This window comes from Lysinibacillus sp. ZYM-1 (assembly GCF_001308875.1).
Taxonomy (GTDB): Bacteria; Bacillota; Bacilli; order Bacillales_A; family Planococcaceae; genus Lysinibacillus.
Genome location: NZ_KQ465111.1, coordinates 1 through 115,343, shown reverse-complemented (window position 1 = coordinate 115,343; position 115,343 = coordinate 1). Strand labels below are relative to the sequence as shown.

Genomic DNA, 115,343 nt, shown 5'->3' with positions numbered 1-115,343 from the left:
GCTCATAATAATAAGCACCATACCAAGTATTAATCGGTCTTTAATACCTACTTTTTTACGTCCAATCATCATTAATAACGCAACGAATATCAGCATAAACGGAACCGCAAAATGTAAATTTCCTAAAAGAAACATTGCGATTGTTTGTAGCGTACGCCCAATCATACCGTATTCAAAAATCATGATGACTGCCAGCGCAATTAAGAGCAGTCCTAGAATTTCATACATAAGCGGATGCATTTCTTTTTTTTCTGTTGTTGCTTTGCTTTTAGTAACCTTTTTTCTTTTACTAACCGCCATCTCTATCACCTTCTTCTGCAATCCATTTTATATATGTAGCGAATCATACCATGTAGAACTCGAATATTTCAAAAAAAGGATTTTCCACCGCAATTGGGAGAAAATCCTTTTCCATTTACTTTTCCTCAAAGCCTTCACGATGAGCTGTTTTCATTAATACTCCATTATGATTGGAATAATCATTGGGCGACGCTTTGTTTTCTGGAATAAATACGTATTCAAAGTATCACGAATTTCCTGCTTAATATTCGTCCATTCAAATGTATCTTTCCCTACATATTTTTCAATAACATTCCTCGCGATATCTGATGCCTCGACCATTAACTCTTCTGATTCACGAACATATACAAAGCCTCGTGATAAAATTTCGGGACCAGATGCAATTTTCTTTTGAGCACGATTTAATGTCACGACCACAATGAAAATACCATCCTGTGATAATAATTTACGATCACGAAGAACAATATTACCCACATCGCCTACACCAATACCATCTATTAAGACGTTACCAGCTTGTACACGACCACTCATGCGCATTTTATTATTTTTATATTCGACAATATCCCCTTTATCGGCGATAAATATTTGTGATTTTTGCATACCCAGTTGTTGTGCTAATTTAGAGTGAGCAATAAGCATACGGTACTCACCTTGAACAGGAATAAAGTACTTTGGCTGCATTAAATTTAACATAAGTTTTAAATCTTCTTGGCTACCATGACCTGACACATGAACATTTTTACTAGAAGTCAGAATCTCAGCCCCAGCTTTAGAAATGGAGTTCATCGTGTTAGCCATTTGTACTTCCATGCCTGGAGAAGGTGTAAACGTAATTAAAACAGTATCACCCTGTTTAATTTTAATGTCACGATGGTGCTTGCGAACGATTTTTTCTAAAGCATCTAGAGGCTCTCCTTTATTACCTGTTGCAATAATGATAATTTCATCATCTTGATACTTTTGCATTTCTGAAATTGGAATAATTGTATCCTCTTCAACAGTTAAATAGCCAAGTTGTACACCTAAATCTACAGCTTTTTCTAATGGCTTACCTACAATCACTACTTTACGGAATGATTTCTGAGCTTGAGCGAATACTTGTTGAATTCGGATAAAATTCGATGCATAAACTGCTACTAAAATACGACCTGGTGCTGAGTGGAATGTTTTTGATAATTGTTCTTCAATCACAATTTCCGATGTCGTATATCCTGGTCTTTCAGCTTCGCAAGACTCGGATAATAGGATAAAGACACCGTCTTCCCCTAACTGAGCCATTTTCGCTAGATCAGGTTTAAATTTACCTGTCGCTGATTGATCGAATTTGAACTCTCCTGTATGAACAATCGCGCCTTCAGATGTATGGAACACAACCCCTAACGAATCGGGAATACTATGTGTTGTGTGGAAGAATGTTACATACGTTGAGTTGAAATTCATACGACTACGGTTTGTTACTTCAAAAAACTTTACCTGATGTGGTGCAGGTAATTCTTTTAAATGTTCCTTTGCTAGAGCAATTGTTAATTTTGAACCGTACACGGGTGCCTTTATTTTTTGCAATATATAGGCAATAGAGCCAATTGCATCTTCATGACCGTGTGTTAAGAAAATACCTTTCACACGCTCTTTATTTTCTTCTAAGTACGTAATGTCAGGGATAACGATATCTATGCCTAGCATCTCGTCCTCTGGGAACATTAAGCCGCTATCTACTACAAATAGCTCTTCATCAATTTCTACTACGTACATTGCTTTTCCAATTTCGCCCACACCCCCAAGAGGGATGATACGAATTAATTCATTTTTCTTTTTTGTCAATTTATTTCCTCCTAAAAAATATCCCGAACAGCAACCACTTAACATTTATTATACGGTTTGCAAAGCTTTAGCACAAATTAAAAATACATGTTTCGCATTGGAAATAGATTTTCTTTCTTTTGCTTATTGTTAGTAGATGGAAAAACAGATATTGGATTACTTATAGAAATAGAGTTATTAAAGTATTTTTAAGGATGAGGAATTATGGATTTCTGAATGAAAAAACGAGGCTGATTAGAATTATCAGCCTCGTTTCTTATTTATCTAAAAGTTCTCGCTTTTTCTTGATACGTATCCCAAATGCGGTCAAAGTTTGCCTTCTCTTCATCTGTCATTTCCATCATTGGCAAACGAACATTGAGTGTATCAAAGCCAAGTTTTGTCATCGCATATTTAATCGGTGAAGGGTTCGGTTGAGCGAATAGCGCGCGTACTAGAGGTAATAATGCTCGGTGAATTTTGGCTGCTAGCTTATGATTTCCTTCTTCAAACGCTTTAATCATTAATTGCATATCATTGCCTACAACATGCGCAGCTACTGAAATAATGCCTGCCCCGCCAATTGCCATTAATGGCAATGTTAAACCATCATCTCCGCTATACACTAAGAAATCATCATCTGGATCAACATTTTCAATAACATCACCCATCTGATCTAAATTGCCGCTTGCTTCTTTAATCCAAGCAATATTAGGAATCTTGCTTAATGCAACAGAAGTTTCATAGGCAACATTCACACCTGTACGCCCAGGGACATTATAAAGCATAACTGGGAGACTTGTTTGTTTAGCAATCGTTTCAAAGTGAGCAAATATCCCACGCTGATTAGGCTTATTGTAGTATGGAGCTACAAGCATTATGCCATCTGCTCCATTTTCTTCTGCTTTATGGGTCATCGCTATGGAGTATGCTGTTTCATTGTCTCCTGTACCTGCAATAACTGGTACGCGACCAGCTACTTTTTCTACTGTAAAGCGAACAACCTCTATTTTTTCCTCAGTAGACATTGTTGGATTTTCAGAAGTCGTACCACAAGCAACAATACAATCTGTACCATTGTCGATCAAATGATTAATAATACGTTCTAATTCTGGATAATTTATCGTGCCATCATCTTTGAACGGCGTAATCATAGCCGTTCCAATTCGACCTAAATTCATCCTTACACCCCTCTTATAGTAAGTTATCCTCAAGCATTGCTTCTGCAATTTGGATAGAGTTTAATGCAGCACCTTTTAATAGATTGTCAGAAACGATCCATAGATGGAATCCTTTTTTATTGTCTAAATCTTGACGGATACGTCCTACAAAAGTAGCGTCTTCCCCTTCTGCATAAATAGGCATAGGGTAAGTTTGTGTTGCAATATCATCTTGTAATTCCAAACCTGGTGCATTGCGTAATACTTCAAAAATCTCTTGGATTGATGTTTCTTTCTCAACCTCAATATAAACAGACTCAGAGTGACCTGAAACGACTGGCACACGAACGCAAGTAGCAGCTACTTTTAGCTCTGGTGCATGCATAATTTTTTTCGTCTCATTAATCATTTTCATTTCTTCGTATGTAAATCCATTATCTGTGAATTTATCAATTTGTGGAATGACATTACGAGCGATTGGGTAATGGCGTTTATCACTACCAGATGGTAAAATATTTGCTTCTACATCCTTACCTGCTTCCCAGTTTGCGCTTTGTGCCTTTAATTCTTGAATAGCAGTAATACCTGCACCTGAAACTGCTTGATACGTTGAAACAATCACTTTTGTTAAACCAAATGATTTACGAATTGGTTCAAGCGCAGCCACCATTTGAATTGTTGAGCAGTTTGGGTTTGCAATAATCCCTTTATGCTTCGCCAGGTCGCCTCTATTCACTTCAGGTACAACAAGTGGTACCTCTGGATCCATTCGGAAATGGCTCGTATTATCAATAACTACCGCACCACGCTTTGCTGCCTCGGGTGCAAGCACAGCTGATACGGAACCTCCAGCTGAGAATAAAGCGACATTGACGCCTTCAAAAGCTTCAGGTGTCGCTTCTTCAATTGTATATGTTTGACCATTAAACTCGATTGATTTACCTGCTGAACGTGCAGAAGCTAGAAATTTTATGTTTCCAATCGGAAATTTACGTTTTATTAATTGCTCCATCATTTTTGAACCTACTGCTCCTGTTGCCCCAACAACTGCAACTGTTAACTGCTTAGTCATCTGTCATCTCTCCTTGAATACAAGTTCCATAATGTGTGCTATTGTATCACAAAAATACTGAAAATTGTGTGTAATCTATGATTTATTTGAAATATTGTATCAACAGCGGTTGTAATTGCGTTTTCTGCGTAATTGCTGCATGTACAGTATCAACCATTTGTTCAAAATCAGCAATTAGGGAATTCGGTTTAGAGTGAGGAGAGTCTTGACCAAATGGAATAAAATAAATATTTTTGGCATTTAACAATTTCATTATATTTATACCATTTAGCCCGAGTGCATCATTCGTTGAAATACCCAATACTACAGGTGATCCATTACGCAAAGTTGCCTTTGCCGCCATAAGTACGGGGCTATCTGTTGCCGCATTTGCAAACTTACTAATACTATTACCCGTCATTGGAGCAATCACCATTGCATCAAGTGGATTAGATGGTCCAAATGGTTCCGCCTCTTTTATAGAAGAAATAACCTTTTCTCCAGTTAAAGCTTCTATTTTTGCAATCCATTCCTCCCCTGTACCAAAACGTGTAGCTGCATGTAACACGGAATGGGTAATGATTGGTATAACCGTTGCCCCGACATCAATAAAATTTTGAATTTTAGGTATGACATCTTCATACGTACAATGGGAAGCTGTAATACCTAGGCCAATTCGTTTCCCCGTTAACAATTTTCTTCCTCCTCTATTGCTTTGCACAAAATTTCAGCAGCATCATGTGCAAAGTATTTCCCAGGCAATGATGGCAACAGTACATATGTTTGAAGTTGCTCAGCATCTATATCTAAACAGCCTGGCTCTGAGGCTAAATCATATAAAACTGCTGGAACATGCTCTTTAAATGATTCTGTAATCCATTTAGCTGGAATTGTATTAATAAATATACCTTCATTAATTGACCATGAACGATCATCTAAGTTCGTGGCTTTATAGCCGTATGCTTTGGCCTCACTCACTTGTACAACAGAACGTGCAACAATATGAACGTTTGCACCCATCTTAACTAGTAAAGAGGCGAGCATTTTGGCGATACGCCCGAAACCTGCAATTGTAAAGTTTTGTCCGTAAATACATTTTTGCTCGAGTCCGTAAAACGTGGCGATAAATCCCTCCGCCGTTAATCGAGCATTTTGCCAAATAAACGATTCTTGTTGCAAATAGCAAAGGGATTCATTTTTTTCTAGCAGATGCTTCCAGTGCATTGTTAAACGACCTGTATAAAATTTAACCTGAGATATACCATAGAGCTGTTCTACTTCTATCTTTAATGGAAGGATAGGTAGAATGATTTTATTTGGTTGAAATTCCAAAACAAGTTTATTTAACTCCTCGTTCCAAACTGTTGTTCTTTTATAAAACACTGTTCTCGATGGACTTCTTAACATTGTTGCTAATTCTTTTAATCTTGAGTCTTCACCGATAACCAGCCACTTTTCGTTTTCCAAAAGCTCACCTCACTGTAAATATTCTGACTGTACTGTAGATGTCTTGTTAAATAAGATTCGATCTTCGCCAATTAAAATGATTTCGTGCCAAGGTATCATTTCACTAACTTTCATTTTCTTTTTTTGGAAAGGTAATTTATCTTTGACAATCTCAAAACCATGTATTTTTCCTGTTTGCACATCTAATAGGCATTCTGTATGAGCCAGGATGCCAAAATGTACACCACCCTCAATTTGAATTAACTCCTTATCCACCATCTCAGATAGTAGCATGCCTCATCTCCCTCCTTAAGCCGTTACCTCAATATATGCCGAGTTTTTGTAAATCGTGCCCCCTACCAAAAGTAGGAATATGTTGCATTTCCATCTTCATCTGTATATAGTGTATATATACAGTTATAAGAGGTGACTATTTGTGCATATCCATTTAAGCAATGCCAGTGATAAACCGATTTATGAGCAAATCACCATTCAACTCAAAGAAGCTATTCTTGCAAATAAATTACATGCAGGTGATGCACTACCATCCATTCGTGTTTTAGCAAAGGATTTAAAAATAAGCGTGATGACTACCAAACGTGCCTATGCCGATTTAGAACGTGACGGTTTTATTGAAACAGTCGCAGGAAAAGGAAGCTTTGTAACGGAACGTAACCAGGATTTTCTACGTGAGGAGCTCTTACGACAGGTGGAGGATCATTTACAAAAGGCCGTAAGATTAGCAAAAACAGCTGGTCTTTCCAATGAGGAAGTACAAGATTTGGTAACTTTAATGTTAGAGGAGGATCATTAAGATGAATGCCATTGAAATTCATGACTTACATAAAGGCTTTGAAGGATTTTCACTTAAGGATGTCAGTTTTTCTGTACCTCAAGGAACGGTGATGGGCTTCGTCGGAGAAAACGGCGCTGGTAAATCATCAACGATTAAATGCATGCTTAATTTATTAAAAAAGGAATATGGCGAAATATTAATTTTTGACAAAGATCATGTCGAACATGAACAATCGATAAAAAGTGACATTGGCGTAGTTTTTGACGAATTACATGTGCCAGAAACGCTCAATGCGACGCAGCTCGACAAAATAATGAAACAGGTATTTAAAACGTGGGATACAGACTATTACTTTGAACGATTAGCTCAATTTAACGTCCCAAAGAGGAAGAAAATCAAGGAACTATCACGAGGAATGAGAATGAAGCTATCGATTGCATTAGCCATGTCACATCATCCTAAGCTCCTAATTTTAGATGAACCAACAAGTGGTCTGGACCCTATTATTCGCGATGAAATTTTGGATTTATTTTTAGCGTTTATGCAGGATGAAACCCATAGTATTTTATTTTCTTCCCATATAACAAGCGATTTAGAAAAGATAGCGGATTATATCACCCTTATTCATAATGGAGAAATTTTATTGAGTGAAAGTAAGGATACCCTTTTATATGAGTATGGCATTTTCAAAGGAAGTCGTGAGGAAGTAAGCGAATTACCCGAACATGCGATTATAAAAAAGCGCAATGGGGCATTTGGAGTCGATGCATTAGTACTTAAAAAAGAAGTAAATGAGGCTTTCAGACTTGAAAGGCCTTCTATAGAAGATATTATGCTATTTTTTGTGAAAGGGTGTGTTTGATGATGATAGGTCTTATAGTAAAAGATTTTATGACCATTCAGCGTCAAATGAAGGCACAGGCATTTGTCTTAATATTTCTACTTATCATGGCTATTTTTATGCGAGAAAGTTCTATGCTGTTAGCCGTTATTGTCTTTATCGTCACAATTCAAGCCATCACTGCCCTTGCCTATGATGAACAAAGTAGCTGGGATAAATATGCTAATACCTTACCAATACCTAAAGGGGATATTGTGCTTAGTAAGTACATTCTAAGTGTTTTATTGATGATGATGGGTCTTGTAGTTGCCCTACCAATGGTTTTTCTCATTAATCATTTGACCAATAATGAGATTACTACAGAGTTTTTTTTCACATTTATTATGATTGTGACATCTACGCTCTGCCTGTTAGCCGTTTTATTACCTATCTATATTAAATTTGGCTCCATCAAAGGAAGAATGGTACTGATTGCACTTTGTTTTATCCCTGGCTTTTTATTGGGGGTATTTAAAGAGTATATACCAGATATTACTAGGTCATTTTTAGATGTAAAGCAATTTATCTATCTTACACCTTTTGCTGGGCTTCTGTTGCTATGGCTATCCTCACTCATTTCTACAGCAATTTATAAAAGGAAAGAATTCTAGGAGTGATTCAATGCGTGCATTATTATTACAAAGAATTGTTGTACAAAAATGGGCTATCCTTTTTGCAATCACTGTCTGTTTTGTGCTTTATTTAATACGCTTGTCTATTGTAGATAGCCCTTCGATTGGTTTATTTGTTGTAGTTGTTTCTGCCACTCTCGTTGAAAATTTATATAAAGGGGATCGTCAAGTAAAATGGGAACTTTATGTTAATAGCTTGCCCCTATCAAAGAAGATCCAGTTACAGTCTGATTTCCTTTTTTGCTATGGCTTTATTTCTGGTCTCTTTATTCTAATTGCGCCATTGTACTTTTCACAGTCTGAATCATCTGAAAATTTTATAGAGCATTGTGCCATGTATTTTGGTTTTATAAGTAGTGCTTTTTTTCTTCTATGTAGTCAATTTTATATTCAGCATCTCGAGGAAACAGAGAAAATGCGGACTTTAAGAATGCTTACAGCTATAGTGTTAATTATACTTCTTAATTCGGTAATTCATTATTATTTATCACTAGTAGCAGGGAACCTCTTCATCTTGTTAATTCCAACGCTTATTAGTATTATCAGCAGCTTTGTTATTTTCCAAAAATGTCTTCATTTATTTATGTCGCGTGAAATATTCTAAACGTTCATCAAAAAATAGGTTGCCTTAAGGGCAACCTATTTTTTATCAATTACTACATGGATTAATGTATCATTGGCAATATCAATCGTAAAGGCTTTCCCAAATCCAATAACATAACGTCCCTCTAATGGCGTCAATTCGAATAAAGAGAAATCAAGTGAGCGTAATAATTCCATCATTTTGGCATTAAATAGTTGATCGAATGCCGTAAATATTTCCTCATGGCCTTCATTTCCTAAATTTTTAGGCTGACATTGCCAACGTGCTCGTTCTGGGGCAAATGGATTGGCTGTTACAGCTTCATCCGCTACACAAATTAAATCGACCAATTCTGCTTGGTCCATCAATTGATAATGCTCTGCAACACGACTAATATAAACATAAAATTTCCCGTTAAGACGTACAAAGGGTGTGGTACTGCTAAAAGGCTTGCCTTTACTATCTACAAAGCTTAATACACAATTTTTTTTACTTTGTATAAAAGCTTCATAGTCCTGTTTTACTTGTTCGATATCAATTGCTTTTTGCATACTACTTCCTCCTATACTCTGACAGTATTTTTTAATTGAATCCTTGGAGCTTTATCCCAAGATACATATTGTATTTCCGCTTCCATCCGATAGATTTGTTGGATCATTTGTTCTGTCATGACCTCATTAGGAGTGCCCATTTGTGCTCGTATTCCATCCTTTACGACGACAATTTTATCACTGTAACTAGAGGCTTGGTTTAAATCATGGAGTACCATAACAACCGTCATGCCCATGTCACGGTTTAGCTCTCTTACCAATTCTAGTACTTCATGTTGATGGGCAATATCTAAAAAGGTCGTTGGCTCATCCAACAATAAAACTTGTGGTCGCTGAGCTAAAGCCATGGCAATCCATGCCCGTTGTGCCTCACCACCCGATAAAGCAGCAATTGGTTTTTCTTTATAGTGTGAAAGATAGGTTTTTTCTAAAGCCCAATCAATAACGGATTCATCGTCCGCATTGAGACGCTCAAACCATTTTTTATGTGGATAACGACCATATGCTACTAGGTTTTTGACGGAAATATCGCTTGGCGCTTGATTTTGTTGACTAAGCATACACATTTTGCGTGCAATTTCCTTAGAAGATAATCGACGCATATTTTCTCCCTCAAACAGGATGCTTCCAGTATTGTACGGCTGCATCCGTGCAATCGCCTTTAATATCGTCGATTTTCCAGAGCCATTCGGCCCAATAATCGATAGAATCTCTCCTTGTTCAACTTCAAAAGAAAAATTATGGACAACTTCCTTTTGTTCATAGCTGATGGATAGCTGTTCAACTTTTAACATTAAAACGCCCTCTTTCTCATTAAATATAAGAAGTAAGGTCCACCGATGACCGCCATTAAAATACCTGCTGGAATATCAAGTGGTGCAAATAATGTCCGTCCGCCAGTATCGGCAATCAATAATACAATTGCCCCCATGGCCATACTCATAGGCAACATATATTTATAATCGGAACCAACTAATAATCTCGCCATATGCGGTACGATTAAACCGACAAAGCTAATCATCCCCACGGCAGCAACCGAAATCGCTGCTAGAAAGACAGCTAAAATTGATAACATAATACGAATACGTGTTACACTTTCCCCTAAATTAGTAGCAACTTGATCCCCCAAACGAATAATATTGGCTTTGCGAATTGCAAAGATTGACAGTATCCAACCTATAATGGCGTACACATAAATCATATGCAAGGATGCATTTCCTTTTGCAGCAAGACTACCATTCATCCATTGCACTGCCGACGGTAGGCGGTCACTATAAAGAATTGACAAGAATCCAATGACACCACCACACAGCGCATTAACTGCAACTCCCGATAAAATAATCGTGATAGGAGTAATACCTGTACGTCTCCAAGCGAGTGCATAGACAATTGCAGCAGCAATCAAACCACCGGTAAAGGCTGCAAGTGGAATTAAATGTGTTAATTCAGGATTCGCTAAAAGGATGAGCAATACAAATGCTGCGGCACCACTTGTTACTCCTGTTAACCCTGGGTCAGCTAACGGATTCCCCATGACTGCCTGCAGTAATGCCCCAGAAATAGCTATACTTGCACCAATGATTAATGCTAATAACACGCGTGGAAGTCGGATATCCCATATAATGGTTGTATAAACACCCTCATTATTACGTCCATTGACAATGGTTGATAAAATATCAGGAATGGAAATATGAACACTGCCTAATCCAATTGCTATTACTGCAGCTAATATGGTTACCACAAAGGTCGTGATAATAATCATGCGACTTCTTGCTGTATGAATCATACCTATACCTCACGAACTTATTTATAGAAATAATCTGCAATCGTTGTCAGTGCTGTCTCAGCATTTGTAATAGATGTGACACCGAATGTACTGTAATCAAGCATATGGATTTTGTCATTTTTGTAGGCTGATAATTGTTTCCAAGCACTATTTTTTTCAATTTCTTGTTTAAATTTATCTTCATTTGCTCCATGATCGCCTGATGCTAATACAAACACAATGTCTGGGTCTGCCACAACAATATCTTCTAGATTCATCGGTGAATACGTTGACTCCGCTTTTAATACCGATTTCGCAATATTATCTGCGCCCAATCGTTCCACTAAGCTTCCTAAGTACGATTTGTCGTTCATTACCATAAAGGAATCAGATGTACCGATGACGAGCATTACAGATGGTAATTCTTTTCCATCCGCCTTCACTTCCAGCTCTTTTTCTTTTGCTACAAGATTTTGTAAGATTTCATTCGTCTTTTCTTCTTTACCAAAATACGTACCTAGCACTTTAAAGCTTAACTTCAAGTCATCATATGAATCTGTAGGTAAATAAGCTGTTGGTAGATTCATTCCCTGAAGTGCTTGATCAAGCGAACTTTGTAGAGAAGACGCTCCAAGTATTAGGTCTGTTTGTAAGCTTGAGATGACCTCTAAATCAGGCGACATTGGTGAACCAATTTTTGTAATTGAATTAAAGTCTGTTGGTATTGGATTTGTTGATGTTGGTACCCCTACCGGTGTTATCCCAATAAGATGTAACATTTCTGTTAATGGAACCGATGTCGTCACAATTTTTTCTGGAGCTGTTGTAGGAAAGTTTGCTAATGCCTTTTGGAAGGTTTCTTCATCTACACCATCTTGTAATTCATCTTTTTGTACAGTAGATTTATCTGCTGTTTCTTGTTGCGTTGTTACTGCTTCTTTTTGAATTTCTTTATCCGCACCTTTTTCTTCTTGTTCTGCACATCCAACTAGTGCTAGTGATAATGCCAGCGAACTTACATATAGCCATTTTTTCATCTCTTATATATATCCTCCATGTAAATGAAAATGATTTTCAATATCATTTATACTATCAAAGTTAATTGAGAATTACAATGTTTAATTGATAATGTATTAAAAAAGAAAAGGAGGTGTCCCAAAAATCAATTGAGACACCTCCTTTATTGGAATTAATCCTTTTCCACATCACGATGAAGGTATTTTTATTCACTTGGCCCAATAATAGAAATGGCCGGCTCTGCTTTCAAAATGTTAGCAATCAATCGATCCACTGACTCCATCGATACAGCATCTATAGAAGCTAATACCTCGTCTACTGTACGATGCTTACGATGGACTAGCTCACTTGTACCATTACGATTCATACGTGAACCAGTTCCCTCTAACCCAAGAACAAAGCTGCCTTTCAGCTGCTCTTTCGCATTATCAAGCTCCTCCTCTGTGACACCACCTGCAACAATGTCCAGTAAAGTAGCATCAATCGTATGTTGTAGCTGTGCTAATTGCTGACGGCTAGTACTACCGTAAATTGTAAACGCTCCAACATCTGCATAACAGGATTGGTAGGAGAAAATAGAATAAGCAAGTCCCCGTTCTTCACGTACTTCTTGAAACAATCGTGAACTCATATTGCCCCCAATAATATTATTCAACGCAATAAAGCTGTACATATCAGGGTCCTTTACACCAATAGCTGGATAGGATATAGCTAAATGTGCTTGCTCGGTATCTCGTACTTTCGAAATCTCTCCTGGATGAAATGAAGGATTTGTCAGCACAGGCGCAACTGCAAATGGAGATGGCTGATATTGTCCAAATAACCGTTCAATCGTTGCCATGAGCTGTGGCGAAATATTGCCCGTAATGGAAATAACCACTGACTCAGGACCGTAATGTTTGGCCATATAATGTCGAATAGCATCTGCTGTAAATGTTTTTAAAGTAGCTGCACTGCCCAATATCGGACGGCCGAGTGCATCATTTGGATACATGACACTCCACAACTTCTCATGTACATCATCATCAGGAGCATCTTCACTCATTAAAATTTCCTCTAATACCACTTGGCGTTCTTTTTCTAATTCTTCTTCTGCAAAAGTAGAATTAAAAAACATATCAGCCAATATCGTGACAGCTAGCTCCGCATGATGATCTAAAACTTTTGCATAATAACACGTATTTTCTTTAGATGTGAAGGCATTTAATTCTCCTCCTATCCGATCAAATTCTTCTGCAATTTGACGAGCTGAACGAGTTGCTGTTCCTTTAAACAACATATGCTCTATGAAATGTGTGATGCCATTCTCTTCAGGTAGCTCATAGCGTGAGCCTGCATTTACAAAAATACCCAAAGCCACAGATCTTACATGGTCAATTTGCTCTGACACAATACGAACACCGTTCTGACATGTATGTACTTGAACCAAAAAATCTCCCCCAAATGTAGATTTCTCTATTTTGATAAACTATCTAAAAAGGCTGCGCATTAGACGCAGCCTTTCATCGTTATTATTTTTGTTGTTCAGCGCGTTCTTTTTCCTCTTGTAACACAACTTTACGAGATAAATTCACACGACCTTGCTTGTCAATTTCAATTACTTTCACTAGTAATTGATCGCCAAGTTTTAAGACGTCTTCCACTTGCTTTGTACGTTCCTCTTGAATTTCAGAGATGTGAAGCAAACCATCTTTACCTGGGAAAATTTCACAAAACGCACCGAATTTTTCAATACGCTTCACTGTTGATAAGTAGTATTCGCCTACTTTAGCTTCACGTACGATATCTTCAATAATTTGTTTTGCGCGAGCATTCATTTCTTCATTCGCAGAAGAAATATAGATTGTACCATCTTGTTCTGTATCAATCTTAACGCCCGTTTCTTCAATAATTTTGTTTATTTGTTTTCCACCAGGTCCAATAACATCGCGAATTTTATCTGGATTGATTTTTACGATCACGATTTTTGGTGCAAATTCAGATAATTGGTTACGTGGCTCTGCAAGAGTAGCAAGCATTGATTCTAGAATATGCATACGACCCACTTTAGCTTGTGTCAGTGCTTCTTCTAAAATATTGCGAGATAAACCATCGATTTTAATGTCCATTTGTAGAGCTGTTACACCTTTAGCTGTTCCAGCAACTTTAAAGTCCATATCACCTAGGTGATCTTCCATACCTTGAATATCCGTTAAAATAGAATAATGCTCATCTTTTTTAATAAGACCCATTGCAATACCTGCAACTGGTGCTTTTAATGGTACACCCGCATCCATCATAGCTAATGTAGATGCACAAATAGAAGCTTGAGATGTTGAACCATTTGATTCAAGTACTTCTGATACACAACGAATTGTATATGGGAAAACAGATTCATCAGGAATTACTGCTTCAAGTGCGCGTTCCCCTAGTGCACCATGACCAATTTCACGACGGCCTGGTCCACGGATTGGCCCTGTTTCACCTACAGAGAACTGAGGGAAGTTATAGTGGTGCATGAAGCGTTTTGATTCTTCGACACCTAAACCGTCAATAATTTGCACATCACCAAGTGCGCCTAACGTACAAATAGAAAGTGCTTGAGTTTGTCCACGTGTAAATAGACCTGAACCGTGTGTACGTTGTAAAATGCCTGTTTCAGAAGAAAGTAGTCGAATCTCGTCTAGCTTACGACCATCTGGACGAATTTTATCTTCAGTGATTTGACGACGTACTTCATCTTTTACCATCTTATCAAGAATTGTATAAACTTGCTTCATAGTGACTTCATCTGCTTCTTGCTCTTCATAGGAAGCAATAATACGATCTTTTACAGCTTGAATCGCTTCATCACGAGCATGTTTCTCCGCAGTTTGAATAGCATCATGCATATCAGTCTCACAAGCAACTTTTATATCAGCTTGGATCGCTTCATCAATTTCAAATAATGTCACTGGTAACTTTTCTTTCCCTACCTCAGCCACAATCTGCTCTTGGAATGCGATGATCTTTTTAATTTCTTCATGACCAAACATAATCGCTTCTAACATCACTTCTTCTGGCACTTCAAGTGCGCCTGCTTCAACCATGTTGATAGCATCTTTATTCCCTGCTACAGATAAATGAATCGTTGATTGGTTCGATTGTTCCACAGTTGGGTTTACAACGAACTCTCCATCAATATAACCAACTTGTACACCTGCGATTGGGCCATCAAATGGAATATCAGAAATAGCTAACGCTAAAGAAGAACCAACCATTGCTGCCATTTCAGACGTACAGTCAGAATCGTTTGACATGACCATAGAGATTACTTGAACTTCGTTACGGAAACCATCTGGGAACATCGGACGAATTGGACGGTCAATTAAACGGCTTGCCAATATAGCTTTTTCAGATGGACGCCCTTCACGCTTAATAAAGCCGCCAGGAATTTTACCTGCAGCATATAGACGTTCTTCATAGTTTACTGTTAATGGGAAGAAATCAAGTGGTTTTGGTTTTTTTGACATTGTGGCTGTAGATAATACAGAAGTATCGCCATAGCGTACTAATACAGCCCCGTTTGCTTGTTTTGCTAACTGTCCTACTTCAATTACAAGTGGACGGCCAGCCCATTCATAGGAATAGACTTTCTTTTCGTTCATTCAATGAACCCCTCTCTATTATAAAAACACTTACTTCGTCTGTATGTACTATTTGTAAGTGTACCAAAAATGCTTGTTCTATGCTTAAAAATATTTCATGAAATAATCATACATTTAAATTCAGTTATTGCCAATTTATTTAAGATTTATTTCTATATTTTATTGAAAAAGCATTTTTATACTTTTGTTATATGGAATTTACTTAAATTGATTCATTCCTGACGAAAAGTAATGTATGTAAATAGATATACTTGCTTCTTCACATTATTATTTCAAGTGCAGGCTTTACACAATAGATTTATTATAACACGGTACTCTTCATACAACATCCTACTAGTATAAAGAAAGTTAAGTATGTAGTAAAGTTTAAGCATGTCATAGGGAAAGATTAAAATGAATGCCCCGCAAATTTAATATTTACGAGGCATTACAGACTAATTTATAGTCTTCTTTATGTAAATTATGTAGTTTTAGACACCGCTTGAACAACTTTTTCTTTGTTTTTTACCTTCTGAAACTTATTTCTAAAAGCTGGTATAACGAAGCGATCCAGTCCAAATTTACCTGCATTGAAGCCGGCTGCTACAAGAAAGATTGCGAGTAAAATATCCCAAGGGTTACTAGATATAGTACCTGCAAATAAGAACGCAAAGTTCATGACCATTCCAAAAAATGCAGCATATGTTGTTAAACATCCAAGAATTAATCCTAGGCCTACTAAAAATTCTCCCCAAGGTATCAGAATATTAATTATTTCAGCATTGGGTAAGGCAAACGATTCAATAAACTTTACATATAGTGGATAGGCTAGATCTTCGCCGCTAGTCACTGGATTTGCTATAGCACCTGCTAAAAAACCGGTTGCATCAAATCCATTCATCACTTTTCCCCAACCTGCTGTTAGCCAATGCCAGCCTAGGTAGATACGAATAACTGTCAAAATCCCTGCAACAATGTTATTCTCTCTTAATAATTTGTTAAACATCTAACTACACCTTCTCACCATAATATTTTGTTTTCACATTTCACAAGCTGAAGTAAGTTGTTATAGATGGTGAACCTTTTATGAATGACGATTCATTTACAAAAAAACAACCACTATTCAATTAGTTCATTGCATTCAACTCGATTTCTTTTGTCGTATTGACAATGAAGCTAGATTATCGCATGACTATTTGAATTTGGTTGCGAAATGTGATTAGAATATATCACCCTTTTATCAGGTAGAGAATGTTTTTTCTAGCTCGTTCACCGTTGCGTAAAAAAGTTATGGCTTATTATCGAACAAAGTATAATTATAGACGAACAAATAACAATCCTAAAAGACAGTTTTTGTTTTTCAATAAAAAAAGACTGTAGACAAAACATAAGTTTGTCTACAGTCCGCTTGTCATTAGCGACGTAAGCCTAAACGGTTGATTAGTTCACGGTAACGTTGTACGTCTGTTTCACGAAGATATTTTAATAAGTGACGACGACGACCTACCATTTTAAGAAGACCACGCTCAGAGTGGAAATCTTTTTTGTGTGTACGTAAGTGAGCATTTAGAGCGTTAATTTCCGCTGTTAATACTGCAACTTGTACTTCTGGTGAACCAGTGTCACTTTCGTGAGTACGGTACTCAGCAATAATTTCGTTTTTACGTTCTTTTGTAATAGCCATTTGTATGGACCTCCTAAAATTTTTTTTATCCCCATTAGCACAGTAAACGTTGGAGTCATCGTTTTACCGAGCTAAGGTTAAGCATTATGCACTTATGAATGTTACCATAAATTATTGGGTCAAGCAAGTAAGAACTGTTGTTCAGTTGACACTATTGTAGCTCGATAAAGTATTGTATAGCTTCTTGTTTATCTTTTTCGATTTGCGTTTTTAAGGCATCAATACCGTCAAATTTTCTTTCGCTTCGAATACGTTTATACCAAGCTACATGTACTTCTTCGCCATAGATATTCTTATCAAAATTTAAAATATGAACTTCAATGGATAATTGCTTATCGTTTGGATCTTTAAAGGTTGGTTTGTAACCTACATTGCAGACACCGTCATACCAAGTATTTTGGACTAACAGACGAACAGCGTAAACGCCACTTGCTGGAATAAAAGTTCCTTCTAAAGCTTGGACATTCGCTGTTGGGAAGCCAATTGTACGACCGCGTTTATCACCATGTACAACAATTCCGTTGATTTCAAATGGTCTCCCTAATAATGTCCTCGCCGCTTCCATATCGCCCTCTTGTAAAAGTTGGCGAATACGAGTTGAGCTGATTTTCTCGACATCATCCGTTTTCTTCTCAACAATTGTTACACCATAATCACCATTGCTTAATGCACGCATATCTTCCATTGTTCCTTTACCAAATGCCCCAAACGAGTAATCGAAGCCTGCTGTAACATGTTGAATATTTAATCCACGAATAAATGTGTCAATAAATGCTGCTGGTGATAGCTTAGCAAAATCAGATGTGAAATGAACAACAAAAACTGTATCCACACCTTGTTCTTCAAAAAGCTGCAATTTCTGCTGTAAGAGTGTAATATAAAAAACCTTTTCGTTACGCCCTCCAAGGACTATTGAGGGGTGCGGATCGAATGTCATCACTGCATTCGGAATTTGCCGCTTGTCTCCCTCTCCCTTTGCTGCCTTGATAACTGCCTGATGCCCTCTATGTACACCATCGAAAAAGCCAAGTGCTAATGAATAGGGCTGCATGCTTTCTCGTTGCTGTAATTGATGCGGGTATTTTAAATGAATGACCTCCATTGAAAAATCCTCCTACTCTATCGTCGGAAACATTTTGTGTGGTTTCATCAAACCTTCCTTTGTAGGGTGAGCTTGATAAACCGCAACTGCCTTTCCATTGATTCCAAAGACAATTTTATCATGTATCTTTAACATTGTATCTGCTGGAAGCACTTGTCCATTGAAAATTTCTTTTTCATTGGCAGAAGTAATCTCAATATATGGATAGTCTGCTAATGCATATTCGACAGGTAAAATACAGGTATTGACCTGCTCTGCATCCATCAGTTCCGCAACCTGTGCTAGGGTAAAACAGTTATCGCGTGTAAAGGTACCTGAGGCAGTGCGTACGAGCTCCTTCATATGTGCTGGATAGCCCAGAGCCTCACCAATTTGGACAGCTAAGGTACGGATATAGGTCCCTTTACTACAAGCAATACGAACAGGGAATGTAATTTCTTGTCCCTCGTAGGATTCACTATCATTGAGAAGCTCTAAATTATAGATGGTAACTTGGCGAGTCGGTCTTTCAACTGTTTCCCCTTTTCGAGCGTATTCATAGAGGCGTTTACCATTTACCTTTACTGCAGAAAACATTGGTGGTGTTTGTTTAATAACGCCTGTTAATGAAGATAAAACCTCTAGCAACTGCTCACGAGAAAACTTTTTGACTGTATGATCTTGTGCAACTGTTTCGCCTTCTGCATCCTCTGTTGTCGTTGTACGGCCAATCGAAATAATAGCTTCATAGGTTTTACCTGCCTCTGTTAAATATTCTGCTATTCGAGTTGCTTGGCCAATACAAATTGGCAGTACACCCTCCACACCAGGATCAAGTGTACCTGTATGTCCAACCTTTTTTGTGCGCAAAATTTTGCGTAATTTAAAGACACAATCATGGCTTGTCATGCCTCTTTCTTTCCATAGCGGTAAAATACCGTTCATATAGATCCTCCCAAATTACCTTTTAAAATCAATTATGCCGTGGCAAAATTGTAGGTAAAAAATCTCCTTAATGAAGATAAAAAGCCTGCCTGCATGAACATGCAAGTGGCAGACTTTTATCAGCTTATTCTTTGTGTAAATCTCTTAACAATGTATCAATACGATTTCCATACTCAATCGAAGAATCAAATTCAAAGATTAATTCTGGTGTGCGTCGTAAACGAATACGTGAACCAATTTCTGATCGAATGAAGCCAGAAGCTTTTACTAAAGCTTTAAGCGTTTCCTCGCGTTCACGTTCATTGCCTAAAGAAGTAATATAAATGGTCGCTTGCTGTAAATCACCAGTTACCTCAACACCTGTAACAGTAACAAACCCAACACGCGGATCTTTAATTTTACGGCCAAGAATATCACCAAGCTCTTTTTTCATTTGCTCAGCAACACGGTTTGAACGTAGAGACATAGTTTGTCACCTCTATTTCGATGTACAGATAGTTGAGCATTTCATGCTGTTTAGCTATCTCAACTACCTTTATAAATAGTCTCGCCACACATTAAGCTGTTCCCATGACGGATTTGACTCTAAATAGTGGAGCGCGTGATTAATTTCCCGTTCAGCTGCTTCTTTCGATGAAGAAACAGCTACAAGTGCTAATTTTGTGCGCTGCCATACGTTTTGATGGTCAATTTCTGCAATAGAAACATTAAATTTCTGCTTTGTGCGAGTAATCATGCGCTGTAAGACAGCACGTTTTTCTTTTAACGAATGGGCAGTTTGAATGATGAATTCAACCTCTGCATAAACGATCATTATACTCGTTTAACTTCTTCCATAATATAGGCTTCAATAATGTCGCCTTCTTTAATATCGTTGAAGTTTGTAATTGTAATACCACATTCGTATCCTTTTGCAACTTCTTTTACTTCATCTTTAAAGCGCTTAAGCGTATCTAATTCACCTTCAAAAATAACTACGTTATCACGGATTACACGTACGCCTGAATCGCGTGTTACTTTACCTTCAGTTATATACGAACCAGCAATTGTACCAACTTTTGATACTTTAATTGTTTGGCGAACTTCTGCTTGCCCAATAATTTTTTCTACAAATTCAGGATCAAGCATACCTTTCATTGCTTGTTCAATCTCTTCAATTACTTTATAAATGATACGGTGTAAACGAATATCTACGCCTTCTTCTTCTGCAGCACGTTTTGCGTTTACATCTGGACGTACATTGAAACCAATAACAATGGCATTGGAAGCGGCAGCAAGAGAAATATCAGATTCTGTAATGGCACCTGCACCAGTGTGAATAATTTTCACATTTACGCCTTCCACATCAATTTTCATTAATGAAGCAGCCATTGCTTCTACAGTACCTTGTACGTCTGCCTTAACGATTAAGTTCAGCTCTTTCATTTCGCCTTGGCTCATTTGTTCAAATAAGTTATCAAGCGTTACACGTTGTTTTTCCGAACGTTGTGCTTGGATAGCTGACATCGCACGAGTTTCCCCAACTTGACGTGCTGTTTTTTCGTCTTCAAAGACAACAAAACGGTCCCCTGCTTGAGGTACATCATTTAAGCCTGTGATTTCTACTGGCGTTGATGGTCCAGCTTCTTTCACACGGCGGCCTTTATCATTCACCATTGCACGAACTCGACCAAACGTATGACCAACAACGATTGGGTCACCCACTTTTAATGTACCATCTTGTACTAATAGTGTAGCGACTGAACCGCGTCCTTTATCTAGTTGAGCTTCAATGACTGTTCCAAGAGCTAAACGGTCAGGGTTCGCTTTCAGTTCTCCTACTTCAGCTACAAGTAAGATCATTTCTAGTAACGTATCAATGCCTTCCCCTTTTAAAGCAGAAATTGGTACGAAAATCGTTTCGCCACCCCAAGCTTCAGGAACTAAGCCATGTTCTGTTAATTCTTGCATCACACGATCTGGATTTGCTGATGGTTTATCCATTTTATTCACAGCTACAATAATTGGTACTTCTGCTGCTTTTGCGTGATTGATTGCCTCTACTGTTTGTGGCATAACACCATCATCAGCAGCTACTACTAAAATTGTTAAATCCGTTACTTTTGCACCTCGTGCACGCATTGTTGTGAAAGCAGCGTGTCCTGGTGTATCTAGGAAAGTGATTTTCTTGTCACCTTCTGTTACTTGGTAGGCACCGATATGCTGCGTAATACCCCCAGCTTCTCCTGCAGTCACTTTAGTATTACGAATTGAATCTAATAATGTTGTTTTACCATGGTCAACGTGACCCATGATTGTTACAACTGGAGGACGTTCCGATAATACAGCCTCGTTTACTTCTTCTGTTGACTCGAAGTGTGTTTCTAAATCCGTAATATCTACACGAATTTCTTCTTCCACTTCTACACCATAGTCTGCACAAATTAATTCAATTGCATCCTTATCTAATTCTTGGTTAATTGTTGCCATTACCCCAAGCATAAATAATTTTTTAATAATTTCAGATGGCTCACGGTGTAATTTTTTTGCTAATTCTGCCACTGATAATGATTCAACAAAAGTAATTTTTTCTGGAAGTTCCTTTTGTTTAACCGGTATTGTTGGTTGATGTGTTTTAGGATGGCGACGTTTGCCTCCATGAATCCCTGGTTTTGGACGTTGGTTGTAACCACCGCCACCTCTACGATTATTATTATTATTATTATTATTATTATTATTTTGTGTCATATTTCTATTTTGATTACCTTTTGTATTCTTAGATTTTTCGTTAGACGAATTTGAGTGTTGCTGTGTGTATTGCTGATTATTTGCTTTAGGCTTAGAAGTAGCAGATTGCTGCCTTTGACCTTCTTGCTTTTTCACCGAATGCTGTGGATTTTGCTGGCCATTCGATTGCGGTTTTTGTGATATGTTTTGAGTTGCTTGTTTTCCTACATTTTTCTCAGGTGTTGCTTTAAATGTGTGGTTTAACTTTGACACGATGTCTTTTTCTAACATAGACATATGGTTAGTTACACTCACATTTAATTTACTAAGTGCTTCAATAACCTCTTTACTCGTTTTATTCACTTGTTTCGCATATTCATGAACTCTGATTTTGGTCATCTGCTCACCCCCGATTATTTTTCGTTGAGTAGACTAGACAATTTACTTGCAAAACCTTTATCGGTAATCGCTAAAGCCACTCGGGCCTCCTTACCTGTAGCATGTCCTAGATCGTAACGATCTCCAATTACATGATACTCAACGTTGTAGTACGTGCACTTATCTTGAATTTTCTTACTTGAGTTTTTAGAAGCATCGTTTGCAAGCAGTACTATCTTAGCATTGCCATTGCGGACTTCCTTTACAACTAACTCTTCTCCTGAAATTACTTTACGGGCTCTTGCCGCAATTCCAAGCAAATTAAATATTGCTTGATTTATCATAAAATTGACTCCCTACGAATTAGCAAAATAAGCTCCTCGTAAATTTCTTCAGGGATTTTCACATCAAGTTGGTGCCCCAATACATTTTTCTTACGAGCGATATCGATTGCCTTCTCTGATTTAGAGACATAGGCACCACGCCCAGGTTTTTTCCCGGAGACATCTACACTTACTTCGCCCTCTTTTGAACGAACAACACGTATCATTTCTTTCTTAGGTAGCATTTCTCCAGTTGCTACACATTTACGAAGAGGTACTTTTTTGTTAACAGCCATAAGAATCACCATTCCTCTCTGAAGCTTGTCGTAAGAGGTGGACAAGTCATGCTCTACTTGACGCTCTGACAGTATTCAGTCGGCGTAGGGGGCCCACTGAATACTGTCAGGTAACTCGTCACACGGGCTTTCTTACTTATTCTTCGTCGTCTTGATATAAGTCTACTGCCACTTCATCAAAATCACTTTCTTCATCCTCAGCAGGTACGAAAGTGCTTGTAGCAGAAGGATAAATGCCTAATTCACGAGCATCTGTCTCACTTTTAATATCAATTTTCCAGCCAGTAAGCTTCGCTGCTAAACGTGCATTTTGTCCACGTTTACCAATAGCTAGTGATAATTGATAATCTGGTACAACAACCGTTGTAGATTTTTCTTCTTCGTTCACTTGAACATCTAAAACTTTCGATGGGCTAAGTGCATTTGCAACGAATACAACTGGATCTTCAGACCATTCTACAATATCAATTTTTTCACCGTTTAATTCGTTAACAATCGTTTGTACACGAGCACCCTTAGCGCCAACACAAGAACCTACTGGATCAACTTCTTCATTGTGCGCATAGACAGAAATTTTGGAGCGATCGCCAGCTTCACGAGCAATCGATTTAATCTCTACAATCCCTTCATAAATTTCAGGTACTTCCATCTCAAATAATCGGCGTAATAAACCAGGATGTGTGCGAGATACAATCACTTGTGGACCGCGTGTTGTACGTTCAACTTTTGTAATGTACACTTTGATGCGGTCATGTGGATGATAAGTTTCGCCTTGGATTTGTTCGTTGATTGGCAATGCAGCCTCTACTTTTCCTAAACCTACATAGATATTTCGCGCGTCTAGACGTTCAACAACACCTGTTACGATATCATCTTCACGATCTACATATTGCTCGTAGATTAAACCACGTTCCGCTTCACGTACGCGTTGTGTTACAACCTGTTTAGCTGTTTGTGCAGCAATACGGCCGAAGTTGCGTGGCGTTACTTCTTGCTCCACGATATCTTCTAGCTGGTAAGCAGGATTAATAACCTTAGCATCTTCTAAAGAAATTTGTAGACGATCATCTTCTACTTCTTCCACAACATCTTTACGTGAAAACACGCGAATAGAGCCTTTATCTAAATTTAAGTCCACTCGAACATTTTGTGCTTGGTTAAAGTTGCGTTTGTAAGCTGTAACTAATGCCGCTTCAATTGCTTCAACTAACACATCTCTTGAAATTCCTTTTTGTTCTTCTAGCGCATTCAGCGCATCTAACAAATCACTACTCATTTTGTTTTCACTCCTAAATATGCATTGTGCTTAAAAATCGATGGCTAGTCGTGCCAAAGCGATTTTTTCTTGTTCAATTGTTACTGTAATTTTACGCGTTTTAATGCGCACTTCCATCACTAATGTATGTTCCTCGTATGACGTTAAGTAGCCTTGGAATTCCTTCATGTCCTTAATGGGTTTATAGGTTTTTACATAAATATACTTGCCAATTGCTTTTTCAAAATCAGCATCCTTTTTTAATGGACGCTCCGCTCCAGGTGATGAAACTTCTAAATAATAGTTTTGTGTAATTGGATCCTTTTCATCCAATAACAAACTTAGTCGTTCGCTAACTTGAGCACATTGGTCAATGTCAATTCCACCTTCTGGGGTATCAACATAGACGCGTAAAAACCAGTTACGCCCTTCTTTTACGAACTCTATATCCACTAACTCTAGATTTAACTCATCTACTATTGGTTTAGCGAGCTCTTCAATTAAAGATGGTACTTTGCTCATTATTTCCTCCTGTTTCTATTCTAGCGTGTAAATCATTCATTACGGTAACTTGCTGGTGTAAGGAACCATAATAAAACAGAAATTCCACCAGGTTGCTTTGGTGAAATTTTACGGTCTTACCTGCTGTTAGTCAAAATTTGTTTTGCTACGGTATAACAACAGAAAAGAGCGGGAAAGCCCCACTCTTTTGCTGGAAAAATATCAACAAATTATTACCATTAGAATAGCATAGTTCTGGGTATAATGCAAATTTCCCTCTTTAAAGATACCCATATTGTGACAGGATTTTGAAATTACAATGTTCTTGCAGATCAAACCTTGAATCAATAAGCAGCTCATTCATCCTCAAAAAAGAGATAGTTGATTAGCATCAGGCATGCCTTCTAAACAGCCAAGTTGGTCCATGTATTCAATCAGTGTTTTCGAAACACGGCCTCGTTGCTGTAAATCTTCCTTCGATAAAAATTCCCCTTCTTCTCGAGCAGCTACTATCGTTTTGGCAACGTTAGTACCAAGCCCTGGAATAGCATCAAAAGGTGGAATTAATGTATTGCCATCAATGATAAATTCACTTGACTGAGAACGGTACAAATCAACTTTTTGGAAGCTCATGCCACGTTCACACATTTCCAGTGCTAGCTCCATTACTGTTAATAAGTTTTTCTCTTTTGTAGAGGCATCTAAACCTTTCATATTGATTTCGTCAATACGCGCTCGAATCATTTGTGAACCTTGAACCATGACAATTAAATCAAAGTCATCAGCACGGACTGTGAAATATGCTGCATAGTATAGGATCGGAAAATGCACCTTAAACCAAGCAATACGAACTGCCATTAACACATATGCTGCAGCATGGGCTTTCGGGAACATATATTTTATCTTTTTACATGACTCGATATACCAGCCTGGTACTTTATTAGCGAGCATCTCTGCTTCAAATTCCTCTGATAATCCTTTTCCTTTACGGACAGACTCCATGATTTTAAATGCCAGCGATGGCTCTAGACCTTGGTATATTAAATACACCATGATATCATCACGACAACCAATTACTTCTTTCAGCACGCATGTACCGTTTTGAATTAATTCCTGTGCGTTACCAAGCCATACGTCTGTTCCATGGGATAACCCTGAAATTTGCACAAGCTCCGAGAATGTGGAAGGCTTTGTATCTTCCAGCATTTGACGTACGAAACGAGTACCAAATTCAGGAATACCTAATGTTCCTGTCTTACAGCCAATTTGTTTTTCCGTGACACCTAACGTTTCTGGTGAACTAAAAATTTTCATCACGACAGGATCATCTGTTGGTATTGTTTTTGGATCTATTCCAGATAAGTCCTGTAACATCCTAATAACCGTCGGATCGTCGTGTCCAAGTATATCCAGTTTCAAAATATTGTCATGAATCGAGTGGAAGTCAAAATGGGTTGTCCGCCATTCAGCATCCTGCGCATCTGCAGGGAACTGCACCGGAGAGAAATCATAAATATCCATGTAATCGGGTACTACAATAATTCCTCCAGGGTGTTGTCCCGATGTACGTTTTACTCCTGTACAACCTTGAACTAAACGATCAACTTCTGCACCTCGGAAGTGTAAATTATGATCATTTGCATAGCCTTTTACATAGCCATATGCTGTTTTCTCTGCAACCGTACCGATTGTTCCAGCACGGTAAACATAATCTTCTCCAAATAGTACCTTTGTGTAGTTATGAGCTTTCGGCTGATATTCACCAGAAAAATTTAAATCGATATCGGGTACTTTATCCCCTTTAAAGCCCAAGAAGGTTTCAAATGGAATATCTTGTCCATCTTTTTTATAAGGTGTTCCACATTCCTGACAGTCTTTATTTGGCAAGTCGAAACCTGAGCTGACCGAACCATCATCAAAAAACTCGGAATGTTTACAATTCGGACAAATATAATGAGGAGGTAATGGATTGACCTCCGTAATTTCCATAAAGGTTGCGACTAATGAGGAACCAACGGAACCACGAGAACCTACTAAATAACCATCAGCTAATGATTTCTTCACCAGCTTCGCAGAAATTAAATAAATTACCCCAAAACCATGTCCTAAAATCGATTTTAATTCTTTTTCAATTCGTGCTTTCACGATTTCAGGTAACTCCTCACCGTAAATACGATGAGCCATTTCATAGGTTAAGTTGGTTACTTCATCATCTGAGCCTTCAATTTTTGGAGTATATAGATCATCTTTAATCGGTTTTACATCGCCAATGCTCGCAGCAACTTTATGTGCGTTCGTCACAACAACTTCTTTAGCAAGATCTGGTCCTAAAAAATCAAATTCTTTGAGCATTTCATCCGTTGTTCTAAAATGAACCGCAGGTAGCTTGGATCGATTTAAGATATTCGCGCCACCTTGAGAACCAATGAGTATTTGTCTAAACATAGCATCTGTCGGATCTAAATAATGAACATTCCCAGTTGCCACAACTGGTTTATCAAGCTTCTTCCCTAACTTGACAAGTTTTCGAATAATATCTTCTAATGTCCATTCGTCACGCACGACATTGCGCTCAATTAATGGTGCATATACTGCTTTCGGCTGTACTTCAATGTAATCATAGAATCGAGCCACTTGCTCAGCTTCCTCAGGTGATTTATTCATCATCGTTTCAAATAATTCACCGTTACTACAACCGGATCCGACCAGTAAACCTTCTCGATATTGCTCTAGTACTGCCCGTGTCACACGAGGAACTCGATAGAATGTCTTTGTATGGGCGTGCGAAACTATTTTAAATAAATTCTTCAAGCCCGCATTATCGACAGCTAAAATAGTACAATGCATTGGTCGGCCTTTTTTATAGGCGTCGCCACCACCAATATGTTTATTAAAATCATCATGGTATTTAATGGTTAACTCATCGGCATCTTTTAATAATTGTAAAAGTAAATAGCCTGTCGCCTCAGTATCATAAATCGCTCGGTGATGTTGTGTTAACTCAATATTGAATTTTTTACAAAGTGTATTCAAGCGGTGATTCTTCATCGTTGGATACAGTAATCTAGCTAGCTCTAATGTATCGATGACTGGATGTGTCGTTCCTTCAAGACCAAACTTTTTATAGCCTGTATATAAGAAGCCAATATCAAAGGATGCGTTATGAGCGACAACAATTCCATCACCAATGAATGCATGAAACTCTTTAATAACTTGCTCTACTTCTGGAGCATTGCGAACCATATCATCTGTGATACCAGTTAATTCAATGGTAGTTGCTGAAAGGGGATGATGTGGGTTTGCAAAGCTTTCGTATTTATCGATGACATGGCCATCTTTAATTTTTACTGCGGCCAGTTCAATAATTGTATCGTAGGCAGTTGATAATCCCGTCGTTTCCACGTCAAAGACAACATAAGTGGTATCCGCTAATAAACGATGCTCTGGTGCATATGCAATAGGTACTCCATCGTCGACTAAATTAGCCTCCAGGCCATAAATTATTTTAATGCCATGTTTTTTCCCTGCCGCATACGCCTCAGGGAAGGATTGTACAACAGCATGATCTGTAATAGCTATTGCTGGATGACCCCATTTTGCCGCCTGTGCAATAAGACGATCGACCGGCGTCACAGCGTCCATTTGGCTCATTGGTGTATGCAAATGTAGCTCTACTCGCTTTTCGCCCTCTGGCGCTAGATCCTGACGTGTTTCCTTTTTTATTTCATTAATATCATTAGCCATGACGATTAAATCACGAATAAATGTATCCGTCTGTACAGAGCCTCGAACTTTAACCCACATACCTTTTTTTAAGTGTTGCATCAATTCGGCATCGTCATTATCACGGGAGAACATTTTGACGATGATGGAATCCGTATAGTCTGTAATTTTAATTTGTAATAAAGAACGGCCACTTTTCAGTACTTTAATCTCCGTATCAAAGACAAAGCCTTCAACAATGACACGTCGTTCTTCTTCTACAATACGTTTAATTTCCATAATTTCATCGTCTTTAATATGCATACCAAGCTGGAATGGACGATCACCAAGGTTCGCAATCGCTGGATTATCTTTCTTCTCTTGCTCACGTTTTTGGAAATCCTGCATCGCTTGCTGAGATAAAGCCGCTTCCTCCATACGTTTTTGTTCCATAAACGCTTCCTGAGCAGCAATCATTTCTTCCGTTTGTTCTTGGAGCACAAAGTCTATCGCCATTTTTGGAAAACCGAATTGACAATAACTTTCTGCTAGTTTGTCTGCATACTTCGTTTTTAACATCATAAATTCCATTTCCTGCATACAGGACAATGTGATTTTCTGACCATTCCACATCGGCACTTGAGAGATAAGACAATTTTTCAGCGTTGGTGCCATCTCATCAATTTGTTCTACGACATTTAACCAATAAGCTTGAACAAGTTCCTCTGTTACACTTTTCTCTTGTGTCTCAAATGTTGTATAAACTTGTGCGATTGCTGAAAACTTCTCCGTTAAATGGGTACGGAAAAGCTGATAAAGCGGAAATGGCAGTATATCTCGTAATTGAATGGTAAAATGCCAAAGTCTATCCTTTTTATGGACCGTTAGGCGTGATAATTCACCTTCATCAAAAAATGACATGTATACATCATCTGTTAACTCTAGTTGTTGCAAGAGCATTCGAAATCTCATTCTTGCCTCTTGTTGCTGTTCCAATCTATCGACACCTACTTTCAGGAGGAGGCAGTCCGTGAAGCCTCATATTCTAATTCTTCTTAAACATAGGACGAGAATTCCAGAAAAAAATTCGCTCCCTTACTGCGGGCGCTCTTCAAGCTTAACAGAGAGTCTATACTATCTGTTATTTCTCGCTTGGCTCACTGTCCCGCAGAATTGTCGCGAATTCATTTATTCCTATTTTATCAAAATTACATGAAAGCCTCTATTAGAAGCATTCAATTCCATTTAAAACCATCATATGATAAGTGATTAGTTTTTACGGAAAAATTCATTCAAACGGTCAATAACTTCTTCCTTTTTCCATTCAAACGTTTCTCCAGTTTGACGGAATTTCACTTCCACAATACCTTCTGTTGCTTTTTTACCAACTGTTACGCGAACAGGTAAACCAATTAAATCAGCATCCGCAAATTTAACACCCGCACGTTCAGCACGGTCATCCAATAGTACATCATAGCGATATGATTTTAATAAACCGTAAAGTTCATCTGCTAAAGCTACTTGTCCTTCATCTTTAGTATTAACAGGAACAACATGGATATCATACGGTGCTAATTGTGTTGGCCATGTAAATCCATTTTCATCTTGGAAATGTTCAGCTACAGCAGCTAGAATACGAGAAACACCGATACCATAGCAGCCCATAATAAACGGTTGAGATTTCCCTTGCTCGTCTAAGAAAGTACCATTCATTTTAGCAGAGTATGTAGTACCTAGTTTGAAAATATGACCAACCTCGATACCTTCTGCAAATTTAATGATACCTTGTCCATCTGGAGATGGATCTCCCTCTTGAATAAAACGAATATCCAAATAGTCATTTATAGCAAAGTCACGCTCAGGATTAACATTTACTAAATGGAATCCATCTTCATTCGCACCTGCAATACCGTTACGAATAGATTTAATCGCATGATCGGCTACTACTTTTACGTCTACTGGTAACTTCACTGGCCCAATAGAACCAACGCCACAACCTAATAAATCACGAATCGCTGCTTCATTCGCAAGCTCTACAGAATCTGCCTCAAGAGCATTTTTCAATTTAATATCATTAATTTCATGATCTCCACGCGCAAGAACAACTACAAGTTCTCCATCCACGTCAAAAACAAGAGACTTTATAACATTTGCAGGCTCTACTTGTAGGAAAGCCGATACTTCTTCTATCGTTTTTTGATCTGGTGTAGCCACTTTTTCAATTTCTTTTAATGCTTCATCGGATGTTTGGTAATCAGCAATGACTTCAGCCATTTCGATATTTGCCGCATAGTCAGATGTATCTGAATAGGCAATTGTATCTTCTCCAATTTCAGAAAGTACCATGAACTCATGTGTACCTTTTCCGCCGATGGAACCTGCATCAGCAATAACAGCACGGTAGTTTAACCCAAGACGGGAGAAAATATTAGAATAGGCACGATACATATCTTCATATGTTTCATCTAAGCTTTCACGTGACGCGTGGAAGGAATACGCGTCTTTCATAATAAATTCTCTTCCTCGTAGTAAACCAAAGCGAGGACGTTTTTCATCACGGAATTTCGTTTGAATTTGATAGAGTGTTAACGGTAATTTTTTATAGGATTTTATTTCATCGCGCACTAAAGTTGTAATTACTTCTTCATGTGTTGGCCCCAATGCAAAATCACGGTCATGACGGTCTTTCAAACGCATTAATTCCGGACCGTACTTTTCCCAGCGACCTGATTCTTGCCAAAGCTCAGCAGATTGTAGAGATGGCATTAAAAGCTCCAGAGAATTAATGGCTTCCATTTCTTCTCGAATAATTGTTTCAATTTTTGATAACACACGTTTTGCAAGCGGTAAATACGAGTATACCCCACTTGTATTTTGACGAATAAACCCTGCACGTAGTAATTGCTTATGTGACTTTACCTCAGCATCAGCAGGTACTTCACGTAATGTTGGGATAAATGTTTTACTTTGCTTCATTCAGTGTTCCACCTTTTTTAATAGATAAGTTTATACTCTCAATAGCATAAACAAATTTAGCTTTGAGCGCAATGTTTCATAGAAATTGCGCTCAAAGCTAGAAAATAAAATTCCGTTTAATTGTAAATTAAGAAATAGCTAGTCTTGATTAAAAGAAAAATCGCTGTATATCATTCCATGTAACGACAACCATTAAAATCATGAGTAGAACGATTCCTACAAAATGAACAATTCCTTCTTTTTGACGGTCAATTGGTTTCCCACGTAGAGCTTCAAAACCAAAGAACAATAAACGTCCACCATCTAGTGCAGGTAACGGAAGTAAGTTCATAATCCCTAGATTGATACTTAGCATTGCAGCCCAATTCATTAAGTTCATAATACCATACTGAGCTACTTGCTCTGTTGCTTTATAAATACCTACAGGACCAGAAAGGGCATCTATTGTAAACTTACCAGTAATCAGCATACCTAGAAGCTCAAATATTTTTACAGTCATATTATAGGTTTCTTGTGCCCCGTAGACAACAGCTTTTAGTGGATTAAATTCTCTCGGGCTATCGTAGAGCACACCAATTTGACCATATTTTTTTCCATCCTGTTGGATTTCCTTCACGGTCATATTTAAGTTGATAGATTGTCCATCTCGATCTACAGTCACCGTAACATCTTCGTTTGGATGATCTTGAATAATAGCGGCTAAATCCTGCCACTTGTCAACGGCTTGTCCATCAATGGCTGTAACTTTATCACCTGCTAGCATCCCTGCCTGTGCAGCCGGATTATTTTCTACTACTTCAGTGATAATTGGCTCATTTGTTGGTACTCCATGAATTAATCCAATCACTAAGTAAATAACAAACGCAAGAATAAAGTTGAAAAATGGACCTGCAAAAATAGTCATCGCTCGTTGACCAACTGTTTTTGCGTTGAATTGACGATCATGTGGCGCAATGACAAGTTCTCGACCATTTTCCACAAGCACACAATCTCTGGCTACTTGATAACGAACTAAACGTTCTTCTTCATCATAACCCTCTACAAACAATTCCTTTTCTAAATCAGCACGCTCAACTTCTAAAAATAATAAATCTGGTAATTGCTTATTATTCTGATTGAAAATAATTTTTTTAACAATATTATCCTCATCGACAATTAGTCCAATTCTGTAGCCCGGCTGTAAGTCAGTGCCATCCATATCCTCGCCAGCCATTCGTACATATCCCCCAATTGGCAATAAACGAATAGTATACATTGTTTCTCCATGCGTTTTCCCATAAATTTTAGGACCCATTCCGATGGCAAATTCACGTACTAGAATACCTGCACGTTTGGCGAATAAGAAGTGTCCAAGTTCATGGAAGAAAACGAGCATACCAAATATTAAAATAAATGCAATGGCTGTTTGCATAATACCCCACCTTTAAAAGCGATTAGTTAACGATATATTGCTCTCGTTATTTTACCATGTCTAACACTATTTTTCTTGTCTCACTGTCCACCTGTAAAATCGTTTGTAAATCCGGTACTGCAATGTTTTGATGTGCTTGCATCACACGTTCAATGGTCTCATCGATTTCAAGAAATGTAATTTTCCCTTGTAAAAAAGCTGCAACTGCTGCTTCGTTTGCTGCATTCATCGCTGTTAAAATAGTACCACCCGTACGACCAGCCTCGTATGCTAAACGTAAAGCTGGGTAACGTTCAAAGTCCATTTCTTGAAAATGTAACTGACCAATTTGCGCTAAATTCAGTCGCTGACCATTATGTAATGGGATACGATCTGGATAACTTAAAGCATATTGGATAGGAACACGCATATCTGGTGTACCTAGTTGAGCAATGACACTAGTATCATGATACTCAACTAGAGAGTGAATAATACTTTCTCTATGCAAAAGTACATCTATTTTTTCATATGGCATATCAAATAATACGTGCGCTTCAATAACTTCTAATCCTTTATTCATCATTGTTGCTGAATCTATCGTAATCTTTGCGCCCATAGACCAATTCGGGTGATTAAGTGCGTCAGCGACAGTCACATGTTTTAATTGATCCCGTGTTTTATCGCGGAAGCTACCACCTGAAGCAGTAATGATCAATCGTTCAATATTTTTTGGATTTTCGCCATTCATTGATTGGAAGATAGCTGAATGCTCACTATCAACAGGTAAAATAGTTGCTTTGTATTTCTTCGCTTCAGCCATTACTAAATGACCGGCCGTCACCAGTGTTTCTTTATTAGCAATAGCAATTGTTTTTCCCATGCGGATGGCTGCTAAAGTGGATTCCAGTCCAACACTTCCTAAAACAGCGTTGACAAGAACTGTCGAATCTGGATGTGTGGCAACCTCGACAAGTCCTTTTGCGCCAAAGGTAAAGTGGATAGTAGGATACTCCTTAGCAAGCTGAAGCGCATCTTCTTCTAGCTGCACAGAAACTAACTCGGGCTTCAAGTTATCAATCATTTCTCGCGTTTTCTCTAGGTTTTTTCCTGAAGAGAAAGCTACTAATTGAAATGCTTCACGTTGTTCTTTTAAAATATCGTAAGTTTGCCAACCGATTGAACCAGTTGCGCCTAATAAACTAATTTTTTTCACAACACATTGTCCCCTTTTTCTATCTAAGCAAATGTATTAACAAGTTGTCTTATAAAATTCAGATTAATTACTAAACAAATGTAAGAAATGGAGGAGAGGCACGACGAACAATAGACTATCGAAGCGATCTAAAATCCCGCCATGCCCAGGTAAAATATTACCCGAATCCTTTACATCAAAATGACGCTTAATTGCGGATTCTACCAAGTCACCCATCTGACCAATAATGGAGGCAAAAATCGTTACGATGACAAGTGACATATAACCATTTGCGAATGGGTAAATGAGTTGCATACCGACAGCAAAAATGACGGCAATGACAATTCCACCAATGAAGCCTTCAATAGTTTTCTTTGGTGAGATTTCAGGCCATAACTTATTCTTACCGAATTTTCTTCCGACAAAATAGGCACCTGAATCTGTAGTCCAAACAACTAATAAACAATAGACTACGTACTCTAAGCCAATATTTCTTGTTTCAATTAAGTAATGGAATCCTAATCCCACATAAAATGTACCTAATAAAATAAAGCCAACTTCATCAAAAGTTATTTTATTTTTTACTAATACCACATAAATAAGTAGTAGCATCATCAGGCCATAGACTACCATTAGATTGGACGAATAACCTATTATTTCTACAACCTTGTCACTCCAGCCCTTTGGTATAACAAGCAAAATTAGGGTGATTAGCCCTAAGAAGCCAGGCACAGAAAAAATGGAAATCCCTTTCATTTTTAGTATTTCATAAAAACCGACAATAGCCATTGCTAGCACAAGTATGGCAAATGGTACTTTCCCATAAATAACGAATGGTATAAAAAGTGCTGCTGCAATTATTGCCGTGATAATTCGTTGTTTCAAGTTGTTTCTTCTCCCTTCAACCCACCGTAACGGCGATTACGTTTTTGATAGTTTTCCACCGCTTCCAGTAAGTTTTCCTCACTAAAATCTGGCCACAATGTATCTGTAAACCAAAATTCTGTATAGGCAAGCTGCCAAAGCATAAAGTTACTTAAGCGTACTTCACCACTTGTACGAATTAATAAATCTGGTTCAGGCAAATGGGCCGTCATTAAATGAGAAGTTAAGCATTCTTCTGTTAAGTCTTGCATCGTTAATTGACCGTCCTGCACTTTTTGAAGCATCATTTTCATGGCATTGACCATCTCAGAACGACTTCCATAATTCAGCGCAAAATTTAAAATAAGACCTGTATTATGCTTCGTTTCTTCCATTGCCTCATACAACGCTTTTTGTGTATGGGCAGGTAATAATGATGGGTCTCCAATCATTTCGACACGTACATTGCGTTCCATCATTTCTGGTAAAAAGGAACCTAAAAACTCGACCGGTAGCCGCATTAGAAAATCAACTTCAGGTTTTGGTCGTTTCCAGTTTTCAGTGGAAAATGCATATACAGTTAATACCTTTATACCTAAATCTGAAGCAAATCTCGTGATCTTACGTACTGTCTTCATTCCTTCATGATGACCAGCAACACGTGGCATAGCTCGTTTTTTCGCCCAACGTCCATTTCCGTCCATAATAATCGCTACATGGGCAGGAATCGGCTCGCTTTTAGAAAGGGCCACACGCTCCTCCAATGATAGTGTATCCATATTTATTTGTTTACCTAATAGCTTTTTAAACATGCTAACTCCCCCACTACAACTAATCGGACGTATACTAACCTATCATAACAAACAAAAGCGCTTTTTGTCTTTTTTTTCCCCTCTAAATTGACTATGTATGTACTAGCGTATTTTAGAACTATACACATTTTTAAAGAATTAGTTTGTTAAAAAATCAATGTTTGTGAGATGCATAACATTGTATATTTCATCTATGCTTCTCTCCCTAAGATTCAGCTCATATTTGAACGGTAAAGAGAAAAGACGTCCTGTAAAGTATAGGACGCCTTCATCTCATCAAAAAGTTCCATCATAGACATGTAAAACGTCTTGTTTACACCTCTAAAATTTCTTTTTCTTTATCTTTCGTTACCTGATCCACTTTGACAATGAATTCATCTGTTAATTTTTGGATATCTTCACCATATCCACGTAAATCGTCTTCTGTGATTTCGCCAGCTTTTTCAAGTTTTTTTAAGTCATCATTCGCATCACGACGAACATTACGTACAGCGATCTTTGCATCTTCTGCTTCTTTTTTCACTTGCTTTACTAAATCTTTACGACGCTCTTCAGTAAGAGCAGGAATCATTAAGCGAATGATAGAACCATCATTTGTTGGTGTGATACCGATATCTGATTTCATAATTGCTTTTTCAATTTCACCTAAAATTGTTTTATCGTAAGGTGTAATCACTAATAAACGAGCTTCCGGTACTGAAACACCCGCAAGTTGATTGATCGGTGTTGGAGCACCATAATAATCAACCATAATACGATCTAACAATGATGCGTTAGCACGACCTGCACGAATTGAAGATAGTTCACGTGAGAAAGCTGCAATTGTTTTGTTCATTTTTTCTTTTGTTTGTTCTAATACTTGTTTAGCCATTATGCATTCCTCCTAACAACTGTTCCGATTTTTTCGCCTTGTACAGCACGTTTAATGTTACCTTGTTCCGTAATTGAGAAAACAATTAGTGGAATATCGTTATCCATACATAAAGTAGAAGCTGTTGAATCCATTACTTGTAAGCCTTGTTGGATAACATCTAAGTATGTGAGTGTTTCATATTTAATGGCTGTTGAATCCACCTTTGGATCTGCTGAATAAACGCCATCGACGTTGTTTTTAGCCATTAAAATCGCATCTGCATCAATTTCTGCTGCACGTAATGCTGCCGTCGTATCAGTTGAGAAGAACGGATTCCCTGTCCCTGCTGCAAAGATAACGACACGCTTTTTCTCAAGATGTCTAACTGCTTTACGACGAATGTATGGCTCCGCTACTTGAGTCATCACAATAGAAGATTGAACACGTGTTTCAATGCCTAATTTTTCAAGAGCATCTTGTAAAGCTAGGGAGTTCATTACTGTTGCAAGCATGCCCATATAGTCAGCTGCAGCACGATCCATCCCCATTTCACTACCTATTTTCCCACGCCATATATTACCGCCACCTACAACAACAGCAACTTCTACATCAAGATCCACTACTTCTTTTACTTCTTCTGCAACAGCCTTGATTATTTTTGGTGATAAACCGAAGCCCGCTTCTCCAGCTAACGCTTCACCACTTAGTTTAATAACTACTCGTTTATATTGCGGTACACTCATTGTAAACCTCCGTAAGACTTTATTTAAAAAATCTCTATTCCCTTTTCCATTATAGTATATCTAACAATAAATACTAGTTGTGAATAAGGCAGAATAGAAAATTATCACGTTTTTTCTGTTCATTTCGGAAAAATAGGGAACACGCTATGTTGTGTTCCCCATTTTTTTGTCTAGATAATCTAGATATTATTTGATTAGGATCAAATGCCAGCTAAATTAGTTACCTTTAACTTGGCTCATTACTTCTTCTGCAAAGTTATCTTCACGTTTTTCGATACCTTCACCAACAGCATAACGTACAAAGCCGTTTACTGAACCACCAGTTGAAGCTACGAAATCACGTACTTTTTGATCAGAGTTTTTAACGAATGTTTGATCAAGTAAGCAAACGTCTTCGAAATATTTACCGAGACGACCTTCAACCATTTTAGCAACGATGTTTTCTGGTTTGCCTTCGTTAAGTGCTTGTTCAGTTAATATTTTACGCTCACGTTCAACTTCTTCAGCAGAAACTTCATCGCGAGAAACATAAGTTGGGTTGATTGCAGCAATGTGCATAGCAACATCTTTAGCTGCTGCAGCATCAGTAGAACCTTCTAAAGTTACTAATACTCCGATACGGCCGCCCATGTGTAAGTAAGCACCAAATGCATCTGCATCAGTTTTTGTTTTGATTTCAAAACGACGAAGTGTAATTTTTTCACCAATTGTTGCAACAGCTGTAGAGATTTGATCTTCAATTTTTACACCATCAGCATTTGTAAGCTCTAATGCAGCTTCAACTGATGCTGGTTTAGCAGTAAGTAATTGATCTGCTAAAGAAGAAACTAATACTTGGAATTTGTCGTTTTTTGCAACGAAGTCAGTTTCAGCGTTAACTTCAAGGATGATTGCTTCGTTACCTTGTTCTAAAATGTAAGTTGTACCTTCTGCAGCGATACGGTCAGCTTTTTTAGCAGCTGAAGAAAGACCTTTTTCACGTAGGAAGTCGATTGCAGCTTCTAGGTCACCATCAGTTTGTACTAACGCTTTTTTACAATCCATCATACCAGCGCCAGTTTTTTCACGTAATTCTTTTACTAATTGTGCAGTAATGTTTGCCATTTAGTGTTTCCTCCTCAAATTGGTTGAACAAAGTTTTAATGATAGGTTCTAAAAAAGGTGATAAGGGTTTTGAGCCACTTATCACCTTTTTGTAAACGTGAATTACTCAGCAGCAGCTTCTACAGCTGGAGCTTCTTCTTCACCTTGTTTTGACTCGATTAAAGCGTCAGCCATTTTAGCAGTTAAAAGTTTAACAGCGCGAATAGCATCATCGTTAGCAGGGATTACGTAGTCAATTTCATCTGGATCACAGTTTGTATCAACAATACCTACTAGAGGGATGTTTAATTTACGAGCTTCAGCAACCGCAATACGTTCTTTACGTGGGTCAACCACGAACATTACGTCTGGAAGATCGTGCATATCACGGATACCGCCTAAGAATTTGATTAGACGTTCGTGTTCTTTTTTAAGTTGGATTACTTCTTTTTTAGGAAGAACTTCGAATGTTCCTTCTTCTTCCATTTTTTCGATTTGTTTCATACGTGCAACACGTTTTTGAATTGTACCGAAGTTAGTAAGAGTACCACCTAACCAACGTTGGTTGATGTAGTAGTTGCCTGAACGTTCAGCTTCATCTTTGATCGCTTCTTGTGCTTGTTTTTTCGTACCAACGAAAAGAACTTTACCACCGTCTTGACCAACTTGACGCATGAAGTCATAAGCTTCCTCTAATTTTTTAACAGTTTTTTGTAAGTCGATGATGTAGATCCCATTACGTTCTACGAAGATATATTTCTTCATTTTTGGGTTCCAACGACGAGTTTGGTGACCGAAATGTACACCAGCTTCAAGTAATTGTTTCATAGAAATTACTGACATGTGAATTTCCTCCTAGTATGTTTGGTTTTTATCCTCCGCATTTATCATCTGCAACAAGCTACCCTAATCTTAGAGCACCACTTACTACATCAAAATGCGTGTGTATTAATAACACCATTTGCAACTATATCACAGCTTTTCCTGATTCGCAACAATTTAGTGATGAAATTTCAGTAAAAGCTCGATTTCTGTTTTTCCCTTTTGCAGCTGTTTCGCTATTTCCTCTGCTGATTTACCCTGCTTTGCTAAACTTAGTGCTTGTTGCTCCGTTGTAAGCTCTTTAACCCGTTCCTTTTGTTCCACTTTCAAAGGTGAAGGTGTTGAGACTACTGTGGTTGTTGTTTGTTGTTGACGAGAATATGCATTGGCCACAATAGTTTTAGGTACATAGATTCGAGCATCTTTATCTAAGCTTAGAGGATTCTCATTTTTCGCCTCTACCTCAGCTAGCGAGGAAGCTCGCTCCTTTTGAGTCTCAAAACTTGCAGTTTGTTGAACGCTAGTCGCTGCTAACTCTGACGGTGAAACATTTTGTAGCTCTTTAATAAGACGGTCATTTTCATCTTTCATTTCTGCTAAATAGACACTAATAGTATCGTCCATTTCACTCATTAAGCGTTCTTGCTTCTTTTCTAAATCCTTAAATTTTGCAAGCTTCGTATTTAAAATAATAAGGAAGTAAAATGAAAGTAGCTGTAAAAAGAATAGTACCGCTATTAGTATGGTTGTCATTGTAAACTCCTATCCACTAAAATCCACGAAATTCCCTTTAAACGGATGTTGTGCCTGTTTTTCTTGCTGATCCTGTTTCTTTTTTTTCTTTTTGTAAATACCCGTTAAATATTCGCCACCCGCATCTTCATCCTCACTTATTTCATCCGTACCTTCTGATGTATTCACAATTTTTTGCTTGCGTTCTATTTCTTTTTTTAACGCTTCATTTGCATGTGCTTGTTGAGCTAACGCTTGTTGCTGTGCTTGATCAGCCATTTTCCCCGCTTCAAATGTTTTGGGAATAGCAATTTGCAATTCAATCCCTTTTAAACTCATTGGAATCTCTCCCTTAAGGATATTTACGCATTAATCATTTCACTAGATAATAACTTTCGTAACTTTAAAAGCGCTTTGGAATGGATTTGTGAAATACGTGATGTCGATAATTCAAGCATTTCACCAATTTCAGTCAAAGTCAGTTCCTCCGTGTAAAACAAACTAAGAACCAATTGTTCTTTTTCATTAAGTTTCTGAATATTTTCAGCTAAATCATCCAGTAACTCAGACTTAACAACTGATTGCTCAGGTGTTTTTGTTGTATCATCTCGGATCACAAACGACTTTCCATCAGCCTCTTCTTGGTCTTGTTGTTCATTAATGGAAAGAACATTGGAAAAAAAATGCTCTTGTACTGTCTGATAAACATCCTCTACAGGTACTTCCATATGCTCCGCAAGTTCCTCAGGTGTAACATGACGCATATATTTTTGCTCTAATTGCTCAATCTGAGCATCTAATTTTTTGGCTTTTTCTCTCGCTGAACGTGGTAGCCAGTCTTCCTTACGCAACCCATCTATAATGGCTCCTCTTACTCTAAACGAAGCATATGTATCAAATTTTAAATCTCTATTAATATCAAATTTATTTAATGCATCAAAAAGTCCTATCATACCTAAGCTCGTTAAATCGTCTCGCGATACACTCTTTGGTAATCCCGCACTAATACGTTGAACATGATAAGATACTAAAGAAATATATTTTTTTATGAGTAAATCACCAGCATCTGGATCACGCTCATGTATCCAGCGATTCCACAGTTTTTGCTCATCGTTAAGAATTGGTTGTGTCATGAAATCCACCTCTCTAAAAAACGCCTTTACGCGCCCGTTTGCTACTGACTAATTGCGCTCATAAAACTTTCCTTTTATAAGGATTTCTCCATTGCCATTTGTAAAAAAATCCATATTCGAGCTATTCTAGCTGTAAGCTAAAGGAGTACAAAACTCGATAAGCTATTGCCATCTTTCCTATATTATAACAAGAATCGACTATAATTTCATTTGTTTCTCTTAGTCTCTAAGATATTCCTTTATTTTTGTAATGACAAATAAAAACTGCATCCTTGTTATAGATTAACCTAGGATACAGTTCAAATATATGTCTAAATTATTACGCTTTTATTTTTTAATGTTAGTTAGTTCTTTTTAGAGGGTTATGAGTTCAGTTTACCTGCTACTACTTTTCCTTTGTACATAACAGCGCGGCGTCTAGACCTTCTAGCTATTAATTCTGCAGAACAACTTGCTTCGACAAAGACCATGCTCGCTTCATCACCTATTTTTGGCCAAACTTGTTTCCCTTTTCGATCTAATGGTGTCTTTCCATTTGTAATAAAACCTAGCGTTTGCGCTAATGATTGCTCGTCAATCCAATTATATCGCTCTGCCATACAGCTTGCTCGCTCAATAATATCGCCATTTCCAAAAGGAGACCATGAATCAAAGATATTATCACAACCTATGGCAACAGGCACTCCCTTTCTTGTTAATAAATCAATCGGTGGCATCGGTCCATGAATTGGAACACTTGTGATGATGGAAATATTTGAGGCTACTAGCATGTCAGCTTCCTCTTCTGCCTCTGCTAAAGAAACTTCCCCTAGACCATATGCATGGCTAATTGTTACCCTTCCTTGCCAGCCTGCTTCTTCTGTTAATGCGGCTAATCGTCTCATCGTAAAAATCCCAAGATGACTTGGATCATGTAGATGTAAATCAATCCCTACATCCGCTTCCACAGCGATGTCCATCATTTGCTGTAATGATGCCTCAATATCACCATCAATTACAGCTGGGTCCACTCCACCTACTAAATTAGCTCCTTCACGTAAAGCCGCTCTCACTAAATCTTTAGAATTTGTACGCAATAAGCCATGCTGTGGAAAAGCTACAATCTCATGTGATAATTTACCATCATAGGTTGCTAATGCTTGTTGCACAGCTTCTAAATAACTAAGCCCTGCTTCCGGATAAATATCAACATGCGTACGCACATGCGTTGAACCAGCATTTAATAATACCTGTAAGAGGGCCTCTGCTCTTTCTTTCGTTGAAGTTGCTAATGTAGGCAATAAATTTTTTTCAAAGTTGCAACGTTCTATCCGATTGGACACTTGGCGACACGCTCTCCAAGAATCCCCAATTAACGTTTTATCTAAATGACAATGTTTTTCTAAAAAAGAGGGTAAGATTAATAAATTGTTCCCATCTTTTTGAGGAAGAAAATTATCCAATGGCGTATCAGCTAAAACAATGTCAGTAATAATGCCTTGATTAATTAAAATATGAACTTTTTCAGTTTTTGTCCCTATAGCGATATTTTCCTCATAGTGATAGCCACTTTCTAATAGGACATTTGTGATCCAATAAATAGATTCTTGCATGATTTCTTCACCTTTTTCATCTCAAATACTAAAAATAGGATGGCTATTTTACTGAAGTGAAATAGTACCATCCCTTTAAAGATATTGCTTTAAATCAAACTAAAAACGACGTTGCCATTGAATATGGATACCTTACGTTGAGATCTGCGAGCAATCGCTTCAGCAGAGCAAGAAGCATCCACTAAAACTATATTTGCACTATCCCCCACTTTTGGCCACTGTTGCTCACCAGCTTGATTAAGTGGCGTTTTACCACCTGTAATAAAATGTAAGGTTTGGGCTAATGAGTGCTCATCTCTCCACCCTAAGCTGGTAGCTAAACGGCCCGCTCTTTCTAAAAGATCACCGTTCCCAAATGGTGACCAAACATCAAAAATATTATCACAACCGATTGCAACTGGCACCCCTTTGCTGTGTAATAATCCAACTGGAGGAAATTTTCTACGAATTGGCACACTTGTCACAATAGTAATTCCTGCATCACTTAATATGTCAGCCATTTCTTCAGCTTCAGATCGTGAAACATCGCCTAGCCCAAATGCATGGCTTATTGCTACCTTACCTTGCAGACCAGCCTCCTTTGTTAATTGAGCTAATCTTTTCATGGTAAAGGTACCTAATTGATCTGGATCATGTAAATGCAGATCTATCCCAGCATTCCCCTCTATAGCGAGTTCCACCATTTGTTGTAAGGAAGCCTCAATATCCCCGTCAACAGTAGCTGGATCAACACCACCTACAAAGCCTACGCCCATGCGAAGCGCCTCTCTTACTATATTTGCTGCCTTTGTTCGCAATAGCCCGTGCTGTGGAAAGGCTACGATTTCATATGACAACTGGCCTTCAAAAGTTCGTAAAGCTTTTTGAACTTCCTCTAAATTTTTTAAACCTACCTCGGGATACAGATCTACATGGGTTCGAACATGGGTAACCCCAGACTGTACATAACGTGCAAGTAATTCTTCAGCACGTTGTTGTGTTGTGGTGTGTAAAGTAGGAAGTACCTCTTTTTCAATATCAAGGCGTTCGAAAATATTGTTAACAGATGTGACCGCACGCCATTGATCACCTAAAAGTGTTTTATCCAAATGACAATGTTTTTCAATGAAAGAAGGTAGCGCTAATAGTTGCTTCATATCTTTTTTTGGGAAATCATCATTCAATTGAATTTCAGCAGAAACGATGTCTGCAATTTTTCCATCTTTGATTAAGAGATGTGAGCAAGACGTATTGGTATGTGCAACCATACCGTTTTCGAAATGATAACCTGTTTCAAGTCGTACATTTGTTAGCCAAAAAGTAGCTTGCATTTTAAATGGTTCCTTTCTTTCTCAATATTAAAGTTCACCAGAAACTATATTGCCTTTAAAGAGCACTGCAACCCTTCTCGCTCTTCTCGCTACTGCTTCTGCAGAACAAGTTGCTTCAACAAAAACAACATTTGCTTCATCTCCAACATTCGGCCATATTTGTTGACCTTCCTTGTTTAGAGGTGTAATGCCTCCCGTAATATATTTTAGGCTTTGACCAAGTGAACGTTCATCACTTAAACCAAAACGTTCGGCGAGCGTTCCTGCCTTTTCTAGACTATCTCCTTGACCGAACGGAGACCAATGATCGGTAATACTATCATCACCAAGAGATATTTTTACCCCTTTATGATCTAAGAGAGGGATAGGTATGGTGTGTTCAATTGGCACAGAGGAGGTAATAGCTATGCCAAGATGTGCTAGTAATTCCGCTACTTCACTCGCTTCAATAGTAGGAACATCTGCAAGGGCCATCGCATGACTAATTGTCACTCTTCCTTGCCAACCTGCTTCTTCCGTTAACGCTGCTAATCGCTTAAAAGTAAAAATACCGAGGTGACCAGGATCATGAATATGGAGATCAATGTTTGCATTTGCTTCCACCGCTAATTCCATCACCGTTTGTAATGATTTCTCAATGTTCTCATCGATTGTTGCTGGATCAACACCTCCAACTAAAGAAGCCCCATTACGCAATGCTTCTCTTACCAAAGAAACCGAATCACTACGTAATAGCCCATGTTGTGGGAATGCTACAATCTCTATAACAGCTTTTTCTTTGTAAGCCTCTTTGGCCTTTAAGACTGCTTCTAGATTTTTCAAACCGATAAATGGATCGATATTACAATGCGTACGAATATGTGTTGAGCCGGCACTTAATAGTAGATCTAATAGTTTTTTCGCTCTTTCCTCTGCAACAGGCAATAAACTAGGGAGGAGTACCTCTTCCTCTTTTAATCTTGTTATAAGGCCCTCTGTTGGAATGGTAGGTGCCTTCCATGGTCCACCAAAATATGTTTTATCAATATGAATATGCATATCTCTAAAAGATGGTAGCATTAGATAGCTTTGCGCATTTCGTTGAGGTAAATCCGTCTCAAACGGCTGATTCCCACTTATAATTTGCTTGATTTTTCCGTTTTCGATTTGTACATTAAAAAGCTCTGTTTCTGTTCCTATCACAGTATCGTGATCGTAATGAAAACCTGTTTCTAATCGTACATTTGTTAACCAGTATGCCGATGGTGCCATTATTTGAACCTCCTTTATTTTTCTTCAAGTTGTACCATCTGAATATCCCTATCTTGATGTGGTAAAGACAGTTGGTGATAGACATAATCTTGGCTAGGATTACTAGCATGAAAATAATAAACTGTTGATATTTTTGAATAATAGATTGCACTTAAACACATGGAACACGGTTCTGTACTTGCATACATCTCACAGCCTTCTAGACTAGTTGTTTGCAAAGTATGGCAAGCTTGACGAATAGCTTGAATCTCCGCGTGATTCGTCAAATCGTTAGTTATAGCAACCTCATTAACACCAGAACCAATAATTTGCCCATTTTTAACCACAAGGGCTCCAAATGGTGCCCCGTGTTGTGAAATAGCATTTTCATTAGCTAAATCAAGCGCTTTTCTCATAAAATCATGCTGTTTCATATCCTATTCCCTCCTAAAAAATTGCGGGTGTATATTGATTTAAAACGGACCATAATTGATAAAATGCGCAACGATGACGGCAGTTAAACCTATGATGATTTGAATGGCAACCAGTGGCCAAATCCATTTCAACCAACGTACCCATGGAATACCCGCTAAGGCAAGTGCCGCCATGAGTGGTCCATTGGTTGGGAAGATAATATTCCCAATGGCATCCCCCATCGAGAAGCTAAGCACAGCTGTCTGACGCGTTACCCCCACAAGATCAGCCAGTGGTGCCATAATTGGCATTGTTAAGGCTGCTTGTCCACTACCAGAAGGTACAAAAAAGTGAAGGATAAACTGTAAAATGTACATGCCCGCAGCGCTTAGTACAGGTGGGAAATGGTGGATTAAGGACGAGGCATGGAATAATAATGTATCAATAACATGGCCATCTGTTAACACCACAACAATCGCTCTAGCTACACCGATGATTAACGCCCCTGAAAGAATGCCACCTGAACCTTGTATAAATGCATTTACTGCTTGGTTAGCAGAAAGTTTTCCCGCAAAAGCAATGACGATTGCAAGCAATGTAAAAATCCCAGCAATCTCAGTAATATACCAACTGAACTTAATAACACCGATGATTAACACAATAAAGTTTACTAGGAAACATCCTAGCACAATCTTGTGCGTAGTGCTCAATTGGACATTACCTGTATCTTCTAATTTGCCATACTTTCCTTCTGGAAAAAAACCTTTAGCAGGATCTCGTTTTACTTTTAACGCATAGCGTTGAATGTACCAAACAGAAATCAAATACGTAATTATAAACAATACAATACGGTAACCAATTCCTGAAAAAGGTGGTAATTGTGCAATCCCTTGTGCAATTCCGACTGTAAATGGATTCAAAACTGCTGTCATAAATCCTACAGATGCACCGACCAATACAATAGCTGCTCCTGTAATGGCATCAAAACCTAGTGCAATGGCAATTGGCACTAAAATACCAATATAAGCCAGTGTTTCCTCAGCCATGCCAATGAGTGTTCCTGCGAGTGCAAAAAACAGCATAATAATTGGAATCAACCATTTTTCTTTTTTAGCAAATTTCCGTGAGGCTGTGGCAATCAATGCCTCAACCGCCCCAGTTGCTGATAATACCCCTAGTGTTCCACCAATAATTAAGACAAAAAAGATGATAGGAGCTGAATCAACCATACCTGTATGAATAGACGAAATGAGGCCCATCAAACTAATTGGTGACGATTCAATCGCATGATACGTATCTGGTACCACGACACTTCTGCCATCCACCTCTGATCGTGTATATTCACCAGTCGGTACAATATAGGTAATGATCGTTGCAATTACTAGCATAGATAAAATCAGAACAAAAACATTTATATCTCTTTTTTTCTTTTTTTTATTTTGAAGGTCATTGGACTGTACTGTCGTCATAACTCCACTTTCTCCCCTTTGCTCGCTAAGCTTTTCTAAGTTGAATTAAAATCATTTGAGTAAAAATCTATCGATTGGCACATAGAGTGATGTATAGCTGAACCTCTCAAACGTTTCTCTAATACTCAAAAACAAGTGAATATAAAAACTAGAAACTAAATGGTTCTTCTTGCTGCCAAACCTTTGATAGAAAGATAGTATAGTCGTCTGATTACCAGAAAATTCTGTATTTTATTCAAATACTTAATCTAAGGTTCCTGCCACAATATTTCCTTGAAAGAAGACTGCAATTCGTTGAGCCCGTCGAGCAATGGCTTCTGCAGCACAGCTGGCATCCACTAATACCATGTTGTCTTCATGACCTAGCAGGGGCCACTTTCTTTTACCTTCACTATCTAACAACGTTATCCCCTTCGTAATAAAATCTAATGATTGATCTAAAGCATATTCATCTGTTAAATGAAATCGATTGGCCAAACGCCCCACTCGCTCAAGCAAATCACCATTACCAAAAGGTCTCCAAGCATCATAGATATTATCGCTACCCACCGCGACTTTTACCCATTTTCTCTTTCACAATGGAACTGGTGGCATGGCAATATTATATTGGACAGCAGTGGTAATCGAAATGCCCGCTTCTGCTAAAATATCTGCTACTTCTTCCGCTTCATCTAATGGAATTTCCCCTCATGCAAAAGCATGACTAATGTTTACACGCCCTTGCTAGCCAGCATCAATTGTGAATGCTGCCAACCGTTTCATGGTATAGATACCTAAATAGTCTCTATCATGGAGATGATATCTACACTTGCATTCGCCTCTACGGCTAAATCCATCATCTGGAATAGTGATTCTTCAATATTGCCATCAATCGTCGCTGGATCAACACCACCGACTATTTCTGTTCCAAGGTGTAAGGCTTCCCTCACCAATTTCTTTGATTTTGTTCTTAAATGGACATGCTGTGGGAATGCAACCATTTCACCAGAGAGTTTCCCAGAGAAATTATTGAATGCTTGCAAAATCCCTATCACTTTCTCAAGTCCAATTTCAGGATATATATCTACATGTGTTCGAATATGTGTAGAACCATTCAATAATAATTTATCCAATAAAAGCATTGCCCGTTTTTCAGTAGTCATCTCTAATGTTGTTAAAATATGCTGTTCCAATGCACATTGGTCAACAATCAATTCTTCCTGATTTATAGCAACCCAAGGATTACCCATGAATGTTTTATCCAGATGAACATGTTTTTCAAGAAAACTCGGCATAAGTAATTTCACTTTTCCGTCAATTGTAGTGATACTGGTATAGAATGGTTGATCTGCTGATATGATTTTAGCTATGATCCCCTCTTTAATGAAAAGATGACAAAGCACTGTTTTTGTTCCGACAATGTGATCATAGCTCTTTTCAAGAAGCACATTCATTAACCAATACTCTTGCTTCATCACCATTCCTCATATGAGACTATTTTGCACATGTAAGCCCTTCTTTTACCTTTTCACCCTTTTCTTCTTATGGACTTCTAGGACAAGCCATTCGTTATGGACCACACAAGTATTTCAGTGATTTGTAGTTTTCTGAATAATAGCTTTTTCCTTTGTACAAATATGCTAACACGAAGACTTCTATATGAATAATATAAAAAAAATAAATTTTACTTAAGTTTTTCATATAATAAGATTCCCGAAATGACCAAATAAAAAAGAGCCGCTCATGGCGACTCCCTGTTTTAAGCATTCACTTGTTGTTCTTCTTCTCTATTCATCATCGTTCGGACTACTTGTGCAATTTCCTCTGAGTTCTCATCTTGAAATTCAACAGTTGAATTAGCCGTTGTTCCTTCTTGATTCGTTCCTTCAGGAGCACTTTGTTCATTTTCTACTATTTCATCTTCAACTGCTTCCTCATCCACCTCAGGCGTATATAAAATGTAAGCAATTAATAAACGTACGATATACATCACAAAGAATACGATGATTGCAGTAACAAAAGATCCGATAATGATTCGTAGGGGCGTATAAGGCTTTTGAAATGTACTAAAAAAATAAATAGTAAAGGCCATTAATGCTCCCCATAGGTTATAAAATATGGAACCAAACATTAGATTTCGCTCACTCCTTGGTTAACTGTTCGAATATGTAATAACGATGTGGCAGGATTAAATTCAATCGTTCTACCACTATTTCCACCAGTATCCTCGGCTACTAAAGGAATTCCATGTCTTTTCAATTCATTTTTGACAGCTTCTACATTACGAGGACCGATGCGCATCGAATCTTTATCTGAAGTAAATTGAAACATCTGTGCGCCCCCAGCAATTTTCGCCTTTAATTTAAATTTTTGAACGCCCTCTAATTTCAATAGATCAATCATTGCTGCTATTCCCGTATCTGCAAATTTTGCCACATTGATCGACTCAGATCTCCCTAAGCTTGAATCTGGTAGCATCACATGGATTAAACCAGCAATTTTTTTTGACTCATCATATAAAATAACGCCAACACAAGAACCCAGACCAGAAGTTCGAATTGTGTTAGGTAGCTTTACTACATCCATTTGTGCAATTCCCACTTTAATCACTTGCCCACTACTACTGCTTAGTATCATTAGGAAACCCCTAATGCTTTAAAAATAGCATCAAATGAGTCGGGATCTGGTAGTAGGAAGAAATGACCTCTCACAGTTTCATGGTCTTCTACACCTTCTTCAAAAATGGATGTATTTATGACAATAACATTATCACTCACATGTGATAATTCTATTAAACCAATACTAATAATTGCACCAAACATATCCACACTTAGCCCAGGCACAGTCGGATAAATTTTCAAATTGGTAAAGTCCGATAAGGCAGATAAATAGGAACCTGATAAAATATTCCCCATTTCTTGCATGGCTGATAATCCTAGCTCTGAAACAGGTCGCTTTTTAAAATCAAATGTTTCATCGTAAATAAGACGACGGATAAAACGGTTTGCTTGTTCAATCGGTAGTATAAAGAACATACTTCCTTCTGCATCACCTTCAATGCGAAGGTAAATACCAACGACCACGTTTTCTGATCCGCCAGCCAATTCCATCATATCGTTAAAGGATACCATTTCTACCTTTGGAACACGCATATCAATTTTTTTCCCAAGTAAATTGGAAAGTGCTGTCGCGGCATGCGCAGCACCTATGTTTCCAATTTCTTTTAATACATCTAAATGTAGTGAGGTAATCTTTTGATTAAATGTCATGATCGATCCCTACTTTAGTGGATTTAATACTTTTTCTAAATGTAATAAGATTAATAATCGTTTCTCAACTTTAGCAACACCTGAAATAAATTCTTCCTCAAGTGAGCCAACGACTTCTGGTTGTGGTTCAATTGCACTTGCAGGAATATCAATTACGTCGTTCGCTGAATCTACAACAAAGCCTACTTCCATATCTTCTAGCGAGATAATGATAATGCGTGTTGTTTCCTCATGTTCTGAAATAGGTAATTCAAAGCGTTCACGTAAATCTACAATCGGCGTTACTACACCGCGAAGATTGATAACGCCTTTCACATATTTCGCCGTTTTCGGTACGCGCGTGATATGCATTAGCTTTTCTATCCCTTGAACATGAGACACCGGGATAGCATATTCTTTATTGGCTAGTTGAAATACAATTACTTTAATACTTTCTTGTTCCACTGCGTTTGTCATCTTTTACACCTCTCTTATTCATTCACCTATTTTATTAATGCGTTACAATCCACAATTAAGGCTACTTTACCGTTTCCTAAAATAGTTGCACCTGAAATGGCAAAGATATTTGTTAAGTAATTTCCTAATGACTTCAAGACAATTTCTTGTTGACCAATGAAGGAATCCACAACTAAACCAGCAAGCTTTTCACCTTTGCGAACAATAACTACTGAATGGAATTCCTCATCCTGTGGCTCTGTACGAGGTACTTCAAAGATTTCCTCTAAGAATACCAATGGTACAACCTTGCCACGGAAGTCGATTACTTTTTGATTATGCGCATTCATAATCTCTGATGAACGGATAATAGATGTTTCAATAATAGACGATAATGGAATAGCATAAATTTCTTTTTCAATCTCCACAAGCATTACAGAAATTATTGATAATGTTAGTGGTAATTGGATAGAGAAGATGGATCCAACATCTTGTGTCGATTCAATTGAAATATTACCACCAAGTGATTCAATCGTTGTTTTCACAACATCCAATCCTACCCCTCGGCCAGAAACATCAGAAATGACATCGGCAGTCGAGAATCCTGAAGCTAAAATAAGCTCATTAATTTGATTATCAGACATTGAATAAGACTGTTCTTGTGTAACAATACCTTTTGAAATAGCTTTCGCCAGTACTTTATCACGATTAATTCCTGCACCATCATCTTCAATTTCGATAAAGACGTAGTTTCCACTATGGTAAGCACGTAGTACAACTGTTCCTTCTTCTGGCTTACCTTTTGCACGACGAGCTGTAGGATTCTCAATTCCGTGATCCACAGAATTTCGGATTAAGTGTACAAGTGGATCACCAATTTCATCGATAACCGTACGATCTAGTTCAGTTTCAGCACCAATGATTTCAAGGTTAATTTTCTTGTTTAAATCTCGTGATAGCTGACGAATCATTTTAGGGAAGCGGTTGAACACTGTTTCAACTGGCACCATTCGCATTGTTAAAATTATTGTTTGCAGGTCACCCATTACACGGCTCATTCGCTCCACAGTTTCATTTAGCTCACCATGATTTACTTCTGTAGCGATAGATTGTAGTCGACCACGGTCAATAACAAGTTCTTCAAACAAGTTCATTAAAATATCAAGACGTTCAATATTTACACGAATTGTTTTATTCCCTACAGGCGCGTGATTTTTTTCAGTCTTTGCAGGTGCTGCTGTTTTTGCAGGTTGCGCGACTGGTTCTACTTTAGCAGGTACAGCAGCAGATGTAGATTCTACTTCAGCCAACACAGTTGCAGTTGCAGCCACTTCTTGTTGTACTTCATATTCTCTTTCACTGAATTTCTTTTGGTCGATTGTTGTTACGATAACTTCTTCAACCTCAGAAACTTTCATTATCTTTTTCTGCATATCTTCCGCAGATTCTTTTGTAACATATGCTACATAAAACTGTTGATCAAATTGTTCATCTTCAAGCTTTTCAACAGATGGACTAGATTTAATAACTTCTCCATCTTTTTCTAAAATCTCAAACACCATAAATACACGCGCAGCCTTTAAGAGACAATCTTCACGTAATTTTACTGAAATTTCGTAAGCTTGGAAACCTTGTTCCGACGATTGTGTGATAACTGTTTGTTCAAAGCTATCATATTCTAAAACACTTTCTACAGCTGATACTGCAACTGTTGCAACCACCTCAGGTGCTACTGCTTCTTCGCCTAATTCAATGCGCTTAAGTTGTGCAACTGTTGCCGACACGTCACGCTTGCCGTCTCCACCGTTTGCAATATCCATGACCATTTCTTCCAGATGGTCAACAGATTCAAAGACCACATCCAAAATTTCAGGTGTTACATGGATTTTTTCGTTACGAATGGCATCTAAAACATTCTCCATTTTATGCGTTAAATCTGCTAAATCTTCAAAACCCATTGTGGCAGACATACCTTTTAAAGTGTGGGCAGAGCGGAATATTTCCCCAACAATTGCCAAATCATCTGGATTTTTTTCTAGTTCTAATAAATGTTCACTACATGCTTGTAAATGCTCTTTACTTTCTTCGATAAACATCTCTAAATATTGATTGACTTCCATAAGAGGACACCCCTTTTAAGGCAAATATTTCATTATTGTTAGTGCTATATCATCTACATCGGCAACTTCATCAATTAGTTGCGTTTCTACCGCTGCTTTTGGCATACCATATACAATGCAAGTTTCTGCTGACTCAGCAATAGCAATGACATTACCGGTCTTTTTTAATGCTTTTAGTCCATTCGAACCATCATGCCCCATACCTGTCATAATCACTGCTACTTTATCAAAATCTTTATATTGACTAACATTTTCAAACATCACATCTACAGATGGTCTATGGCCTGATCTCGGTGCTTCTTGGTTATCCAGAACAATGCCAAACGTTGTCCCTACTTTTCTAAGTTTTAAATGATAACCACCTGGGGCAATATAGGCCACACCATTTTGTAAAATATCGCCTTGTTCAGCCTCCTTAACAACAATTTCACTCAGCTGATCGAGACGACTAGCAAGTGATTTCGTAAAACCAGCAGGCATATGCTGAACAATGAGGATAGGAGCCTGAATAGACTTAGGAATTTTCGTTATGACCTCCTGAAGCGCACGAGGCCCTCCTGTAGATGTACCAATTAGTACAATTTTTTTCCCTACTTTACTCCATTCAATATGCGGCTTCGTTATAGCTACTTTAGTAGCAGCGGCATTCATAAGAATAGGTATTTGTCCTTGTTGTTGTAAATCCTTTATTACAGTACTCGCTTTTGTCACCGGTTCTTGTTGTCGTTTTCTACCAGAAGGTTTTTTCAATTTGGATATTGGTACCATTGCCGCTTGCTCTACTTTGTGAACAAGCTCATTATGGATTTTATGTAAATCAAGAGATATTGTTCCGCTTGGCTTTGCGACAAAATCTACAGCACCACTCTCAATTGCTGCTATAGCATTTTCTGTTCCACGCTGAGTGGTACTAGAGAGCATAACTACAGGAACTGGACATTGTATCATTATTTCTTTTAAAGCCTCTAGCCCATTCATTTCAGGCATCTCAATATCCATTGTCACAACTGTTGGCTTCAATGATTGTATCTTTTTGATTGCATCTTTTCCATTACGCGCAGTTCCAACTACTTCCACCTTCGAGTTGCCAACAAAAAAGTCACTAATTAGCTTTCTCATAAAAGCAGAATCATCTACAACTAATAGCTTGCTTTTATGTAAAAAGTCCAATTAATCACGCCCTTTCGAAAAAATACTTCTTAGTTTCGTTAAAAACTTCCTCGCTGTCTGGTCATGTGCATGTATTTCCTCTGCACGGTGCTCCATAAAACGAACCACTATGAGTTGCAATGTCTTAGAAATCAGTGCGTCTGGGTAAGCAAGTGAAAATGGGACTTGCTCACGCACGGCCTTACGCACAACTGGATCTTCGGGTAATGAACCGAGTATCGTGACTTCTTTGTCTAAAAAACGTTTCATTGTTAACTTTAAACGGTCATTTGTTTCCATGCCTTCTTCTTTACTAAATGCTCGGTTACAAAGGATATAAAATTGCTTATCAGCATCTCGCACATGAATATATTTCATCATAGAATAAGCATCCGTAATTGCGGTAGGCTCTGCGGTTGAAATAACGATAATTTCATCAATTGACGTAAGTAAATCCAACGACCAATTTGTCGCCCCTGCTCCCATATCAAATAAAATATAATCATAGTTTTTCTGAAGCTGTTCAAATGCATAAATTAGCTGCTCAAACATCATTTCTGACCAATTAAATACACTCGTCATACCCGATCCACCTGAAATATACCTTAAACCATAGGGCCCTTCAAATATTACCTCTTCTAGTAGTTTATTTCCTTCTAAATAATCTTTCAAACTATTGGAAGCATTTTTCCCAATTAAAATATTGATATTTCCCATCCCAATATCCATATCTACAACGACAACTTTTTTCCCCTTTTGGGCCAAGGATATGGCAAAGTTCATCGTGAAGTTACTTTTACCAACTCCACCTTTGCCACTAACCACTGCAATTGCTCTACCTAGTTCTCCTTGCTGTCTCATCATTTTCAAGCGTAATGTTTCAGCTTGGTCTCTCATTTTTCTTCACCTTGAAAAAACAAATTAAGTACTGCTTCTAAATCAGCTTCTTCAATATCTTCTGGTACTTCTTGACCATTCGTATAGTAAGCAAGTCCTTTATTATATTTAATCATTAAATTGATCATTGTGCCAATAGAATTTGTTTCATCAATTTTTGTGAAAATGAATTTTTCAATTGGTAACTGATTAAATTGGTCGATGATGTTCGCCATATCCTTTTCTTTCGTTGTCATCGCAAGTACTAAAAAGGATTCGGCTTGATCATCAAATTTTATGAGACGTTGGAGATCATCCACATACTTGACTTCTTTATAATTTCGACCAGCTGTATCGATAAACACCAAATCTAAATGCGATAATCTTTGGATAGCTTGTTCAAAATCTGTTGCATTGTAAGCAATTTCAACAGGAGCCTGTAAAAGGCCAGCATATGTTTTGAGCTGTTCTATTGCTGCAATTCGATAAGTATCCGTCGTAATAAAACCAATTTTTTTCTTCTTTTCCAAAACAGCTCTAGCTGCCATTTTGGCGATTGTCGTTGTTTTTCCAACACCGGTAGGACCTAATACGTTGATATATTTTCTTTCATAGGATAAACCTCCAATAGGCATGCCTTCTAATCTCTTACGTAGTAAATTTTTCGTTACCATTTTACATTGCGAGAAATTTATTTCTGACGCTTCTTTGAAATGCATAAAAAGCTCATCACCTATCGTTGTGATGAGCTCTTCACTTAGCTCTTGCTGTCTTAAGTATTCAATGAAGGGTAAGAGTTCATCGGGATATTGAGCTTGGGTAGTCTTTTTATGCATCGATTGCATTAAAGATTTTAAATCTGCAATTTCCTTCCTCAGTTCTTCAGAAATGCCGTTGTTCTCATGTATAACTGCATCTTGCAATGGTTGATCTTGATGAATTTTTGTTTGAATAGCATTCGTAATCTCTTGTAACCTTGCATTTTCTTTAGTTGCGATAGGCAATGCTACAGGTGTTGATGCTGGAGCCACTTGACTTGGCTCCATTGCATCCACTCCTGCAACTACTTCAAAACTTTTCTTTTTAATCATACCGAAAAATTTCTTTGTGATGACTACTTTAGAATTCAAAATGACAGCGTCCTCACCTAGTTCTGCTCGCACTTGCTTCATAGCCTCTGGTATGGAAGATGCATAATATTTTCTCATTTTCATTAAACATTCACCACTCCAACACTTTGAATTTCAATCGAAGCATCCAATTCATTATAAGAAAGAACTGGAATTTGCGGGAAATAACGCTCCGTTAGTTGGCGTAAATACATACGAACTGCTGGAGAACATAAAATAATAGCCGATTGTTCCATAAAGGACACACGCTCTATTTCTGCCGCAATAGTCTCTAGTACCGTTTGGGAATCCTGAGGATCCATTGCTAAATAATTTCCGTGATCCGTTTGCTGAATACTATCAGCAATCATTTTTTCTACTTTTCCTGAAACTGTAATAACTTTTAAAGCCGAACTATCGCCTACATACTGGGCAGTAATTTGGCGCGCCAATGATTGACGAACATACTCAGTTAAGATATCTGTATCACTTGTTAACTTAGCATAGTCTGCTAGTGTTTCAAAAATAATTGGTAGATTACGAACAGAAACATTTTCTCGAAGAAGCTTACCAAGTACCTTTTGGATTTCTCCAGTAGATAGAGGTGTCGGTGTCAATTCTTCTACTAAAATTGGATGCGTTTCACGTAAGTGATCAATTAACTGCTTCGTCTCTTGACGACCTAATAACTCGTGAGCATTGGCACGAATAATTTCAGTTAAATGTGTTGATACCACACTAGGTGGGTCAACTACCGTGTAACCATACATTTCTGCATCTTCTTTTACTTGCTCAGTAATCCATTTAGCTGGTAATCCAAATGATGGCTCTACTGTATCAATACCTTCAATGGAATCATCGTCACCTGGGCTCATAGCTAAATAATGATCTAGTAAAAGTTCACCTTTTGCCATTTCGTTCCCTTTTATTTTTATTCGATATTCATTTGGTTGAAGTTGAATATTATCACGAATACGAACAACCGGGATGACAATTCCTAACTCTAGAGCTAGCTGTCGACGAATCATAATCACACGATCTAATAAATCTCCGCCTTGAGCAGCATCTACTAATGGAATTAATCCATAACCAAATTCAAATTCGATTGGGTCCACATTTAATAAATTCACAACATTTTCTGGGCTCTTCATGCCGTCTGTTGCCACTTCTTCTTCAATTTCAAGTAATTCCTCTTCATCCTCTGGTTTCTTACGTTCCATCATATAAGCCCCAACAACTAGCGAAAGACCTATTGGGAGTGTTACCCAGTTAGGGATTGGTGTAAATAACCCTAGTAATATAATGGTACCTCCAGCTACATAGAGTAACTTTGCTTGAGCAAATAATTGACCTGTAATATCCTGACCAAGACTTCCTTTAGAAGAGGCGCGTGTTACCACAATCCCTGTTGCTGTTGAAATAAGCAAGGCAGGTATTTGGGAAACAATACCATCCCCAACTGTTAGCTTAGAAAAATGGGTTGCTGCTTCGGCAAATGGAAGTCCCATTTGTACAACCCCGATGATGATTCCAAATAATAAGTTGATAATAACCATTACCATCGAGGCAATGGCATCCCCTTTTACGAATTTTGTGGCACCATCCATCGCTCCGTAGAAGTCCGCTTCTCCCGCTACTTTTTCACGTCGTTCGCGTGCTTCCTTTTCGGAAATAATTCCTGCATTTAGGTCAGCATCTATACTCATTTGTTTACCTGGCATCGCATCGAGTGTGAAACGAGCTGCTACTTCGGCTACCCGCTCTGCACCCTTTGTAATAACAATAAACTGAATTAACACAAGAATTAAAAAGACAACTAAACCTACTAGAATATTTCCCCCGACTACGAAATCACCAAAAGTTTCTACGACAGAGCCCGCGTCTCCATTTGCTAAGATTGCACGGGTTGTAGAAACACTCAGTCCTAATCGGAATAAGGTTAATAGTAAAATAACCGAAGGAAAAATAGAAAAGTCTAATGCTTCCTTCATACTCATTGCTGTTAGTAGTACAATTAATCCTAATGTAATATTAATGACAATTAAGAAACTTAACATCCACGGAGGAAGAGGGATGATGAGCATCGCAACGATTAAAATAACCGCACCTAAAACCCCAATATCGCGAACTTTCATTTGTGTCCCTCCTACTAAAAAGCTTTAAATTTTACGTTTAATACGGTAAACATAAGCGAGTATTTCTGCTACTGCTTTGAAAAATTCTTCTGGTACCGGATCACCAATTTCAACTTGATCATACATGGCACGAGCTAAAGGTCTATTTTCCACCATAATTACATCATGTTCTTTGGCAATCATCTTAATTTTTTGAGCGATAAAGTCTGTACCCTTAGCAACTACGCGAGGGGCATCCATATTTTCCTCGTCATATTTGAGGGCAATCGCATAGTGAGTAGGATTGGTAATAACTACATCTGCACTTGGTATCTCTGACATCATACGACGCATCGCCATTTCGCGTTGACGTTGTTTGATTTTTGATTTAATCAGAGGGTCACCCTCACTATTTTTATATTCATCTTTAATATCTTGCTTAGACATTTTAAGATTTTTTTCATAATCAAATTTTTGATACATCCAATCCAACATGGATACACAAAGTAAAACTAAAGATGCTGCTATGCCCATAATGCCGACTAGTTTTCCTACGGTTATAAGCGTCATCCAAGGGCTTTTAAAGGACAACGCTAAAACTTCTGGTAAGTTAGTCCAAACAATAATTGTTGTTACACTGCCGATAAAGCCAATCTTTAAGACCGATTTGAGCAGCTCAACAATGGCCTTAACAGAAAATATTTTTTTTAACCCTTTAATAGGGTCCATCTTTTTTAAATCAAACTTCATTGGCTCTAATGTAAATAAAAAGCCAAACTGCAGAAAGTTACCTGCAAGCGCTCCAACAACAGCAATCGCCATAATCGGTACAATAATGAAAGCCATTTGTATCAATGTTTCTGTAAATAAGTGCATCACACTATCAATGGTCAGTGATTCGATGCGTATGTTATGGATAAACGTTTGCCTAAAAAACGATAATAGCTCGTCCCGTAAGGAGCCTGCAAAGAAAAACAAAAATATAAAGACCATTAGCATAACTATGGCACTTGTAATATCTTGACTCTTAACAACTTGTCCCTTTTTTCGAGCATCTTGACGTTTCTTTGGCGTCGCCTTTTCAGTTTTTTCTCCTGAAAAAAACTGGATATCTAAATTCAGTAGTAGTTTCATGTTATCCACCACCTAAAATGGCCATTAAATCACGCATGCCGTAAATCATAATAGTGATTAGCTTTTGAATGACTTGAATCATAACAGCCATCATTGTAAATAACACTAAAAAACTAACTCCTATTTTAATAGGAAAACCAACAACAAATATATTTAATTGTGGTACTGTTTTCGCAGTTATTCCTAATGCTAAATCAACTAAAAATAAGGTAGCCACAACAGGTGCAGCCATCTGAAATGCAATCGCGAAAACAGCTGTAAATGTTGTGATGATAAATTGGGGAAAGCTCTCATTTGCAAAACTAGGAAATTGATCCATAGGTAAAAATTGATAACTATAATAAATTCCATCAAGAATCAAATGATGGCCATTAATTGCTAACAATAAAAGAAACGCTAGCATATTAAAAAACTGACCAATTAATGGACTTTGAGCCCCTGTTTGCGGATCAATAATATTGGCAATGGCAAAACCCATTTGAAAATCAATAAAGCTTCCTGCAATTTGAATGGCAGACATGATCATATAGCCTACTAGACCGAGTAACAGTCCAACAAGTGCTTCTTTCATCACTAATAATATGTATTCATCATTGAATGCAAATGGCTCAACATCAATTGTATAATACATCATCCAAGCTAAAACCAGTGCGAGAGTAATTTTGACTTGTGGTGGTATGGTTCTATAGGAAAAAAAGGGAACCGTAACAAAAAATGCTGAAACACGCACAAGCACCAATAAGAAAACCGTTAAATGCGGAATTAATTCATTCATGGACTCACCCTATATAACGTGTTAAATTCTCAAAAATGTCTCTCGCATAGCTAGTAACTTGAGATAACATCCATGGGCCAAAGAACACGATGGCCACTAAGACGGCGACAATTTTCGGTACAAATGCCAATGTTTGCTCTTGAATCGAAGTGGTAGCTTGAAAAATACTTACGGCCAAACCAGTGATTAAGGCTACTAATAATAACGGACCGCTTGTTAGAAGGATAATCATAATGGCACGTTCTGCAACGGAAATAACCAACTCACCTGTCATACTGTATCATCCCCTAAAAACTTTGTAGTAGCGATTTCATGACGAGATACCAACCATCGACCAGGACAAACAATAAAATTTTGAATGGCAATGAAATCATTACTGGTGGTAACATCATCATCCCCATCGACATTAATGTACTCGCAACAATCATATCGATCACTAGGAATGGAATAAAAATCATAAAACCTATTTGAAATGCTGTTTTAATTTCACTTAAAGCAAATGCTGGTACAAGCATTGTCAGTGGGATTTCTTCCACAGATGCTGGTTTTTCTGCTTGATTGTACGATAAAAACAAATCAAGATCTTTTTGCCTTGTGTGCTTACTCATAAATTCTTTAAATGGCGCACTGGCCCGATCATAAGCTTCATCTAAACTAATTTCTTCAGCAAATAATGGTTGCAAGGCCTCTTTATTGACCTCTTGAAAGGTTGGAGCCATAATAAAGAACGTTAAAAATAATGCTAACCCTACGATTACCTGATTAGGGGGCATTTGCTGTGTAGCCAATGCCGTTCGCACAAAGGATAAAACAATGACAATACGAGCAAAGGATGTCATTAAAATTAATATACTTGGTGCCAGTGATAAAACTGTTAGTAGTAGTAAGAGCTTAACAGATGTTGAGACGTTGGTAGGATCGCTATTGGAAAAAACATTGATTAAATCGTTCATTTATCATCCTTCTCCTTTTGCTTCCATCTCTCAATCTCTTCACTGCGCTCCTGTTTAATTTCGGATATTTTTTTTTCAAAGAGTTTGCCAAATGCATCTTGCTTTTGTTCATTTTGCAAATTCTCTCTATCTTTTTTCTTAAACTTAGAAAATACTTCTGCAATATACGGTGATGTTGCTGCAAGTTCTTGCCTTTCGTTATAAAGTGCTAACAATGTTTCTACTTCTTCAGGATCAGTAATTTCACGCAATAGCTGAACGTCTTCACCGACACCCACTAGATACAATGTTTTCCCAACTTGTAAAAGCTGTACTGACTTTTGTGCACCTAACGATAAACCGCCTAAATTTTGTACCATTTGATTACGTTGGAAGTTTAAATTTCGTTTATTTAAAAACTTCATTAAACCATAAAACAAAGCTACAACAAAAATAAGCGCTAAAACCATTTTTATGTATTCCCATGCAGATATATCTCCAGCTGCTGATACACTTGGTTCTTGTTTAGCAGCTGGATCAGTAGTATCTCCATAACAAGCTTCTGGGTCTTTAATGCAATCTGTCACACTATTCGTATCAGAGTCTGCATAGACAGAAGATGGTGTTGGGTACAAAAACAGGAAGGATACAAGAAATGCAAAAATCATCGTTAAACGAAATGATTTTAACATTTTCATGGAATCATCCTAGCGCTTTTTGGATCGCTTCAATTACTCGATCTGCCTGGAAGGGCTTAACAATAAAGTCTTTCGCACCAGCTTGAATTGCATCGATTACCATTGCTTGTTGTCCCATTGCTGAACACATGATTACAGTTGCACTTGGATCTGATCCCTTAATTGCTTTAAGAGCCGCAATGCCATCCATTTCAGGCATTGTAATATCCATTGTTACTAAATCTGGCTTTAGTTCATTGTACTTTTCAACAGCTTGTAATCCATCTGCTGCCTCTCCAACAACCTCGAATCCATTTTTCGACAAAATATCCTTGATCATCATACGCATAAACGCAGCGTCGTCTACAATCAAAATTCTTTTAGACATGGTTAACTCCTCCAATTGAAACTATCTTAAATTATTTAAACGCTCTGCTTGACTTAAAACATCTGTAATACGTACACCAAAGTTTTCATCAATAACAACGACTTCACCTTTAGCGATTAAACGACTATTCACTAATATATCAACAGGCTCCCCTGCTAATTTATCTAATTCAATAATCGAACCACTTGATAGTTCTAAAATCTCTTTAACAGAACGTTTCGTACGTCCTAACTCTACAGTAACTTGCAATGGAATATCAAGTAGCATATTTAAATTTCTAGCTTCAGATTGAGAGATTACATTTGGATCAAAGCTAGCAAATTGAGCTTGTTGAACATTCACTGGCTGCGCAGCTCTCGTTGGTTGAGTAAACTGCTGTGGCTCCTGATAAACAGGCTGCTGCATTGGAACTTCCGACTGCTGATAAACAGGTTGGGCAGGCGGAGCTGCTACAGGCACTTGTTGTTGGACAGGTGGTGCTGCAATTAGTGGTGCTTCTGGTGCAATCGTTGCAGCCACAGGTTCTTCAATCGATTCAGTTTCACCTAATAGAGATTTTACGATGTTTTGACTAAATTTAAGCGGTAATAATTGCATTAAATTTGAATCAATTAAATTACCAATTCTTAATCTAAAAGATACTTTGACTAGCAAATCATCTTCAGGGATATTTTCTCGACCTTCATCTTTAGAAATATTCATTAAATCAATTGTAGGTGGAGAAATATCTACTTTTTTGTTGAATACTGTCGACATAGACGTAGCCGCTGAACCCATCATTTGATTCATAGCCTCTTGAACAGCACTTAACTGAATTTCTCCTAAGTCAGGCTTCGGATTTAATCCATCGCCACCTAACATTAGGTCTGCAATAATAGCTGCATCGGATTGTTTAATGACAAGTAGATTCATGCCTGTTAAGCCAATCGTATATTCAACTTGGACAGCTACATACGGATGAGGAAACTCCTCTTCTAATTTATTTCGATTAATCATTGATATACTTGGTGTAGTAATATCTACTTTTTGACCTAATAACGCCGAAAGTGCTGTGGCAGAGCTACCAAAAGATATATTGCCTACCTCACCTAATGCATCTTGTGCAAACGAATCAAGGTAATCCTCTACTCGTATATCATTTGTTTCATCAATTGAAGAAGCTTCAGTGCCGCTGTTTTTATCTTCCAACGTCTCGCCCCTTAATAGCGCTTCAATTTCTTCTTGGGAGAGCATTTCATCACTCATCTTCGTCTCCTCCTTTCAAAGGGTCGATAATTTGGATTGCTAATTTTTTGCCTTGCTTACCTGGTTGAACAGTGAATTTTGGTAATGTTCCTACTTTTAGTAGTAATGGGTCATTAATTTTTTGCTCTAACTGTATAACATCACCAATTTGCATTGTGAGGAAATCCTCGATGGTGATATCTGTTAGCCCTAATTCAACTGAAAGAGGTAATTTCGCTTGTTTTACGCGTGTTTCAAGCATTTTTGTTTGTTCTGGAGACATTTCTTTCGTATTTGTTTGCATCCAGTAACGCACAGAAAGATTTGGAACAATCGGCTCCAATACAACATGCGGAATACAAATATTTATCATACCGCTTGTCTCACCAATGATCGTATTTAACGAAATAACGACAACTGTTTCATTTGGTGAGATCATCTGTAAAAATTGTGGATTAACTTCAAGCTCCACTAAAATCGGATCAATTTCCGCAACATTTTCCCATGCCTCGCGTAAATTGTCGAATGAGCGTTCAAAAAGGTTTGTCATAATTTTTGTTTCAATCTCAGTTAAATTATCTACATTACTATGACTCGCCCCACTACCGCCCATTAAACGATCTAGCATGGAATAGGCAATGTTCGGATTTATTTCCATCAATATATTACCATCTAATGGTGGCACTTCAAACACATTAATGAGTGTCATATTCGGAATCGAACGAACGAACTCTTCAAATGGTATTTGGTCTACTGATGCAACCGTAATTTGCACATAGCTTCTAAGCTGTGCAGAGAAGAAGGTTGTCAGTAATCGTGCAAAATTCTCGTGTATTCGGGTCAAACTTCGGATTTGATCTTTTGAGAATCGAAGTGCTCGTTTAAAGTCATAAACTTTAACTTTGCGTCCCTCATCCTCTTTTTTTATGTCATCTGCTGACATTTCCCCAGTCGATATAGCGGAAAGCAGCGCATCTATCTCGGATTGAGATAACACATCTCCTGCCATTTGCCCACCTCCATTTCAAGCAGTTTCTGTTTTATTGAGTGATGAAGGAGGTAAAATATACTTCCTGAACTTCTCCCTCTAGCATCAATTCATTTACTCTAGTTTTTAATGATTTTTGGAAAATTTGTTTCCCTTGCTTACCTTCTAAATCCTTTTGCTCCATTTCAGAAAGCTCTTGAATGGCAATATTTTGCACCTGGAAAACACGCTTTGTTAATTCTGCAGCAGCATCTTTGCTTGTCGTTTGGACTTTTAATGACAAGCGCACAACTCTTTTATCTGCAAGATTCGTCGTGATTTCTGGAATCTCCACTGTAGCCTCTACAATCTCATCAATGGATGGTTCAGTAGCTCCCGTCGGTTTATTAAATTGTGTAAGCAATACAAACAAGATAACCCCGATCAGTATGACTGCTACTAACAAAATAATAATCATCGTTAACATTTTATTATTCTTCATCTTTTTCACCTCGTAGATGCGGGTTGGATAGTATTTGTATATTGTTATAAAAGGCAGTTACCTTTTGTCGCACCTCATCTTCACTCTCTAAAACAATCAATTTTGTTCCAGTTGTTAAAGTAATCGTCGTATCAGGAAATGATTCGACTATTTCTATGTATAAAGCATTTAATGTAAATGCTTTGCCATTTAGACGTGTTAGTTCAATCATTGAATTAGGGCCGGGTCTAGCATGAGAGCCGGCCCGACCCTCCCTCATATGAAAATATGTTTTGTTAAAACGTCCGTTTATGAATTAAAGGACTACACAATTATTATCGTTTTAAGTTTACTAGCTCTTGTAACACTTCATCTGATGTTGTAATAATACGAGTATTCGCTTGGAAACCACGTTGTGCCACAATCATCTCTGTAAATTCTTCAGATAAGTCAACGTTGGACATCTCTACTGCTCCAGGTACTACTTTCCCCATCCCTGCTACAGTTGCCACTTGTGCATATGCAGCACCAGAGTTTGCTGTTTGTTGATAGTAGTTCCCACCATTCTTAGCAAGACCACCAGCGTTAGGGAATTTAGCCATAACCAGCTGCCCTGCCCATTTACGCTCACCGTTTAGGTCTACATATTCAACCGTACCATTAGGACCAATGCTAATCTCTTTAGCAGTTGTTGGGATACGAATTGGTCCCACATCTCCTGCATCAGGTGTAAGTTCACCATCTTCATTAAATAAGTTTGCACCTTCATCTCCTGAAGCAATTGGTGCATCCTCCGGATTGATACCATCGTCATCAGCTTCCATGACAATATCGTCTCCAGCAGTTACCCCTACTAAATATTTCCCGTCAGCATTAACTAAATAGCCATTGCTATCCATATAGAAAACACCATTACGAGTAAATAGGGTATTATTGAAGCCTGCTTCGTCGATGAAACCACTATCTGGATCAGGAGCGCCATTAGCATCAGCTACCATGAAAAAGCCATCGCCTTCAATAGCTAAATCAAGTCCACGACCTGTACTTTGTAAGGAACCGCCCCCATGAATCGTGTCAATCGCAGCTAATTGTGAACCCAAACCAACTTGTTGTGGGTTCACACCACCTCGTGTAGCTGTTGCTGCAGATGCACCTGCTTGAGTTTGAGACATTAAATCTTTAAAAAGAACGCGCCCTTTTTTAAAGCCAACAGTATTAACATTTGCAATATTATTACCAATAACATCTAGCTTTGTTTGGAAGTTTTTAAGACCTGATATACCTGAATACATAGAACGTAACATAAGTTTTCGTTCTCCCTTCATTTTTTATTTGTGTGCTTCTATCAATCAGCATCACGAAGGCTTCCTTACATAAGAAGGTCCAGCCTTTAAAGCACGATCGTGCCATCTATATTTGTAAATAACTGTTGTTTTGCTTCCGTGCGATCCATTGCTGTAATGACAGTAGCATTTTTAGCACTGACAATTAAAGCTGCTTGATCCATCAAGACTAATGGCTGTTTAACACCTTTTGAGTGGGCTTCAAATACCTTATCCGATACAACCTGCCATTCTTGTTCAGAGATGTCAATTTTACGCTCAATGATACGTTCATGCGCATGTTTGCTCACTTTAAGCTCTTGCTTTGTTGCTTCCTGTAAATGGGCTTTAAAAGATTGCTGTGAATTAATGGACGTAGGTTGAGTTGCACGAATAGATGGATGCAAGGGTACACGATGAATTGAAAATTTATCCATCACTTTTTCACACCTTTATTCGCTAATAACTGTAAAATCTTTATCCGTTAGTTTTTTATCATTGTCTAATACGTAATAAATAACGCCATCTTTATTCGAAACAGAGACGATTTTCCCTTGTACTTCCTGGTCACCATCTTGATATGTAACCTTTTTACCTATCAATTTACTAGCCTGTACAAGTGGAGATTCTGGCACAGGATTATTGCCATTTGAACTTGTTCCAGAGCCACCTAGGATTCCTGAAATATTACCAGGCGTTATTTCTTTCCCATCTGCTAATTTAAATACAACACTACCATCTACAAATTTCAAGGATTCAATCACACCTGTTCCTTCATTGACAACAGGATCCCCATTTTCATCTGTTTTATCTGAAATTTCATGCCATTTAACTTCTTTACCAACAAAAGTTGCATAATTCATCATCTGTGTTTGTTGCTGTGATGCTAATAATGATTCCACTGCCTTTGTCATGTTCTGCATTTGTTCTAAAGAAGAAAACTGCGCCATTTGGGAAATGAATTCTCTATCATCCATTGGATTTGTTGGATCCTGGTGCTGCAATTGTGTAATTAACAGTTGCAGAAAGGCATCTTTGCCAAGTTCACTATTCCCAGTTTGTTTGGTTGGTTTCCTATAATTCGAATAGTAAAGATCATCCGTTATGGATGTATTTGTTGCTTTTGTTGTTGTATCTGCCATGAATTACACCTCCTCACTTATTAAATAGTCACTAAAGGATTTCTCTTCATCGTCATCCTCATTTTTTTGTTGCTGTTCTTCATCCTGTTGTTGTCTAAAGAAATTATTAAAGAAGTTTTGATCACGTTGCTGGCGATCCGCATCCTGTAATGATTGTGCAATATCAAGACGATCTACTTGAATGTTCTGCTGAACAAATGCCTGTTTTAGCTGGTGAGCTTGACTATCAAGTAACTCACGTCCATGAGCTGTAGAAGCTAATAAACGAGCTGTAAGTACACCATCATTTTGCACAAGCTCTATACGAACTGTCCCTAAATTTTCTGGATACAATTTTATTGTTAATCGTGTTATCCCCTGCGCATTAGAAATCTGTGCTCTATTGATAATGGCTTGCATTTCTTTTAATAAAGCCTCTGACTGTGCAGGTTTGGCAGTCGGTAATGTTACTTGGAACGTATCTGGTTTGGTTTGTACGGTTTGTGGTGTAACCATTTCATTAGAACTAGTCTCACTTTGCTTGGTCACTTGGACTTGCTGAATTACTTGCTGGAAACCTTGTAATGACAATGTGCCAGTTGATTTAGTTGTTGTTACTTGTATAGTTTCTACTTGCGTTTGTAATGACGTTAATAGACTTTTTACTGTTGTTAACAAGTTTTCTTGTGAAGCTGTTAAGTCCGTTTTCTGTCCTACTAATTGTGCTAACTTTAACACTTGAAGTAATTGTGTTGTTTCTTTTGGTGTTACTTGACTTTCGCCTTGTAGCGCAACACCTATCTGCGATTGTAGGACTGGTGCTTGGGCATCTACTAATGATAAAAGTTCCCAGACATCACTAGCTTCTTTTTCTTCTCCTAGTAGCTGTTGGACTATTTTTTGCAATTGCTCTTCATCAATCCCTAATGCATTTAGTATATTTTCTAAATCAAGCATTTCATCCATAGCCACTGCTTTACCTTCTTCTCCAAGTTGAAGCATTAACAAACCATCATCATGTGGGATTCCTAGTAAATCTAGTACCTCTTCCAATGAATCAGCATTTAACACTTGCTGTAAATCAGCCAACTCATTAGTTGGAGTAGCTTGTGAAGATTGATTTGATTGAGTTGAGGAAGATAGTACTTGTCCAAAAACAGAGCCGAATTTCGATAAATTATCCTGTTTCGATGTTCCGTTAATCTTTCCCTCAGAGCTACTGACTGTTGCTGGTTTTGTTGCAGCGGTTTTAGAAGGTACCGATTTAGTAATCATTTTCATCATCGCTATATCCACTCTTTTCACCTCCTTTCATTAACTCTATTGTTTAGCCATAAGTTCCGTATATTTTGCTGCATCTTTAGCATCCATTTTCTCTAATATGGCCGCTAGTTTATCAGGTTTTAAATTCGATAAAATACGCAGTGCTTCTGCATCACTCATATTGATTAATACAGGTGCTGCCGCTTTCGGAGACATCTTATCGAAAGTTGATAAAATATCGTTGAAATCACGCTTCACAGCATCTTGTTCTCGATTTAATTTTTCAATTTCAAATTGAAGTTGCTCTTTTTCAGTCATTAACTTTTCTTTTTCAGTTGTCGTTGTATCTAACTTTTTTTGTAGCTGTGAAATTTCTGCTTCTTTTTCTTGAATCTCTGCCTGTAAATTGACTATTTTCGAATCATTGTTAACGACAGCATCTTTCGCTTGTTGTTCTTCTGATGGAACAAAAGGTAAACTGCCTATCGCCTTCTTTCCTAAGTCAAAGACATTTGTATTCATTAACGTTGCCACAACAAGTAATACTGCTACTACAAACATAAGTGGCAGGACTATCCAAGTAAAAAACTTTAGAAAGCCCCCAGTTTTTTTCTTAGGTTGCTGTTCAATTAATTCTGCTGTCAATCGATTGTCTTTTTTCACCATGAAATCACCTGATTTCTCTCTTGTTATACGTTAGTATTGAAATTTCATCTAAAAAAAGGCTTTCTATACGATCCTGCTCTTGTTGGAATAGCTTAAAATCCTTTTCTCTCATTTTTTCAAATTTACGTACTTCCAAGTTTTTTTCTAATAATTTTTCTTCGTGCCAATTCATCTTTGCACGAGCTTGTATCACTTTCTGTTGCACCTCTGCAATTGTTTTTTCAAGACTATCAATAAAACGTGCATAGTGATGGATTTCATCAATAGATGAACCAACAGTTAAGCGATCCTGCTGGAAAGCAATTAAGTCTTCCTTCTTTTTAAGTAAGTCATATAATTTAGTGGCAACTTCCTCAAAAGAACGGACAGATTCTTTGTAGGCCATTTCAGTTTCGTTTTTTTCTTGCTCACGAACCGTTAACACTTTTTCAAAACGATACACATAGCTGACCATCTAGTTCACACCACCGTTCGATAAGGATATTAATTCATTCACACTTTCTTCCAATGTCACTTTATCTAAATAGCCCTGTTTGAGATAAGTAGTAATGAGCGGTTCATAATAAATTGCTTCATCAATTTCTTTAGACGTTCCTCGTTTATACGCGCCAATGTTGATTAAATCCTCAGATTTGTCATATGTATAGTAAAGTTCCCTTAATCGTTCTGCTGCTTTCTTATGTTCCGGTTCTGCAACATGATTCATCAAACGACTAACACTTTTCAAAACATTTATAGCAGGGTATTGACCTTTATTAGCTAAATTTCGATCAAGCACAATATGACCATCTAATATCCCTCGCACAGTATCAGCAATTGGTTCATTCATATCATCCCCATCAACTAAGACAGTGTAAAATGCCGTAATAGAACCTTTTTCATTAGTACCTGTACGTTCTAGTAATTTAGGTAATATCGCAAATACAGACGGTGTATACCCTTTTTGTGCTGGTGGTTCTCCTGTGGCAAGTCCAATTTCACGTTGGGCCATGGCAACACGTGTTACGGAGTCCATCATCAACATGACATTTAAGCCACGATTTCTAAAATATTCAGCGATGGCGGTTGCTGTAAACGCCCCTTTTATCCTCATCAATGCTGGCTGATCAGATGTAGCTGCCACAACTATGGAACGGCTTAGACCTTCTGGACCTAAATCACGTTCAATAAATTCACGAACCTCACGTCCACGTTCTCCTATCAGAGCAATTACATTCAAATCTGCCTGCGTATTTCTCGCAATCATGCCAAGAAGCGTACTTTTTCCGACCCCTGAACCTGCGAAAATCCCAACACGTTGGCCATTACCAACTGTCAGCATTCCGTCAATAGCCTTTACTCCCACTTCAAGTCTTTCATTGATAGGTGGGCGTGTTAGTGGATTTGGTGGATCTTGTTCGGTCGGAACTGTCATAAGCCCTTTTGGTAATAAGGTGCCATCAATAGGATTCCCCATCGAATCTAACACTCTTCCAATTAACTCAGGGCCTACTTTTACTTCTAATGGAGCACCAGTCCCTTCAACAAGGCAGCCAATAGATATTTCTCGCAAAGAGGTGAAAGGCATTAAGACAACAATTTCATCTTTAAAACCAACAACCTCAGCTAAAATGATTTGGTGACCATTGTTTACAGTTTCCACATGGATTTTACAAACATCACCTATGGAACTATCTGGACCTTGCGACTCAATCATCAAGCCGACAACTCTAGTGACTCTACCAAACTTTTTAAAGGTTGGCATATGAGGAATATGTTCGATTAATTGAGCCGTCTTCATCTAGATCATTCCTTACTTTCTAATATTTCATGAAGCTTTAATCTTAGTTCGTTCAATTGCTCGTCGATGCTCACAACTATGCGGCCATGATTCGTTTCGATATAGCAATCTGTTTCATTATTCAAATCTTCATTAACAAAAATCATAAATGGTACATCAATCGGGAACATTTCGGCTAGTTCATCACGATTGGCAGTTATTAAAGCGTGATAGGTAGGCGACACATAAATTTTAATTTCTTTCATTTCTCTCGCCTCTTTCAGCCCTCTACGAACAATTGACACGAACAGCTCTCGATCACGTTCTAATGACGTGCCAATAATTCGTTCAGCTGTCGTTAGGCCAAGCTCTAAAATTACTGCTTCTTGATCATTAATATACTTTTGTGCGTTTTCTTTTGCTTGATTGATCACTTCATTCGCAGTTTGAAGGGACTGGGCCATTGCTTCTGTGGATTTGTTCACACCATCTTCATAGCCTTGTCCAAATCCCTCATCATAAGCTTCTTGAACTCGATTAGGCCTCTCTTCTTCCCAACTTAGCTTTAAGTGCTCCATCTCTTGGAAATGTTCTTGCTTTTCTTGCTCAAACGCTTCCCGTTCCACTTGCAAGGAAGCCCTAGCTTGGGCAAGCAAATGATCTCGCTCAGCCATTATTTCTTCTATCGTCAATTGATGCTGGGATGAAGTATCCTCATCATCTTCCAAACCGGGTATTTCAAACATATCGCGGATTTGTATTTCTTTTACATTATCGCTATTGGATTGTGTGTATATAGAACGGATGATTCTAGACAATTACGTCATCTCCTCCACCACGTGCAATAATAATCTCACCAGCATCCTCTAGGCGACGAATAACAGCAACAATTCGCGATTGTGCCTCCTCTACGTCACGTAAACGTACAGGTCCCATAATTTCCATTTCTTCTTTAAATGTATCAGCCATACGTTGTGACATATTGCGGAAAATAATATCTTTTACCTCTTCGCTTGATACCTTCATCGAAAGCAATAAGTCTTCGTTTTCACAATCACGAATAACACGTTGAATAGAACGATTGTCGAGTGTAACGATATCTTCGAACACAAACATGCGTTTTTTGATTTCCTCTGCAAGCTCTGGATCTTGAATTTCAAGTGCATCAAGGATCGTTTTCTCTGTTTGTCGATCTACTCCATTCAGTACTTCAACGACCGCATCAATACCACCAGTTTCTGTGTAATCCTGTGTAACTGTAGATGATAATTTACGCTCTAACACCGATTCAATTTCACTAATTACTTCAGGAGAAGTCGATTCCATGACAGCAATACGTTTTGCAATGTCAGCTTGTACTTCTTGTGGTAATGAAGATAAAATAACCCCTGCTTGCCCCGCTTCTAAATAAGAAAGAATCAGGGCAATTGTTTGAGGATGTTCATTTTGAATAAAGTTAAAAATTTGTGCTGGATCAGCTCTCCGTGCAAAATCAAACGGTCTTACTTGTAGTGAAGAAGTCAGACGATTAATAATCGTTTGTGCTTGTTCAACGCCAAGCGCTTTTTCTAATACTGTTTTCGCATAACCAATACCACCTTGCGTGATATAGTCTTGGGCTAGTGCAATATTGTGGAATTCTTCTATAATCTCTTCCTTGACGTTTGATTCTACTTTTTTAACACTTGAAATTTCTAATGTTAAACGTTCAATTTCTTCCTCTGTTAAATGTTTATAGACTGAAGCTGAAACCTCAGGCCCTAATGAAATTAACAAGAGAGCGGCCTTTTGTTTTCCGGTTAATTCCTTATCTTTCTTGGACACAGCCGAACCTCCTAGTTAGTCTTCAGCAATCCAACTACGCAGTAACTTTGCAAAATCGTCTGGCTTTTCTTTTGCCATTTTTTCTAGCTGCTTACGACGCATTGTAGCTTCCGTTTCAATTTCTTCATTAATATCATCGATCATTAATTCTTCTTGTTCTTCTAGGATACTTAGCTCTTCTTCTTCCTTCGCACGTTTACGAGAACGGATAATGAAGAATGCTAACAAGACAATAACAGCTAATAAGATACCGCCAATGACCCAAACCCACCATGGAATGATTGGCTTTTCATCAGCAACTTGTGTGGCTTTACCGTATAGTGGTTGTACAGATACAGCTACTTTCTCATCAATTTGCTCTTGAGTAAGTTCAGCCGCCACGTCTTTTGAAATCGTTGTGCGAACGATTGTACTTAAAATTTTCTCAATATCTTCACGGACACCATCTGGTAATGATGCTGCATCTGTCGCTGTTGGCGGTTCAACAATTACTTGAATTCCAATATCTTGAACCTTATAAGGGGCTTCTTGGATATCTTTACGTATACGGTTCACATCATTATTAATTGTTTCTTCCGTACGTTCATAATCACCGTTACCCGATGTCCCTTCATTATAAGTAGTAAAGTTATCAGTAGTTGTTTCAGCTTCAGGTGTTCCAGTAGCTGCTGCAGCCCCTGTTCCAGAATATTGCTCAGTAATTCTTTGTGCACTAATGGCAATACCTTCCATATTCTCTTCATCAACAGGCGTCACAAGGTTTTCTTCACGATTTTCTTTCTTGAAGTCAATATCCGTAGTGACAGAAACCATCACTTTATCTTGTCCCATCAACGTGCCTAGCATATTTTGTACTTGACGTTGTAGATCACGTTCGACTAATTTCTTCATTTGTAATTGACCTTCAGCTGTCGTTGTAGATGCTCCATCTGTTGTGGCTGCATTTAAGTCAAAGTACTCTGAGAATTGATTTGAGATTACGATATTATCAGTTTTTAAATTTGGAATACTTTTTGATACCAAATTATACATTGTTGTAATTTGTTGTTCTGTAAATTTATAGCCTGGATCTGTATTTAACACGATAGATGCAGTTGCATCTTCTTTAACATCTGTTACGAAGACTCCTTCTTCAGGGACAGTAATCATTACTTTTGCATCTTTAACACCTTCAAGGTTTCTAAAAAGTTTAGCAATTTCAGTTTCAGTAGCTGCTTTCTTTAATAAGTTAAATTCATTATCTGTCATACCAAAACCTGAACTGTTTGCAAATGAATAATCAATCGTACCCGTTTGTGGATAGCCTTCTGATGCTAATTGCACTAATAAGGAGTCAACTTGCTCCTCTGGCACTAAAATAGATGTTCCGCCTGGAGCAATTTGATATGTTACACCTTGAGAATCCAGTGCTTCCTTTACTTGTCCAATTTCTCTTGTTGATAAATCTTTATAAAGTGGAACATATGTAGTTTTTGAAGCAAAAAACGTCACAATTGCCGCAAGTGCAATTACGCTTACCACGGAGCCAATCATAACTATTTTTTGCTTTTTACTTCGACTTTTCCAAAATTGACTGGTGTCGTTTTTTATTTTCGTCAATCGTTCATTCATTATGAATCCTCCGGTTATAGTGAATAACCTAGCCATCAATAATTTGCGACCTTAATGAGCCCACCTTAAGGTAGTTTTTAATTTATATTGAAAAGGGAATTTCTACCTTCAATAAAAAATTAAACACTCATTCGCATTATTTCTTGGTAAGCTTCAATCACCTTATTGCGAACTTCAATTGTTGCGTTTAATGTAATGCTCGCCTTTTGTGAAGCAATCATTACCTCATGCAACTCCACATTTTCACCTTTAATTAGCTTTTGAGTAAAATTATCGGATGTGATTTGCTGGTCATTTACTTTGGCTATTGCTTCTTTTAAAGAGTTCGCGAAGCTTTGTTGTGCTTCATAAGGTGTCGTATTAAGTTTATTTGTTTCATTTACAACCTGAGTAGGTGTCATTAGCGAAACGGACGAAATAGTCATTATGTATCTTCCTTTCTTCTTATTTATTTACCAATCTCTAAAGCCTTTGTAAGCATGGACTTATTTGCGTTAAATACGGTTACGTTTGCCTCGTAGGAACGAGTGGCTGACATTAAATCTACCATTTCTTTTAATGGATCGACATTCGGCATATTGACATAGCCATCTGCATTTGCATCTGGATGAGTTGGGTCATAAACAAGTTTGAAAGGTGTTTCTCGGTCTTCTGAAATACGAGTTACTTTCACACCATTACCAACACCACTTTTGGCGTCTTTACCAAGTGCTACATTCATAAACTTCGAAAACTGACCTTCTTGTGCTGTAAACGTTACGGACTTCCGTCGATATGGCTCCCACTCACCATTAACTTGACGAGCTCGAGTTGTATCCATGTTTGCCATATTAGAAGAAATGACGTCCATGCGTAATCGTTGCGCAGTTAAAGCTGAGGCAGTGGTATTCATTCCATGAAAGATAGACATCTATTACTTACCTCCTTTAATAACAGTGTTTAATGTGTTTAATTTCCCGTTCACACGATCAATTAAAGCATTGTAATAAATTTGATTCTCTGCTAATTTTGCCTGTTCAGCATCCATATCTACAGCGTTGCCATTATTTCGGTATCGTAAGTTTTCTATATTATTGACACCAGGTGTAGATTGTCGAATTGTGAAATCATAATGTCTATTGTCAGTACGATATGCAGAAATAGCTATAGTCTTTTGTTCTTCCAACATATCCTTAAAACTAACATTTTTCGCCTTATAATTAGGTGTATCGACATTCGCAATATTGTTTGCGATTGTTTTATGATTCAAAGTTGCATAGGAAAGTCCATTTTCCAGGCTACTAATAGTTCCACCAAATAAATTCAAAACTGTTCACCTCATTTTATTAAATTCTATGTACTTGTTAATTTATCCAATAATACAATTGTAATTAAGATGATACCTAGTGTCTATTGTCTTTTGTCACTTTTTAATAGTATATACGCCCTATTTTTTCAACGGCACAACCAGGACAAAACTTCTGCATCCCTTGTCCCTCTAAGGTTTATTAAGAGTTCATTTACATCTAGTTATTTTACACTATTTCGACAGTGTTTACGATTTTAGTATTAAATTTGCCTTTTTATGAGCTTTATCGCCTTTTAAATCGAAATTAAATTAAGGTCCCTTTTTACTAGTCCTACAAATGACAGAACATTCTAATATAAATATTTAACAGTTTATTTGCTATTATTCTAAAGTAACATACAATGTCTTTTTATATGCTAATTGTAGTGACAAATTTATGAACGACTTTAGGAGAAAAGAAATACAAAACATCAATATTCTCCAAATTTGTACTTATTCAAAAATATCAAAGCAATCGAGATGACAACTTCCCAATTTAATGCACACGAAAAGGCGCCTAGTTTTACCTAGACGCCTTCATTATCTTCTTAGAGAAGTATTATTTCATTTTAATTTCAGCTAATGCATTTAAGAACTTATCGTTTAACACTTTAATATAAGTTCCTTTCATACCTAGAGAGCGAGACTCAATGACACCTGCTGATTCTAGTTTACGTAATGCATTGACGATGACTGAGCGTGTAATTCCCACTCTGTCAGCAATCTTAGAAGCAACAAGTAAACCTTCGTTGCCATCAAGTTCTTCAAAGATGTGCTCAATTGCTTCTAATTCACTGTATGAAAGTGAATTAATGGCCATTTGTACGACCGCTTTGCTACGAGCTTCTTCTTCAATTTCTTCAGATTTTTCACGTAAAATTTCCATACCAACTACTGTTGCACCATACTCTGCTAAGATTAAATCATCATCTTCAAATTGTGAAGATAAACGAGCAAGGATTAATGTTCCTAAACGTTCACCACCACCAACGATTGGTACAATTGTAGTTAATGCGTTTTGGAAAAGATCTTTGTTTTCCACAGGGAAAGCAGTATGTTCGTTATGGATATCTAAATTAGAAGATGTTTCTGAGATAGTAAACAAGCTATGTGTGTATTCCTCTGGGAACTGTCTCTCTTCGAACATTTTCTTCATACGCTCATTTTCAATTTGTTGGTGAATTGAAATACCTAATAATTTACCTTTACGGCTCAAAATATAGACATTACTATCTATGATATCTCCTAATGTATCGGCCATTTCCTTAAAGTTTACCGGCTTACCAGCAGAAGCTTGAAGCATCGAGTTAATTTTACGTGTTTTTTCTAATAAATTCATTATATGTTCCTCCTATAAATAATCCGAAGAGTATTCACTTAATATTCTAAAGGTTTTTACTACTGAATGATACTAAACAGCTTTATCTTACAATATAAACTGTGACAAATCTTTGTTTTTTACGATACCTGCGAGTTTTTGATCTACATATGCAGCATTGATTGGTATACTTGCTGGTGCAATTTCTGCTGCTTCAAACGACAGCTCTTCAAGTAAACGTTCTAAGATCGTGTGCAAACGACGGGCTCCGATATTATCTGTTTCCTGATTAACCTCTGTGGCTATTTCAGCTATACGTTCAATAGCATCAGATGTGAAATTGATTTCCACACCCTCCGTTTCTAATAATGCCTTATACTGCAAAATGAGCGATTGATCTGGTTCTTGTAAAATACGGACAAAATCTTGTTTTGTTAATTTCTCAAGCTCTACACGAATTGGGAAACGCCCTTGCAATTCTGGAATCAAATCTGAAGGCTTCGACATATGGAATGCGCCTGCAGCTATAAATAGCATGTAATCAGTTTTCACAGCACCATACTTAGTAGTAACAGTTGACCCTTCTACTATCGGTAAAATGTCTCGTTGTACACCTTCACGAGATACATTCGCAGAAGTGTTCCCCTCTTTACTAGCAATTTTATCGATTTCGTCAATAAAAATGATACCCGTTTGTTCCGCTCTAACAATTGATTCTTGTGCAACTTCATCTGCGTCTATCAACTTATTTGCTTCTTCTATTGTTAAAATACGACGTGCATCCTTTACTTGCACACGACGTTTTTTTTGTTTTTTAGGCATCAAGCTAGATAGCATATCTTGCATTCCGCTATTACCAGACATATCCATTCCCGTACCTTGTAACGCATCAAAAATGGATGGAGTTTGTTCAGTTACCTCTACCGTCACCCACTCATTTTCCAATTTGCCATTTCGTAAATCAATAGCAATTTGTGCACGTTTAGAGCGTACTTCCGTCTCATCTGATGATGTATCGTCCGTGGAAGACTGTTCTTTCCCACCAAATAACATTTCAAATGGGTTTTGCATACTCTGTTTTTTTCGCATCGAAGGCACTAAAAGTTTCACGATAGCTTCATTTGCTAATTGCTCTGCTTGTTCCTTAACAGATTCCATCATTTCTTCTTTTACAAGACGGTGAGAAGCTTCTACTAAGTCACGTACCATTGATTCAACATCACGACCTACATAACCTACTTCAGTAAATTTTGTCGCTTCCACTTTTACAAATGGAGCATTTGTAAGCTTCGCAATTCTTCTGGCAATTTCCGTTTTTCCGACACCAGTCGGTCCAATCATTAAGATATTTTTAGGAATAACCTCTGCCTTCATATCCTCATTTAACAACGAACGACGATAGCGGTTTCGCAACGCAATGGCTACAGCTCGCTTAGCTTCATTTTGCCCAACAATATAACGATCTAAATGCTCAGTAATTTGTCTTGGCGTTAAATTTTTTTGTGTCATTAGTTCAGCGCCTCCACGATAATATTATGATTCGTAAATACACAGATCTCAGCAGCTGTTTCTAAGGCAGCTTCAGCAATTTCACGAGCAGTCATAGTTTCGCCTGCATATTTTTTTAATGCCCTACCTGCTGATAATGCATAATTTCCACCAGAGCCAATGGCTAAAATGCCATCATCCGGTTCAATGACTTCACCAGTACCAGAAACAAGCAGCAATGTCGTTTTATCCATGACCAATAACATCGCTTCTAGTTGACGTAGCATTTTATCTCCACGCCATTGCTTCGCAACCTCTACTGCAGCACGTTGTAAATTACCGTTATATTCATTCAATTTGCCTTCAAACATCTCAAAAAGTGTAAATGCATCTGCAACAGAGCCTGCAAACCCCGCAAGGACCTGCCCATTAAACAGACGTCTGACCTTCTTTGCTGTACCTTTCATCACAACAGCATTTCCTAATGTTACTTGACCATCACCAGCCATGGCACAGCCTCCGTTATGATGCACTGCAAATATCGTAGTCGCATGAATTTGTCCCATCTGCTTTCCTCCTTAACTCTATTATGCCCTTGGATGAGCATTCATATATGTTTGACGTAGATGCTCTTTTGTTACATGTGTGTAAACCTGTGTAGAAGATAAATGCGAGTGGCCTAATAACTCCTGCACTGTCCGCAAATCCGCGCCATTGTTTAATAAATGTGTGGCAAAAGTATGGCGAAGCATATGTGGGTAAATTTTCGTATGGAGTGAGGCCTTGTCAATCATTTCGTTTAAAACATGACGTACCCCTCGTGGAGTAAGTTCCCCACCTCGCATATTGACAAACAACTGCTGATGATTAGTCTTTTTCATTAATCTAGGGCGAGCTTGCTCTATGTAGTCCTGCATGGCCAAACTCGCAAATTGACCGAATGGAATAATTCGTTCTTTTCGACCCTTTCCCATAACTCGTATGATGGAATAATGAAAATCTACATCCTTAACTTGAATGGAAGTCAGTTCACTTACACGAATACCAGTCGCATATAACAGCTCTAATATAGCCATATTTCTTAATGATTTCAAATCATCCCCAGTATTCGCATCAAATAACTGCATCAATTCTTCTTCATAGAAAAAATTGGGTAAACGGGATTCTTTTTTAGGATGATAAAGAGAACGAAATGCCCCATCATCAAATCCGTACTGTCTATTTAGAAAGCGAAAAAAGGAGCGTATCGAGGATATTTTTCTAGAAATAGATGCCCTCGCTCTTTTTTCGTCGTACAACTTTGTTACATAAAGACGTGCATGTATATATTCAACACTCGCTAAATCATTAATTCCCTCTGCTTGTAAGAAGGCCAAAAAATCCAGCAGGTCTGATTCATATTCTCGCACTGTATGAACAGAGAAGTTCTTTTCAACTTGGATGTAAAGCATGAACTGTTCGAGTGCATCTTGGGACGAAACTAACATAGAAAGATTCACCACCAATAATTTATTAATAATTTTCTCAAATGACTGACACTTGTAATATAACGGATAAATAATTCTTTGTCATCTCTTACAAGTTTGTATTTTTTCCTATCACTAATAAACATACATATTGACACTATACCTATCTTTGTAAGATAGCAAGTGTAAATAGTTATTTTTTGAGAAAATCTCCATACAAAATAATAAAACACGTCTAATCAAGCATTTTGTCTACAAAAAGAAAAAGCCTCTAAGAGTATAACAACTTTTAGAGGCCTTTGGCAATTAAATTGTTTGTGAATTCACAAAATTATGAATTGCGCTTATTGCGCGTGTTGCATGTAATTCAGCACGCTCTGGTTTTGAACGGCGACCAGGTGGTAACTCTGGGAATATACCAAAGTTAACGTTCATTGGCTGGAAGTTTTTCGATTGCGCTTCTGTTATATAACGCGCCATACTTCCTAATGCCGTTTCGAATGGGAAAATAATTGGTTCTTGTCCCAATGCTTGACGAGCTGCATTAATACCAGCTATTAATCCACTTCCTGCCGATTCAACATATCCTTCTACGCCAGTCATTTGACCTGCAAAGAAAATATTCTTTCGTTCACGAAGTTGGTATGTTTTCTCTAAAACTTTCGGAGAATTAATAAATGTATTGCGGTGCATAACACCATATCGCACAATTTCGACATTCTCTAACCCTGGGATTAACTGTAGTACTTCTTTTTGAGGGCCCCATTTAAGGTGTGTTTGGAAACCAACAATGTTATAAAGAGTACCAGCTGCATCATCTTGGCGAAGTTGTACTACGGCATAAGGACGCTTCCCTGTTTTTGGATCTTCAAGGCCGACTGGCTTCATTGGACCAAATAACATTGTTTTCTCTCCACGAGCTGCCATCACTTCGATTGGCATGCATCCCTCAAAGTAAATCTCTTTCTCAAATTCTTTCAATGGCACTACTTCTGCTTCGATTAAAGCTTGACGGAAGCGATCAAACTCTTCCTTCGTCATCGGACAGTTTAAATAAGCTGCTTCTCCCTTATCGTAACGAGATTTTAAATAAACTTTATCCATATCTATACTATCTTTTTCTATAATTGGTGCTGCAGCATCATAAAAGTATAAATAATCTAGACCCGTTAAACCTTGGATTTTTTCAGCCAAAGCTTTCGAAGTTAAAGGACCTGTAGCAATAACTGTTATACCTTCAGGAATTTCAGTAACTTCTTCATGAATAACCTCCACAAGTGGATGATTTTTCACTGCCTCTGTCACATAGCCAGCAAATTCATGACGGTCTACTGCTAATGCTCCTCCAGCAGGCACAGAACATTGGTCTGCTGCCTTTAAAATGACAGAATCTAAAATACGCATTTCCTCTTTAATAACACCTACAGCATTTGTTAAACCGTTTGCACGTAACGAGTTAGAACAAACAAGCTCTGCAAATTTATCTGTATGGTGCGCAGGCGTTTGCTTTACTGGACGCATTTCATAAAGTCTTACTTTCACACCGCGCTTTGCAATTTGCCAAGCGGCTTCACTACCTGCAAGCCCCGCTCCTATTACATTTACTACTTGTTCAGTCATGATTCTTACCATCTTCCTATCATTGTGTTGGTGCTTCTTCATAGTCACATTTCGTACATTGAATTTGCACACCTTTTTTTATCTTTTTCTCTACTAATAATGCACTACATTTTGGACATGGTCTACTAATTGGTTTGTCCCATGATACGAACTCACACTCTGGATATTGATTGCAACCATAGAATAGACGCTTTGTTTTACTTTTACGCTCCACAATTTCGCCCGTTTCACATGAAGGACATTTTACACCAATTGGTTTCATAATCGCTTTTGTATTTCTGCAATCTGGGAAATTCGAGCAAGCCATAAATTTGCCATATCTACCTAACTTAAAGACCATCGGAGATCCACAAAGCTCACAATCCTCTCCAGCAGGCTCATCTTTTATCACTACTTTTTCCATGGCTTCATCTGCATATTTGACATGGACTTCAAAGTCTTTATAAAACTCTTCCACAATATTCTTCCATTGACGACTACCTTCTTCAATATCATCTAAATCTTGTTCCATTTGTGCAGTGAATTCGATATTTATGATATCAGGGAAAAATTCTAGTACTAGTTGGTGTACAATTTCTCCTAGCTCTGTTGGCATAAAGCGTTTTGCATCTAACACAACATAGCCACGGCGCTGAATTGTATCGAGGGTCGGTGCATATGTGGATGGGCGCCCTATACCTAGTTCTTCCATTGTTTTAACAAGTCGCGCCTCTGAATAACGTGGTGGTGGCTGTGTAAAATGCTGCTTAGGTTCAATTTCAAGCGATTTTACTAGATCACCAATTTCCATCTCAGGTAAAAGCTTTGTCGTTTCCTCTGTTTGATCATCAGTACCTTCGATATATAGTTTCATAAAACCTGCGAATTTAACTTGTGAGCCGTTCGCACGGAATGAAACATCACCATTTTGAAGATCTACCGCAACTGTATCAAGTATAGCTGGTGCCATTTGGCTAGCAATAAAGCGCTCCCAAATCAAACGATATAAACGCAACTGGTCTCGACTAAGAACTGCCTTCAATTCATCTGGTGTTCTTATCGTACTTGTTGGACGAATAGCCTCATGGGCATCTTGCGCATTTGAAGCCTTTTTCGTCTGTTTTATTTCTGTTGCAATATACTCTTTTCCATACTTCGATTCAATGAAAGTAATCGCTTCCGTTTTTGCTGTTTCTGAAATACGAGTGGAATCAGTACGCATATAAGTGATTAACCCGACTGTTCCCTCTTTTTTACCAATATCAATACCTTCGTATAATTGCTGGGCGAGCATCATTGTTTTCTTAGCTCGGAAATTTAATTTTCGGGCTGCTTCTTGCTGTAACGAAGATGTTGTAAATGCTGGCGCAGCATTTCGTTTACGCTCTTTTTTAGATACATTGACAACATTAAAGTCAGTGCCTTTGACACCTTTTAAAACTGCCTTTACTTGTTCTTCATTTGTTAACTTAATTTTGTCTTTACCATTCCCATAGTAAAGTGCATCAAATGTTTTTTTACCTTTTTCAAAAGCACCTTCAATAGTCCAATATTCTTCTGGTTGGAAGTTTTTAATTTCATTTTCACGATCAATAATCATGCGCAGCGCTACAGATTGTACACGACCTGCTGATAAACCCTTTTTCACCTTTTTCCAAAGGATCGGGCTGATGTTATAGCCAACAAGTCTATCCAAAATACGTCTTGTTTGCTGAGCATCTACTAAATCCATATTAATAGGGCGTGGGTTTTTAAATGATTCTATAATCGCATCTTTCGTAATTTCGTTAAATACAACTCGACAATCCGAGTTAATATCGATGTTTAACGCAGTCGCAAGGTGCCAAGCAATCGCTTCTCCCTCGCGGTCTGGATCGGCCGCTAGATAGATTTTCTTTACCTTTTTAGCCGCAGTTTTTAATTCCTGTAAAATAGGTCCTTTACCACGAATAGTAATATATTTAGGTTCAAAGTTATTTTCAGCACTAACACCCATTTGGCTACGCGGAAGGTCTCGTACGTGTCCCACCGATGCTTTTACTTTATACTTCTTGCCTAAATAACGTTCAATTGTTTTTGCTTTTGCTGGTGATTCTACAATCACTAAATAATCCGCCATCTATGTCTCCCCCTTAGCGAGGTCTTTTACTAAATTTTTAAGTTACCTGTTGCAAAATGTATAACAGATTTTAAGATAATGCAACTTTTTTTCAATTTTTGTTAGAAAAGAGGTCCAGTGTTTCAACGATTTGATGACCATTCATTACTGGAATTGCCCCTTCTAAAAGTAATTGATTTGTTCCCTTGGACTGTTCTGCATCAATAGGTCCTGGTACCACAAATACATCCTTCCCCTGCTCTAGTGCAAGCTCTGTTGTAATAAGCGTCCCACTTTTTAACGCAGCTTCTGTCACAACTAAGGCTTGAGATAAACCACTAATGATTCGATTACGCATCGGGAAATGCCATTTTTCAGGCTTCATATATGGAGGATACTCTGTCATTAATAACTGTCGATCAGCCATTTCTTCCGCAAGTATTTGGTTTTCCCTTGGATAGAGATAATGAAAACCATGTCCAAGCACAGCAATTGTGTGCCCTCCCATATTGATTGTTGCCTTATGCGCCATTGTATCAGCACCTCTAGCAAGCCCACTCACGACCGTATGCCCACGTTGAACAAGTGGTGGCACTATTAAGTCTATCGCTCTTTTTGAATACGCTGTAGCCTTCCTAGAGCCTATAATTGCTATCTGTTTCTTGTTTGTTAACAGGGTATAATGACCTTTCACATACAATACAGTAGGAGGACTGGATATTTCAAATAATTGCGCCGGGTAATAAGGATGATTAAAAGGGATGGGGAAAATATTGGCCCGTGCATAGGCCTCTTCAAACGGGATTGTCATAATTTGTCGAAAGCTTTGTGAGATTTGCAATGCTTTACGTGCCGATATTTGTAAAACCTTTGCTATTTCATCATGATGAGCTTCTTCAAAAGTGTTTAATACATTCACTGGGGACAATAATTGTTGAAGTTTTTGAAGAGGTAAAGGGTATACATAATGCAAAGCTAGTAATCTCTGTGTATCTACTGCAAGGATCATTCAACAAACCTCCTTTATAATAGAAGAAAGTAAATGACCGCATAATAATTCGAACACAACTTCGTCCACAAAATTGTCAGTTTCAATACAGTAAATAGGAATTTGTTTAGTGAAGTAAGATAAACAGTGTATAAATAAGGAAAAAGATGTAGCCACAATGTGCTACATCTTCCATTTTAATGGGTTTTACACTTTTCGTATAGCCCTTTTTCTTTAATTACTTTAATAAGTGTTTCACCAATAACAGACGGTGTTTCTGCTACTTCAATGCCAGCCGCGTTCATAGCTTTAATTTTTTCTGCAGCTGTTCCTTTACCACCAGAAATGATAGCACCTGCGTGGCCCATACGTTTGCCTGGAGGTGCAGTTTGCCCACCAATAAAGCCAACGACAGGTTTCGTCATATTTGCTTTGATCCATTCAGCCGCTTCTTCTTCTGCTGTACCACCGATTTCACCAATCATAACTACTGCATATGTTTCTGGGTCATTATTAAACGCTTCAAGAACGTCGATAAAGTTTGTACCATTTACAGGGTCTCCACCGATTCCAACAGCTGTTGTTTGACCAATACCAGCTTGTGTTAATTGATGCACCGCTTCATATGTTAACGTACCAGAACGAGATACAACTCCTACATGGCCTTTTGTATGAATGTAGCCAGGCATGATACCAATCTTACATTCATCAGCTGTAATAACACCTGGACAGTTTGGACCTACTAGGCGAGTCTTTTTGCCTTCCATATAACGTTTAACTTTTACCATATCGAGAACAGGAATATGTTCTGTGATACAGATAGTTAATTCTAATTCAGCATCAACAGCTTCTAAGATTGCATCTGCCGCAAATGGAGCAGGTACGTAGATAACTGAAGTTGTCGCACCTGTTGCAGCTACAGCTTCTGCTACTGTATTGAAGACAGGAACTCCTTCGATTTCAAGTCCACCTTTACCTGGTGTTACACCTGCTACGATTTTAGTACCATATTCAAGCATTTGCTTCGTATGGAAAAGAGCTGTTTCGCCCGTAATCCCTTGTACAATTACCTTCGTATCTTTGTTAATAAATACAGCCATTGTTCTCCCTGCCTTCCTTAGCCTACTAGTCCCACAATTTTTTGTGCACCGTCAGCCATTGAATCCGCTGCAACGATGTTTAAACCAGATGCATTTAAAATTTCTTTTCCAAGTTCTACATTTGTACCTTCTAAACGTACAACTAGTGGCACAGCTAAACCGATTTCTTTAGCAGCTGTCACAACACCCTCAGCGATAATGTCACATTTCATAATTCCGCCAAAAATGTTAACGAAAATGCCTTTAACATGTGGATCAGAAAGGATAATTTTGAAAGCTTCTGTTACTTTTTCAGCAGTTGCACCGCCCCCTACATCAAGGAAGTTAGCCGGGCTACCACCGTAGTAGCTAATTGTGTCCATAGTCGCCATAGCAAGACCAGCACCATTAACCATACAGCCAATGTTACCATCTAAAGAAATATAACTTAAATCATATTTCGACGCTTCGATTTCTTTTGGATCTTCTTCATCAAAATCGCGTAATTCGACAATATCCTTATGTCGATATAATGCATTGGCATCAAAATTAAATTTAGCATCTAGTGCCACTACATCACCTTGTCCAGTTACAACAAGCGGATTGATTTCCACAATTGATGCATCTTTGTCGATAAATGCTTGATATAAACCTAACATTAATTTAACAGCTTTCCCTACAAGGTTTGCTGGAATATTCATATTAAACGCCATACGACGTGCTTGGAAACTTGTTAATCCAACAACAGGATCTACTACTTCTTTGAAGATTTTTTCCGGATTTGTTTCCGCTACTTCTTCAATATCCATACCGCCTTCTTCCGATCCCATCACTGTAACACGGGATGTTGCACGGTCTAATACTAAACTTAAATAGTATTCTTTTTGGATATCAGAACCTTCTTCAATATACAAGCGTTTTACTTCTTTTCCTTCAGGACCTGTTTGATGAGTCACTAAAATTTTCCCTAATAATTCTTTTGCGTACGTACGTACCTCGTCAAGGTTTTTAGCGATTTTTACACCACCTGCTTTACCGCGTCCACCTGCATGAATTTGCGCCTTGACTACAGTCACGTTTGAGCCAAGTTCCTTCGCTACTTTCACTGCCTCATCAGGGGAAAAAGCAACTTTTCCGTTTGGTACAGCTACACCATATTTTCTCAGAATCTCTTTCCCTTGATATTCATGGATATTCATAATACATCCTCCCATCAAACATTTGCATAGAATTGTTTTACTAACATAGTCTATTCTAACGAAAGATTCTGATAAAGTCTACACTTTGTCTTTTGTTCGAATTTTCTCTATTATTATGACGCTTTCTTCTATTTTGTGTACTAAAACAGCTTGTGAAAATAATCAGAATACTTCATTTTTTCTATATTTTCGCGCATGTTCTTGATCTAGACGATAAATAAAGGCAAAAACCTCTGCTACTGCCTGATATAATTCCTCAGGAATCGACTCATTTAAATCTAATTGTCCAAGCAACTGTACAAGGTTAGGATCCTCATAAATCGGCACATTATGCTCATTTGCACGTGCTAAAATGTTCTCCGCAATTTTTCCTTTTCCCTTTGCTACAACAGTCGGACTATCGAATTGTCCCATTTTATAAGTAAGCGCAATTGCCTCTTTTCGGGTAAATTTTTCTTCGCTCATACGCGGATATCCACCCCACTTTGTTCCTCTCGCTGTTCTACTACAGGACTTGTTTTGGCCGTTTGCCCCTTGTCAAATTGTTTCATAAAAACGCCAGATAGCTGATAATTTTTTTCTGCCAACCCTATTTTCAGGGCTGATTTTAGTGGTTCTGCAAGCGATTGAATCTCCGAATTTTCGTTAAAGACCGTTACCGTAACTACTCGATTTTGAACCTGCATATCAATGACCGTTTCTTGCATGGATGCCATTTGTAAATAAAATAATACCCGTGCGTAGTTGGCATCAATTTTACCATCATCCTTCATTCGACCATTCCATTGTAATGTTGCATCCATCTTTTTACCGAAAAACTCAAGCGGAACTTGCATAATCAATTGATGTTGATGTCCATTTTCACCTGATGATAGCTGCATCCCATTCATTCGCGTCATTAGCATTTCTGCAGCTTCCTTCAATTGCGGTGTCATATTAGTTTCCTGCAATAATGTATGGAGCTGTGGTTTTAATTGATGTGCAATCATTTGTAAATCCGCTGACTTATTTCCAAGTGTTGCCTCATAGCTAATCCCTAAATTTTTCAATACCGTTTTCATGGCATGCTGCATCGCCTTACTATCCATCGAATTTTGTACAAGAGCGTCTGCTTGTGACACTATTTGTTGAATGAAGGGCTGTGGAGAATCAATACTATTTTTTACAAGATTTCGCATCAAGGCTTCATTTTGTAGTGGAGAAGCGACCTCTTGCTTTAATAAGGATAGAAGATGATCCTTAACTGAAAGTCCTTTTGCGTCCTGAGTAAATAAATGATCTGACGTATTTTGAGTAAAAGCTTTTAATAAATGATCTTGTATTTGTTTAGCAAAAATTTCTAATGTTTGTTTCGTAACTGGTAACTGATTAAAACGATCCATCAACTGATTGATCTGTTGCTTTTGATCATTTGTTAAAAAATTTTGATTCGCTGTCCATGATTTAAGCTGTTCAATCAGCTGACCAGCGTTTTCAGGTTTTGTTGCAATTATAGTCTGAACGACTTGACCCGCTACCTGTATCTGCTGAGAAGCTTTCGCATCATTCATGCTTGACCAATTTTGCAATGTGGCTTGATTTGGGACTATACCTGACTCCTTTAAGGTCGTTAAGGCTTGCATTTTTTCACTAGTTGTCGCAGCATTATTCGTTAAACTTTCTAGAATTCTGGCAAGAACTACGCTGCCTGTTTCTACTTCAAAGGGCTTTGCAATCGCTTGTACTTGTTGCATTAGATTTTGTTTAAGATGTTCAGGCAAGACTGTGTCCCGTGCTAACAGTGAAGCAAAGTTTTCCATAATAGTGGCCATGCCAGAGGTCTTTTGTCCACTAATCAGTGCTTGAAACACATCATTTGTCATTGGCATTTTAAGCTCTATCATTTTTTGAATTGTTTGCAAAGCATCCACTTTCGAAACACCCTCCGGTAATGCCTTTAGCCACATTTCAGCTTGTAGAAGTTGCTCTTTCGAAATGGGTAGTTGCTCCTTCATAAAATGCCCTAATATTTGCTGCATCTCAGCTGTCTTGGGCAAATTCATGGTTTCTAATAGCTGGTTAATTTGTTGACTCGGTGAAGTGCCTTGTGTCATCGGTCCTGTAACAACTTTCAACTCTGTTTGTGGATCTGTTCCTGTTACCTGAAAGAAATGGGCATCTCCCGTCTTTAATGGAACTTCAAGTTTAGCTATAAATTTTTGATTTCCTACTTGTATCTCCGCCATTTGATCCGGATATAATTTTTTAATCGTTCCATGAAATACTTGTCCTTGTTTTAAGGCTAGTGGCTGATTATTTGCCGTTATTGGATTTTGTTGCATTTGAATCGGATTAAATGATGTGGCTGTCATATATATACTCCTTTCATCAATTACTCCTTCGGTAATTGGCGCTACGTATTATTCAAACATGGATTTAATCGGCTCGAACGTTTTACGATGGTGAATCGTTGGTCCGTATTCTTCTAGTGCTTTTAAATGCTGCTTTGTGCCATAACCCGCATGTTGTGCAAAGCCATACATCGGAAAATCTATGTCTAATTGTTCCATGTAATCATCGCGAGCTGTTTTAGCTAAAATAGAGGCAGCTGCTATTGCTAAGCTTTTGGCATCTCCTTTTATAATGGAATCCTGAGGAATTGCAATAGGTAATGTCATAGCATCTACTAAAACGACATGAGGTTTTCTTGTTAAAGATTCCACACTCTCCTTCATAGATTGTTTTGTCGCCTCATAAATATTAAGTGCATCTATTTGTTGAGGTGGCTGGAAGTGAATAAAATAACTAATGGCATGTTCTTTAATTATAGTTGCGAAGGCATTTCGTTTATCCTTCGATAATTGCTTTGAATCATTCAAACCAACAAGAGCCTCACAACTTGTTGGTAAAATTACAGCTGCAGTAACAACTGGTCCTGCTAGAGGGCCACGTCCTGCCTCATCAACACCTGCAATTAATGTATCTATTCCCCCATAACTTAAATCGAAAGCAACTTTTGCTTGATGTTCCTGAAGTAATTGGCGTTTTTTCTCTTGTTTCTTTTGCCACGTATGCCAAGCTTTTTGAACACTCACCCGTTCATCTTCTGCAATATCCTTCATCCAATCTTGCCATTCATCCGCACTTTTTAATGCAACTGTAATTTCTTTAATACTTTTCATTTTGTACTCCTTCTTGCTTCTACTCATTAAATCTATATCATTTTCATATTTTATGTAGCTTCCTAGTTTTCCTCTATATAATCTTTATCGGTAGGAAAAACCATTCCTAAAAGAAAAACTGCCACAAAGAGGGTGTGACAGTTTCAAATACTTATTATTGTTCTGCTTCTTTTTCTAGTTGTTCATCCACAAAATCAAATGTTAATTTACCTAATTGCAATCCACGAATATCTCGAACGATTAGTTGAGCTACTTGATCATAATCAATTTCTCCACCTGCACCAAACACACGACGAAGTTTCCCAATATGGTCAAAAGTTTCAACCAAATCATCATGGATGAACCCAAAACCGTAACGCTCCTCCATACGCTTTGGATAATGAATGGATAGGAAACGTAAGCCGTATACAGCTAAATCTTCCATATTCGTGATGGTGTCTTTAATAGCACCTGTTAAAGCTAATTTAAAGCCCACTTCTTGATCTTCAAATTTTGGCCATAATATTCCTGGCGTATCCAATAGCTCAAGTTCTTTCCCGACTTTTATCCATTGCTGTGCTTTTGTAACACCTGGTGTATTCCCCGTTTTAGCAATATTTTTTTTCGCTAAGCGATTAATTAAAGTTGATTTCCCAACATTAGGTATACCAACAATCATTGCGCGAATAGCTCTAGGTTTCATCCCTCTAGCTTTCATGCGTTCAAATTTTTCTTTTAATATTTCTTGTGCTGCTTTTGTTACTTGTTGTAAACCCTTGCCCTCAAGCGAATTAATTGCTACCGCTTTATGACCACGCTGGGCAAAATATTCTACCCATTTACGTGTTTCTTGCTCGTCTGCCATATCCGCCTTATTCAAAATTAAAAGACGCGGTTTTTGATTGATGACTTCGTCGATCATTGGATTACGAGACGATAAAGGTAAACGTGCATCTATTAATTCAAATATGATATCGACAAGCTTTAATTTTTCCGTTACTTCACGTCGGGCCTTCGCCATATGCCCGGGAAACCATTGAATTGTCACTGCTGTGCCTCCTAAACTAAAAGAAAAAGGGAGTTCTTAAACGCTCCCTTTCTTGCATTACTTTACAATTTTTATATCGCTAAACGGCCAGAAAATCAAACTCGTGTTGCCGATGATTTCCTTTTGATCTACAAGACCAATATGTCTACTGTCTTTACTATTTCGACGATTATCCCCCATGACAAAAACATACCCTTTAGGAATCTCATCTAAAGAAACATCGATGTCTTTTAAGGTAAAGTCTTCTGTTAATGTTCCCCCTGCTATTTGAGCTTTATAAGCATCTAAATAGGGCTCTTCAATTGGCTCACCGTTGATATACAATTGATCGTCTTTATATTCTAGTGAATCTCCTGGCAATCCAATTACACGCTTAATGTAATTTTTTTGTTCAGGGGCATGAAACACAACGATATCAAAGCGTTTCGGTTCACTTATTTTATAACCAATTTTATTTACAATCATTCGGTCGCCATCTTCAAGGGTTGGCATCATGGACTCACCATCAACTGCAATAGGTGTAAATAAAAAATATCGTATAATTGCAGCTATCGCAAATGCAATTAATAGCGCTTTTGTCCATTCCCATAACTCATTCTTTTCTTTCACTTGTTTTTCCATTGAGAAATGCCCCCTTGTCTAACACTATTTTAGTTGATAGGGAATTAAGATGACAAGCAAAAAGAAAAGGGGCTTGCATACAAGCCCCTCACTTTTAAGTCATAATTATCGAATTTCTTTAATACGAGCAGCTTTACCACGTAGGTTACGTAGGTAGTAAAGTTTAGCACGACGTACTTTACCACGGCGTACAACTTCTAAGTTAGCGATTTTTGGTGTGTGTACAGGGAATGTACGCTCAACACCTACACCGTAAGAAATTTTACGAACTGTGAAAGTTTCGCTAATACCGCCACCACGACGTTTAATTACTACGCCTTCGAAAAGTTGGATACGCTCACGAGTACCCTCTACTACTTTCACGTGTACCTTAACAGTATCACCAGGACGGAAAGTTGGTAGATCAGTGCGAAGTTGAGATTTTGTAATTTCTGTAATAATGTTTGACATTGTTTTCTCTCCTTAGACAGATGCTCTTGCACGCACTTTATGCCACAGCGGAACACCGTAATTCAGTACTTCACATAGAAGTACAGATTAGATGTTATCATAAATAATGCAGGCAATCAAGCATCTTGTTGATTGTTTTTAAGTTTTTCTAGATACAATTTTTGCTTATCTGTTAAAGGATACTGATCAAGTAAATCGGGACGACGCTCAAAAGTCCTTTTCAACGATTGCTCTTCCCGCCATTGCTCAATTTTTGCATGATTTCCCGATAATAAAACATCTGGCACTTTCATTCCTCGAAATTCTGCTGGTCGAGTATAATGAGGATGCTCTAAGAGACCTGTTGAAAATGAGTCGTGTATATGAGAATCTTCTTGCCCTAATACGCCAGGTAACAGCCGCACAACGCTATCGATAACTGTCATCGCTCCTAATTCTCCACCTGTTAACACGAAATCTCCAATGGAAATCTCATCTGTTACAAGATGCTGGCGTATACGTTCATCATATCCTTCATAATGACCACATAAAAAGACCAGTTCCTTTTCTTGTGCTAGTTCTTCTGCTTTTTTTTGGGTAAATCGTTCTCCCTGAGGACACATTAAAATGATGCGGGGTTGTTTTCCTGCAGATATTGCCTCTACAGCGCTAAACATAGGCTCAGGCTTTAATACCATGCCTGCACCGCCACCATATGGATAGTCGTCAACTTGATTGTGCTTATTTCCTGAAAATGTACGGATATCCGTTACCTCTAGTTGGACCGCACCTTTTTCTTGAGCTTTCTTTAAAATAGATGCTCCAAAAACACCTGAGAACATATCAGGAAAAAGGCTTAATACATGGATATTCATCATAGTAAGCCTTCCATTACGTAAATCACTATCTTCTTCTCATCCACATCGATATCTTTCACGATATCTTCTATATAAGGGATATAATGTTCTTTCTTTGAGCCTTTAACTACCCACACATCATTTGCCCCTGTTTGAAGGATATCGTTCACTATACCAATTGTTTCGCCTTCTTCAGAAACAACTGTACAGCCAATAATTTCGTGGAAAAAGAATTCATTTTCTTCAAGTAGATCATCTGTCATCTGATCTTTTGTCACTTTTAACAAGCCTTCTTTAAATGGCTCGACCAAGTTGATGTTGTTCATATCTTCGAATGTTAATAAAATAAAGTTTTTATGCCGACGCACAGATTGAATCGTTACCCAAGTTGGTTTTTTATCATCCTTTTTAAAGGCAGCAAGCTTGTTGCCTACCATAAAACGTTCTTCTTCAAAGTCTGTTGTCGATAAGATACGTACCTCTCCGCGAATACCGTGTGTATTGACAATTCGACCTACATTAAACCATTCCATTCAACTATCACCTCATTAAAAACGTACTACTCTCCCCTAAGTAACTTGCTATTTGAATACGTTCTCTCACTTTTTTCGAAATAAGCACATTCACTTTGGAAGAATATTGTTTCAGCTAAGACATTCAATTGTCTCGTCCATATCAATATAATCAATTGTCTCGAACTGTAATCTTTGTTAAGCTATATTTCCTGTTTTTCAGAATAAAAAGAGCGATCATGTGCGAAATAAAGAAAAAAAGGAAGGAACCTACAAGCTCCCTCCTTCTTAGTCCAGATTTTACGCTTCATGCTAAAGGCCACTTCGAACTCCTAAGCGACATGTAAACACACCTATCAGGACTCATTTGTACTTGTTGCAAGAGCGTGAAAATCTCTTCTATTAATCCAATATATCGACGTAGGTCTTCTTTTGATGGTGACTACCTGCCGCTGAATAAACAATTGTACGAATCGCTTTCGCTACTCGCCCTTGCTTGCCTATGACTTTCCCTCGATCCTCTGGATGAACAAAAAGTTTATAAACAATTCGATTTGCATTTTCATCCGTCTCAATACGAACTTCTTCTGGATAATCGACTAACGGTAAAACGATTGCTTCAATCAGCTGCTTCAAAGACGTCGCCCCCGATTATTTACTGAATTTTTGGTTATGGAATTTTTCCATGATACCTTGTTCTGAGAACAGGTTACGTACTGTATCTGATGGTTTTGCACCGTCAGTTAACCATTTAAGAGCTTTCTCTTCATCAATGTTTACAGTAGCTGGTTGAGTTAGTGGGTTGTAAGTACCAACTGTTTCGATTTGACGACCGTCACGTGGTGAACGAGCGTCTGCAACTACGATACGATAGAAAGGAGATTTTTTAGCTCCCATACGTTTTAAGCGAATTTTAACTGCCATTTTAATAGCACCTCCGAATAAGTTTCACACAAGATAGTATATTATCAATGTTTAGGTTGTTTGTAAAGTGTTTTTTCTTAACACCCAAAAATTATTATTTAAACAATGAATCAAAGCCTGGTAATTTCATTTTTTTCTTACCTTTACCACTTGCCATTCCAGTCATTTGCTTCATCATTTTTTTCATTTCATCAAATTGCTTAATGAGACGATTCACCTCTTGAATAGAAGTCCCAGAGCCTTTAGCAATACGCTTTTTACGGCTACCATTAATAATTTCTGGATTTGTCTTCTCAGCAGGCGTCATCGAGTAAATAATAGCTTCTACACGTCCCATTTGCTTATCATCAACTTTGACATTATCTAAGCCTTTGATTTTGTTTGCACCAGGGAGCATTTTTAAAATTTCATCTAGAGGCCCCATTTTCTTAACCTGCTGTAACTGCTCTACGAAATCATCAAATGTAAAAGTTTGAGACTTGAATTTTTCTTCTAATTCTTTGGCTTTTGCTTCATCAACATTTGCTTGCGCTTTTTCAATAAGCGATAGAACATCACCCATACCTAAAATACGAGACGCCATACGCTCTGGATGGAAAGGCTCTAGCGCATCCATTTTCTCACCCATACCGACAAACTTAATTGGTTTCTGCGTTACAGAACGAATAGATAATGCCGCACCACCACGAGTATCACCATCAAGCTTCGTTAACACAACCCCTGTAATACCTATAGCCTCATTAAAGCTTTCTGCCACGTTTACAGCATCTTGACCTGTCATTGCATCGACAACAAGGAAGACTTCATCTGGCTCTTTTAATGCACGAATATCTTTCAATTCTTGCATCAAATCCTCATCGATATGCAAACGACCAGCCGTATCGATAATCACCACATCATGGTGCTCTTCTTTAGCCTTTTCAATTGCTTGACGGGCAATCTCTACAGGGGAAATATCAGTACCTAACGCAAATACAGGTAAAGAAAGTTGCTTACCTAATGTCTCTAATTGTTGAACAGCTGCTGGACGATAAACGTCGGCTGCAACTAACAATGGATTACGATTATATTTTTTTCGTAGAACATTTGCCAATTTACCTGTAGTTGTCGTTTTCCCTGCCCCTTGTAGACCGACCATCATAATGACAGTTGGGGGCTTCGTATTAAATTTAATCGGGCTTTGTTCGCCACCCATTAATTCCGTTAATTCGTCTTGTACGATTTTAATAACCTGTTGACCTGGTGTTAAGCTTTGCATAACATCAACGCCAACAGCACGTTCACTAACCTTTTTTACGAATTCTTTGACTACTTTTAAGTTAACATCCGCCTCAATTAAAGCAAATCGGACTTCACGCATCATTTCTTTGACATCTTGTTCCGATACTTTCCCTTTGCCCTTAATCTTCTGGATCGTTCCTTGGAGTCGTTCCGCTAATCCTTCAAAAGCCATTGCTTTCGCCTCCTAATCCCATTCTTTCAGCTGTTCAATAAGCGCTAACTGCTCTTTAGCTGTCAAACTTTTTTCTGTTATCCCCGCTGTTAGCTGTGAAAGCATTTTGGTCCGTTGTTGAAATTTTTCAAGTAAACATAATTTTTCTTCATATTCCTCAAGCATCGCTTCTGTTCGACGAATATTATCGTAGACAGCTTGGCGTGATATTCCATACGATTCAGCGATTTCACCTAGTGAGTTATCATCCAAATAGTATAGTTCCATATAACTTCTTTGCTTATCTGTTAATAATGCTTGATAAAAGTCGAAGAGAAAGTTCATGCGTGTTGTTTTTTCAAGTAGCATCGAATGTTTCTCCTCCCGCTATTTAGTCATTTGTATCATAACGAAAAGCGCCCGTCTGTGTCAAGGTAATCTCCTTGTCTAAAAGCCTAATTTACTTACTTTTGGGCCATTCCTTACCTTTAGCTAGTTTTAATCTTTCAAACAAGTCAATTCACCTTTTCTCAGTCGAGCGTTTTTAATCCACTACGTCCTGATGTAATGGCATCCAGATCTTACCGAGTTAACAGTAGATGTTAACCTAAAACCGTCACGCCCTGTGACATCTACCAGGGACTTTGGGTCAAATGATGTAGGTCACATCGTCTTCGCCACAAGTCGTTGCGCTTTTTGTCGGTGTTCCCCTATTTCAACAGGCTTATGATTACCCGTAAAAAATAAAACAAACATCCACCTCCCCCTATAAAGGAGGGAGATGAATGCTAGATCAAAAAAATTACTCAGCCAAGTTCGCTGTTATTCTTCATTATTTTGTAGTTCTTTGTCTAAACCATCGGCAAATAAACCGTAGACATATCGTTCTGCATCAAATGGCTGCAAATCATCCATTTTCTCACCAAGACCTACAAATTTCACAGGAATGTGTAACTTGTTACGAATAGCAAGAACAATACCACCTTTAGCAGTACCGTCTAGCTTCGTTAAGACGATACCTGTTACATTTGTTGCTTCTTTAAATGTTTGTGCTTGGACAAGTGCATTTTGGCCAGTTGTTGCATCTAACGCTAATAATACTTCATGTGGAGCATTTGGAATTTCACGAGAAATGACACGATGTACCTTTTCAAGCTCGTTCATTAAATTCACTTTGTTTTGTAAGCGTCCGGCTGTATCACAAATTAACACATCTGCTTTTCTATTTTTTGCAGCACGAATTGCATCATACATCACAGCCGCTGGGTCAGAACCCTCAGATTGTTTAATAACCTCGCAACCTACACGATCTCCCCATACTTGTAATTGATCAATGGCACCAGCACGGAATGTATCACCTGCAGCTAAAACAACCGTTTTGCCTTGAGACTTCAGACGATGAGCGAGTTTACCAATTGTCGTTGTTTTCCCTACACCGTTCACCCCAACAAATAGAATGACAGTTAGTTCATCATTAGGCTGCATATTTAATTCAATTAAATCTTCTTCACCTTGCTCGTAAATTTCAACAAGCTTCTCAGAAATCAACGATTGGATACCATTTGTATCTTTTATGTTTTTACGTTGTACCTCGAAACGTAATTTATCCATGAGTTCCATGACCGTTTCAAAACCAACATCCGCCTGTAATAAAAGGTCCTCTAATTCTTCAAAGAAATCCTCATCCACTTTACGATAACGTGCAACAAGGTCATTCACTTTTGATGTAAAGGAATTACGTGTTTTTTCAAGACCCTCTTTAAATTTTTGAGTAATGGACCAAGCAGAAGGTTTTTTCTCCTCAACAGCTTGTTCCTCAATAACTTGTACTTCTAGCTGCTCTTCTTCTACTAGTTGAGAAGGCTCTAACTCTATTGTACTTTCGATTTCCGAAGATTGCTCCGGCTCTTTAGTACCTTCGATTTCCGAGGATTGCTCTAATTGTTCAGAAAGTTCTTCAACAACAGTCTCAATAGCGGCAGGTTCACTTGGTTCTTCTGACGCTTGTTTATCAGAATCCAGATCATTTTCAACTGCTTCTAATTTTTCTTCCTCCGCTGGATTCCCCATTAATTTATCTTTTAAACGTTTAAAAAAGCTCATCCTTATTTGCTCCTTTGCTCCGCAAGTACGGGTTCGTCTTCTAATTTTACTGATACGAGTTTCGACACGCCCGATTCCTGCATAGTTATACCATACAGTACATCGGCTCCCTCCATTGTTCCTTTACGATGAGTAATGACAATGAACTGTGTTTCACCGCTAAATTTCTTCAAATATTGGCTGTATCGTACAACATTCGCCTCATCAAGGGCAGCCTCCACTTCATCGAGAATACAAAATGGTACAGGTCTTATATTTAAGATGGAGAATAATAAAGCGATCGCCGTTAGCGCACGTTCACCACCAGAAAGCAAACTTAAATTTTGCAATTTTTTCCCTGGCGGTTGAGCAACAATGTCAATGCCTGTTTCTAGTAAATTTTGCGGATCGGTTAACACTAAATCGGCTTGTCCCCCACCAAACAATTCGCGGAATACACGTTTAAATTGTTCTCGAATCGCATAGAACGTTTCACTAAAGCGCATCGTCATTTCTTCATCCATTTCTTTAATGGCTTCATGCAATGTTTCTTGCGCTGCAAGCAAATCCTCTCGCTGTTCGGTTAAGAAAGTATGTCGTTCAAGCACTCGCTCATATTCCTCAATCGCGCCTAAATTAACAGGACCTAGCTCTTCAATTGATTTTTTAAGCAATTTAACACGTCGTCGTACAAATTCTTCATCTTCTATGGCAAGCGCTTCTTTTTCTGCCTCTTCGAATGTTAACTGATAGTTTTCTTCAAGTTGTTCTGTGAAATTGTCCATCTCAAATTCTACACGATTTCGTTTCAACTCATTAGCACGTATTGCTTCAAGGTATCCTTTATGGATACGTTGCAATTCCTTCAGCTGTTCTTCTAAAGTTGAGAGTTCTTCCTGTTGCCCTACTTTTTCCTCTTTTTTCTGCGAAATAGTTTCTTGTAAGGCATCTCTTTTAGCTTTCCATGTCATGACCTGTTCATCGACCTCTTCATCACTTAAATGATTTGTCGATTCATCAGATTGAAGCCACAATATTTCCTGAGAAATATTTTCGACTTTTTGTTGAGCTTTGTTTAATTGTAGGGCTAACTCAGCCGTTGCAATTTGAACTTGTGACATTTGTTCCTGCATAACCGCTAATTCTGAGCGTTTTTCTGCCAATTGCTCTCGTAATACATCTTTCTCTGTCTCACTTTGCAACTTGACCTTACTTAATTGTTCAACAGTTTCATTGATTTCGACAAGCTCCACTGCAAGTGCCCTTAATCGTTCCTCTGCTTCTTGCTTTTGTGACAATAATGCCTCTTCACGTGTTTTTACATCTTGTGTTTCGGTCGAGGCAAAGGATACTCTGGCTGATAAACTTTTTTCCACAACCTTTAGCTCACGTAAACGTCCAGCCTGCTGCATCTCATCTTTTCGTAATTGCTCTCCTTCAAGCTTCAACTGTTCAACTTGATCTCGAAGTGTTGCTAGCTTTTCTTTTTCCACTGCAACAGCCTGTTCTGCACCATAAATGGAAGTTTGTAGAGACTCTAACTTAAGAATTAAACCATCTAACTCAGCTTTTCTTGTAAAGAGCGAGGATTGCTGTTTCAGGGCACCACCCGTTAACGAACCCCCTGCATTGATAATATCTCCATCAAGTGTAACAACTCGGTAACGGAAACCACATAACCTAGCAATTTGACTTGCCCCTTCAAGATTTTCTGCAACAATTACATTGCCTAGAAGATTTTCAACAATCGTTCGATTATCTTCATTAAAAGTCACTAACGCATCTGCCATTTGAATAAAAGCAGGGTGCTCAGTTGCTAATTGGATAGTCGCTAGATTAATTTTGCGTGATTTCATTACTGTTTTCGGTAAAAAAGTAGCACGTCCAGCTCGCTTTTGCTTTAGCCAATGAATAGCCTGTTGTGCATGGCGTTCATTAGTTGTGACAATATGTTGAGAAGCAGCCCCTAAAGCAGTTTCTAATGCTTGTGAGTATTTCCCCTCAACCTGAATTAATTCAGCCACAGCTCCCTCAATACCTTGTAATTCACCTTTATCTCGTGCAAGTAATACTTCCTTAACACCTTGAAAGAACCCTGAAAAGTCTGCTTCTAGCTCCGCTAACGTATCTTTTCTAGCTTTCAGTTGCTGTTGATGTTGATAAGCTTTATATAGCATGTCCTGCTTTTCAGTAAAGGTTGAATTGACACTTTTTAACTGTATTTGTGAAGCTTCATATTGCTCAAGCTTTTCTTGTAAGTCACTTGTTGTTGAAGTGTGTTCAGCTATTAGCTTTTCTTTTTCTGTAACAATTTGCATAAGCTCTTGCCCAATTTCATCTGTTTGGTCGGACATTCGTGTTGCCATAGCTTTTTGTTGAGCCAATTGCTGATCGATATTTTTCAACTCATTCTTAATTGTTGCTTCTTCATTCAACGAATCGATATATCGATTTTTTTGCTCCTCGATTTCTTGTTCAATTTCCATAACAGATCGATTTAAAGATTGCTCTAACTGCTTAATGCTCTGTTTTAGCACTGACACTGCTTGTTGTTTTTCAGAGAACACTACTTTTTTCTCCTGTTCCTGAACAAGTAGTGCCTCTACTTCTGCTTTGGCTTCTTGTAATGACGTATTCAGCTGCTGTAGTTGATTGGAAGCATTCTGACGTTTTTCAGCCATTAGCGCCTTTCGTCCATCCCAACGTTCTACTTCCATTGTGGCATTGACTAGGTCCGCTTGAGAAACATCCAAATAATCATCAAGTTCTTTTAATAACTTACGAATATTTGCTGTCTGTTTATCGATAGTAGCAATATCCTGAGCTTGCTTTTGCTCCGTCTCAGATAGATTTGTATACTCTTCTTTTAACGCACGCAAAGACTGTGCACAATTTTTAAAATCATGCACAAGGATTGCAATATCAAAATCTTTTAGCTCGGTTGACATTTGTACATAGTCTCTTGCACTAGATGCTTGCATTTCAAGCGGTTCTAATCGACTGTCTAATTCATGAAGAATATCTAATACACGATACAAATTTTCATCAGTCTCAACAAGCTTATGCTCTGCTTTCTTCTTTCTTATTTTATACTTTAATACGCCAGCTGCCTCTTCAAAAATAGATCGACGGTCATCAGGTCGGCTATTTAAAATTTCATCGACTCGGCCCTGTGAAATAATTGAAAATGCTTCTTTTCCAAGCCCTGAATCCATAAACAAGTCCGTAATATCCTTCAGGCGACACTGCTGGTTATTTAATAAATATTCACTATCACCTGAACGGTATACGCGTCTTGTTACGCTGACTTCTGTATAGGAGAAAGCTAGCTGCTCGTCAGTATTATCTAATATTAGTGTTACCTCTGCAAAGTTGAGTGGCTTACGAGAGTCACTCCCTGCAAAAATAACATCTTCCATCTTTGATCCACGTAACGACTTTGCCGATTGCTCTCCAAGTACCCAACGGATTGCATCCGTGACATTACTTTTTCCACTGCCATTTGGTCCAACAACCGCAGTAACACCAGGTACAAAATCAATTCCAATGCGCTCCGCAAAAGATTTAAAGCCAATCACTTCTAGTCGTTTTAGGAACATCTTTTAAGCCTCCTCTTTTGCAGCTTCTTCTCGCATCATTCGCATAGCACATTGCGCAGCTTGCTGCTCGGCTTCTTTTTTCGATTTTCCACGACCAATACCAAGCTCTTGTCCATTCAGTAAAACGCTTGATACAAAGGTACGATTATGTGCAGGTCCTTTTTCATCAATAATTTCATAATGAAGAAGTCCATTGTTTGTTTGCTGTACCATTTCTTGCAATTGGCTTTTAAAATCCATCACATGCGAAAAAGCACCGACTTCTACTTTCGGGAACACGATTCGTTCTAAAAATGACACGACCGTTTGTAAATCTTGATCTAGATATAAGGCACCTACAAATGACTCAAACACATCTGCAAGTAGTGCTGGGCGTTCCCGTCCACCTGTTAATTCTTCACCTTTTCCAAGTAAAACAAAGCGACCAAAGGCTAGTTCATTAGCAAAAATAACTAGTGATGGCTCACAAACAATGGATGCTCGTAACTTTGTTAACTCACCCTCGCTCATATTTGGGTATTTCTCAAAAAGATATTTAGAAACAGACAGTTCAAGTACTGCGTCTCCTAAAAACTCAAGACGCTCATTATCCGTAAATAACTTACGGCGATGCTCATTCACATAAGATGAATGCGTGAATGCTTGATACAATAAATTTTTATTAACAAATGTGATATTTAATTCATGCTGTAACAGCTCGAATTGACTGCGTACTTTTTCAGGAAGTACGCCAGATTTCTGCATAGTTCCTTTTCTTTTCATAGCCATTGAACAAATCTGCCTTCCTAATAGTTTCTACCGTTTTAGTGTACCTTTTTCAAAGCGTTTATGCAAAAATATTTCGGCATAAACACATTATTTTGGAAAATTTTTCGAAAATTTAATTCCAAAATCAATTAAGCCTTGGCATATTTGCGTCCGAATTGATTTTCGGGGATAAAATCCAATTGAATTTTTAATACAAAAAGGGGACTTCTATAGATCGAAAATCGATCTATTTCGTCCCCTTTGAATACATCTTGTCTATTGGATCTGCTTCTTCTATAAAGAAAAGCAGTAAACAATTTCTCCTTTATTCAACCTATCATAAATACCATTTGTATAATTACGATGACCATCAACCTATAGAGGTGATAAATTCTCGCTAAATAAAGTACTAACGAAATTAGTTTATTTTACTTTCGATGTATGAAATTGCAGAACCTACTGTTGAGATTTTTTCAGCATCTTCATCAGAAATTTCCATATCGAATTCGTCTTCAAGCTCCATTACAAGCTCAACTACGTCTAATGAGTCAGCACCTAAATCATCACGGAAAGAAGCTTCAAGTGTTACTTCGCTTTCTTCAACACCTAAACGGTCCACGATTACTTTTGTTACGCGTTCTAATACTGTAGACAAATGATTCACCTCCCCTCAAATGATTATACAAAAAATCAGCGCTTATGCCTAATTGAAATTACATTACCATGCCACCATCTATATGAAGCGTTTGTCCTGTCATATAGTTAGCGTCATCTGATGCAAGGTAAGCTACTGCCTTTGCAATATCTTCTGGTTGCCCTAGTTTCGCAAGTGGAATTTGTGTCAGCATACCTTGTTTAATGTCTTCTGGTAATTGATCTGTCATTTCTGTTTCGATAAAACCTGGTGCAATAGCATTGACTAAAATATTGCGAGACGCTAATTCCTTCGCAGTTGTTTTTGTTAATCCAATAACACCTGCTTTAGCTGCTACATAGTTTGCTTGACCAGCGTTTCCTGCTACGCCAACAATCGATGAAATATTTATAATACGACCAGCACGTTGCTTCATCATTTGGCGTGTAACTGCTTTTGTACATAGGAAAACACCTTTTAGATTCGTATCTAAGACATCATCCCATTCATCTTCCTTCATACGCATAAGCAAGTTATCTCTTGTAATACCAGCATTATTTACTAAAATATCAAGGGAGCCAAATGTTTTCACAGCTTTATCCATTAATGTTGTCACTTCTTCTGTTTGTGAGACACTAGCTTGCACAGCAATTGCTTCGCCACCGCTTTCTTGAATCTTAGCAACTACTTCTTCAGCTTTTGCTTGTGAGCCACTATAGTTTACGACAACCTTTGCACCCTCTTCAGCAAGTTTTAATGCAATAGCACGACCAATTCCACGAGAAGCTCCTGTTACAACGGCTACTTTTCCTTCTAATTTACGCATTGATTGACCACTCCTTTGACGCTTTTAAAACCACTTCTAATGATGCCTCATCATACACACAATAGACAGCAACAGAACGATCGATTTTTTTCAAGAGACCACTTAATACTTTACCTGGGCCACATTCAATGAAGACATCCACACCTTGTGTAATCATTTCGCGCATAGATGCTTCCCATTGCACAGCACTATAAACTTGTTCAACAAGCTCTTGTTGAATGGCCGGAATATCTGTTAATTCCTTCGCCATAACGTTCCCGATAACAGGAATTTGTGGAGCAGATAAAGTGACTTCCATCAATGCTGCTTTCAACTTCCCTGAAGATGGTCGCATCAGCTCAGAATGGAACGGACCACTTACAACTAATGGAATCGCACGCTTAGCCCCTGCTTCTTTTGCAGCGATTGATGCTTTATCAACACCATCTTTTGTGCCTGAAATAACAATTTGCCCTGGACAATTTACATTTGCAACCTGCACAGGTTCACCTGTTGCTGAAACCTGCCCAGTTACTTCATTCAATGCTTCTAGCTCCATTCCTAAAATGGCTGCCATAGCACCTTGTCCAGCAGGTACAGCTTCATTCATATAAAGACCACGTTTATGCACAATCTTCACCGCATCATCAAAGGACATAACGCCTGCTATGACCAATGCACCATATTCTCCAAGTGAATGACCTGCTGCATAATGAGGTTGAATTCCTGCAGCACGTAGCTTCTCAGCAACCATCACACCAGTAGTAAGCAAGGCTGGCTGAGCATGATAAGTTAATGTCAATTCCTCCGCTGGACCTTCTAACATAAGCTTAGATAGTTCCAAGTCAAGAGCTTGATCTGCACGATCATAAAAGGCTCTACTTTCCGCTGCGTTTTCAACAAATTCTTGCCCCATTCCCACTACTTGCGAACCTTGTCCTGGAAAAATAAATGCTATTTTTGTCATTTGAATAGTCCCCTTTGTTAATCGATTTCTATATGACGTACTGTTTCTGTTATCGTCGAAATAACAGTATGCTCTACCATTGTGTTTGCTTGGCGGATGGCACTGAAAATTGCTTTTGCATTTGAGGATCCATGTGCCTTAATAACAGGCGCTTGTAAGCCAAACAATCCTGCACCACCATATTCTGTATAGTCCATTTTATGTTTTAAGTCTCGTAAATTATTTTTCATGAGTACAGCCGAAATTTTCGTTTTTGTTGAGGACATGAATGCCTCTTTTAACATAGAAAATAAAGCTCCAGCTGTTCCTTCAATAGACTTCAACACCATATTTCCTGTAAAGCCATCTGTGACAACGACATCAGCTACTCCTTCAAGTAAATCACGTGCCTCTACATTACCAATAAAATTCAAATCAGCTTCCTTCAATAACTCAAAGGCTGCTTTCGTTAATTCATTTCCTTTTTTATCTTCAGTACCGATATTTAATAAGCCAATTCGAGGTTTTTGTAAGCCTCCAACTTTCTTCGCATAAATATCGCCCATAATAGCATATTGCACTAGGTGTTCTGGACGGGCATCCGCATTTGCACCTAAATCAAGCATTAAAAAGCCTTTACCATCAAGTGTTGGTAATGTCGTAGCTAAAGCTGGTCGGGCAATACCTTCGATACGACCTACTTTAAATAAGCCCCCTGCCATTAAAGCACCTGTATTTCCTGCAGAGAGACAAGCATCTGCTCTACCTTCATCCACTGCATCCATCATGCGTGCCATTGAGGAATCTTTTTTTCTACGGACAGCACGCGCAGGATCATCCGTTCCTTCAACTACTTCCTCACAATGTACAATTGTTAATCGATCATGCTGTTTTAAAAATGGCTCAAGCTTCTCTTGTTGCCCATATAATTGAATTTCTAAATTAGGAATTTGCTCTAATGCTAACAGTGCACCTTCAATTACTGATTTTGGTGCATTGTCTCCACCCATTCCATCAAGTGCTAATTTCATTATTACTCACCTTTACCTTTCGTGCGGTACATATCAAATTCACCAACAAAAACGGTCTCTCCATTAACAGTAGATGTTACCTCGACTTTTGTTCGATGATTTTTATCATCTCGTCCGATAACAATCGCTTTTGTAATAACACGATTTCCAGCACGAACAGGTTTCACAAACGTAATATTGGAATGTACTGTCAATGCTAGTTCATCATTAATAACGGCAACCGCTAATGAGTTTGCTTGTGCAAACAAATGATGTCCACGTGCGATGCCGTTGCGCTGAAAAACATGCTCTTCTTTCACATCAAAGATCGAAAGTGCTCGATTATCTAATTCAATATCAACAATTTCTCCGATGACCTCATCAATCGGTAGAGATTTTACTTCATTTTCGTAGTTTTTTGAAGCGACGTCTTTAATTCGCTCTCGTAATTCTGGTATGGATAACTCCATACGATCTAAGCGAATTGTTTGAACACTTACCTGAAACTGTGTTGCTAGCTGTTCATCTGTGACGAATGGATTTTCAGCTATCGTTTCAGATAGTAGTCGCTGTCGTTCTTTTTTTGTTCGTCTCAACATCATTCGCCACCTTTTGAGTTGTTATTAGCACTTGGTACTAATATCAGTATATAGAGGTTAAAAAAAGAATGCAAGACTTGTTTTGAAATCAAGTGCCTGCATTCTCTATGCGATTATACTAATATCTCTAATCGAAGCGCTCCCCTTGTAAAACACCAGAATCTTCTAACATTTGACGCAAGTACTGATAGACGTCATCATGCCAAAAGGCATCTGTTTCAAGTATCACTGTAGCATCCTTTCGAGCGGTCTCAAGTATTCGATAATCATGTACTAAATCAGCTACTTTGAAATCTGGTAGACCACTTTGTTTGCGACCAAAGAAATCACCTGGTCCTCGCAACTCTAAATCTTTCTCAGCTAAGCGGAAACCATCATTTGTTTCTGTCATAGACTGCATCCGCTCTTTTCCCTCATCAGACTTAGGATCAGCCAGTAAAATACAGTATGATTGATGTTCACCGCGTCCAACACGTCCTCGTAGCTGATGCAACTGCGCTAAGCCAAAACGTTCAGCATCATAGACAATCATAAATGTCGCATTTGGTACATTCACCCCTACTTCAACCACCGTCGTAGAAACTAAAACCTGTAAGGTCCCATCACTGAAAGCACGCATCACAGCATCCTTCTCATCAGCTGATAAGCGTCCATGCATTAAGCCAACATGGTAGCGATCTTTAAAATAAGTTGCCAGTTGTTCATAGATTTCAACTGCATTTTGAACATCAAGTTTATCTGACTCTTCTATAAGAGGACAAATAGCATAGGCCTGTCTTCCAGTTGCTAGCTCCCCTTCCAGCTTTGACATGACCGATCCGAATTGTTCCTTTTTCATCCAATGCGTTTCAATCGGCTTGCGACCTGCTGGCATTTCATCAATCATCGATACATCCATTTCTCCAAATGCTGTAATAGCAAGTGTTCTTGGGATAGGTGTCGCTGTCATAAAGAGCACATCTGGATTCTCCCCTTTATCTCTCAGTATGCGACGTTGTTCAACACCAAAGCGATGTTGCTCATCCGTAATGACAAAACCCAGCTTTTCAAAAATAACATCAGGCTGGATTAAGGCATGTGTACCAATCACAATATCGAGCTCTCCATTCGCCAAATCCGCTAATATTACACGTCGCTCCTTTGTTTTGGTTGAACCAGATAACAAAGCTACACGAACACCAAATGGTTGGAACCATTCTAACAAGTTCTCCAAGTGTTGTTCTGCTAAAATTTCTGTTGGCGCCATTAATGCCCCTTGATAACCAGCTGATACTGCGGCATATAAGCCTATAGCTGCTACCACTGTTTTCCCTGAACCAACATCACCTTGCAATAAGCGGTTCATTCGATGTGGCTCCTTCATATCTTTACAAATTTCATTGACAACACGTTTTTGAGCATTTGTTAATTCATATGGTAATGCAGCGATAAATTCTCGAAGCAGATGCACATCATACTGAATGACTGTTCCCTGCTCACTTTCTTTACGCACCTTACGCAATGCTTGCATACGCAATTGAAAGTTTAATAGCTCTTCATAAGCAAAGCGTCTTCTCGCTTGTTTGGCATGTTGTGCATCCTGTGGAAAATGGATACCCTCCAAACCATCTTGTATGCGCACAAGCTTATAAGAATCCTGCAAATGTTGTGGAATGGCGTCTGGCAAATTTGCTCCAAAATCGTCCAATACTTGTCGCATATATTTTCGAAATCTTTTTTGTGGAATCAAACCTTTGAGGCTATATACAGGCTCAAAGTCAACTTGATCTGTTTTCGGGCCAAATGTGACCGATGTGCCATTGATTACCTGTCTACCACGATCCCATTTTCCAGTCACTGTAATAATGGAGCCAGGTATAAGTTTTTGTTTTAAATAGCCTTGATTGAAAAATACCACTTTCACTAAGTGACGGCCTGCCAAAACCGTTACCTGTAAACGTGACTTATTGCGGCCTAAAAATAAGATTGTAGGCTCACGTTCTACTTTACACTCAACAGTAACACGTTCATTGTGCGGTGTTTGTGCTAAATCTTTCAAACGAAAATCTTCGTGACGATGTGGAAACGTCCATAATAAATCAGCAATCGTGTCAATGCCCAGTGTTTCAAGATGTGTTGCTGTTTCTTTCCCTATACCTTTTAGCTCGGTAACTGGACTATATAAATCAGTCACTTATCCTTCAACTCCCTTCATGGATTCTTAATATTTTTATCTATGTAACTTTCCTAGCTCTCTATCCAATGTATCATAAATCAATTCGTTGCCCTAAACAAACAATCATCAGCAAAAACCCCATCACTGAATGATAGGGTTATACACGAGCCTGTTCATGTTCATCACGCTTTATAATGCATAATAATTTCAATAAAAAGCTTTATCGCATCAGGAAATACATCTTCATCTAGATCAAACCTCGGGTGATGATGTGGATATCGGCTTTTTTCTCCACCCATTCCAACAAAAATAAATGCGCCAGGTTTATGCTTTAGATAATAAGCAAAATCCTCTCCACCCATTACAGGATCTACGAGCTTAAATACATTCTCTCCAAAATTTTCACGAACGATAGACTCCACAAAGTGAGATTGCTCAGAATCGTTGATTAGAGGTGGTGTCCCTATTATAAAGTCGATTTTTCCTTGTGCACCGAAGGCACGACAAATTCCTTCTGTTAAACTCACCATCTTCGTTTGGATGGTACTGACTGTTTCAGGTGTCAACGCACGAATCGTCCCAATTAATTTTGCAGAGTCTGGAATGATGTTATAAGTGGTACCTGCTTGAATATTACCTACTGTAATAACACCCGCCTCAATGGGATTTATATTTCGGCTTATAATACTTTGAAAGGATTGCATGACATGGCTTGCAATATAGATGGGATCAATAGTTTCATGCGGCATGGAACCGTGTCCACCAGATCCTTGAATTTCTATTTCAAAATCATCGACGGAAGCCATCATTGGGCCATGTGTTAAGCCCATTTTCCCTTTTTCTAAGCCTTGCCATAAATGTATACCGAAAATTGCATCGACACCTTCTAGAACGCCGTTTTGAATTAAAAAATCCGCGCCACTTGGTGTAATTTCCTCGGCTGATTGGAAAACGAGCATGACATTCGGTTCTATTTTTTCCCTATTCATCGAAATCCACTCAGCAACCGCTAATAAGATGGCTGTATGGCCATCATGTCCACACATATGCGCCACACCTGTTTTTTGAGAGATATATGGCTTATCCCCTTCTTCCACTATTGGTAAGGCATCTATATCCGCTCTTAAGGCAATCGTCTTCGTACCTTTCGTACCTTCAATCTTAGCCACAACGTTTGGAGGATTAAAATCTACTATTTCTATTTGAAGTTGTTCTAATCTTTTGCGAATAAATTTACATGTGTCATATTCCTGACCTGACAGCTCTGGGTATTGATGAAGATAACGACGATCTTCTATTGCTTGCTCTGTTAAAGATTTCAAATTAGCTATATCCATTTAAAAACTCCTTTTATTTGCCACAAGGAAATCCATCATATTGATTTGTACCTACTATCCATTAATTATACTAAAAATGCAATTAACTGAACCAACAGAAAAAACATGCTACCTTATGAGATAGCATGTTTTATAAATTTTATTGAATAGCTTTAATACTTTGTAATCCACCGTTTTCGAGAATCGCTTTACTAATAGCTTTACCTGTTGGAGTTGCCGCTAGACCACCACGTGCCGTCTCTTTAAGATTTGGACTCATAGATTGTCCAATGCGATACATAGCTCCGATTACTTCATCGCATGGTATTCGGCTTGTCACACCTGCAAGCGCCATATCCGCGGCTACAAGAGAGTTAGCAGCTCCCATTGCATTACGTTTAACACACGGCACTTCCACTAAACCTGCTACTGGATCACAGACAAGGCCAAGCATATTTTTTAAAGTAATTGCAAATGCTTCTGAACATTGTTGCGGTGTACCTCCAGCCATCTCAACAATGGCAGCCGCCGCCATACCAGCTGCAGAGCCAACCTCTGCCTGACAGCCACCTTCAGCACCTGAGATTGACGCATTATTAGCCACAACAAAGCCAAATGCACCTGATGTAAATAAATAACGAATCATTTGCTCACGAGTTGGATTTAGTTTATTTTTCACCGCAAAAAGTGTTCCTGGTACAACTCCTGCAGAACCTGCAGTTGGCGTTGCGCAAATTGTCCCCATTGCTGCATTGACTTCATTCGTTGCAACCGCTTTACTTACTGCATCTAATAATAAATCACCTGATAGTGATTTACCTTGTGCAATGTAATTTTGAAGTAACACGGCGTCCCCACCAGTTAAACCTGTAACTGATTGTACACCTTGTAATCCGCGTTCAACCGCTTCTTCCATCACGGTTAGGTTTCGATCCATTTGTTGAATAATTTCTTCTCGTGTTCTGCCTGTTATCAGTATTTCTTGTTCAATCATAATTTCTGATATTAATTTCTCTTCCTGTTCTGCTCGTTCTACAAGCTCACGAACATTATGAAATAAAACGTCCATCCTGGGACACCTCCTTAGTTATTAATCTTAGACACTTTTGTAATATATGGAATTAGTGAAATTTGCTGTAATACTTTGTCCTCAATATTTTGATCGACTTCAATAACCATTAAAGCCGTTAAACCACGTTCAATACGGGATACTTCCATATGTCCAATATTTACTTCATGCATCGCTAAACAATTTGCTACATTTGCAATACAGCCGGCACGATCATCATGTACGACAAGAATCGCTGGCATGCCACCTGTTAAACGCAATTTAAAGCCATTTACTTCACTAACTTCAATTTTACCGCCACCAATAGAAATACCAACGACAGACATCTCACCTTCATCGTCTCCAATAACCAGTCGTGCTGTATTTGGATGCTCCGTATTAGCTGTTTCTGGAATAAATTCATATTCCAATCCTGCTTTTTCTGCATCTTCAAATGCCGTTTTAATACGATCATCAAATGTATCGTAGTTCAATAAGCCTCCTACAATTGCAACATCTGTCCCATGCCCTCTATACGTTTCTGCGAACGAACCATATAAATGGATTTTCGCCCATTTAGGTTGTCTTCCAAATAAATCCCTTGCAACACGTCCGATACGTGCTGCTCCTGCCGTATGAGAGGAGGAAGGCCCAATCATTACTGGTCCAATAATATCAAAAACTGAAGTAAACTTCATACAAACACCCCTATACTCTATTCCTATAATAATATTTATATTTACTTATATCATGCTTGATAGTTACTACAAAAGTAAAGTATTTAATTTGTCAGCTTTCAGAAAATTACCACTACTATAATTTATAGCTTAGGGAGAATCCTTATGCATTGTCCACTCCCTGTGTACACATACTCAAAACCGTTGATATTCCAATATTTCCAATTTTTTATATCCTCCAGATACGTACATTCAACTATTAATAGTTCGTATGTTTCCGATCAAATATAGACATCATTCTCTTTGTAGCATAAACAAAAGCAGTACACATTTTGTGCACTGCTTTCTTTACGGAGTAGCAAAGTAGCATGTAATTATTCTACTGAAATAATATATGGATATAACCCTTGTTTCCCATTAAATAATTCTACTTCTGCATCTGGATAGTTCTCTTCAATGAATGCTACTAACTCTGTAGCATCTTGTTCAGTTGTATCCTCTCCATAAATAACTGTGACAATTTCAGTATCCTCATCAACTAAATCCGCGATCACTTTTTCAGCTGCATCTTTTAAAGCTGGTGTAGAAAGCACAATTTTCCCTTCTGCTAACGCCATAAAATCATCCTTATGGATTTCAACACCATCAATAGATGTATCACGCACTGCATAAGTTACTTGGCCAGTCTTTACATTCGCAAACGCTTCAGTCATTGTCTTTTTGTTTAGCTCGACAGCCGCTTCCGGATTAAATGCTAAAATCGCTGCCATTCCTTGTGGAATTGTCTTTGTTGGGACAACAGCTGCTTCAATTTCTAATAATTCAACAGCTTGCTCTGCTGCCATCACTATATTTTTATTATTAGGTAAGATTAAAACTTTTTCTGCACCAATTTCTTTTACGGCTTTAACGATATCTTCTGTTGAAGGATTCATTGTTTGACCGCCTTCGATGACATAGGATGCTCCGATAGAACGTAATAATCCTGCAACACCCTCACCCATGGCGATCGTTACAATGGCATATGGGTGTTTTTCTACTTTTTTTGTAGTTGTAGGCGCTTTATGCTCCTCACCAACGATAGCTGAGTGTTGCTCACGCATATTATCGACTTTTATTTTTATAAGACTACCATACTTTTGTCCGATCGATAATACAGAACCTGGTTGCTCAGAATGGATATGAACCTTAGCAATTTCTTCATCAGAAATAACAAGTAACGAATCTCCTAAAGGGTTTAATTCTTGACGAAATTGCTCCTCATTAAATGGCTCTTTTCCTTCTTCTAAGCGCACCATTATTTCTGTACAATAGCCAAATTCAATATCTGCAGTATTCATGAAATCTTGAGCTCTATGATGCTCTGCATTGATTAAATCATCTAATGTAGCACTATTTTTCTCTGGGAGAGGCTCGCCTTTTAACGAAGCTAAAAATCCTTCATATACAAACAATAGGCCTTGGCCACCACTATCGACAACTCCGACCTCTTTTAAAACAGGCAACAAATCAGGTGTACGATCTAACGAAGCCTTTGCCTCTGCAGTAAAAGCTTCCATAACCGCAATGATATCGTTTTCAGTTTCTGCCACTTCAACACCTTTTTTTGCTGCTTCACGAGCAACCGTTAAAATAGTTCCTTCGACAGGTTTCATAACAGCTTTATATGCAGTGTCTACACCTGCTTGGAAGGCTCCAGCAAACCCTTTAGCATCGATTGTTGCTTCTTTTTCAATAAATTTCCCAAAACCACGGAATAATTGCGATAGGATAACACCTGAATTTCCACGTGCACCCATTAATAAACCTTTTGATAATGCCTGTGCTGTTTTACCAATATGCTCTACAGCAGAAAGTTCCGTTTCCTTTGCACCAGATGTCATCGATAAGTTCATATTTGTCCCTGTGTCACCGTCTGGTACCGGGAAAACATTTAATGAATCTACATAATTTGCATTTTGGTACAGGTGATGTGCACCCATTTGTACCATTTCTGCAAACTTTATACCGTCTAAAGACTGCATTCGATTTAGTTCCTCCTCTTAATTCGCTACACGAACGCCCTGTACAAAGATATTGACAGATTTTACGCTCATACCTAATGTTTTATCTACTGTATATTTCACTTTCGACTGTACTTGGTAAGCAACTTCCGAAATTTTTGTCCCGTAACTAACAATAATATACATATCAATATGTAAATCGTCGTCCTGTTGTCGAATCACAACACCTTTTGCGAAGTTTTCTTTACGTAAAATATCAGTTAGACCATCACGAATTTGATGTTTAGATGCCATGCCAACAATCCCGTAGCATTCTACAGCAGCACCACCAGCAATTTGTGCAAGTACATCTGTTGAAATATCAATTTGGCCGAATTCATTGTTTAATTCAATTGACATAGAAATGCCCCCTTGGCTCTTTTTGACTAAATTATATTGTACCACTTTCGTTGTAATTTAAGCAACCTAAGGGGGTAAAGAAAGGCTTTGTAGCAACGTTTTCTGACTTTAAAACGACGCATTTGCTGTTTCATCAAAAATAGCCTTTTTACAATAAAAATTATTACGACCATTTTGCTTTGCTAAATATAACGCTTGGTCAGCTAGCTCACAGCATGTTTGTAAATGCTCATACTTAGTAATCTTACCATGACATATTCCTATACTAACTGTTACACATTGAGCCACATCTGATTGTGCGTGTGGCATATTCAAACTGCGGACCTCTTCTAATATTTCCTCACAAACAGGTTCTGCAAACTTTGGAGTATGTTGACTGACCATGATGAATTCCTCACCACCCCAACGAGCAACAAATGCATTATATTTCTCTGCTATTTCCTTCAATAAAGATGCAACTTTGACGATTGCCGCGTCTCCCTGTAAATGTCCATAATAATCATTAAAATTTTTAAAGAAATCAATATCTATCATTATTATTGTTAAAGTCTGAGGTTTAGGAAGTCGCTGCCCTAGTTTAGACAATTTATTATTGAAGGCACGTCGATTTGGTAGATTGGTTAAGGTGTCTTTAAGTGCCTGCTTCGATAACTCATCATTCTTTGCCGCCAACAACTCTGATAATTGTTTTGTTTTAGTCATTTCCTCATCCAATAAAATATGTTGTGTCTTGAATTGCTTTTGTACCTTATAGGTCTGATATTGAATCATGACGCCAATAGGAATTAATAGAGACATGGGTAAAATAATTTTAATATTTTCACTGGATACTCCGACGCTCATATAAGCACTTATAATAATTACAGGCGCTGAAAGGAAAAGGATCCAAACCATCTTACGAAAAGGTAATGCAAAAACCGTACAAACGATAATCAAAATTACCTCATATAATGCTGCATGTTGAAAAAAGAAAACATCCATCACCGAAATTGCAGTAATTAATAACATAATCGTGTAAATATAAACAATCACAAGATTTTCATATTTCTGGATGTTACCAGATGTAATATGCATTCGCTTTTCCCTTACAAATAATAATACTGCCACATCAATGTAAAACATAATGGTATGGATGGTGATATAGGCTGGGACCATCGCTCTTTCTGTTTTTGCAAAAAAAATTTCTCCAAAATGGATAAAGGAAATAACAGCCGAGACATACATTAGTGTCCAAGCCACCGTCCTCATCCCTTTTAAATTTAGACGAACCATTTCTTTGCGAATAGAAAGAGCTACCTTTTCTTGATTTTCCATAATGATCGCTCCTAGCGTCTCTTTCAGATATTTATATTTTCCTATATTTATCGTCTAAATAATGAAAATTACAAGTCAGTCACTGGAATAAAAAAAGTTGATACTATGAAAGTATCAACTCAGACTGTAGACAAAAGCCATCGAGAAGTTCACTCTCGATGACTTTTGTCATTTTTCTTTCTCTTTCATTTTCAATATTTGGTAAATCACTGCCGAA

114 protein-coding genes and 1 pseudogene (1 of these 115 running past the window's edge) are annotated in these 115,343 nt (G+C 38.1%); 4 read left to right on the top strand and 111 right to left on the bottom strand.

Going from position 1 to position 115,343, the window contains the following annotated elements; translation table 11 throughout:
* The 7 genes from AO843_RS06830 to AO843_RS06800 form a co-directional block, all read right to left on the bottom strand.
* Positions 1-300, bottom strand: partial view of an FtsK/SpoIIIE family DNA translocase gene (locus AO843_RS06830; protein ID WP_054610370.1) — the beginning only. It extends 1,992 nt beyond the left edge of the window; 300 of the gene's 2,292 nt are visible here — the first part of the coding sequence; it begins with the start codon at positions 298-300; its stop codon lies off the left edge, out of view.
* A 153-nt stretch (positions 301-453) separates the two neighbouring features.
* Positions 454-2,121 carry a ribonuclease J gene (locus AO843_RS06825; RefSeq protein WP_054610369.1) on the bottom strand — a complete coding sequence of 556 codons (1,668 nt, stop codon included), beginning with the start codon at positions 2,119-2,121 and terminating at the stop codon, positions 454-456.
* Between the two features lie 260 nt (positions 2,122-2,381).
* Positions 2,382-3,281, bottom strand: a complete 900-nt coding sequence (gene dapA, locus AO843_RS06820) for a 4-hydroxy-tetrahydrodipicolinate synthase (protein ID WP_054610368.1) — start codon at positions 3,279-3,281, stop codon at positions 2,382-2,384.
* A gap of 13 nt (positions 3,282-3,294) precedes the next feature.
* The gene (locus tag AO843_RS06815; protein ID WP_054610367.1) at positions 3,295-4,332 is read right to left on the bottom strand and encodes an aspartate-semialdehyde dehydrogenase; all 1,038 of its coding nucleotides are present in this window, start codon (positions 4,330-4,332) and stop codon (positions 3,295-3,297) included.
* 82 nt (positions 4,333-4,414) lie between these two features.
* Complete coding sequence (locus tag AO843_RS06810; RefSeq protein ID WP_054610366.1) at positions 4,415-5,005, bottom strand: dipicolinate synthase subunit B; 591 nt, start codon at positions 5,003-5,005, stop codon at positions 4,415-4,417.
* Positions 4,999-5,778: a hypothetical protein gene (locus tag AO843_RS06805; RefSeq protein ID WP_054610365.1), complete on the bottom strand. Its 780-nt coding sequence runs from the start codon at positions 5,776-5,778 to the stop codon at positions 4,999-5,001. The genes AO843_RS06810 and AO843_RS06805 overlap by 7 nt, the downstream gene beginning before the upstream one ends.
* A gap of 9 nt (positions 5,779-5,787) precedes the next feature.
* Positions 5,788-6,051: a YlmC/YmxH family sporulation protein gene (locus AO843_RS06800; RefSeq protein ID WP_004224966.1), complete on the bottom strand. Its 264-nt coding sequence runs from the start codon at positions 6,049-6,051 to the stop codon at positions 5,788-5,790.
* A 142-nt stretch (positions 6,052-6,193) separates the two neighbouring features.
* On the opposite strand from AO843_RS06800, the gene AO843_RS06795 reads away from it, so the two are divergent.
* From AO843_RS06795 to AO843_RS06780, 4 genes are read left to right on the top strand one after another with little or no spacing between them, the layout of a single operon-like run.
* The gene (locus AO843_RS06795) at positions 6,194-6,571 is read left to right on the top strand and encodes a GntR family transcriptional regulator (protein ID WP_054610364.1); all 378 of its coding nucleotides are present in this window, start codon (positions 6,194-6,196) and stop codon (positions 6,569-6,571) included.
* A gap of 1 nt (position 6,572) precedes the next feature.
* On the top strand, positions 6,573-7,415 hold the full coding sequence (locus AO843_RS06790; RefSeq protein WP_054610363.1) for an ABC transporter ATP-binding protein: 843 nt from the start codon (positions 6,573-6,575) through the stop codon (positions 7,413-7,415).
* Positions 7,415-8,044: an ABC-2 transporter permease gene (locus AO843_RS06785; RefSeq protein ID WP_231630090.1), complete on the top strand. Its 630-nt coding sequence runs from the start codon at positions 7,415-7,417 to the stop codon at positions 8,042-8,044. Before AO843_RS06790 ends, AO843_RS06785 begins: the two co-directional genes overlap by 1 nt.
* 10 nt (positions 8,045-8,054) lie before the next feature.
* Positions 8,055-8,669 carry an ABC-2 transporter permease gene (locus AO843_RS06780; RefSeq protein ID WP_054610362.1) on the top strand — a complete coding sequence of 205 codons (615 nt, stop codon included), beginning with the start codon at positions 8,055-8,057 and terminating at the stop codon, positions 8,667-8,669.
* A gap of 35 nt (positions 8,670-8,704) precedes the next feature.
* Here the strand turns inward: AO843_RS06780 and AO843_RS06775 are convergent, their stop codons facing one another.
* The 104 genes and pseudogenes from AO843_RS06775 to AO843_RS06260 all read right to left on the bottom strand — a co-directional run bounded on the left by AO843_RS06775 (position 8,705) and on the right by AO843_RS06260 (position 115,126).
* Entirely contained in the window at positions 8,705-9,199 is a 495-nt protein-coding gene (locus AO843_RS06775; RefSeq protein ID WP_054610361.1) for a pyridoxamine 5'-phosphate oxidase family protein, read from the bottom strand.
* An 11-nt stretch (positions 9,200-9,210) separates the two neighbouring features.
* Positions 9,211-9,993 carry an ABC transporter ATP-binding protein gene (locus tag AO843_RS06770; RefSeq protein WP_054610360.1) on the bottom strand — a complete coding sequence of 261 codons (783 nt, stop codon included), beginning with the start codon at positions 9,991-9,993 and terminating at the stop codon, positions 9,211-9,213.
* On the bottom strand, positions 9,993-10,985 hold the full coding sequence (locus AO843_RS06765; RefSeq protein WP_054610359.1) for a FecCD family ABC transporter permease: 993 nt from the start codon (positions 10,983-10,985) through the stop codon (positions 9,993-9,995). Before AO843_RS06765 ends, AO843_RS06770 begins: the two co-directional genes overlap by 1 nt.
* A gap of 17 nt (positions 10,986-11,002) precedes the next feature.
* On the bottom strand, positions 11,003-12,001 hold the full coding sequence (locus tag AO843_RS06760; protein WP_054610358.1) for an ABC transporter substrate-binding protein: 999 nt from the start codon (positions 11,999-12,001) through the stop codon (positions 11,003-11,005).
* 185 nt (positions 12,002-12,186) lie between these two features.
* Positions 12,187-13,410, bottom strand: a complete 1,224-nt coding sequence (locus AO843_RS06755; RefSeq protein WP_054610357.1) for a M16 family metallopeptidase — start codon at positions 13,408-13,410, stop codon at positions 12,187-12,189.
* An 82-nt stretch (positions 13,411-13,492) separates the two neighbouring features.
* A complete protein-coding gene (pnp, locus tag AO843_RS06750) occupies positions 13,493-15,607 on the bottom strand; it encodes a polyribonucleotide nucleotidyltransferase (RefSeq protein ID WP_054610356.1) in 2,115 nt (704 codons plus the stop codon).
* Between the two features lie 460 nt (positions 15,608-16,067).
* The gene (locus tag AO843_RS06745; RefSeq protein WP_054610355.1) at positions 16,068-16,592 is read right to left on the bottom strand and encodes a DoxX family protein; all 525 of its coding nucleotides are present in this window, start codon (positions 16,590-16,592) and stop codon (positions 16,068-16,070) included.
* A gap of 408 nt (positions 16,593-17,000) precedes the next feature.
* On the bottom strand, positions 17,001-17,270 hold the full coding sequence (gene rpsO, locus AO843_RS06740; RefSeq protein WP_054610354.1) for a 30S ribosomal protein S15: 270 nt from the start codon (positions 17,268-17,270) through the stop codon (positions 17,001-17,003).
* A gap of 151 nt (positions 17,271-17,421) precedes the next feature.
* Positions 17,422-18,372: a riboflavin biosynthesis protein RibF gene (gene ribF, locus AO843_RS06735; RefSeq protein WP_054610353.1), complete on the bottom strand. Its 951-nt coding sequence runs from the start codon at positions 18,370-18,372 to the stop codon at positions 17,422-17,424.
* 12 nt (positions 18,373-18,384) lie between these two features.
* On the bottom strand, positions 18,385-19,296 hold the full coding sequence (gene truB, locus AO843_RS06730; protein WP_054610352.1) for a tRNA pseudouridine(55) synthase TruB: 912 nt from the start codon (positions 19,294-19,296) through the stop codon (positions 18,385-18,387).
* A 124-nt stretch (positions 19,297-19,420) separates the two neighbouring features.
* A complete protein-coding gene (rbfA, locus tag AO843_RS06725; protein ID WP_012293305.1) occupies positions 19,421-19,762 on the bottom strand; it encodes a 30S ribosome-binding factor RbfA in 342 nt (113 codons plus the stop codon).
* 69 nt (positions 19,763-19,831) lie between these two features.
* On the bottom strand, positions 19,832-20,110 hold the full coding sequence (locus AO843_RS06720) for a DUF503 domain-containing protein (protein ID WP_008178987.1): 279 nt from the start codon (positions 20,108-20,110) through the stop codon (positions 19,832-19,834).
* Complete coding sequence (infB, locus tag AO843_RS06715) at positions 20,110-22,401, bottom strand: translation initiation factor IF-2 (protein WP_054610351.1); 2,292 nt, start codon at positions 22,399-22,401, stop codon at positions 20,110-20,112. The genes AO843_RS06720 and infB overlap by 1 nt, the downstream gene beginning before the upstream one ends.
* A gap of 14 nt (positions 22,402-22,415) precedes the next feature.
* Positions 22,416-22,724, bottom strand: coding sequence for a YlxQ family RNA-binding protein (locus AO843_RS06710; protein WP_054610350.1), 309 nt, complete (start codon positions 22,722-22,724; stop codon positions 22,416-22,418).
* The gene (gene rnpM / locus AO843_RS06705) at positions 22,721-22,999 is read right to left on the bottom strand and encodes an RNase P modulator RnpM (RefSeq protein WP_036167453.1); all 279 of its coding nucleotides are present in this window, start codon (positions 22,997-22,999) and stop codon (positions 22,721-22,723) included. The genes AO843_RS06710 and rnpM overlap by 4 nt, the downstream gene beginning before the upstream one ends.
* Before the next feature lie 136 nt (positions 23,000-23,135).
* Entirely contained in the window at positions 23,136-24,275 is a 1,140-nt protein-coding gene (nusA, locus tag AO843_RS06700; protein WP_054610349.1) for a transcription termination factor NusA, read from the bottom strand.
* A gap of 30 nt (positions 24,276-24,305) precedes the next feature.
* On the bottom strand, positions 24,306-24,776 hold the full coding sequence (gene rimP / locus AO843_RS06695; protein ID WP_054610348.1) for a ribosome maturation factor RimP: 471 nt from the start codon (positions 24,774-24,776) through the stop codon (positions 24,306-24,308).
* Positions 24,777-25,121: 345 nt separating this feature from the next.
* Positions 25,122-29,453: a PolC-type DNA polymerase III gene (locus AO843_RS06690; protein WP_156313940.1), complete on the bottom strand. Its 4,332-nt coding sequence runs from the start codon at positions 29,451-29,453 to the stop codon at positions 25,122-25,124.
* A 273-nt stretch (positions 29,454-29,726) separates the two neighbouring features.
* Positions 29,727-31,433, bottom strand: coding sequence for a proline--tRNA ligase (locus AO843_RS06685; RefSeq protein WP_054610347.1), 1,707 nt, complete (start codon positions 31,431-31,433; stop codon positions 29,727-29,729).
* Positions 31,434-31,581: 148 nt separating this feature from the next.
* Entirely contained in the window at positions 31,582-32,844 is a 1,263-nt protein-coding gene (gene rseP, locus AO843_RS06680) for an RIP metalloprotease RseP (protein ID WP_054610346.1), read from the bottom strand.
* A gap of 46 nt (positions 32,845-32,890) precedes the next feature.
* Positions 32,891-34,036 (bottom strand): 1-deoxy-D-xylulose-5-phosphate reductoisomerase, encoded by a 1,146-nt coding sequence (gene dxr / locus AO843_RS06675; protein ID WP_054610345.1) that lies wholly within the window; start codon positions 34,034-34,036, stop codon positions 32,891-32,893.
* A 63-nt stretch (positions 34,037-34,099) separates the two neighbouring features.
* The gene (locus AO843_RS06670) at positions 34,100-34,900 is read right to left on the bottom strand and encodes a phosphatidate cytidylyltransferase (RefSeq protein WP_054610344.1); all 801 of its coding nucleotides are present in this window, start codon (positions 34,898-34,900) and stop codon (positions 34,100-34,102) included.
* Entirely contained in the window at positions 34,897-35,691 is a 795-nt protein-coding gene (locus tag AO843_RS06665) for an isoprenyl transferase (protein ID WP_054610343.1), read from the bottom strand. The genes AO843_RS06670 and AO843_RS06665 overlap by 4 nt, the downstream gene beginning before the upstream one ends.
* A 313-nt stretch (positions 35,692-36,004) precedes the next feature.
* Positions 36,005-36,562 (bottom strand): ribosome recycling factor, encoded by a 558-nt coding sequence (gene frr / locus AO843_RS06660; RefSeq protein ID WP_054610342.1) that lies wholly within the window; start codon positions 36,560-36,562, stop codon positions 36,005-36,007.
* The gene (gene pyrH, locus AO843_RS06655) at positions 36,562-37,287 is read right to left on the bottom strand and encodes a UMP kinase (protein ID WP_054610341.1); all 726 of its coding nucleotides are present in this window, start codon (positions 37,285-37,287) and stop codon (positions 36,562-36,564) included. The genes frr and pyrH overlap by 1 nt, the downstream gene beginning before the upstream one ends.
* A gap of 216 nt (positions 37,288-37,503) precedes the next feature.
* Positions 37,504-38,391: a translation elongation factor Ts gene (tsf, locus tag AO843_RS06650; protein WP_054610340.1), complete on the bottom strand. Its 888-nt coding sequence runs from the start codon at positions 38,389-38,391 to the stop codon at positions 37,504-37,506.
* A gap of 102 nt (positions 38,392-38,493) precedes the next feature.
* Complete coding sequence (rpsB, locus tag AO843_RS06645) at positions 38,494-39,213, bottom strand: 30S ribosomal protein S2 (RefSeq protein WP_004269262.1); 720 nt, start codon at positions 39,211-39,213, stop codon at positions 38,494-38,496.
* A 156-nt stretch (positions 39,214-39,369) separates the two neighbouring features.
* Positions 39,370-39,945, bottom strand: coding sequence for a hypothetical protein (locus AO843_RS06640; RefSeq protein WP_054610339.1), 576 nt, complete (start codon positions 39,943-39,945; stop codon positions 39,370-39,372).
* Positions 39,946-39,954: 9 nt separating this feature from the next.
* A complete protein-coding gene (locus AO843_RS06635; RefSeq protein WP_054610338.1) occupies positions 39,955-40,263 on the bottom strand; it encodes a hypothetical protein in 309 nt (102 codons plus the stop codon).
* 23 nt (positions 40,264-40,286) lie between these two features.
* On the bottom strand, positions 40,287-41,057 hold the full coding sequence (locus AO843_RS06630; RefSeq protein ID WP_054610337.1) for a FliA/WhiG family RNA polymerase sigma factor: 771 nt from the start codon (positions 41,055-41,057) through the stop codon (positions 40,287-40,289).
* 362 nt (positions 41,058-41,419) lie between these two features.
* Entirely contained in the window at positions 41,420-42,649 is a 1,230-nt protein-coding gene (locus AO843_RS06625) for an amidohydrolase (RefSeq protein ID WP_054610336.1), read from the bottom strand.
* 89 nt (positions 42,650-42,738) lie between these two features.
* A complete protein-coding gene (locus AO843_RS06620) occupies positions 42,739-43,959 on the bottom strand; it encodes an amidohydrolase (protein WP_054610335.1) in 1,221 nt (406 codons plus the stop codon).
* Between the two features lie 27 nt (positions 43,960-43,986).
* On the bottom strand, positions 43,987-45,210 hold the full coding sequence (locus AO843_RS06615; RefSeq protein ID WP_054610334.1) for an amidohydrolase family protein: 1,224 nt from the start codon (positions 45,208-45,210) through the stop codon (positions 43,987-43,989).
* Positions 45,211-45,224: 14 nt separating this feature from the next.
* Positions 45,225-45,623 carry a nucleoside deaminase gene (locus tag AO843_RS06610; protein WP_054610333.1) on the bottom strand — a complete coding sequence of 133 codons (399 nt, stop codon included), beginning with the start codon at positions 45,621-45,623 and terminating at the stop codon, positions 45,225-45,227.
* A gap of 39 nt (positions 45,624-45,662) precedes the next feature.
* Positions 45,663-47,072, bottom strand: coding sequence for a YfcC family protein (locus tag AO843_RS06605; protein WP_054610332.1), 1,410 nt, complete (start codon positions 47,070-47,072; stop codon positions 45,663-45,665).
* Positions 47,073-47,315: 243 nt separating this feature from the next.
* Positions 47,316-48,526: pseudogene (locus AO843_RS06600) on the bottom strand (amidohydrolase).
* A gap of 284 nt (positions 48,527-48,810) precedes the next feature.
* Positions 48,811-49,182 carry a hypothetical protein gene (locus tag AO843_RS06595; protein WP_054610331.1) on the bottom strand — a complete coding sequence of 124 codons (372 nt, stop codon included), beginning with the start codon at positions 49,180-49,182 and terminating at the stop codon, positions 48,811-48,813.
* Positions 49,182-49,688, bottom strand: coding sequence for a chemotaxis protein CheD (locus AO843_RS06590; RefSeq protein ID WP_054610330.1), 507 nt, complete (start codon positions 49,686-49,688; stop codon positions 49,182-49,184). The genes AO843_RS06595 and AO843_RS06590 overlap by 1 nt, the downstream gene beginning before the upstream one ends.
* Entirely contained in the window at positions 49,688-50,320 is a 633-nt protein-coding gene (locus AO843_RS06585; RefSeq protein WP_008180732.1) for a chemotaxis protein CheC, read from the bottom strand. Before AO843_RS06585 ends, AO843_RS06590 begins: the two co-directional genes overlap by 1 nt.
* A gap of 9 nt (positions 50,321-50,329) precedes the next feature.
* Entirely contained in the window at positions 50,330-50,776 is a 447-nt protein-coding gene (locus AO843_RS06580) for a chemotaxis protein CheW (protein ID WP_008180734.1), read from the bottom strand.
* Between the two features lie 26 nt (positions 50,777-50,802).
* Positions 50,803-52,875 carry a chemotaxis protein CheA gene (locus tag AO843_RS06575; protein ID WP_054610329.1) on the bottom strand — a complete coding sequence of 691 codons (2,073 nt, stop codon included), beginning with the start codon at positions 52,873-52,875 and terminating at the stop codon, positions 50,803-50,805.
* A 15-nt stretch (positions 52,876-52,890) separates the two neighbouring features.
* Positions 52,891-54,045, bottom strand: coding sequence for a protein-glutamate methylesterase/protein-glutamine glutaminase (locus AO843_RS06570; protein ID WP_082389402.1), 1,155 nt, complete (start codon positions 54,043-54,045; stop codon positions 52,891-52,893).
* Positions 54,046-54,921 carry a MinD/ParA family protein gene (locus AO843_RS06565; RefSeq protein ID WP_054610328.1) on the bottom strand — a complete coding sequence of 292 codons (876 nt, stop codon included), beginning with the start codon at positions 54,919-54,921 and terminating at the stop codon, positions 54,046-54,048.
* Complete coding sequence (gene flhF / locus AO843_RS06560) at positions 54,918-56,114, bottom strand: flagellar biosynthesis protein FlhF (protein ID WP_054610327.1); 1,197 nt, start codon at positions 56,112-56,114, stop codon at positions 54,918-54,920. The genes AO843_RS06565 and flhF overlap by 4 nt, the downstream gene beginning before the upstream one ends.
* Positions 56,114-58,144 (bottom strand): flagellar biosynthesis protein FlhA, encoded by a 2,031-nt coding sequence (gene flhA, locus AO843_RS06555; protein WP_054610326.1) that lies wholly within the window; start codon positions 58,142-58,144, stop codon positions 56,114-56,116. Before flhA ends, flhF begins: the two co-directional genes overlap by 1 nt.
* Positions 58,145-58,168: 24 nt before the next feature.
* Positions 58,169-59,257, bottom strand: coding sequence for a flagellar biosynthesis protein FlhB (flhB, locus tag AO843_RS06550; protein ID WP_054610325.1), 1,089 nt, complete (start codon positions 59,255-59,257; stop codon positions 58,169-58,171).
* Position 59,258: 1 nt separating this feature from the next.
* Positions 59,259-60,032, bottom strand: a complete 774-nt coding sequence (gene fliR / locus AO843_RS06545; protein ID WP_054610324.1) for a flagellar biosynthetic protein FliR — start codon at positions 60,030-60,032, stop codon at positions 59,259-59,261.
* A 4-nt stretch (positions 60,033-60,036) separates the two neighbouring features.
* A complete protein-coding gene (fliQ, locus tag AO843_RS06540) occupies positions 60,037-60,306 on the bottom strand; it encodes a flagellar biosynthesis protein FliQ (RefSeq protein WP_012293276.1) in 270 nt (89 codons plus the stop codon).
* A gap of 13 nt (positions 60,307-60,319) precedes the next feature.
* Positions 60,320-60,985, bottom strand: coding sequence for a flagellar type III secretion system pore protein FliP (fliP, locus tag AO843_RS06535; protein WP_054610323.1), 666 nt, complete (start codon positions 60,983-60,985; stop codon positions 60,320-60,322).
* Positions 60,982-61,662 (bottom strand): flagellar biosynthetic protein FliO, encoded by a 681-nt coding sequence (locus AO843_RS06530; protein WP_054610322.1) that lies wholly within the window; start codon positions 61,660-61,662, stop codon positions 60,982-60,984. Before AO843_RS06530 ends, fliP begins: the two co-directional genes overlap by 4 nt.
* Before the next feature lie 4 nt (positions 61,663-61,666).
* On the bottom strand, positions 61,667-62,029 hold the full coding sequence (locus AO843_RS06525; protein WP_008180756.1) for a response regulator: 363 nt from the start codon (positions 62,027-62,029) through the stop codon (positions 61,667-61,669).
* A gap of 21 nt (positions 62,030-62,050) precedes the next feature.
* A complete protein-coding gene (gene fliY / locus AO843_RS06520; RefSeq protein WP_054610321.1) occupies positions 62,051-63,274 on the bottom strand; it encodes a flagellar motor switch phosphatase FliY in 1,224 nt (407 codons plus the stop codon).
* Entirely contained in the window at positions 63,267-64,262 is a 996-nt protein-coding gene (fliM, locus tag AO843_RS06515) for a flagellar motor switch protein FliM (RefSeq protein ID WP_036123990.1), read from the bottom strand. The genes fliY and fliM overlap by 8 nt, the downstream gene beginning before the upstream one ends.
* A gap of 31 nt (positions 64,263-64,293) precedes the next feature.
* Complete coding sequence (gene fliL / locus AO843_RS06510) at positions 64,294-64,722, bottom strand: flagellar basal body-associated protein FliL (protein WP_054610320.1); 429 nt, start codon at positions 64,720-64,722, stop codon at positions 64,294-64,296.
* Positions 64,712-64,933, bottom strand: coding sequence for a flagellar FlbD family protein (locus AO843_RS06505; RefSeq protein ID WP_054610319.1), 222 nt, complete (start codon positions 64,931-64,933; stop codon positions 64,712-64,714). Before AO843_RS06505 ends, fliL begins: the two co-directional genes overlap by 11 nt.
* A 103-nt stretch (positions 64,934-65,036) precedes the next feature.
* Positions 65,037-66,005 carry a flagellar basal body rod protein FlgG gene (flgG, locus tag AO843_RS06500; RefSeq protein ID WP_054610318.1) on the bottom strand — a complete coding sequence of 323 codons (969 nt, stop codon included), beginning with the start codon at positions 66,003-66,005 and terminating at the stop codon, positions 65,037-65,039.
* An 86-nt stretch (positions 66,006-66,091) separates the two neighbouring features.
* Complete coding sequence (locus AO843_RS06495) at positions 66,092-66,460, bottom strand: TIGR02530 family flagellar biosynthesis protein (RefSeq protein ID WP_054610317.1); 369 nt, start codon at positions 66,458-66,460, stop codon at positions 66,092-66,094.
* A gap of 15 nt (positions 66,461-66,475) precedes the next feature.
* The gene (gene flgD, locus AO843_RS06490; protein ID WP_054610316.1) at positions 66,476-67,165 is read right to left on the bottom strand and encodes a flagellar hook assembly protein FlgD; all 690 of its coding nucleotides are present in this window, start codon (positions 67,163-67,165) and stop codon (positions 66,476-66,478) included.
* A gap of 3 nt (positions 67,166-67,168) precedes the next feature.
* Positions 67,169-68,440 (bottom strand): flagellar hook-length control protein FliK, encoded by a 1,272-nt coding sequence (locus tag AO843_RS06485; protein WP_054610315.1) that lies wholly within the window; start codon positions 68,438-68,440, stop codon positions 67,169-67,171.
* Between the two features lie 24 nt (positions 68,441-68,464).
* Entirely contained in the window at positions 68,465-69,073 is a 609-nt protein-coding gene (locus AO843_RS06480; RefSeq protein ID WP_054610314.1) for a MotE family protein, read from the bottom strand.
* Positions 69,074-69,077: 4 nt separating this feature from the next.
* The gene (gene fliJ, locus AO843_RS06475) at positions 69,078-69,527 is read right to left on the bottom strand and encodes a flagellar export protein FliJ (protein ID WP_054610313.1); all 450 of its coding nucleotides are present in this window, start codon (positions 69,525-69,527) and stop codon (positions 69,078-69,080) included.
* Positions 69,528-70,853, bottom strand: a complete 1,326-nt coding sequence (gene fliI, locus AO843_RS06470) for a flagellar protein export ATPase FliI (RefSeq protein WP_054610312.1) — start codon at positions 70,851-70,853, stop codon at positions 69,528-69,530. It abuts the gene before it with no gap.
* A 5-nt stretch (positions 70,854-70,858) separates the two neighbouring features.
* Positions 70,859-71,650: a flagellar assembly protein FliH gene (gene fliH, locus AO843_RS06465; protein ID WP_054610311.1), complete on the bottom strand. Its 792-nt coding sequence runs from the start codon at positions 71,648-71,650 to the stop codon at positions 70,859-70,861.
* A complete protein-coding gene (fliG, locus tag AO843_RS06460; protein WP_036124740.1) occupies positions 71,643-72,656 on the bottom strand; it encodes a flagellar motor switch protein FliG in 1,014 nt (337 codons plus the stop codon). The genes fliH and fliG overlap by 8 nt, the downstream gene beginning before the upstream one ends.
* A gap of 15 nt (positions 72,657-72,671) precedes the next feature.
* Positions 72,672-74,267, bottom strand: coding sequence for a flagellar basal-body MS-ring/collar protein FliF (gene fliF / locus AO843_RS06455; protein WP_054610310.1), 1,596 nt, complete (start codon positions 74,265-74,267; stop codon positions 72,672-72,674).
* Positions 74,268-74,386: 119 nt separating this feature from the next.
* Complete coding sequence (fliE, locus tag AO843_RS06450) at positions 74,387-74,692, bottom strand: flagellar hook-basal body complex protein FliE (protein WP_025113930.1); 306 nt, start codon at positions 74,690-74,692, stop codon at positions 74,387-74,389.
* A gap of 23 nt (positions 74,693-74,715) precedes the next feature.
* Positions 74,716-75,177, bottom strand: a complete 462-nt coding sequence (gene flgC / locus AO843_RS06445; protein ID WP_054610309.1) for a flagellar basal body rod protein FlgC — start codon at positions 75,175-75,177, stop codon at positions 74,716-74,718.
* Between the two features lie 3 nt (positions 75,178-75,180).
* A complete protein-coding gene (gene flgB, locus AO843_RS06440; RefSeq protein ID WP_054610308.1) occupies positions 75,181-75,573 on the bottom strand; it encodes a flagellar basal body rod protein FlgB in 393 nt (130 codons plus the stop codon).
* 580 nt (positions 75,574-76,153) lie between these two features.
* On the bottom strand, positions 76,154-76,933 hold the full coding sequence (gene codY / locus AO843_RS06435) for a GTP-sensing pleiotropic transcriptional regulator CodY (protein WP_012293257.1): 780 nt from the start codon (positions 76,931-76,933) through the stop codon (positions 76,154-76,156).
* Positions 76,934-77,020: 87 nt separating this feature from the next.
* Complete coding sequence (hslU, locus tag AO843_RS06430) at positions 77,021-78,421, bottom strand: ATP-dependent protease ATPase subunit HslU (RefSeq protein ID WP_054610307.1); 1,401 nt, start codon at positions 78,419-78,421, stop codon at positions 77,021-77,023.
* A complete protein-coding gene (gene hslV, locus AO843_RS06425) occupies positions 78,421-78,966 on the bottom strand; it encodes an ATP-dependent protease subunit HslV (RefSeq protein ID WP_036124754.1) in 546 nt (181 codons plus the stop codon). The genes hslU and hslV overlap by 1 nt, the downstream gene beginning before the upstream one ends.
* A 21-nt stretch (positions 78,967-78,987) precedes the next feature.
* A complete protein-coding gene (gene xerC, locus AO843_RS06420; protein ID WP_054610306.1) occupies positions 78,988-79,887 on the bottom strand; it encodes a tyrosine recombinase XerC in 900 nt (299 codons plus the stop codon).
* A gap of 285 nt (positions 79,888-80,172) precedes the next feature.
* The gene (trmFO, locus tag AO843_RS06415; protein WP_054610305.1) at positions 80,173-81,486 is read right to left on the bottom strand and encodes an FADH(2)-oxidizing methylenetetrahydrofolate--tRNA-(uracil(54)-C(5))-methyltransferase TrmFO; all 1,314 of its coding nucleotides are present in this window, start codon (positions 81,484-81,486) and stop codon (positions 80,173-80,175) included.
* A gap of 19 nt (positions 81,487-81,505) precedes the next feature.
* Positions 81,506-83,584 (bottom strand): type I DNA topoisomerase, encoded by a 2,079-nt coding sequence (topA, locus tag AO843_RS06410; RefSeq protein ID WP_054610304.1) that lies wholly within the window; start codon positions 83,582-83,584, stop codon positions 81,506-81,508.
* Between the two features lie 91 nt (positions 83,585-83,675).
* Positions 83,676-84,572: a DNA-processing protein DprA gene (gene dprA / locus AO843_RS06405; RefSeq protein WP_054610303.1), complete on the bottom strand. Its 897-nt coding sequence runs from the start codon at positions 84,570-84,572 to the stop codon at positions 83,676-83,678.
* 176 nt (positions 84,573-84,748) lie between these two features.
* Positions 84,749-85,651: a succinate--CoA ligase subunit alpha gene (gene sucD / locus AO843_RS06400; protein WP_054610302.1), complete on the bottom strand. Its 903-nt coding sequence runs from the start codon at positions 85,649-85,651 to the stop codon at positions 84,749-84,751.
* 17 nt (positions 85,652-85,668) lie between these two features.
* Positions 85,669-86,829, bottom strand: coding sequence for an ADP-forming succinate--CoA ligase subunit beta (gene sucC, locus AO843_RS06395; RefSeq protein WP_054610301.1), 1,161 nt, complete (start codon positions 86,827-86,829; stop codon positions 85,669-85,671).
* 162 nt (positions 86,830-86,991) lie between these two features.
* Positions 86,992-87,294 (bottom strand): EscU/YscU/HrcU family type III secretion system export apparatus switch protein, encoded by a 303-nt coding sequence (locus AO843_RS06390; RefSeq protein WP_054610300.1) that lies wholly within the window; start codon positions 87,292-87,294, stop codon positions 86,992-86,994.
* Positions 87,291-89,180, bottom strand: coding sequence for a hypothetical protein (locus tag AO843_RS06385; protein ID WP_054610299.1), 1,890 nt, complete (start codon positions 89,178-89,180; stop codon positions 87,291-87,293). Before AO843_RS06385 ends, AO843_RS06390 begins: the two co-directional genes overlap by 4 nt.
* A 48-nt stretch (positions 89,181-89,228) precedes the next feature.
* Positions 89,229-89,990 (bottom strand): ribonuclease HII, encoded by a 762-nt coding sequence (locus AO843_RS06380; protein ID WP_054610298.1) that lies wholly within the window; start codon positions 89,988-89,990, stop codon positions 89,229-89,231.
* Between the two features lie 154 nt (positions 89,991-90,144).
* A complete protein-coding gene (ylqF, locus tag AO843_RS06375) occupies positions 90,145-91,017 on the bottom strand; it encodes a ribosome biogenesis GTPase YlqF (protein ID WP_054610297.1) in 873 nt (290 codons plus the stop codon).
* A 57-nt stretch (positions 91,018-91,074) separates the two neighbouring features.
* Positions 91,075-91,638 (bottom strand): signal peptidase I, encoded by a 564-nt coding sequence (lepB, locus tag AO843_RS06370; protein WP_054610296.1) that lies wholly within the window; start codon positions 91,636-91,638, stop codon positions 91,075-91,077.
* 105 nt (positions 91,639-91,743) lie between these two features.
* Positions 91,744-92,088, bottom strand: coding sequence for a 50S ribosomal protein L19 (gene rplS, locus AO843_RS06365; RefSeq protein WP_054610295.1), 345 nt, complete (start codon positions 92,086-92,088; stop codon positions 91,744-91,746).
* A gap of 116 nt (positions 92,089-92,204) precedes the next feature.
* Positions 92,205-92,942 carry a tRNA (guanosine(37)-N1)-methyltransferase TrmD gene (trmD, locus tag AO843_RS06360; RefSeq protein WP_054610443.1) on the bottom strand — a complete coding sequence of 246 codons (738 nt, stop codon included), beginning with the start codon at positions 92,940-92,942 and terminating at the stop codon, positions 92,205-92,207.
* Complete coding sequence (rimM, locus tag AO843_RS06355; protein WP_054610294.1) at positions 92,942-93,457, bottom strand: ribosome maturation factor RimM; 516 nt, start codon at positions 93,455-93,457, stop codon at positions 92,942-92,944. Before rimM ends, trmD begins: the two co-directional genes overlap by 1 nt.
* A 381-nt stretch (positions 93,458-93,838) precedes the next feature.
* Complete coding sequence (locus tag AO843_RS06350; RefSeq protein ID WP_004269410.1) at positions 93,839-94,072, bottom strand: KH domain-containing protein; 234 nt, start codon at positions 94,070-94,072, stop codon at positions 93,839-93,841.
* Between the two features lie 15 nt (positions 94,073-94,087).
* The gene (gene rpsP, locus AO843_RS06345) at positions 94,088-94,360 is read right to left on the bottom strand and encodes a 30S ribosomal protein S16 (protein WP_010858419.1); all 273 of its coding nucleotides are present in this window, start codon (positions 94,358-94,360) and stop codon (positions 94,088-94,090) included.
* A 94-nt stretch (positions 94,361-94,454) separates the two neighbouring features.
* Positions 94,455-95,813, bottom strand: a complete 1,359-nt coding sequence (ffh, locus tag AO843_RS06340; protein WP_054610293.1) for a signal recognition particle protein — start codon at positions 95,811-95,813, stop codon at positions 94,455-94,457.
* Positions 95,814-95,825: 12 nt separating this feature from the next.
* Entirely contained in the window at positions 95,826-96,161 is a 336-nt protein-coding gene (locus tag AO843_RS06335) for a putative DNA-binding protein (protein ID WP_054610292.1), read from the bottom strand.
* 453 nt (positions 96,162-96,614) lie between these two features.
* Positions 96,615-97,895, bottom strand: coding sequence for a signal recognition particle-docking protein FtsY (ftsY, locus tag AO843_RS06330; RefSeq protein ID WP_054610291.1), 1,281 nt, complete (start codon positions 97,893-97,895; stop codon positions 96,615-96,617).
* A gap of 2 nt (positions 97,896-97,897) precedes the next feature.
* Entirely contained in the window at positions 97,898-101,473 is a 3,576-nt protein-coding gene (smc, locus tag AO843_RS06325; protein ID WP_054610290.1) for a chromosome segregation protein SMC, read from the bottom strand.
* A 3-nt stretch (positions 101,474-101,476) separates the two neighbouring features.
* On the bottom strand, positions 101,477-102,241 hold the full coding sequence (gene rnc / locus AO843_RS06320) for a ribonuclease III (protein WP_054610289.1): 765 nt from the start codon (positions 102,239-102,241) through the stop codon (positions 101,477-101,479).
* 397 nt (positions 102,242-102,638) lie between these two features.
* Positions 102,639-102,875, bottom strand: coding sequence for an acyl carrier protein (acpP, locus tag AO843_RS06315; RefSeq protein ID WP_008181678.1), 237 nt, complete (start codon positions 102,873-102,875; stop codon positions 102,639-102,641).
* A 58-nt stretch (positions 102,876-102,933) separates the two neighbouring features.
* Positions 102,934-103,680, bottom strand: coding sequence for a 3-oxoacyl-[acyl-carrier-protein] reductase (fabG, locus tag AO843_RS06310; RefSeq protein ID WP_054610288.1), 747 nt, complete (start codon positions 103,678-103,680; stop codon positions 102,934-102,936).
* Positions 103,673-104,626: an ACP S-malonyltransferase gene (fabD, locus tag AO843_RS06305; RefSeq protein ID WP_054610287.1), complete on the bottom strand. Its 954-nt coding sequence runs from the start codon at positions 104,624-104,626 to the stop codon at positions 103,673-103,675. Before fabD ends, fabG begins: the two co-directional genes overlap by 8 nt.
* Positions 104,627-104,643: 17 nt before the next feature.
* Complete coding sequence (plsX, locus tag AO843_RS06300) at positions 104,644-105,636, bottom strand: phosphate acyltransferase PlsX (RefSeq protein ID WP_054610286.1); 993 nt, start codon at positions 105,634-105,636, stop codon at positions 104,644-104,646.
* A gap of 2 nt (positions 105,637-105,638) precedes the next feature.
* The gene (gene fapR, locus AO843_RS06295; protein ID WP_054610442.1) at positions 105,639-106,211 is read right to left on the bottom strand and encodes a transcription factor FapR; all 573 of its coding nucleotides are present in this window, start codon (positions 106,209-106,211) and stop codon (positions 105,639-105,641) included.
* Positions 106,212-106,341: 130 nt separating this feature from the next.
* Complete coding sequence (gene recG, locus AO843_RS06290; protein WP_054610285.1) at positions 106,342-108,387, bottom strand: ATP-dependent DNA helicase RecG; 2,046 nt, start codon at positions 108,385-108,387, stop codon at positions 106,342-106,344.
* A 164-nt stretch (positions 108,388-108,551) separates the two neighbouring features.
* Positions 108,552-109,706, bottom strand: coding sequence for a M20 metallopeptidase family protein (locus tag AO843_RS06285; protein ID WP_054610284.1), 1,155 nt, complete (start codon positions 109,704-109,706; stop codon positions 108,552-108,554).
* A gap of 139 nt (positions 109,707-109,845) precedes the next feature.
* Positions 109,846-110,754 (bottom strand): L-serine ammonia-lyase, iron-sulfur-dependent, subunit alpha, encoded by a 909-nt coding sequence (gene sdaAA, locus AO843_RS06280; RefSeq protein ID WP_054610283.1) that lies wholly within the window; start codon positions 110,752-110,754, stop codon positions 109,846-109,848.
* Positions 110,755-110,768: 14 nt separating this feature from the next.
* Entirely contained in the window at positions 110,769-111,431 is a 663-nt protein-coding gene (gene sdaAB / locus AO843_RS06275) for an L-serine ammonia-lyase, iron-sulfur-dependent subunit beta (RefSeq protein ID WP_054610282.1), read from the bottom strand.
* 353 nt (positions 111,432-111,784) lie between these two features.
* A complete protein-coding gene (locus AO843_RS06270) occupies positions 111,785-113,434 on the bottom strand; it encodes a DAK2 domain-containing protein (protein WP_054610281.1) in 1,650 nt (549 codons plus the stop codon).
* An 18-nt stretch (positions 113,435-113,452) separates the two neighbouring features.
* Entirely contained in the window at positions 113,453-113,812 is a 360-nt protein-coding gene (locus AO843_RS06265; protein WP_004269431.1) for an Asp23/Gls24 family envelope stress response protein, read from the bottom strand.
* 108 nt (positions 113,813-113,920) lie between these two features.
* Positions 113,921-115,126, bottom strand: a complete 1,206-nt coding sequence (locus AO843_RS06260) for a diguanylate cyclase (protein ID WP_054610280.1) — start codon at positions 115,124-115,126, stop codon at positions 113,921-113,923.
* Positions 115,127-115,343 lie beyond the last annotated feature (217 nt).

What these genes read in the sequence shown, in the direction of transcription:
- dapA (WP_054610368.1), bottom strand. Translation starts at nt 3,281, where the DNA reads ATGAATTTAGGTCGAATTGGAACGGCTATGATTACGCCGTTCAAAGAT.
- AO843_RS06815 (WP_054610367.1), bottom strand. Translation starts at nt 4,332, where the DNA reads ATGACTAAGCAGTTAACAGTTGCAGTTGTTGGGGCAACAGGAGCAGTA.
- AO843_RS06800 (WP_004224966.1), bottom strand. Translation starts at nt 6,051, where the DNA reads ATGCTACTATCTGAGATGGTGGATAAGGAGTTAATTCAAATTGAGGGT.
- AO843_RS06790 (WP_054610363.1), top strand. Translation starts at nt 6,573, where the DNA reads ATGAATGCCATTGAAATTCATGACTTACATAAAGGCTTTGAAGGATTT.
- AO843_RS06785 (WP_231630090.1), top strand. Translation starts at nt 7,415, where the DNA reads ATGATGATAGGTCTTATAGTAAAAGATTTTATGACCATTCAGCGTCAA.
- AO843_RS06780 (WP_054610362.1), top strand. Translation starts at nt 8,055, where the DNA reads ATGCGTGCATTATTATTACAAAGAATTGTTGTACAAAAATGGGCTATC.
- AO843_RS06775 (WP_054610361.1), bottom strand. Translation starts at nt 9,199, where the DNA reads ATGCAAAAAGCAATTGATATCGAACAAGTAAAACAGGACTATGAAGCT.
- AO843_RS06770 (WP_054610360.1), bottom strand. Translation starts at nt 9,993, where the DNA reads ATGTTAAAAGTTGAACAGCTATCCATCAGCTATGAACAAAAGGAAGTT.
- AO843_RS06765 (WP_054610359.1), bottom strand. Translation starts at nt 10,985, where the DNA reads ATGATTCATACAGCAAGAAGTCGCATGATTATTATCACGACCTTTGTG.
- AO843_RS06760 (WP_054610358.1), bottom strand. Translation starts at nt 12,001, where the DNA reads ATGAAAAAATGGCTATATGTAAGTTCGCTGGCATTATCACTAGCACTA.
- pnp (WP_054610356.1), bottom strand. Translation starts at nt 15,607, where the DNA reads ATGAACGAAAAGAAAGTCTATTCCTATGAATGGGCTGGCCGTCCACTT.
- AO843_RS06745 (WP_054610355.1), bottom strand. Translation starts at nt 16,592, where the DNA reads ATGTTTAACAAATTATTAAGAGAGAATAACATTGTTGCAGGGATTTTG.
- rpsO (WP_054610354.1), bottom strand. Translation starts at nt 17,270, where the DNA reads ATGGCTATTACAAAAGAACGTAAAAACGAAATTATTGCTGAGTACCGT.
- ribF (WP_054610353.1), bottom strand. Translation starts at nt 18,372, where the DNA reads ATGGAGGTCATTCATTTAAAATACCCGCATCAATTACAGCAACGAGAA.
- truB (WP_054610352.1), bottom strand. Translation starts at nt 19,296, where the DNA reads ATGAACGGTATTTTACCGCTATGGAAAGAAAGAGGCATGACAAGCCAT.
- rbfA (WP_012293305.1), bottom strand. Translation starts at nt 19,762, where the DNA reads ATGTCTCTACGTTCAAACCGTGTTGCTGAGCAAATGAAAAAAGAGCTT.
- AO843_RS06720 (WP_008178987.1), bottom strand. Translation starts at nt 20,110, where the DNA reads ATGATCGTTTATGCAGAGGTTGAATTCATCATTCAAACTGCCCATTCG.
- infB (WP_054610351.1), bottom strand. Translation starts at nt 22,401, where the DNA reads ATGACCAAAATCAGAGTTCATGAATATGCGAAACAAGTGAATAAAACG.
- AO843_RS06710 (WP_054610350.1), bottom strand. Translation starts at nt 22,724, where the DNA reads ATGATAAATCAAGCAATATTTAATTTGCTTGGAATTGCGGCAAGAGCC.
- rnpM (WP_036167453.1), bottom strand. Translation starts at nt 22,999, where the DNA reads ATGGCTGTTAACAAAAAAGTACCTCTTCGTAAATGTGTAGCAACTGGA.
- nusA (WP_054610349.1), bottom strand. Translation starts at nt 24,275, where the DNA reads ATGAGTAGTGATTTGTTAGATGCGCTGAATGCGCTAGAAGAACAAAAA.
- rimP (WP_054610348.1), bottom strand. Translation starts at nt 24,776, where the DNA reads ATGAGCAAAGTACCATCTTTAATTGAAGAGCTCGCTAAACCAATAGTA.
- AO843_RS06685 (WP_054610347.1), bottom strand. Translation starts at nt 31,433, where the DNA reads ATGAAGCAAAGTAAAACATTTATCCCAACATTACGTGAAGTACCTGCT.
- rseP (WP_054610346.1), bottom strand. Translation starts at nt 32,844, where the DNA reads ATGCAAACAGCCATTGCATTTATTTTAATATTTGGTATGCTCGTTTTC.
- AO843_RS06665 (WP_054610343.1), bottom strand. Translation starts at nt 35,691, where the DNA reads ATGTTTAAAAAGCTATTAGGTAAACAAATAAATATGGATACACTATCA.
- frr (WP_054610342.1), bottom strand. Translation starts at nt 36,562, where the DNA reads ATGGCTAAACAAGTATTAGAACAAACAAAAGAAAAAATGAACAAAACA.
- pyrH (WP_054610341.1), bottom strand. Translation starts at nt 37,287, where the DNA reads ATGAGTGTACCGCAATATAAACGAGTAGTTATTAAACTAAGTGGTGAA.
- tsf (WP_054610340.1), bottom strand. Translation starts at nt 38,391, where the DNA reads ATGGCAAACATTACTGCACAATTAGTAAAAGAATTACGTGAAAAAACT.
- rpsB (WP_004269262.1), bottom strand. Translation starts at nt 39,213, where the DNA reads ATGTCAGTAATTTCTATGAAACAATTACTTGAAGCTGGTGTACATTTC.
- AO843_RS06640 (WP_054610339.1), bottom strand. Translation starts at nt 39,945, where the DNA reads ATGACAACCATACTAATAGCGGTACTATTCTTTTTACAGCTACTTTCA.
- AO843_RS06635 (WP_054610338.1), bottom strand. Translation starts at nt 40,263, where the DNA reads ATGAGTTTAAAAGGGATTGAATTGCAAATTGCTATTCCCAAAACATTT.
- AO843_RS06630 (WP_054610337.1), bottom strand. Translation starts at nt 41,057, where the DNA reads ATGACACAACCAATTCTTAACGATGAGCAAAAACTGTGGAATCGCTGG.
- AO843_RS06625 (WP_054610336.1), bottom strand. Translation starts at nt 42,649, where the DNA reads ATGCAAGAATCTATTTATTGGATCACAAATGTCCTATTAGAAAGTGGC.
- AO843_RS06620 (WP_054610335.1), bottom strand. Translation starts at nt 43,959, where the DNA reads ATGCAAGCTACTTTTTGGCTAACAAATGTACGACTTGAAACAGGTTAT.
- AO843_RS06615 (WP_054610334.1), bottom strand. Translation starts at nt 45,210, where the DNA reads ATGGCACCATCGGCATACTGGTTAACAAATGTACGATTAGAAACAGGT.
- AO843_RS06610 (WP_054610333.1), bottom strand. Translation starts at nt 45,623, where the DNA reads ATGAAACAGCATGATTTTATGAGAAAAGCGCTTGATTTAGCTAATGAA.
- AO843_RS06605 (WP_054610332.1), bottom strand. Translation starts at nt 47,072, where the DNA reads ATGACGACAGTACAGTCCAATGACCTTCAAAATAAAAAAAAGAAAAAA.
- AO843_RS06595 (WP_054610331.1), bottom strand. Translation starts at nt 49,182, where the DNA reads ATGTTTGGTTCCATATTTTATAACCTATGGGGAGCATTAATGGCCTTT.
- AO843_RS06590 (WP_054610330.1), bottom strand. Translation starts at nt 49,688, where the DNA reads ATGATACTAAGCAGTAGTAGTGGGCAAGTGATTAAAGTGGGAATTGCA.
- AO843_RS06585 (WP_008180732.1), bottom strand. Translation starts at nt 50,320, where the DNA reads ATGACATTTAATCAAAAGATTACCTCACTACATTTAGATGTATTAAAA.
- AO843_RS06580 (WP_008180734.1), bottom strand. Translation starts at nt 50,776, where the DNA reads ATGACAAACGCAGTGGAACAAGAAAGTATTAAAGTAATTGTATTTCAA.
- AO843_RS06575 (WP_054610329.1), bottom strand. Translation starts at nt 52,875, where the DNA reads ATGGAAGTCAATCAATATTTAGAGATGTTTATCGAAGAAAGTAAAGAG.
- AO843_RS06565 (WP_054610328.1), bottom strand. Translation starts at nt 54,921, where the DNA reads ATGAGAGACCAAGCTGAAACATTACGCTTGAAAATGATGAGACAGCAA.
- flhF (WP_054610327.1), bottom strand. Translation starts at nt 56,114, where the DNA reads ATGAAAATGAGAAAATATTATGCATCTTCCATACCAGAGGCTATGAAG.
- flhA (WP_054610326.1), bottom strand. Translation starts at nt 58,144, where the DNA reads ATGAAAGTTCGCGATATTGGGGTTTTAGGTGCGGTTATTTTAATCGTT.
- flhB (WP_054610325.1), bottom strand. Translation starts at nt 59,257, where the DNA reads ATGAAACTACTACTGAATTTAGATATCCAGTTTTTTTCAGGAGAAAAA.
- fliR (WP_054610324.1), bottom strand. Translation starts at nt 60,032, where the DNA reads ATGAATGAATTAATTCCGCATTTAACGGTTTTCTTATTGGTGCTTGTG.
- fliQ (WP_012293276.1), bottom strand. Translation starts at nt 60,306, where the DNA reads ATGACAGGTGAGTTGGTTATTTCCGTTGCAGAACGTGCCATTATGATT.
- fliP (WP_054610323.1), bottom strand. Translation starts at nt 60,985, where the DNA reads ATGAACGATTTAATCAATGTTTTTTCCAATAGCGATCCTACCAACGTC.
- AO843_RS06530 (WP_054610322.1), bottom strand. Translation starts at nt 61,662, where the DNA reads ATGAAAATGTTAAAATCATTTCGTTTAACGATGATTTTTGCATTTCTT.
- AO843_RS06525 (WP_008180756.1), bottom strand. Translation starts at nt 62,029, where the DNA reads ATGTCTAAAAGAATTTTGATTGTAGACGACGCTGCGTTTATGCGTATG.
- fliY (WP_054610321.1), bottom strand. Translation starts at nt 63,274, where the DNA reads ATGAGTGATGAAATGCTCTCCCAAGAAGAAATTGAAGCGCTATTAAGG.
- fliM (WP_036123990.1), bottom strand. Translation starts at nt 64,262, where the DNA reads ATGGCAGGAGATGTGTTATCTCAATCCGAGATAGATGCGCTGCTTTCC.
- fliL (WP_054610320.1), bottom strand. Translation starts at nt 64,722, where the DNA reads ATGAAGAATAATAAAATGTTAACGATGATTATTATTTTGTTAGTAGCA.
- AO843_RS06505 (WP_054610319.1), bottom strand. Translation starts at nt 64,933, where the DNA reads ATGATTGAACTAACACGTCTAAATGGCAAAGCATTTACATTAAATGCT.
- flgG (WP_054610318.1), bottom strand. Translation starts at nt 66,005, where the DNA reads ATGTTACGTTCTATGTATTCAGGTATATCAGGTCTTAAAAACTTCCAA.
- AO843_RS06495 (WP_054610317.1), bottom strand. Translation starts at nt 66,460, where the DNA reads ATGGATAAATTTTCAATTCATCGTGTACCCTTGCATCCATCTATTCGT.
- flgD (WP_054610316.1), bottom strand. Translation starts at nt 67,165, where the DNA reads ATGGCAGATACAACAACAAAAGCAACAAATACATCCATAACGGATGAT.
- AO843_RS06480 (WP_054610314.1), bottom strand. Translation starts at nt 69,073, where the DNA reads ATGGTGAAAAAAGACAATCGATTGACAGCAGAATTAATTGAACAGCAA.
- fliJ (WP_054610313.1), bottom strand. Translation starts at nt 69,527, where the DNA reads ATGGTCAGCTATGTGTATCGTTTTGAAAAAGTGTTAACGGTTCGTGAG.
- fliI (WP_054610312.1), bottom strand. Translation starts at nt 70,853, where the DNA reads ATGAAGACGGCTCAATTAATCGAACATATTCCTCATATGCCAACCTTT.
- fliF (WP_054610310.1), bottom strand. Translation starts at nt 74,267, where the DNA reads ATGAATGAACGATTGACGAAAATAAAAAACGACACCAGTCAATTTTGG.
- fliE (WP_025113930.1), bottom strand. Translation starts at nt 74,692, where the DNA reads ATGACTATTTCGTCCGTTTCGCTAATGACACCTACTCAGGTTGTAAAT.
- flgC (WP_054610309.1), bottom strand. Translation starts at nt 75,177, where the DNA reads ATGTCTATCTTTCATGGAATGAATACCACTGCCTCAGCTTTAACTGCG.
- codY (WP_012293257.1), bottom strand. Translation starts at nt 76,933, where the DNA reads ATGAATTTATTAGAAAAAACACGTAAAATTAACTCGATGCTTCAAGCT.
- hslU (WP_054610307.1), bottom strand. Translation starts at nt 78,421, where the DNA reads ATGACACAAAAAAATTTAACGCCAAGACAAATTACTGAGCATTTAGAT.
- hslV (WP_036124754.1), bottom strand. Translation starts at nt 78,966, where the DNA reads ATGGGACAAATTCATGCGACTACGATATTTGCAGTGCATCATAACGGA.
- xerC (WP_054610306.1), bottom strand. Translation starts at nt 79,887, where the DNA reads ATGTTAGTTTCGTCCCAAGATGCACTCGAACAGTTCATGCTTTACATC.
- trmFO (WP_054610305.1), bottom strand. Translation starts at nt 81,486, where the DNA reads ATGACTGAACAAGTAGTAAATGTAATAGGAGCGGGGCTTGCAGGTAGT.
- topA (WP_054610304.1), bottom strand. Translation starts at nt 83,584, where the DNA reads ATGGCGGATTATTTAGTGATTGTAGAATCACCAGCAAAAGCAAAAACA.
- dprA (WP_054610303.1), bottom strand. Translation starts at nt 84,572, where the DNA reads ATGATCCTTGCAGTAGATACACAGAGATTACTAGCTTTGCATTATGTA.
- sucD (WP_054610302.1), bottom strand. Translation starts at nt 85,651, where the DNA reads ATGGCTGTATTTATTAACAAAGATACGAAGGTAATTGTACAAGGGATT.
- sucC (WP_054610301.1), bottom strand. Translation starts at nt 86,829, where the DNA reads ATGAATATCCATGAATATCAAGGGAAAGAGATTCTGAGAAAATATGGT.
- AO843_RS06390 (WP_054610300.1), bottom strand. Translation starts at nt 87,294, where the DNA reads ATGAGCGAAGAAAAATTTACCCGAAAAGAGGCAATTGCGCTTACTTAT.
- AO843_RS06385 (WP_054610299.1), bottom strand. Translation starts at nt 89,180, where the DNA reads ATGACAGCCACATCATTTAATCCGATTCAAATGCAACAAAATCCAATA.
- AO843_RS06380 (WP_054610298.1), bottom strand. Translation starts at nt 89,990, where the DNA reads ATGAAAAGTATTAAAGAAATTACAGTTGCATTAAAAAGTGCGGATGAA.
- lepB (WP_054610296.1), bottom strand. Translation starts at nt 91,638, where the DNA reads ATGGAAAAACAAGTGAAAGAAAAGAATGAGTTATGGGAATGGACAAAA.
- rplS (WP_054610295.1), bottom strand. Translation starts at nt 92,088, where the DNA reads ATGTCAAACATTATTACAGAAATTACAAAATCTCAACTTCGCACTGAT.
- trmD (WP_054610443.1), bottom strand. Translation starts at nt 92,942, where the DNA reads ATGAATATCCATGTATTAAGCCTTTTTCCTGATATGTTCTCAGGTGTT.
- rimM (WP_054610294.1), bottom strand. Translation starts at nt 93,457, where the DNA reads ATGGAATGGTTTAATGTAGGTCGAATTGTCAATACACACGGTATTCGC.
- rpsP (WP_010858419.1), bottom strand. Translation starts at nt 94,360, where the DNA reads ATGGCAGTTAAAATTCGCTTAAAACGTATGGGAGCTAAAAAATCTCCT.
- ffh (WP_054610293.1), bottom strand. Translation starts at nt 95,813, where the DNA reads ATGGCTTTTGAAGGATTAGCGGAACGACTCCAAGGAACGATCCAGAAG.
- AO843_RS06335 (WP_054610292.1), bottom strand. Translation starts at nt 96,161, where the DNA reads ATGCTACTTGAAAAAACAACACGCATGAACTTTCTCTTCGACTTTTAT.
- ftsY (WP_054610291.1), bottom strand. Translation starts at nt 97,895, where the DNA reads ATGAGCTTTTTTAAACGTTTAAAAGATAAATTAATGGGGAATCCAGCG.
- smc (WP_054610290.1), bottom strand. Translation starts at nt 101,473, where the DNA reads ATGTTCCTAAAACGACTAGAAGTGATTGGCTTTAAATCTTTTGCGGAG.
- rnc (WP_054610289.1), bottom strand. Translation starts at nt 102,241, where the DNA reads ATGGCTATGAAAAGAAAAGGAACTATGCAGAAATCTGGCGTACTTCCT.
- fabG (WP_054610288.1), bottom strand. Translation starts at nt 103,680, where the DNA reads ATGCGTAAATTAGAAGGAAAAGTAGCCGTTGTAACAGGAGCTTCTCGT.
- fabD (WP_054610287.1), bottom strand. Translation starts at nt 104,626, where the DNA reads ATGACAAAAATAGCATTTATTTTTCCAGGACAAGGTTCGCAAGTAGTG.
- plsX (WP_054610286.1), bottom strand. Translation starts at nt 105,636, where the DNA reads ATGAAATTAGCACTTGATGGAATGGGTGGAGACAATGCACCAAAATCA.
- AO843_RS06285 (WP_054610284.1), bottom strand. Translation starts at nt 109,706, where the DNA reads ATGGATATAGCTAATTTGAAATCTTTAACAGAGCAAGCAATAGAAGAT.
- sdaAA (WP_054610283.1), bottom strand. Translation starts at nt 110,754, where the DNA reads ATGGACGTTTTATTTCATAATGTTCGTGAGCTTGTAGAACGAGCAGAA.
- sdaAB (WP_054610282.1), bottom strand. Translation starts at nt 111,431, where the DNA reads ATGAAGTTTACTTCAGTTTTTGATATTATTGGACCAGTAATGATTGGG.
- AO843_RS06270 (WP_054610281.1), bottom strand. Translation starts at nt 113,434, where the DNA reads ATGCAGTCTTTAGACGGTATAAAGTTTGCAGAAATGGTACAAATGGGT.
- AO843_RS06265 (WP_004269431.1), bottom strand. Translation starts at nt 113,812, where the DNA reads ATGTCAATTGAATTAAACAATGAATTCGGCCAAATTGATATTTCAACA.
- AO843_RS06260 (WP_054610280.1), bottom strand. Translation starts at nt 115,126, where the DNA reads ATGGAAAATCAAGAAAAGGTAGCTCTTTCTATTCGCAAAGAAATGGTT.